Annotated in this window: 106 protein-coding genes and 1 tRNA gene (1 of these 107 running past the window's edge); 63 read left to right on the top strand and 44 right to left on the bottom strand. The window is 33.9% G+C overall.

Going from position 1 to position 115,343, the window contains the following annotated elements:
• The 3 genes in view from ACNQGO_RS00530 to ACNQGO_RS00520 are tightly spaced (at most 37 nt apart) and all read left to right on the top strand, a layout consistent with a single transcriptional unit that may run on beyond the window.
• Positions 1–566, top strand: partial view of a 1-deoxy-D-xylulose-5-phosphate synthase gene (locus tag ACNQGO_RS00530; RefSeq protein ID WP_417983847.1) — the final stretch only. The gene continues 1,216 nt to the left of window position 1, outside the view; only the last 566 of its 1,782 coding nucleotides appear in the window; the start codon falls outside the window, past its left edge; it ends in the stop codon at positions 564–566.
• Positions 567–603: 37 nt separating this feature from the next.
• Positions 604–903 (top strand): hypothetical protein, encoded by a 300-nt coding sequence (locus tag ACNQGO_RS00525; RefSeq protein WP_417983846.1) that lies wholly within the window; start codon positions 604–606, stop codon positions 901–903.
• Entirely contained in the window at positions 904–1,638 is a 735-nt protein-coding gene (locus ACNQGO_RS00520; protein ID WP_417983845.1) for a DUF3078 domain-containing protein, read from the top strand. It begins immediately after the preceding gene.
• A gap of 73 nt (positions 1,639–1,711) precedes the next feature.
• Here the strand turns inward: ACNQGO_RS00520 and ACNQGO_RS00515 are convergent, their stop codons facing one another.
• The 6 genes from ACNQGO_RS00515 to ACNQGO_RS00490 all read right to left on the bottom strand — a co-directional run bounded on the left by ACNQGO_RS00515 (position 1,712) and on the right by ACNQGO_RS00490 (position 11,287).
• Complete coding sequence (locus ACNQGO_RS00515; protein ID WP_417983844.1) at positions 1,712–4,372, bottom strand: T9SS-dependent M36 family metallopeptidase; 2,661 nt, start codon at positions 4,370–4,372, stop codon at positions 1,712–1,714.
• Between the two features lie 81 nt (positions 4,373–4,453).
• Complete coding sequence (locus ACNQGO_RS00510) at positions 4,454–5,797, bottom strand: deoxyguanosinetriphosphate triphosphohydrolase (RefSeq protein ID WP_417983937.1); 1,344 nt, start codon at positions 5,795–5,797, stop codon at positions 4,454–4,456.
• A 117-nt stretch (positions 5,798–5,914) separates the two neighbouring features.
• Positions 5,915–6,382: an RDD family protein gene (locus ACNQGO_RS00505; RefSeq protein WP_417983843.1), complete on the bottom strand. Its 468-nt coding sequence runs from the start codon at positions 6,380–6,382 to the stop codon at positions 5,915–5,917.
• A 412-nt stretch (positions 6,383–6,794) separates the two neighbouring features.
• Positions 6,795–9,224: a ribonucleoside-diphosphate reductase subunit alpha gene (locus ACNQGO_RS00500; protein ID WP_417983842.1), complete on the bottom strand. Its 2,430-nt coding sequence runs from the start codon at positions 9,222–9,224 to the stop codon at positions 6,795–6,797.
• A 259-nt stretch (positions 9,225–9,483) separates the two neighbouring features.
• Positions 9,484–10,461 (bottom strand): ribonucleotide-diphosphate reductase subunit beta, encoded by a 978-nt coding sequence (locus ACNQGO_RS00495; protein ID WP_144889710.1) that lies wholly within the window; start codon positions 10,459–10,461, stop codon positions 9,484–9,486.
• A 250-nt stretch (positions 10,462–10,711) separates the two neighbouring features.
• Positions 10,712–11,287 carry a DUF3109 family protein gene (locus ACNQGO_RS00490; RefSeq protein WP_309758476.1) on the bottom strand — a complete coding sequence of 192 codons (576 nt, stop codon included), beginning with the start codon at positions 11,285–11,287 and terminating at the stop codon, positions 10,712–10,714.
• Positions 11,288–11,557: 270 nt separating this feature from the next.
• On the opposite strand from ACNQGO_RS00490, the gene ACNQGO_RS00485 reads away from it, so the two are divergent.
• Together ACNQGO_RS00485 and ACNQGO_RS00480 are read left to right on the top strand one after the other, a co-directional pair.
• On the top strand, positions 11,558–12,136 hold the full coding sequence (locus tag ACNQGO_RS00485; protein WP_417945467.1) for a MarC family protein: 579 nt from the start codon (positions 11,558–11,560) through the stop codon (positions 12,134–12,136).
• Between the two features lie 96 nt (positions 12,137–12,232).
• The gene (locus ACNQGO_RS00480; protein WP_417983841.1) at positions 12,233–12,436 is read left to right on the top strand and encodes a hypothetical protein; all 204 of its coding nucleotides are present in this window, start codon (positions 12,233–12,235) and stop codon (positions 12,434–12,436) included.
• A 271-nt stretch (positions 12,437–12,707) separates the two neighbouring features.
• Here ACNQGO_RS00480 and ACNQGO_RS00475 read toward each other — a convergent pair whose 3' ends face one another.
• The 3 genes from ACNQGO_RS00475 to ACNQGO_RS00465 are packed head-to-tail and all read right to left on the bottom strand — an operon-like array spanning position 12,708 to position 15,317.
• Entirely contained in the window at positions 12,708–14,276 is a 1,569-nt protein-coding gene (locus ACNQGO_RS00475) for a S41 family peptidase (RefSeq protein ID WP_417947755.1), read from the bottom strand.
• A gap of 14 nt (positions 14,277–14,290) precedes the next feature.
• A complete protein-coding gene (locus ACNQGO_RS00470) occupies positions 14,291–14,722 on the bottom strand; it encodes a deoxycytidylate deaminase (protein WP_417947754.1) in 432 nt (143 codons plus the stop codon).
• 1 nt (position 14,723) lies between these two features.
• On the bottom strand, positions 14,724–15,317 hold the full coding sequence (locus ACNQGO_RS00465; RefSeq protein ID WP_309757405.1) for a HupE/UreJ family protein: 594 nt from the start codon (positions 15,315–15,317) through the stop codon (positions 14,724–14,726).
• A 178-nt stretch (positions 15,318–15,495) separates the two neighbouring features.
• Here ACNQGO_RS00465 and ACNQGO_RS00460 point away from each other — a divergent pair, with 178 nt between their 5' ends.
• Positions 15,496–15,927, top strand: a complete 432-nt coding sequence (locus tag ACNQGO_RS00460) for a TerB family tellurite resistance protein (protein ID WP_309757407.1) — start codon at positions 15,496–15,498, stop codon at positions 15,925–15,927.
• A gap of 85 nt (positions 15,928–16,012) precedes the next feature.
• Here the strand turns inward: ACNQGO_RS00460 and fbp are convergent, their stop codons facing one another.
• Positions 16,013–17,032 (bottom strand): class 1 fructose-bisphosphatase, encoded by a 1,020-nt coding sequence (fbp, locus tag ACNQGO_RS00455; protein ID WP_309757409.1) that lies wholly within the window; start codon positions 17,030–17,032, stop codon positions 16,013–16,015.
• A 170-nt stretch (positions 17,033–17,202) separates the two neighbouring features.
• Here fbp and ACNQGO_RS00450 point away from each other — a divergent pair, with 170 nt between their 5' ends.
• The 5 genes from ACNQGO_RS00450 (at position 17,203) to ACNQGO_RS00430 (ending at position 24,650) form a co-directional block, all read left to right on the top strand.
• Complete coding sequence (locus ACNQGO_RS00450; protein WP_417983840.1) at positions 17,203–17,712, top strand: GNAT family N-acetyltransferase; 510 nt, start codon at positions 17,203–17,205, stop codon at positions 17,710–17,712.
• A gap of 59 nt (positions 17,713–17,771) precedes the next feature.
• Positions 17,772–19,028: an aspartate kinase gene (locus ACNQGO_RS00445; RefSeq protein ID WP_417983839.1), complete on the top strand. Its 1,257-nt coding sequence runs from the start codon at positions 17,772–17,774 to the stop codon at positions 19,026–19,028.
• A gap of 179 nt (positions 19,029–19,207) precedes the next feature.
• Positions 19,208–22,651 (top strand): hypothetical protein, encoded by a 3,444-nt coding sequence (locus tag ACNQGO_RS00440; protein WP_417983838.1) that lies wholly within the window; start codon positions 19,208–19,210, stop codon positions 22,649–22,651.
• Positions 22,652–22,728: 77 nt separating this feature from the next.
• Positions 22,729–23,403: a hypothetical protein gene (locus ACNQGO_RS00435; RefSeq protein ID WP_417983837.1), complete on the top strand. Its 675-nt coding sequence runs from the start codon at positions 22,729–22,731 to the stop codon at positions 23,401–23,403.
• 179 nt (positions 23,404–23,582) lie between these two features.
• Complete coding sequence (locus ACNQGO_RS00430; protein WP_417983836.1) at positions 23,583–24,650, top strand: glycosyltransferase family protein; 1,068 nt, start codon at positions 23,583–23,585, stop codon at positions 24,648–24,650.
• 79 nt (positions 24,651–24,729) lie between these two features.
• Here the strand turns inward: ACNQGO_RS00430 and ACNQGO_RS00425 are convergent, their stop codons facing one another.
• Both ACNQGO_RS00425 and ACNQGO_RS00420 read right to left on the bottom strand, forming a co-directional pair.
• Positions 24,730–25,785, bottom strand: coding sequence for a sensor histidine kinase (locus ACNQGO_RS00425; protein WP_417945431.1), 1,056 nt, complete (start codon positions 25,783–25,785; stop codon positions 24,730–24,732).
• The gene (locus tag ACNQGO_RS00420) at positions 25,786–26,469 is read right to left on the bottom strand and encodes a response regulator transcription factor (RefSeq protein ID WP_309759283.1); all 684 of its coding nucleotides are present in this window, start codon (positions 26,467–26,469) and stop codon (positions 25,786–25,788) included.
• Positions 26,470–26,645: 176 nt separating this feature from the next.
• Between ACNQGO_RS00420 and ACNQGO_RS00415 the strand changes: the two genes are divergently transcribed.
• The 5 genes from ACNQGO_RS00415 to ACNQGO_RS00395 all read left to right on the top strand — a co-directional run bounded on the left by ACNQGO_RS00415 (position 26,646) and on the right by ACNQGO_RS00395 (position 33,093).
• On the top strand, positions 26,646–29,426 hold the full coding sequence (locus ACNQGO_RS00415) for a TonB-dependent receptor (RefSeq protein ID WP_417947348.1): 2,781 nt from the start codon (positions 26,646–26,648) through the stop codon (positions 29,424–29,426).
• A gap of 182 nt (positions 29,427–29,608) precedes the next feature.
• Complete coding sequence (locus ACNQGO_RS00410; protein WP_417947347.1) at positions 29,609–30,820, top strand: hypothetical protein; 1,212 nt, start codon at positions 29,609–29,611, stop codon at positions 30,818–30,820.
• A gap of 106 nt (positions 30,821–30,926) precedes the next feature.
• Complete coding sequence (locus tag ACNQGO_RS00405; RefSeq protein WP_417983835.1) at positions 30,927–31,265, top strand: T9SS type A sorting domain-containing protein; 339 nt, start codon at positions 30,927–30,929, stop codon at positions 31,263–31,265.
• Positions 31,266–31,413: 148 nt separating this feature from the next.
• On the top strand, positions 31,414–32,394 hold the full coding sequence (locus tag ACNQGO_RS00400; RefSeq protein ID WP_417947998.1) for a LuxE/PaaK family acyltransferase: 981 nt from the start codon (positions 31,414–31,416) through the stop codon (positions 32,392–32,394).
• A gap of 21 nt (positions 32,395–32,415) precedes the next feature.
• Positions 32,416–33,093 carry a hypothetical protein gene (locus tag ACNQGO_RS00395; RefSeq protein ID WP_417969806.1) on the top strand — a complete coding sequence of 226 codons (678 nt, stop codon included), beginning with the start codon at positions 32,416–32,418 and terminating at the stop codon, positions 33,091–33,093.
• An 80-nt stretch (positions 33,094–33,173) separates the two neighbouring features.
• Here ACNQGO_RS00395 and tyrS read toward each other — a convergent pair whose 3' ends face one another.
• Positions 33,174–34,466, bottom strand: a complete 1,293-nt coding sequence (gene tyrS, locus ACNQGO_RS00390; protein WP_417969804.1) for a tyrosine--tRNA ligase — start codon at positions 34,464–34,466, stop codon at positions 33,174–33,176.
• Positions 34,467–34,648: 182 nt separating this feature from the next.
• Here tyrS and ACNQGO_RS00385 point away from each other — a divergent pair, with 182 nt between their 5' ends.
• Positions 34,649–35,662 (top strand): NAD-dependent epimerase/dehydratase family protein, encoded by a 1,014-nt coding sequence (locus tag ACNQGO_RS00385; protein WP_417975639.1) that lies wholly within the window; start codon positions 34,649–34,651, stop codon positions 35,660–35,662.
• Position 35,663: 1 nt separating this feature from the next.
• Here ACNQGO_RS00385 and ACNQGO_RS00380 read toward each other — a convergent pair whose 3' ends face one another.
• Genes ACNQGO_RS00380 through ACNQGO_RS00370 form a run of 3 tightly spaced genes read right to left on the bottom strand, consistent with a single transcriptional unit; the run spans position 35,664 to position 38,172 of the window.
• Positions 35,664–36,083 (bottom strand): DUF4296 domain-containing protein, encoded by a 420-nt coding sequence (locus tag ACNQGO_RS00380; protein ID WP_417983834.1) that lies wholly within the window; start codon positions 36,081–36,083, stop codon positions 35,664–35,666.
• Positions 36,084–36,093: 10 nt separating this feature from the next.
• Positions 36,094–37,434 carry a dihydroorotase gene (locus tag ACNQGO_RS00375; protein ID WP_417983833.1) on the bottom strand — a complete coding sequence of 447 codons (1,341 nt, stop codon included), beginning with the start codon at positions 37,432–37,434 and terminating at the stop codon, positions 36,094–36,096.
• Positions 37,435–37,446: 12 nt separating this feature from the next.
• On the bottom strand, positions 37,447–38,172 hold the full coding sequence (locus tag ACNQGO_RS00370; protein ID WP_417945415.1) for a polyprenol monophosphomannose synthase: 726 nt from the start codon (positions 38,170–38,172) through the stop codon (positions 37,447–37,449).
• Positions 38,173–38,277: 105 nt separating this feature from the next.
• Between ACNQGO_RS00370 and ACNQGO_RS00365 the strand changes: the two genes are divergently transcribed.
• The 3 genes from ACNQGO_RS00365 to ACNQGO_RS00355 all read left to right on the top strand — a co-directional run bounded on the left by ACNQGO_RS00365 (position 38,278) and on the right by ACNQGO_RS00355 (position 40,349).
• Complete coding sequence (locus ACNQGO_RS00365; RefSeq protein ID WP_417945413.1) at positions 38,278–38,949, top strand: DUF4271 domain-containing protein; 672 nt, start codon at positions 38,278–38,280, stop codon at positions 38,947–38,949.
• A gap of 13 nt (positions 38,950–38,962) precedes the next feature.
• On the top strand, positions 38,963–39,712 hold the full coding sequence (locus tag ACNQGO_RS00360) for a uroporphyrinogen-III synthase (protein WP_086453847.1): 750 nt from the start codon (positions 38,963–38,965) through the stop codon (positions 39,710–39,712).
• Positions 39,713–39,878: 166 nt separating this feature from the next.
• Positions 39,879–40,349 (top strand): Lrp/AsnC family transcriptional regulator, encoded by a 471-nt coding sequence (locus ACNQGO_RS00355; protein ID WP_309756523.1) that lies wholly within the window; start codon positions 39,879–39,881, stop codon positions 40,347–40,349.
• A 145-nt stretch (positions 40,350–40,494) separates the two neighbouring features.
• Here the strand turns inward: ACNQGO_RS00355 and ACNQGO_RS00350 are convergent, their stop codons facing one another.
• From ACNQGO_RS00350 to ACNQGO_RS00330, 5 genes are all read right to left on the bottom strand, one after another.
• Positions 40,495–41,190 (bottom strand): zinc metallopeptidase, encoded by a 696-nt coding sequence (locus tag ACNQGO_RS00350; RefSeq protein WP_417945410.1) that lies wholly within the window; start codon positions 41,188–41,190, stop codon positions 40,495–40,497.
• Positions 41,191–41,327: 137 nt separating this feature from the next.
• Positions 41,328–41,924, bottom strand: coding sequence for a hypothetical protein (locus ACNQGO_RS00345; RefSeq protein ID WP_417983832.1), 597 nt, complete (start codon positions 41,922–41,924; stop codon positions 41,328–41,330).
• Entirely contained in the window at positions 41,914–42,384 is a 471-nt protein-coding gene (locus ACNQGO_RS00340; protein ID WP_417983831.1) for an RNA polymerase sigma factor, read from the bottom strand. The genes ACNQGO_RS00345 and ACNQGO_RS00340 overlap by 11 nt, the downstream gene beginning before the upstream one ends.
• A gap of 2 nt (positions 42,385–42,386) precedes the next feature.
• On the bottom strand, positions 42,387–43,235 hold the full coding sequence (locus ACNQGO_RS00335; RefSeq protein ID WP_417983830.1) for an alpha/beta fold hydrolase: 849 nt from the start codon (positions 43,233–43,235) through the stop codon (positions 42,387–42,389).
• Between the two features lie 259 nt (positions 43,236–43,494).
• Positions 43,495–46,986 (bottom strand): leucine--tRNA ligase, encoded by a 3,492-nt coding sequence (locus tag ACNQGO_RS00330; RefSeq protein WP_417983829.1) that lies wholly within the window; start codon positions 46,984–46,986, stop codon positions 43,495–43,497.
• Between the two features lie 217 nt (positions 46,987–47,203).
• Between ACNQGO_RS00330 and ACNQGO_RS00325 the strand changes: the two genes are divergently transcribed.
• From ACNQGO_RS00325 to ACNQGO_RS00305, 5 genes are all read left to right on the top strand, one after another.
• Positions 47,204–48,079: a cell division protein FtsX gene (locus ACNQGO_RS00325; protein WP_417969788.1), complete on the top strand. Its 876-nt coding sequence runs from the start codon at positions 47,204–47,206 to the stop codon at positions 48,077–48,079.
• A 61-nt stretch (positions 48,080–48,140) separates the two neighbouring features.
• Positions 48,141–48,383, top strand: coding sequence for a DUF3098 domain-containing protein (locus tag ACNQGO_RS00320; protein ID WP_417947696.1), 243 nt, complete (start codon positions 48,141–48,143; stop codon positions 48,381–48,383).
• On the top strand, positions 48,384–49,205 hold the full coding sequence (locus tag ACNQGO_RS00315; protein ID WP_417948234.1) for an undecaprenyl-diphosphate phosphatase: 822 nt from the start codon (positions 48,384–48,386) through the stop codon (positions 49,203–49,205).
• A 6-nt stretch (positions 49,206–49,211) separates the two neighbouring features.
• Complete coding sequence (truB, locus tag ACNQGO_RS00310; protein ID WP_417983828.1) at positions 49,212–49,916, top strand: tRNA pseudouridine(55) synthase TruB; 705 nt, start codon at positions 49,212–49,214, stop codon at positions 49,914–49,916.
• Positions 49,917–50,280: 364 nt separating this feature from the next.
• Positions 50,281–50,433 (top strand): hypothetical protein, encoded by a 153-nt coding sequence (locus tag ACNQGO_RS00305; protein WP_417947859.1) that lies wholly within the window; start codon positions 50,281–50,283, stop codon positions 50,431–50,433.
• 506 nt (positions 50,434–50,939) lie between these two features.
• On the opposite strand, the gene ACNQGO_RS00300 is transcribed toward ACNQGO_RS00305, so the two are convergent.
• Positions 50,940–51,545 carry a thioredoxin family protein gene (locus ACNQGO_RS00300; RefSeq protein WP_417947860.1) on the bottom strand — a complete coding sequence of 202 codons (606 nt, stop codon included), beginning with the start codon at positions 51,543–51,545 and terminating at the stop codon, positions 50,940–50,942.
• Between the two features lie 105 nt (positions 51,546–51,650).
• Here ACNQGO_RS00300 and ACNQGO_RS00295 point away from each other — a divergent pair, with 105 nt between their 5' ends.
• The 9 genes from ACNQGO_RS00295 (at position 51,651) to ACNQGO_RS00255 (ending at position 59,372) form a co-directional block, all read left to right on the top strand.
• Complete coding sequence (locus ACNQGO_RS00295; protein ID WP_417983827.1) at positions 51,651–52,430, top strand: patatin-like phospholipase family protein; 780 nt, start codon at positions 51,651–51,653, stop codon at positions 52,428–52,430.
• Positions 52,431–52,497: 67 nt separating this feature from the next.
• The gene (gene pyrH, locus ACNQGO_RS00290) at positions 52,498–53,205 is read left to right on the top strand and encodes a UMP kinase (RefSeq protein ID WP_309757785.1); all 708 of its coding nucleotides are present in this window, start codon (positions 52,498–52,500) and stop codon (positions 53,203–53,205) included.
• Positions 53,206–53,260: 55 nt separating this feature from the next.
• Positions 53,261–53,824 carry a ribosome recycling factor gene (gene frr, locus ACNQGO_RS00285; protein ID WP_417946988.1) on the top strand — a complete coding sequence of 188 codons (564 nt, stop codon included), beginning with the start codon at positions 53,261–53,263 and terminating at the stop codon, positions 53,822–53,824.
• Between the two features lie 144 nt (positions 53,825–53,968).
• A complete protein-coding gene (locus ACNQGO_RS00280) occupies positions 53,969–55,558 on the top strand; it encodes a type VI secretion system amidase effector protein Tae4 (protein ID WP_417983826.1) in 1,590 nt (529 codons plus the stop codon).
• 5 nt (positions 55,559–55,563) lie between these two features.
• On the top strand, positions 55,564–55,983 hold the full coding sequence (locus ACNQGO_RS00275) for a hypothetical protein (RefSeq protein ID WP_417948083.1): 420 nt from the start codon (positions 55,564–55,566) through the stop codon (positions 55,981–55,983).
• Positions 55,984–56,372: 389 nt separating this feature from the next.
• Positions 56,373–56,537 (top strand): hypothetical protein, encoded by a 165-nt coding sequence (locus tag ACNQGO_RS00270; RefSeq protein WP_417983825.1) that lies wholly within the window; start codon positions 56,373–56,375, stop codon positions 56,535–56,537.
• Positions 56,522–56,998: a hypothetical protein gene (locus tag ACNQGO_RS00265; RefSeq protein ID WP_417947607.1), complete on the top strand. Its 477-nt coding sequence runs from the start codon at positions 56,522–56,524 to the stop codon at positions 56,996–56,998. Before ACNQGO_RS00270 ends, ACNQGO_RS00265 begins: the two co-directional genes overlap by 16 nt.
• Positions 56,999–57,714: 716 nt before the next feature.
• Entirely contained in the window at positions 57,715–58,899 is a 1,185-nt protein-coding gene (locus ACNQGO_RS00260; protein WP_417947609.1) for a T6SS effector amidase Tae4 family protein, read from the top strand.
• A 5-nt stretch (positions 58,900–58,904) separates the two neighbouring features.
• A complete protein-coding gene (locus tag ACNQGO_RS00255) occupies positions 58,905–59,372 on the top strand; it encodes a hypothetical protein (protein WP_417947610.1) in 468 nt (155 codons plus the stop codon).
• A gap of 396 nt (positions 59,373–59,768) precedes the next feature.
• Here ACNQGO_RS00255 and ACNQGO_RS00250 read toward each other — a convergent pair whose 3' ends face one another.
• The 3 genes from ACNQGO_RS00250 to ACNQGO_RS00240 form a co-directional block, all read right to left on the bottom strand.
• A complete protein-coding gene (locus ACNQGO_RS00250; protein WP_417983824.1) occupies positions 59,769–60,074 on the bottom strand; it encodes a YbjQ family protein in 306 nt (101 codons plus the stop codon).
• Between the two features lie 177 nt (positions 60,075–60,251).
• Positions 60,252–60,581 carry a DMT family transporter gene (locus tag ACNQGO_RS00245; protein ID WP_417983823.1) on the bottom strand — a complete coding sequence of 110 codons (330 nt, stop codon included), beginning with the start codon at positions 60,579–60,581 and terminating at the stop codon, positions 60,252–60,254.
• 1 nt (position 60,582) lies between these two features.
• A complete protein-coding gene (locus tag ACNQGO_RS00240; RefSeq protein ID WP_417983822.1) occupies positions 60,583–62,853 on the bottom strand; it encodes a cation:proton antiporter in 2,271 nt (756 codons plus the stop codon).
• Between the two features lie 198 nt (positions 62,854–63,051).
• Here ACNQGO_RS00240 and ACNQGO_RS00235 point away from each other — a divergent pair, with 198 nt between their 5' ends.
• From ACNQGO_RS00235 to ACNQGO_RS00220, 4 genes are all read left to right on the top strand, one after another.
• A complete protein-coding gene (locus tag ACNQGO_RS00235; protein ID WP_417946994.1) occupies positions 63,052–65,469 on the top strand; it encodes an efflux RND transporter permease subunit in 2,418 nt (805 codons plus the stop codon).
• A 260-nt stretch (positions 65,470–65,729) separates the two neighbouring features.
• Complete coding sequence (gene lgt / locus ACNQGO_RS00230; RefSeq protein ID WP_417946996.1) at positions 65,730–66,557, top strand: prolipoprotein diacylglyceryl transferase; 828 nt, start codon at positions 65,730–65,732, stop codon at positions 66,555–66,557.
• A gap of 140 nt (positions 66,558–66,697) precedes the next feature.
• Entirely contained in the window at positions 66,698–67,225 is a 528-nt protein-coding gene (locus tag ACNQGO_RS00225) for a GNAT family N-acetyltransferase (protein ID WP_417946997.1), read from the top strand.
• A gap of 89 nt (positions 67,226–67,314) precedes the next feature.
• A complete protein-coding gene (locus ACNQGO_RS00220) occupies positions 67,315–68,190 on the top strand; it encodes a sulfurtransferase (protein WP_417983821.1) in 876 nt (291 codons plus the stop codon).
• Positions 68,191–68,388: 198 nt separating this feature from the next.
• Here the strand turns inward: ACNQGO_RS00220 and ACNQGO_RS00215 are convergent, their stop codons facing one another.
• A complete protein-coding gene (locus tag ACNQGO_RS00215) occupies positions 68,389–69,168 on the bottom strand; it encodes a TlpA family protein disulfide reductase (RefSeq protein WP_417983820.1) in 780 nt (259 codons plus the stop codon).
• Positions 69,169–69,276: 108 nt separating this feature from the next.
• Positions 69,277–69,735 carry an RNA methyltransferase gene (locus tag ACNQGO_RS00210; RefSeq protein ID WP_417944871.1) on the bottom strand — a complete coding sequence of 153 codons (459 nt, stop codon included), beginning with the start codon at positions 69,733–69,735 and terminating at the stop codon, positions 69,277–69,279.
• A 478-nt stretch (positions 69,736–70,213) separates the two neighbouring features.
• On the opposite strand from ACNQGO_RS00210, the gene ACNQGO_RS00205 reads away from it, so the two are divergent.
• The 3 genes from ACNQGO_RS00205 to rpoN all read left to right on the top strand — a co-directional run bounded on the left by ACNQGO_RS00205 (position 70,214) and on the right by rpoN (position 77,346).
• Positions 70,214–74,044: a T9SS type B sorting domain-containing protein gene (locus ACNQGO_RS00205; protein WP_417983819.1), complete on the top strand. Its 3,831-nt coding sequence runs from the start codon at positions 70,214–70,216 to the stop codon at positions 74,042–74,044.
• 320 nt (positions 74,045–74,364) lie between these two features.
• On the top strand, positions 74,365–75,801 hold the full coding sequence (gene asnS / locus ACNQGO_RS00200) for an asparagine--tRNA ligase (RefSeq protein ID WP_315209501.1): 1,437 nt from the start codon (positions 74,365–74,367) through the stop codon (positions 75,799–75,801).
• A 78-nt stretch (positions 75,802–75,879) separates the two neighbouring features.
• Complete coding sequence (gene rpoN, locus ACNQGO_RS00195) at positions 75,880–77,346, top strand: RNA polymerase factor sigma-54 (RefSeq protein WP_417975687.1); 1,467 nt, start codon at positions 75,880–75,882, stop codon at positions 77,344–77,346.
• A gap of 115 nt (positions 77,347–77,461) precedes the next feature.
• Here rpoN and ACNQGO_RS00190 read toward each other — a convergent pair whose 3' ends face one another.
• A complete protein-coding gene (locus tag ACNQGO_RS00190) occupies positions 77,462–78,052 on the bottom strand; it encodes a thymidine kinase (RefSeq protein ID WP_188049018.1) in 591 nt (196 codons plus the stop codon).
• A gap of 234 nt (positions 78,053–78,286) precedes the next feature.
• On the opposite strand from ACNQGO_RS00190, the gene ACNQGO_RS00185 reads away from it, so the two are divergent.
• The 5 genes from ACNQGO_RS00185 to ACNQGO_RS00165 all read left to right on the top strand — a co-directional run bounded on the left by ACNQGO_RS00185 (position 78,287) and on the right by ACNQGO_RS00165 (position 83,487).
• On the top strand, positions 78,287–79,264 hold the full coding sequence (locus tag ACNQGO_RS00185) for a hypothetical protein (protein ID WP_417983818.1): 978 nt from the start codon (positions 78,287–78,289) through the stop codon (positions 79,262–79,264).
• A 66-nt stretch (positions 79,265–79,330) separates the two neighbouring features.
• Positions 79,331–80,044, top strand: a complete 714-nt coding sequence (rsmI, locus tag ACNQGO_RS00180) for a 16S rRNA (cytidine(1402)-2'-O)-methyltransferase (protein WP_417948282.1) — start codon at positions 79,331–79,333, stop codon at positions 80,042–80,044.
• A 14-nt stretch (positions 80,045–80,058) separates the two neighbouring features.
• Complete coding sequence (locus ACNQGO_RS00175; protein ID WP_417983817.1) at positions 80,059–80,403, top strand: HopJ type III effector protein; 345 nt, start codon at positions 80,059–80,061, stop codon at positions 80,401–80,403.
• A gap of 107 nt (positions 80,404–80,510) precedes the next feature.
• Complete coding sequence (gene recJ, locus ACNQGO_RS00170; RefSeq protein ID WP_417983816.1) at positions 80,511–82,211, top strand: single-stranded-DNA-specific exonuclease RecJ; 1,701 nt, start codon at positions 80,511–80,513, stop codon at positions 82,209–82,211.
• A gap of 10 nt (positions 82,212–82,221) precedes the next feature.
• On the top strand, positions 82,222–83,487 hold the full coding sequence (locus tag ACNQGO_RS00165) for an MFS transporter (protein ID WP_417983815.1): 1,266 nt from the start codon (positions 82,222–82,224) through the stop codon (positions 83,485–83,487).
• Between the two features lie 510 nt (positions 83,488–83,997).
• Here the strand turns inward: ACNQGO_RS00165 and ACNQGO_RS00160 are convergent.
• Together ACNQGO_RS00160 and ACNQGO_RS00155 are read right to left on the bottom strand one after the other, a co-directional pair.
• Entirely contained in the window at positions 83,998–84,750 is a 753-nt protein-coding gene (locus ACNQGO_RS00160) for a UDP-2,3-diacylglucosamine diphosphatase (RefSeq protein WP_417983814.1), read from the bottom strand.
• Positions 84,751–84,754: 4 nt separating this feature from the next.
• A complete protein-coding gene (locus ACNQGO_RS00155; protein ID WP_417975704.1) occupies positions 84,755–85,219 on the bottom strand; it encodes a 6-pyruvoyl trahydropterin synthase family protein in 465 nt (154 codons plus the stop codon).
• 309 nt (positions 85,220–85,528) lie between these two features.
• Between ACNQGO_RS00155 and ACNQGO_RS00150 the strand changes: the two genes are divergently transcribed.
• Positions 85,529–88,315 carry a beta strand repeat-containing protein gene (locus tag ACNQGO_RS00150; RefSeq protein WP_417983813.1) on the top strand — a complete coding sequence of 929 codons (2,787 nt, stop codon included), beginning with the start codon at positions 85,529–85,531 and terminating at the stop codon, positions 88,313–88,315.
• A 51-nt stretch (positions 88,316–88,366) separates the two neighbouring features.
• A complete protein-coding gene (locus ACNQGO_RS00145) occupies positions 88,367–88,588 on the top strand; it encodes a hypothetical protein (protein WP_417947684.1) in 222 nt (73 codons plus the stop codon).
• A gap of 117 nt (positions 88,589–88,705) precedes the next feature.
• Here ACNQGO_RS00145 and ACNQGO_RS00140 read toward each other — a convergent pair whose 3' ends face one another.
• Positions 88,706–89,473, bottom strand: coding sequence for an enoyl-CoA hydratase/isomerase family protein (locus ACNQGO_RS00140; RefSeq protein ID WP_417969740.1), 768 nt, complete (start codon positions 89,471–89,473; stop codon positions 88,706–88,708).
• Between the two features lie 126 nt (positions 89,474–89,599).
• Between ACNQGO_RS00140 and ACNQGO_RS00135 the strand changes: the two genes are divergently transcribed.
• A tRNA-Ala gene (locus ACNQGO_RS00135) sits at positions 89,600–89,673 on the top strand.
• Between the two features lie 77 nt (positions 89,674–89,750).
• On the opposite strand, the gene mtgA is transcribed toward ACNQGO_RS00135, so the two are convergent.
• Complete coding sequence (gene mtgA, locus ACNQGO_RS00130) at positions 89,751–90,497, bottom strand: monofunctional biosynthetic peptidoglycan transglycosylase (protein WP_417975708.1); 747 nt, start codon at positions 90,495–90,497, stop codon at positions 89,751–89,753.
• On the bottom strand, positions 90,497–91,609 hold the full coding sequence (locus ACNQGO_RS00125; RefSeq protein WP_417969736.1) for an NAD(P)/FAD-dependent oxidoreductase: 1,113 nt from the start codon (positions 91,607–91,609) through the stop codon (positions 90,497–90,499). The genes mtgA and ACNQGO_RS00125 overlap by 1 nt, the downstream gene beginning before the upstream one ends.
• 212 nt (positions 91,610–91,821) lie before the next feature.
• On the opposite strand from ACNQGO_RS00125, the gene ACNQGO_RS00120 reads away from it, so the two are divergent.
• Positions 91,822–93,723 (top strand): S9 family peptidase, encoded by a 1,902-nt coding sequence (locus ACNQGO_RS00120; RefSeq protein WP_417983812.1) that lies wholly within the window; start codon positions 91,822–91,824, stop codon positions 93,721–93,723.
• A gap of 111 nt (positions 93,724–93,834) precedes the next feature.
• Positions 93,835–96,267 carry a hybrid sensor histidine kinase/response regulator gene (locus tag ACNQGO_RS00115; protein ID WP_417983811.1) on the top strand — a complete coding sequence of 811 codons (2,433 nt, stop codon included), beginning with the start codon at positions 93,835–93,837 and terminating at the stop codon, positions 96,265–96,267.
• Here the strand turns inward: ACNQGO_RS00115 and ACNQGO_RS00110 are convergent.
• The 9 genes from ACNQGO_RS00110 to pdxA all read right to left on the bottom strand — a co-directional run bounded on the left by ACNQGO_RS00110 (position 96,264) and on the right by pdxA (position 103,603).
• On the bottom strand, positions 96,264–97,595 hold the full coding sequence (locus ACNQGO_RS00110; protein ID WP_417947432.1) for a sigma-54-dependent transcriptional regulator: 1,332 nt from the start codon (positions 97,593–97,595) through the stop codon (positions 96,264–96,266). The two genes, ACNQGO_RS00115 and ACNQGO_RS00110, sit on opposite strands and share 4 nt — an antisense overlap.
• Positions 97,596–97,713: 118 nt before the next feature.
• On the bottom strand, positions 97,714–98,010 hold the full coding sequence (locus ACNQGO_RS00105; RefSeq protein WP_417947434.1) for a hypothetical protein: 297 nt from the start codon (positions 98,008–98,010) through the stop codon (positions 97,714–97,716).
• A 28-nt stretch (positions 98,011–98,038) separates the two neighbouring features.
• Entirely contained in the window at positions 98,039–98,335 is a 297-nt protein-coding gene (locus ACNQGO_RS00100; protein ID WP_417967375.1) for a hypothetical protein, read from the bottom strand.
• A 265-nt stretch (positions 98,336–98,600) separates the two neighbouring features.
• Positions 98,601–99,947 (bottom strand): acetyl-CoA carboxylase biotin carboxylase subunit, encoded by a 1,347-nt coding sequence (gene accC / locus ACNQGO_RS00095; RefSeq protein ID WP_309759778.1) that lies wholly within the window; start codon positions 99,945–99,947, stop codon positions 98,601–98,603.
• A gap of 89 nt (positions 99,948–100,036) precedes the next feature.
• A complete protein-coding gene (accB, locus tag ACNQGO_RS00090) occupies positions 100,037–100,516 on the bottom strand; it encodes an acetyl-CoA carboxylase biotin carboxyl carrier protein (protein WP_417944899.1) in 480 nt (159 codons plus the stop codon).
• 23 nt (positions 100,517–100,539) lie between these two features.
• The gene (locus tag ACNQGO_RS00085) at positions 100,540–101,538 is read right to left on the bottom strand and encodes a beta-ketoacyl-ACP synthase III (RefSeq protein ID WP_417967377.1); all 999 of its coding nucleotides are present in this window, start codon (positions 101,536–101,538) and stop codon (positions 100,540–100,542) included.
• A gap of 172 nt (positions 101,539–101,710) precedes the next feature.
• On the bottom strand, positions 101,711–101,905 hold the full coding sequence (gene rpmF, locus ACNQGO_RS00080; protein WP_007137315.1) for a 50S ribosomal protein L32: 195 nt from the start codon (positions 101,903–101,905) through the stop codon (positions 101,711–101,713).
• Positions 101,906–101,914: 9 nt separating this feature from the next.
• Positions 101,915–102,457, bottom strand: coding sequence for a YceD family protein (locus ACNQGO_RS00075; protein WP_417983810.1), 543 nt, complete (start codon positions 102,455–102,457; stop codon positions 101,915–101,917).
• Positions 102,458–102,553: 96 nt separating this feature from the next.
• Entirely contained in the window at positions 102,554–103,603 is a 1,050-nt protein-coding gene (gene pdxA / locus ACNQGO_RS00070; RefSeq protein WP_417983936.1) for a 4-hydroxythreonine-4-phosphate dehydrogenase PdxA, read from the bottom strand.
• 58 nt (positions 103,604–103,661) lie between these two features.
• On the opposite strand from pdxA, the gene ACNQGO_RS00065 reads away from it, so the two are divergent.
• Complete coding sequence (locus tag ACNQGO_RS00065) at positions 103,662–104,246, top strand: riboflavin synthase (RefSeq protein WP_417983809.1); 585 nt, start codon at positions 103,662–103,664, stop codon at positions 104,244–104,246.
• Between the two features lie 113 nt (positions 104,247–104,359).
• Here ACNQGO_RS00065 and ACNQGO_RS00060 read toward each other — a convergent pair whose 3' ends face one another.
• A complete protein-coding gene (locus ACNQGO_RS00060) occupies positions 104,360–104,557 on the bottom strand; it encodes a hypothetical protein (RefSeq protein ID WP_417983808.1) in 198 nt (65 codons plus the stop codon).
• Between the two features lie 352 nt (positions 104,558–104,909).
• Between ACNQGO_RS00060 and ACNQGO_RS00055 the strand changes: the two genes are divergently transcribed.
• From ACNQGO_RS00055 to ACNQGO_RS00025, 7 genes are all read left to right on the top strand, one after another.
• Positions 104,910–106,154, top strand: coding sequence for a phage integrase SAM-like domain-containing protein (locus ACNQGO_RS00055; protein ID WP_417983807.1), 1,245 nt, complete (start codon positions 104,910–104,912; stop codon positions 106,152–106,154).
• A gap of 1 nt (position 106,155) precedes the next feature.
• A complete protein-coding gene (locus tag ACNQGO_RS00050) occupies positions 106,156–107,352 on the top strand; it encodes a hypothetical protein (protein ID WP_417947355.1) in 1,197 nt (398 codons plus the stop codon).
• Positions 107,353–107,485: 133 nt separating this feature from the next.
• Entirely contained in the window at positions 107,486–107,719 is a 234-nt protein-coding gene (locus tag ACNQGO_RS00045) for a helix-turn-helix domain-containing protein (RefSeq protein ID WP_417947356.1), read from the top strand.
• Positions 107,720–107,814: 95 nt separating this feature from the next.
• Positions 107,815–108,525: a primase-helicase family protein gene (locus ACNQGO_RS00040; RefSeq protein WP_417947357.1), complete on the top strand. Its 711-nt coding sequence runs from the start codon at positions 107,815–107,817 to the stop codon at positions 108,523–108,525.
• Between the two features lie 42 nt (positions 108,526–108,567).
• Positions 108,568–109,029, top strand: a complete 462-nt coding sequence (locus ACNQGO_RS00035) for a hypothetical protein (RefSeq protein ID WP_417983806.1) — start codon at positions 108,568–108,570, stop codon at positions 109,027–109,029.
• A gap of 754 nt (positions 109,030–109,783) precedes the next feature.
• A complete protein-coding gene (gene mobC / locus ACNQGO_RS00030) occupies positions 109,784–110,119 on the top strand; it encodes a plasmid mobilization relaxosome protein MobC (protein ID WP_417947359.1) in 336 nt (111 codons plus the stop codon).
• On the top strand, positions 110,116–111,411 hold the full coding sequence (locus ACNQGO_RS00025) for a relaxase/mobilization nuclease domain-containing protein (RefSeq protein ID WP_417983805.1): 1,296 nt from the start codon (positions 110,116–110,118) through the stop codon (positions 111,409–111,411). The genes mobC and ACNQGO_RS00025 overlap by 4 nt, the downstream gene beginning before the upstream one ends.
• Before the next feature lie 37 nt (positions 111,412–111,448).
• Here ACNQGO_RS00025 and ACNQGO_RS00020 read toward each other — a convergent pair whose 3' ends face one another.
• Positions 111,449–111,748, bottom strand: a complete 300-nt coding sequence (locus ACNQGO_RS00020; protein ID WP_417983804.1) for a hypothetical protein — start codon at positions 111,746–111,748, stop codon at positions 111,449–111,451.
• Positions 111,749–112,263: 515 nt separating this feature from the next.
• Between ACNQGO_RS00020 and ACNQGO_RS00015 the strand changes: the two genes are divergently transcribed.
• The 4 genes from ACNQGO_RS00015 to ACNQGO_RS00005 all read left to right on the top strand — a co-directional run.
• On the top strand, positions 112,264–113,568 hold the full coding sequence (locus tag ACNQGO_RS00015; protein ID WP_470303442.1) for a type I restriction-modification system subunit M: 1,305 nt from the start codon (positions 112,264–112,266) through the stop codon (positions 113,566–113,568).
• 96 nt (positions 113,569–113,664) lie between these two features.
• Positions 113,665–113,832 (top strand): hypothetical protein, encoded by a 168-nt coding sequence (locus ACNQGO_RS15395; protein ID WP_470303441.1) that lies wholly within the window; start codon positions 113,665–113,667, stop codon positions 113,830–113,832.
• Positions 113,816–114,973 carry a restriction endonuclease subunit S gene (locus ACNQGO_RS00010; protein WP_417947770.1) on the top strand — a complete coding sequence of 386 codons (1,158 nt, stop codon included), beginning with the start codon at positions 113,816–113,818 and terminating at the stop codon, positions 114,971–114,973. Before ACNQGO_RS15395 ends, ACNQGO_RS00010 begins: the two co-directional genes overlap by 17 nt.
• 153 nt (positions 114,974–115,126) lie before the next feature.
• On the top strand, positions 115,127–115,343 hold a 217-nt coding region (locus ACNQGO_RS00005; RefSeq protein WP_417947772.1), incomplete at its 3' end, for a transposase.

The raw sequence follows: 115,343 nt of genomic DNA, 5'->3' as shown, positions 1-115,343 counted from the left end.
TGCGTTGTATTCCTAACATGATTATTTATGCCCCAATAAATGAAATCACCTTGCAAAATATTTTATATACTGCTCAATTAGGATTAAATCATCCTATAGCCATTCGCTATCCGAGAGGTCGTGGAATCATTCAAGATTGGCAAACACAACATCTTGGCAAATATGAAAAAATAGCAATTGGAAAAAGTATTTGCATAAAACAAGGTTCGAAAATTGCTGTGTTATCCAATGGAACTATTGGTAACAATGTCTCTTTGACCATAGCCAAAATAAAACATCCAGAAACTATTGCACATTATGATTTTCCGTTTGTCAAACCTCTAGATGAAAGCGCTCTTCATGTCATTTTTAAAACCTATCCCGCTATTATTACAATTGAAGATGGTACTGTAAAAGGTGGTTTTGGGAGTGCAATTCTCGAGTTTGCAGCTCAACATCAATATGCAACAACAGTGAGGATTTTGGGTATTCCTGATGAATTTATAGAACATGGAACAGTAGCTGAGCTGCAACATTATTGTGGAATTGACGTTAAAAGCCTGGAGCAACTCTTTTCAAGTTTTTAAAATAATTATTTTACTATTCAAAATAAGCTATTCCAAAATGAAATTATCGACTTATTTACTTCTTTTTCTAAACGTTACTTTTTCGACTACATGTTTCGCTCAAGAGGAAAAACTAAAATTCTTGCAAGACACAATTGTACCCGTAACCACACTAAAAAATAAGAATAATTTATTATTTGTCCCGCTTCAAATACAAACCAAAACACACTATCTTCCATTTTCGTTTTGGAATAAAAAAAATAGTCTCGGATTTGATATTTCCGAAGTTGCCTTTGTGAACTGGAGTGCAGGAGGTACAAGTTCGATTTCAGGATTGTTTAAAGGCAAATTTCATTGAGTGTATGCTCGAAGTAACTACAATTGGTCCAATGAATTAATTGTTAAATATGGTTTGAATAAACAAGACGGGATTGCCATCCGAAAAACAGAAGATGCCATTCAATTCAATTCGACTTTTGGATATCGAAAAGACACGATTTCGACTTGGTATCATTCAGCAAAATTGAGTTTCAACACTCAATTTACCAATGGTTTTACGTATCCAAATACTGAAAAAGCAATCTCAAAACCCTTTGCTCCAGCTTATATTTTTATGGGAGTAGGTGCTGAAAATATCGATAAAGAAAAAAGAAGAGTATTTTATATCTCGCCTTTTACTTTTAAAACAACTTTAGTTTTAGATCAACAATTGGCAGATCAAGGTGCTTTTGGTGTTGCAAAAGCAACTTATGACGAAGCAGGAAATCTAATCACGAAAGGACAACAATCAAAGATGGAACTTGGCTTTTTAATCACAAATAAATATAAAAAGGAAATTTTCAAGAATATTAATCTAGAGAATCGCCTCAGCCTATATTCTGATTATATCAACCGTTTTGGCAATGTCGATGTAGATTGCGACTTACAAGTAGAGCTTATAGTCAATCAATACGTTAAAGCAAATATTGGAGCACATGTTATTTATGACGACGACATTAAATCCAAAAGAGAAATAGAGGGCGTTCAGGTAACCGAAGGTCCAAAAACTCAATTAAGACAAGCGATTGGAGTAGGGATTGAGTATATATTCTAAATAAAAAGACCTGAAATATTTGTTATATTTCAGGTCTTTTTTTGTTAACTAATTATTTTAGTTTGTAATTATTTTAGTTTATAATTATTTTGTCTACATATTTCAACCCTTCTCCCGCAATATCAATCATATATATACCAGCGCTAAGTTTACTTAAATCAAATGATTTTTCATTACTAAAGGTTACTTTATCCTCGCTATATACTATTCTGCCATTAAGATCAACCACTTTTACAGCCACTAATCCGTTATAGTTGTTAATTCGAACCGTTATATTTCCAGTTGATGGATTTGGATACACACGCATCACATTTTCTTGATCAATGTCTACTGTTCCTAGTGTACAGTTGGCACCTGCTGCTGGTATTGTAAAATCTTCCGCTTGGTCATTTCCGACATTATTGTCTCCAGCAGATGCGTTTAAACCTAGTCCTCTTGCAGCAAAAACCTCCCATATCAAACAGAAATCCTTACCTCCAGTAATGGCCTGATCGGCTGCTATAATTGCATTTCTACCGTCAACAAAAGTTGGACTACAAGACTGTAACTTAAGCCCATCAAGAACCAATCTCATTATTTTATTATTACCTCCAACTCCCGTATACTTATTATCATCATAACCATACTTATTAATGTAGGCCCAAGTTAAATCCCATAACATTGTTGCCCATACCGAACCTACACCATGTACAGAAGTTTGCTCAACTCCATTAGCATCCAGCGATTGAAAATTATTGGTGAAAGCGTATGTCATTGGATTTACCGCCCTATCTGTTGAATACTGATAACTTCTAATCCCCAAACCATCGTTAGCTTGTGAAGAAACAAAAGTTCCAATACCTCTTTTTGCTGTTCCAACGTCCCCAGGTTTTAATTGCATCATTAAAGCATACCAATCTGACCATCCTTCGCCCATCTGATCCGTATTGTCCAAACAACGAGAATTATTTGCTCCTCCCGCTAAACGAGTCGAAATACCATGACCATATTCATGAGCAATGATACCGTTATCAAAATCCCCATCTGTATTTACGAATGGTGAACTAGCTACTTGTAATTTAACATTGACACTTGTACTTTGCATTTGTGCAATAATAGATTCCCCAAAAACCTTAGTTACACTTACCGCAGGAATAGTTATTGTCTCATCACTCCCTGACATACTAATTTCACCATCTGCATTATTCACAATGATAACTGCAATGGCTCCTGCATCTTGAGCTGCTTTAACTTTTACAGCAAATGTACAAGTTCCTCTTCTAAGAATTACAATTTTTCCATTCATAACTGCTGCATTGGTTGGTGCCGTACAGCCTAGTGAAGTAGTGCCATCAGTATCTAAATATAATACTAAATCAGACTGTATGAAAGCTGGCGCTACTGGCAAGTCAATTTTTCCTGGGTTAAATGCATTTTGATTGGCAACATAATTCCCTACTAGACTTTCGGGCGAAGTAATAAAAATTGGCTTAATAACAGGACCCCTATTCCATAAGAACATTTGCATTCTTCCTCTTGTGCCATCTATGGGTGTTGAAAAATTAGCATTATTCAAACTCATTGGACTTGCAAAAGAACCATCTTGAGCATCACCTAGCACATAATCTTGATTAGAACCTCCGCGTCCATAATTATTATCTTGGAAATTCCCATTTGCTTCATCAAAACCATATTGATACCAAACATCATGCATTATATTATTCATATAAAATAAGTTGGTATTTGCAGCATCAATATAAGAAGATGCCACAGCATTTGTTCCACCATATGGAAAATCAAAAATAAGAGAAGATCCTCCGTTTGGACTAGTTCCCGAAGCGGAATTATCACCAAGAAAATCTTCCTTTGCCCAAACATTATTGCCTCTAGTAATTGTATATTCTGCACCAGTTACACCATTTGTATCGTGCCATCCGTATGGTGATGCTATCAAATTAGATGGGTTTGATATTAACTGAAAAGGACTATGATTAGGACTTGTAGAATTAAAAGGAATCACACGGTAAGATCCACTTTGTACTTGCGTCGTCAAAGGCGAAAAGATTTGTTTGTAGGTGGCATTCCCTAATTTTTCGATTGGTGAATTTTCAGCAATATGAGTGTTATTTCGATCAAAACTACATGAAATCACATCGTTATTTTTTTCTAAGATCTTTCCATTTAGAGCATCGATTCGAACACTCCAAATCGCATCATGAGTGCTGGTATGTATTGTGAAATCCCAAGCTAATTTCAACATGCCATCTTTAGTCTGGTGGTACACTAAATTTCCTGAAACTGGATCTTCAGTCCCTAATCCACTGCTTAGTTTGAATTTGTTTACATCCGATTTTTCGAGAATAGTAACTGGACTTTTCGTAATTATCCCAAGTTGAAAATAGGCTTTTTCTAGTGCATCTGTAACTGGTAAGGCAGGGGAAGTTGCATTAACCTTTTTACTTATGTCACTTACAAATTGTTTTTGAACATCAATTACTTTGCCTTGTTTGATCAAAAAATTCGATACTCCTCTAAATATCTCTATACCCTGATAACGCTGCACTACGAAACAATTATTAATATTAGTAGTTGATGAGTTACCCTCACTTTGAATAGCCCAATCGCTTAATTCACGACTTAACTTATTAGATTTGGCTTCAGGACCATTCAAATAATTTTGAATTATTTGTTTGTTTGACTGCGAAAAAACCAACAATGGAACTATAAAAACAACGGAAAGTAAAATTTTTTTCATAAAAAATAAATGATTATTAAAATATTAAGCAAAACTAATTGATTTATTTGGTTTTGCAAACAAATTACAAGTGTACAAGTGTTAATTTTTAGCAGCAGTTATTGTTTTGTAAAATAATAAAGCGTTTCCATCTGTCAACAACGAAATAAAATGACAAATATGAAGCAATCTTCCATATAGATTTTCCTTTTCTAAATGATGCTTTTCCGGTAACATTTTCAAAATTAAAGCATCGTAATTTGATGCATTCCCGTTGTATTTATTATTAAAAGCGGTAATGAATTTATCTAACAACGTTTGTATAATTTGATAGCCTACGATTTCCTTTTCAATTACCTCGCGACTTTGATAGATATTATCGACACTAATCTTTATAATATCGTCCATTTGTGCTTTGTACTTGCTTTTATCCATAATTGCATGAGGAAATTTTCCTTGCAAAATAAGGGCTTCATTTTCAACAAAAACCTTCACAGCATCATTGATTAAACTTCCTATTGCTAAGGCACGCAAATAACTAATTCGGTCTTCTTTGGTCTCAAGTGTTTTGTATTTAGAAGTATCAATACTGTCTTTGACTAATTTTATAAGGTATTCCAATGCGAAATCCTCTGAAACCAAACCTAAATTGATACCATCTTCAAAATCGATGATGGTATAACAAATATCATCTGCCGCCTCAACGAGATACGCCAAAGGATGGCGTTCATACCCTATATCTAAACCTGATTTATTCGGAATCAAACCCATATCTTGAGCTACTTCTTCAAAAAAAGCTTTGTCTGTTTGAAAAAAACCATATTTTTTATCAGCTATATTTTTGGTTGGTTTTTTAGGTAAACTCTCTTTGGGATATTTCATAAAAGCACCAAGAGTAGCATACGAAATACGAAGTCCTCCCTCTATACCTGGTCTGCTTGCGGTAAGTACTGAAAAACCATTAGCATTACCTTCAAAATCAATTAAATCTTGCCACTCTTTTGGGGTAAGTTGGTCTTTATATTTTTGTCCGTTTCCTATCGAAAAATACTCTCCTATGGCTTTTTCTCCGGAATGTCCGAAAGGCGGATTCCCGATATCATGCGCTAATGATGCTGCAGCCACAATTGCCCCAAAATCATTCATGTGATAGCCGTGCGCGTCTTTTAAATAGGGGTATTTTTCAATGATTTTTTTTCCAACCAAACGACCCAAAGAACGCCCAACAACGGATACCTCTAAACTATGCGTTAATCTTGTATGAACAAAATCTGTTTTGGATAATGGAATAACTTGTGTTTTATCTTGTAAACTTCTAAACGCCGAAGAAAAAATGATTCGATCATAATCTACCTCAAAACCCAAGCGGGTATCGTCTTGTTCTACACGCAATCGTTTGCCTTTGTCGCCTTGACGTTTAAGTGATAAAAGTTGTTCCCAGTTCATCATTGGTACGTAATTTTCTAGTTTTAAAGGAGCGAATATAAAGAAAAAGAACCCAGTAGAAACAAAAAAAGCAGTCTAAAATGACTGCTTGTATGCCCTAAATACAAGATTACAGGTTTACAATTTCGCCTTTGCTAAAAATTCGTGCTTATGAACCACATAAGTTACGGATAGTGTATCATGCCAGCCTCTTGAATTGCTGTTTAAAAACGAAAATATTTCAATAGGAATGAATCGTACTAAAGTTCTAATGAGTGTACTTTTTAGATTTGGTTTGCCGCCATTATGCTTTACAACTAGTGTTTTAGTGAAGTATTTCCCAAAAGTTCTAGACAAATAAAACTCCATAATGAAATAGTAAAAAAACATCACTATCAGTCCAAACAAGGCGTTTTCTGTGGGTGACAAACTGACAATCCAATCTGCTACTTGATAATTCCCTGTTACAACTCCTATCCCGTTTATGAGCGCTCCAATTCCTATTGTGAACAAGTAAACAATAAACAAATCAATAAGCACGTTTAAAAATCGCTTGGTTTTGGAAGCTAATAAATCCGCCGAAATAGTTAATTCTGTAGTTTCCATGGTTATTTTTTTTAAAGGTGTTTTGCTACTTTGTAAAGTAATGTGGCAGTTTTGCTGTTAAATGTTTGTAGTATATGTACAAAGGTAAACCCACTTACGACTCATGGAGTTACACTATTTTGAGAGAGTGTTTCGAAATTCGCACTTTAAGGCTTTAAAACCAATCTTCTGGCGTTACTCCAACTCAGAATACGTATCTCTTTAGCTAGCAAAAGCCTTTTCAAAATCCTCAATTCTTAGCCCTGATAGCAGTGGAAATACTTATAAGCCGGTCCCGAAACCTCGGGATGACGTATAAGATTGTAACGAATAGAAGGAAATAGCTCCAAAAAAAATCGCCCTCCTTAAATATTAAGGAGAACGATTTTGTTAAAACTTTGACAACAGTACCATGTCTTGGTTTAGTATTTATCTACGATCCACACATTTCACATTCCTCTGGACCGGCATTCTTAGCTAGTTCGATCATTGCTCTGTATTCATCAGCATTCATTTCTGCAGGTTCATTTAAAACGGCAATAGCTTCTAATCTTTCTGGAATGGGCTGCGCTTTTACCTCTATAGGCTCAACTTTTTTATCGTTGTTTAATGTAAATTTAATAGCATCTACCGCAGCTTTTGTTCTCAAATAATACATTCCGGTTTTAAGACCTGATTGCCATGCATAAAAGTGCATAGAAGTTAATTTTGCATAATTAGCATTTTGCATGAACAAGTTCAATGATTGCGACTGATCTACAAAATACCCACGCTGGCGTGACATATCAATAATGTCTTTCATAGACATTTCCCAAACGGTTTTGTACAATTCTTTCAAATCCTGAGGAATATCAAGCGCTTGTACCGATCCGTTGTTACGCATTAACTCTTGTTTCAATGTTTCGTTCCACAAGCCACGCTCTACTAAATCGTGAAGTAAGTGTTTGTTTACCACAATAAACTCACCCGAAAGTACACGTCTAGTATAAATATTTGAAGTATACGGCTCAAAAGCTTCGTTGTTCCCCAAAATTTGAGAAGTAGATGCGGTTGGCATTGGCGCCACTAATAAGGAGTTGCGAACACCGTGCTCCATTACTTCTTTACGAAGCGAAGCCCAGTCCCAACGACCCGATAAATCAGCATCGGTTAATCCCCATAAATTGTACTGAAATTCCCCTTGTGAAATTGGCGAACCTTCAAAACTTGAATACGGACCTTCTTCTTTAGCCATTTCCATTGATGCTGTTACAGCCGCAAAGTACATGGTTTCAAAAATTTCTTGATTCAGTTTTTTGGCCTCATCACTTGTAAACGGTAAACGTAACATGATAAATGCATCAGCAAGTCCTTGCACACCTAAACCAATTGGACGGTGACGTTTATTAGAGTTTTCTCCTTCTTTAACCGGATAATAATTCCTGTCAATTACTTTATTTAAGTTGCGAGTTACACGCTTGGTTACGGTATAAAACAAATCGTGATTGAATGCTCCGTTTTCAACAAACATTGGCAATGACAACGAAGCCAAGTTACATACAGCAATTTCGTCTTTTGAAGTAAACTCCATAATCTCAGTACACAAATTCGACGAGCGAATAGTACCTAGATTTTTTTGGTTCGATTTGCGGTTGGCTGCATCTTTGTACAACATGTATGGCGTTCCTGTCTCAATTTGCGACTCTAGGATTTTCTCCCACAATTCATGCGCTTTGATGGTTTTTCTACCTTTACCCGCTTTTTCATAATCGGTGTACATTTTTTCGAACTCTTCTCCATGCACATCATACAAGCCCGGACATTCGTTAGGACACATCAAGGTCCAATAACTATCTTCCTGAACGCGTTTCATAAATAAATCCGAAGTCCACATAGCAAAAAACAAATCTCTTGCACGCATTTCTTCTTTTCCAGTATTCTTTTTCAAGTCTAGGAAATCAAAGATGTCTGCATGCCACGTTTCTATGTAAATCGCAAAACTACCTTTACGTTTTCCACCACCTTGATCTACGTAACGAGCGGTATCATTAAACACACGCAACATCGGAACAATTCCATTTGAAGTTCCGTTAGTCCCACGAATATACGATCCTGTTGCTCTCACGTTGTGAATAGAAAGTCCAATTCCACCTGCTGATTGCGAAATTTTGGCTGTTTGTTTCAACGTATCATAAATCCCATCAATACTATCATCTTGCATCGCCAATAGGAAACAACTCGACATTTGAGGTTTTGGAGTACCGGCATTAAATAAGGTAGGCGTAGCATGAGTAAAGAATTTTTTCGACATTAAGTCGTAGGTTTCAATCACTGATTTTAAATCATCTAAATGAATTCCCACCGATACACGCATCAACATGTGCTGCGGACGCTCAACAATTTTACCGTTTATTTTAAGCAAATACGATCTTTCTAGAGTTTTAAAACCAAAATAATCGTAGTTGAAATCTCTGTTGTATATAATGTGCGAGTCTAAAAACTCAGCGTTATCCATAATCACTTTATGCACTTCCTCAGATAGTAACGGAGCGTATTGACCGTTTCTTGGGTTTACATAATTGAACATATCATTCATCGTCTCAGAGAATGATTTTTTAGTGTTCGAGTGTAAATTTGAGATCGCAATTCGGGCCGCCAACTGAGCGTAATCTGGGTGCGCAATCGTCATCGAAGCAGCAGTTTCGGCAGCAAGATTATCTAATTCTGACGTAGAAACTCCATCATAAAGCCCTTCAATAACACGCATCGCTACTTTTACGGCATCAACCAAATCGTTCAAACCATAACATAGCTTCTTAATTCTATCTGTGATTTTGTCGAACATTACCGGCTCTTTGTGGCCATCTCTTTTTACTACGTACATACTTTTTTGTTTTTTTAAAAACAGAAAATCCCTTCGCTGTTTTTAGTTATTTGTTGATTATTTGCTAGCACAACAACCACAACTTTTGTGGCAGCAACTACTATTGTTGGGTACTGATTTTGATTAAAGTTCAGTTTCTTTATTTTCGGGAGCTAATCCCGCTGTCATTCCAATCTTTCTAGTCCTGAAAAAAATCAGGACTAGAAAGGATTTTCCTTTCCATCGGGGCTAGGAAGATAATAGCCATAGTCAAAACCGATTAAAAATCAGCGTCGAATGTTATTTTTTGTGCTTCTTCATCAGTGTTCATTACACCTGCTTTTTGGTATTCAGCCACTTTTTTCTCAAAGAAGTTGGTTTTTCCTTGCAATGAAATCATATCCATAAAATCAAAAGGATTAGCCGTATTGTATTCTCTGTCGCAACCTAATTCTACTAATAAACGATCCGCTACAAACTCCAAGTACTGCGTCATCAATCCTGCGTTCATACCAATTAAAGATACCGGTAACGACTCAGTGATGAACTCTCTTTCAATATTCAAAGCATCCACAATGATTTCTCTAATTCTATCTTTTGGCACTTTGTTTACCAAGTGGTGGTTGTGCAAGTGCACGGCAAAATCACAATGCACCCCTTCATCACGAGAAATCAATTCGTTCGAAAACGTAAGTCCTGGCATTAAGCCACGTTTTTTCAACCAGTAAATAGAACAAAATGCCCCTGAGAAAAAGATACCTTCTACCGCTGCAAAAGCAATCAAACGCTCTGCAAACGAATCCGATTCAATCCATTTCAAAGCCCAGTCTGCTTTTTTCTTAATAGCAGGAAAAACTTCAAGTGCATTGAACAACTCATCTTTCTCTGCTTCGTCTTTCACGTAAGTATCAATTAATAATGAGTACGTTTCGCTATGAATGTTTTCCATCATGATTTGAAAGCCATAAAAAAACTTTGCCTCAGCATATTGTACCTCGTTTACAAAATTCTCCGCCAAATTTTCGTTTACAATCCCATCCGAAGCAGCAAAAAATGCTAATATGTGTTTTACAAAATAACGCTCCTCATCCGAAAGTTTGTTATTCCAGTCATTCAAATCTTGTGATAAATCGATCTCCTCCGCAGTCCAAAAACTAGCTTCCATCTTTTTATACCACTCCCAAATGTCATGATGTTTGATCGGAAAAATCACGAAACGATTCTTATTCTCTTGCAATATTGGTTCCACTTGTGTCATTTTATTTTTTTATTTTGTTGTGATTTTAACGAAATTTTGTGCTTTCTGGGGATTACAAAGGTTGTAAAATATTGCCGGAATTGAAAGCCAAACTTATCCACAATCGTCACTAGTTTTTAACAAAGAGAAAAAAAGTCAGCGAAATTTTATAAATTATAAAAAACTGTAAATCAGTATTTTATAATTCACAAAAGGCTCTTAAGTACTGTAAAATATAGGATTTTAAAATAGAAAACAAGAATTTTTTTATCTATTTTGAATTGTTTTTATACTCTTCTGCAACCGTTTCTAACTCCGCGTACCAGTCCTCACCAAATTTTCTAACCAACGCTTCTTTGACAAATTTATAAACAGGTACTTCTAGCTCCTGACCTAAGGAACAGGCCGGATCACAAATATCCCATTTGTCATAGTTAACGGCAGCAAACTCCGTGAAATCTTTTACACGTATTGGATACAAATGACAGGAAACCGGTTTTTTCCAATCGATTATCCCTTGATTATAGGCTTGCTCGATCCCACACAAAGCGGTTTTGCCATCAAAAATGACATACGCACAATCTTTATTATCAATAAGTGGCGTTTCAAGATCACCATCAGTACCTACGGTCCAAGTTCCTTGCGCTTCGATAGCAGCAATTCCTTGTTTGCGTAAAAATGGTTTTACCTTAGGATAAATTTCTTCTAAGATCTTGGTTTCCTCCACGCTCAAAGGAGCACCCGCATCCCCATCAACGCAACAAGCACCTTTACAGGCCGACAAATTGCAAACAAAATCTTTTCCGAGTATGTCTTCTGAGACGATGGTTTTTCCTAATTGAAACATTCTTTTGGGGGAGTGAGATTATAAAGTGCAAAGGTAATCAAAGTAATTTGTAAATTTCTGGGAACAAACCAACTTTAACTTTTAAAAAAACCAGAGAAAAAATTAAATTATAATAGGATACAACCCAATAATAGTAACCATTACAAGAATTCTAAAGCCACGATTTGTATAAAAAAAAGTCTCTAAAAAAAGGAATCAGAATTAGTGTAATAAAATGTAATTATTATCAAAAATCTAGTGAAAATCGTAACTTTGCAAACAAAAAAAGCTATGTTTAACATCGATTTTAGAGAAATAATTACAGTTGGAATGGTGCTTTTTGCAGTGATTGATATCGTAGGAACTATTCCTATTATTGTTGATTTAAGATCAAAGCATGGGCATATTGAATCTGAAAAAGCGTCTATCGTAGCTGGTATTATTATGATTGTTTTCCTTTTTGTGGGAGAAGAATTATTGAACTTAATAGGAATTGATGTGAACTCATTTGCCGTTGCTGGTTCTTTTGTGTTGTTCTTTTTGGCTCTTGAAATGATTTTAGGTATTCGTATTTACCGTGATGAGGAAGCGAGCTCTGCCTCTATTGTGCCATTAGCATTCCCACTTATTGCTGGAGCAGGAACAATGACAACTTTACTATCCTTACGATCTCAGTTTTCAACCATAAACATTGTTATTGCCATATTTTTAAATATTATTCTCGTTTACATTGTATTGAAATCATCTTCTAAAATCGAAAAAATACTTGGAGAGAATGGGCTTGGAGTGATCCGAAAAACATTTGGAGTAGTACTTCTGGCAATAGCTGTTAAATTATTCGCCGCGAATGTTAAAGGTTTGTTCGTATAAGATAATTTTTTATAAATTTACTCTCTAAAATATTTTCAAAAGAAAATTCACTTTTCGATTAAAAACTTTTATACATCAAAAAAAACAAAACATATTATGAAAATTTTCACTAACATCTTGGTGTTATTAGCAGTAGCGCTAATCATATTTAATGTTACTTTATTGGATTATAGAAATCCATTTCAAGGAGATAGCGTAGTTGCTTTTATTGGAATTGCAGCCTCCTTATGTGCTGTTTTGATTCTTTTAATTTTAAAAACAGCCAAAAAGATTGAAGATAAATCAAATGAGCAACTGTAACACTATTTGATCTTCTTCCAATAACGAAGGCATTTTAGAAATATTGTGCACACTGGTATTGGGTTCCATAAAAACAAATCCTTTATCACGCACAAAAGGTCTGGCCTATTCACTTATCAAAAAATTTCTTCGATTTAAGACACACTTTTTGATAATTCGAAACTTGGGGTTTCGTTTTTAATCATTATTAAAAACCTTGTAATTTATTCAAGGTATAACACAATTACTTAGAATTTTATTTATACCTATTTGAGAAAAATGAGATAGACGTTTATTTGACCGCTGCCTTAATCATCGCGTCTTCTTTCAAAATAATTTGATAATAATAGGTTTCCCCATACAACTGTCGAGCAAATTCTGCAGCCAAGTATCTTTTGACTAACGATTTGCTTTTTCCAAAATTCAAATCCAAGCCGTTTCCTGAAATAAATTTCTGAAACAAATTAAAAGACACATCGGTTTGATTCATTTTTACTTTGAATTGCTCAAAGCTAAGACCATTAAAAGCGCTTCTGTTTTTATCTAATTGTACAAAAACAAAATTACCCAGAATTCCTGACTGCAGTAAATAAGCCGTACTTTCATTACCATGCTCTACTTCAAGCGGTACAAAAACATCAGGCACTATTCCTCCGCCGCCGTATACAATTTTACCTTTTTTTGTCTTGAATTTTAATGTATCAGCAACTTTAATACTGTCTTTTTCATACAATTCTCCATTTCCAAAACGAGACTCTGATTCCTTAAAGTAAGCCTCATTCCCTTTCGAATAGGGTTTTTGAATAGAACGTCCCGTTGGTGTGTAATACCTTGCAATGGTCAATCGAACCGCTGAACCATCCGCAAAATCCATTTCTCGCTGTACCAATCCTTTTCCAAAAGAACGACGACCCACTATGGTTCCTCGATCATTATCTTGAATGGCTCCTGCAAGAATTTCACTGGCCGAAGCGCTATTTTCGTTTATTAGAACAAATACATTTCCGTTTTCAAAACTGCCTTTTTTGGTTGCAAATGTCTTGTCTATCTTCCCATTTTTATTTTTGGTGAAAACTATCAATTGCTTATCAATTAATAGCTCATCGGCAATAGCAATCGCCTCTTCCATGTAACCACCACCATTATCTCGCACATCAATTACGAGTGATTTTGCCCCTTGCTTTTTGAGTTTAGCCAAACCTGCCATAAATTCTCTGTAGGTAGTTTCTGCAAATCTATTTATTTTTATATATCCCGTTTGATTGCTCAATAGTAAGGCTGCATCTACACTTTTCAGCGGAATAACATCTCTTTTTATTTTTATTTTAAGTTTCTTGCCTTCTGATTTTCTAAAGATCGTAAGTTCAATATCTGAACCTACCGTTCCTTTTAGTTTAGAAAACAAACTATCACTTGGCAGTTTACGCCCAAATAATTTCGTTTTATCAGCATACAAAATACGGTCTCCAGCTTTTATTCCAGCTTTTGCCGAAGGGCCATTCTCTACTGGCTTGATAACTGCAACAGAGTCGTTGTACATGTAAAAGTTTACGCCTATTCCCACGAAATTTCCTTGCATACTCTCCACCACTTCTAGTTGGTCACTCGGCGGAATATAAACAGAATGGGGATCAAGCTGCGCCAAAATATTATCTACGGTCAAGTTGACAATAGAATCTGTGTTGACATTATCTACATATTCATTATCTATAAAATCGATGAGTTTATTGAGCTTACTTCTCGAATTATTTCTATTTGAAAAGTCAGCAACATTAGGAAAATTCAACATTCCACCCAATACAAAACCCAGAGCGAGTGTTGCAAAAATAAGAATGGGCAAATATTTTAGATTATTTTTCATGTAAAGTCACCATTTTACTCTTCTAATACCGGAATATGTTCTACCTCTACTCCTGCTTTTATTAAGAACTGAATCCCAGAATCATCGCGATACCCATTGTGATACACCACTCTTTTTATTCCAGATTGATGAATTAATTTGCTGCATTCTTTACAAGGCGAAAGTGTGATATATAACGTTGCTCCCTCACATGACTGGGTAGATCGTGCAACCTTCAGGATGGCATTTGCCTCAGCATGCAAAACATCCCAACGCGTTAATCCTTCTGCATCTTCACAGCAATTTTCAAAACCGCTTGGAGTTCCGTTATACCCATCAGAAATTATCATACGGTCCCGCACAATAATTGCGCCCACTTGCTTGCGTTTGCAATACGACAATAAACTCCATTCTTTTGCAATCCTCAAATACGCTTTATCGTATTTATTCAATTTTTTTTCGTTCATTTTATCTGATCCAGATTTCACTTTGTATTATTAAAGGAATTACTACTCCTATTATAAAGGCTGACATTACTAGAGTCCAATCGCGTTTGGAGAATCTAAAAATGGTTTGTACAATATAGGACACTATCAAAACTACAAAAACAACAACAATTTGTGCTGCTTCAATACCCAATGCAAACTCTGATAGCGGTAGTATTTTTGAGGTTGCATCACCTCCCAAAATCGATTTGAAATAATTTGAAAAACCCAACCCATGAATTATTCCAAAAAAAAGCGTGATAAAAAAAACCAAATTTATACTCTCTTTTTTACTGGATTTTCCCGCTGTAAAAAGATTGAACAAGGCTGTTATTAGAATTGTTATCGGAATTAATAATTCTACAACATTTACTTTAATCGCAATTATTCCAAAAACAGAAAGCAGCAAAGCCATCGTGTGTCCGATTGTAAATAGTGTTACTAGAAGAACTATTCTTTTCCAATCTTTAAAAGTAAAAGGAATCGCTAATGCTATCAAAAACAAAACATGGTCGTACGCGTGAATGTCTAAAACGTGTTTTAATCCAATTTGAAAGTAAATCCAAAACTCTGACATGATTACAATATTAGTTTGCTATAGGGTTTGTAAACTTACGATTAATTTTGAAAATGAGTGATTTCATTATTTAAAATAAATGCACTTCAAGTGAGATCAATTCCAAAAAAAATATAAAAAATTTAAAATCATTAATTTAAAAATAGATTTATCTTTGTAAGATAAAAAAACAACAACTATGTCATTTTCAGATTTATTTGATAGCGAATTCAAACAAAGGAATAAAGGTCATTTTTCAGCTATTGTTCGTGTAGCTCTTGCTGACGATACGTTTACTCCAGAAGAGAAATTATTTTTAGACAAACTGGCTGTTCGATTGGAAATTTCTCCAGCAGAATATGAAGAAATTTTAGAAAATCCTTTAAAATATCCTATAAACCCTCCTTATTTGCACGAGCAAAAACTAGAACGTTTATTTGATTTAGCACGAATGGTGCATGTAGATCACCATCTTGGTGACATACAAGAATTATTGTTAAGAAAATTTGGAGTGGCACTTGGTTTCAATGCTGAAAATGTAAATTATATTGTACACAAAGCACTTACGCTCGTGGACAAAAAAGTTGATTTAGACACGTTCCTTTTCGAAATGCAAAACATGAATAAGTAATTCTAAAGCATAAAAATACCCCAAATAGCATCAGCTTTTTGGGGTATTTTTTTATATTTTGAAAGTTATTGTATTAAAATCTTTTTTAGTATTTGCTTAATTTTGCTTTGTACATGAATTCTTCTGCTTTTTCAACCATGTTGTAACTTCCGCAAAAGAACGGCACTCTTTCATGCAATTCTGTAGGCTCAATCTCCATGATTCTATTAAAACCGTCTGAAGCTTTACCTCCTGCTTGTTCTGTAATAAATGCTAGTGGATTACACTCATATAGCAAACGCAATTTCCCTTTTGGTGCTTTAGAACTGGTAGGATATAAATAAATTCCACCTTTAATCATATTTCTGTGAATATCCGAAACTAGACTTCCTATGTACCTGGAAGTATAAGGTCTGTCCCCTTCCTCAAACTGACAATATTTTATGTAATCTTTAACCCCTTGCGGAAAATGAACATAATTCCCTTCATTTATAGAATAAATATGACCGTCTGTTGGGAATTTCATTTTAGGATGCGATAAATAAAAAGTTCCAATGGCAGGGTTCAATGTAAATCCATTAACTCCATGACCAGTAGTATAGACTAACATCGTAGAAGTTCCGTAAATTACATATCCCGCAGCAACCTGATTGATTCCCGGTTGTAGAAAATCTTCAAGAGTAACTGGAGTTCCTATTGGAGTAACTCTTCTATAAACTGAAAATATAGTTCCAACAGAAACATTAACATCAATATTTGAAGAGCCATCAAGCGGATCCATCAAGACCACATATTTGTTGTTATGACTGTTATCGCTTCCTTCTACTGTGATAAAATCATCATTTTCTTCAGAGGCAATTCCACATACAATTTCACGATTTATAAGCGTTTGAATAAACACTTCATTAGCGTAAACATCCAATTTTTGTTGGTCTTCCCCTTGTATGTTTTGTTCTCCAGCTGCTCCAACAATATCAACCAGACCCGCTTTGTTTACTTTGTAATTGACTACTTTGGCGGCCAAACGAATAGAGTTAATAATTCGGGATAATTCGCCTGATGAATATTGAAAAGCATTTTGATTCTCAATGATAAATTCTCCTAGTGTTTTGTTGCGTTCTTCCATTACGAAATCGATGTAGTTATTTTGAAGTCACAAATATCGTTTTTTTTGTGAAAACAATTTGAATACTATTTATTTACTTTGGCACTATTGTATATTTGCTGAATAAAACTCAAAATAAATAAGTAAAAATGCAATAAAAATGCATTTATGAATCATTAAAATAAAATTTTATGAATATTAGAAAGGGCAAACCCGAGGATATGCACGCAGTTTTGGGACTTATTCAAGAATTAGCGGTATTTGAAAAGGAACCTGATGCTGTTCTAGTTACTGTTGATGATTTAATTCGTGATGGTTTTGGCCCTGTTCCTCTATTTCATGTTTTTGTTGCCGAAATTGAAAATGACACTACTGCTGCGGAACAAGGAATGCAAATTGTAGGTATCGCGCTTTACTATTATCGCTTTTCGACTTGGAAAGGAAAAACAATACATCTAGAAGATTTAGTAGTAAAAGACAAAATGCGTGGTACTGGTTTGGGCTACGCGTTGTATTCTGAAATTATAAAACAAGGTAAAAAAGACCAAGTACGACGTGTGGAATGGAATGTGCTAGACTGGAATACTCCCGCAATCGAATTTTATGAAAAGTCAGGAGCCAATGTACTTCGTGATTGGTACGTAGTACAAATGGATGAAGTAGGAATCAACAATTTTATTGAAAATAAGTTAAAAAAATAAAATTACAGTTGCATTTAAAAGCTGGAATTTAGAATTGTATAATTGGAATTTATAGTAGTATGAGAGTATTCAAATTTGGAGGAGCCTCTGTTAAGGATGCCGCAGGAATCAAGAACGTTTATGACGTTTTACAAAAAGTAGGCTACGAAGATGTATTGTTGGTTGTTTCTGCAATGGGCAAAACGACGAATGCACTAGAAATTGTCATAAAAAACTATTTTGACAAATCAGCAGAGTTAAATTCGTCAGTTCAAGAAGTAAAAAAATACCACAATCAAATTTTGATAGATTTATTTGACGACGAAAAAAATGATGTTTTTGTCGATGTCAATACCCAATTTGCTGATTTAGAATATTTTTTGGCACACAATAAATCGCCCAATTACAATTTTGTTTACGACCAAATTGTAAGTTATGGCGAATTAATTTCGACAACCATTCTTAGTCATTTCATGAATTTCATGGGCATAAAAACACAATGGCTGGATGTTCGCAATTTCATAAAAACGGATGCCAATTATAGAGATGCGGAAGTCGATTGGGAATTGACACAAAAAAATATTTCTAAAACTGTAAAGCGTAAAATATTAAATATTACACAAGGTTTCTTAGGTTCTGATGAGAATAATTTCACCACTACTTTAGGACGTGAAGGTTCCGATTATACTGCCGCAATTTTTGCTTATTGCTTAAATGCGCAAAGTGTAACCATCTGGAAAGATGTTCCCGGTGTTATGAATGCCGATCCAAGATATTTTGAAAACGCGAGTTTATTGAATCAGATTTCTTATCGTGAAGCAATAGAACTGGCTTTTTATGGCGCAACGGTCATTCATCCAAAAACACTGCAACCGCTCCAAAAAAAGGAAATTCCTTTGTATGTAAAATCATTTATAAACCCTTTGCTAACGGGAACTAGTGTTTCTAAAGGAGTCGACTTAGAACCATATTTACCTTGTTTTATTGTTAAAAGAAACCAACTCTTAATTTCACTTTCTTCCATCGATTTTTCCTTTATTATGGAAGAAAACATCAGCGAGATTTTTGCCTTGTTCCATCAATTCAAAATAAAAGTAAACTTAATTCAAAATTCTGCCATTAGTTTTTCTGTCTGTGTGGAGGATAAATTTGATAATTTTAAAGCCCTGAATGCCATTTTATCCAAAAAATTTAAAGTAGAATTTGACGAAAATGTAACCTTATATACCATTAGACACTTTAACGAAAAAGCGGCACAAACTGTTGAAGAAAACAAAGTTGTTTTATTGAAACAAGTGAGTCGTGAAACCATGCAAGTGGTAACAAAAGAAGTTTAATGTACTCTTTTCGAATTGTTAAAAATGGGAATCAAGTGTATTGATTCCCATTTTTTTTATTTTAAAGTGTAAAACTAAACGCTCCAAACGAGAATTCATCCATTTCATTTTCTAATTATGGCATTCTCTAAATATCAAATTATAAATACTACTTTTGATACTTTCGAGTTATAGTATTTATGTTGAAAAAATTACTTTTTTGGATTGTAATCAGCTGTTTTTCTGGGCTCCAAGCTCAAGAGATTAATTCGCTCTACAAAACCAAAAAAATTCTCCCTTCCCGCGACACTATTTTTATTGAAAAAGAAAGTATAAATTCCAGTTTTTTCAAGCTGCTTGACGCCAAAGGAAATACCATTGATAGCACTTTCTTTGTGGTGAATTTCAAAAAAGGAACCTTAATTTTTAAAGAAAACAGGCTTGTCAATTCAGATTCGCTTACTATTCAATATTTAAAATTCCCTGAAATACTGACCAAAGAATACCGCATTTATGACCCTAGTAAAGTGGTAAGTAATGAAGCGGGTAAAGACAATTTATACAAAATTGAGAACAAAAACCTCAAAAAAAAAATTCCATTTGATGGGTTAAATACTTCCGGAAGCATTACCCGCGGCATAACCATAGGGAACAATCAAAATGCGGTTTTGAATTCGAATTTAGATTTACAAATCACCGGTAAAATATCTGAGAAAGTAAGCTTAAGAGCTTCTATTCAAGACAGTAATATTCCGCTGCAAGATGGCGGATATTCCCAGAAATTAGATCAATTTGACAATGTATTTATGGAGCTATTTAGTGATCAATGGAACATTCGTGCAGGTGATATTTTTCTCGAAAATAAGAAAACGCAATTCTTAAATTTTAATAAAAAAGTACAGGGACTGGCCACAAATTTCAACTTTGGAACCGAAACTAACAAAACCAATGTATTTGCATCTGCAGCATTGGTTCGCGGCCAATATGCCAAAAGTAATTTTGTAGGACAAGAAGGCAACCAAGGCCCTTACAAATTAAAAGGCCAAAATGGAGAGTTATATGTACTAGTTGTGTCTGGTTCTGAGCGCGTTTACGTTAACGGAACATTATTAAAACGTGGAGAAAATAATGATTACACGATCGATTACAATGCAGGTGAAATTGTATTTACACCGCTTTTTACCATCACTTCCGAAATGCGAATTGCCATAGAATACCAGTTTTCTGATCGAAACTATACCCGTTTTGTTACCTATGCTGGAGCAACACACGACACTAATAAATGGAGTTTTGGAGGTTATTTGTATTCCGAAAATGATCTTAAAAACCAACCCTTGCAACAAAATTTATCACAGGAACAAGCACAAATATTAGTAAATGCAGGAGATAATCCTAGATTGATGACAGCACCTTCGGCGTACAGTGACACCTATTCAGAAAACAAAGTACTATATCGGAAAACAGTGTTTAATGCCGTCGAAATTTTCGAATATTCGAATGATGCGCAACAAGAATTATTCAATGTCCGATTTACTTTAGTTGGCACCAATACTGGAAATTACATAATAACGAATTCTGAAACAATTTCTCGGGTTTATGAATACATCCCGCCTGTAAACGGGATTCCACAAGGAAATTATGAGCCCATAATTCAGCTTATTGCGCCAACAAAAGTTCAAGTCGCCACTTTTTTAGGAAAATACAAACCAACGGAAAAAACTGCTATCGATTTTGAATTTGGCATTAGCAATGCTGATCAAAATTTATTTTCATCGATTGATGACGCCAATAATAAAGGTATAGCTGGAAAAATAAATACCAAGCAGCGACTTTATTCAAAGAAATGGCAAATCGATGCTTTTGCTAATTATCAATTGATACAAAAAAACTTCAGATCTGTAGAACGACTATACAATATTGAATTTGATCGAGACTGGAATATAGGAACTGCTGGTATTGGCAATCAAAGTTTACTCGTTTCCGGATTACAATTTGACTTAAAACCAAAACCCCAAGCAGCTACATCAGGACTTTTGCTGTATCAGTTTGAAAAACTGGATTTCTCTGAAAATTTTTCAGGTAACAGGCATCTTTTAAATGGTGTGTTTCGGGTAAAAGGCTGGTCTTTTCAAAACCAAGGTAGCTTTCTAAAAAGTGATGGCGCTATTTCATCATCGAAGTTTTTAAGAAACCAATCACAAATGCGTTTTAATTTCAAAAAAAACTGGATTGGCTCTAGCCTTCGATTAGAAGACAACCAAGAGAAAAGCAAAACAACCAATCAGTTTTCGGCTTTGAGCCAAAAATTTACAGAGTATGGCATCTTTTCAGGACGAGGAGACAGCACAAAGATTTTTGTCGAATTGGGATACTTGAGAAGAACCAATGATAGTTTGCAATCCCAAAATGCTGGAAATAGGATTCAACGCGTGAACTCGTCGCAATCGTTTCAACTGAAGTCGAAATTAATACAAACTAATAAAAACGATTTGTCTGTTTATGCAAATTACAGAGTTCTAAATTTTGTAGATCCAACACGAAAAAAAGAATCTACCTTAAATTCGAGAATAGTATATACCGATCGTTTTTTCAATCAATTAATTCAAAGTACTTCGGTTTACGAAACAAACTCAGGAACTATCCCACAACAAGAATTTACCTATCTTAAAGTTGTTGCGGGACAAGGTGTTTATACTTGGAATGATTACAACGGTAATGGCGTACAAGAATTACAGGAGTTCGAAGTCGCCCCATTTATAGATCAAGCAGAATTTATTAGGATATTTTTGCCCAATCGAATTTACATTAAAACACATCAAAATAAGTTTTCACAATCAGTTACAATAAACCCCAATCAATGGCAAAATGAAAAAGGATTAAAAAAACTACTTTCCTATTTTTATAATCAAACTGCATATATAATCGACCGTAAAACGAGAAGTAATGGTGCAAATTTCGAATTAAATCCATTCAGTAGCTCAAATGAAAATGTATTAGGATTGAATTCCAGTTTTAGAAATAGTTTGTTTTACAATCGAGGTAAGCAAAACCATTCAGTGACGTATTCGTATTTACAAAATAAAACAAAAAACTTACTATCAATAGGTTCTCAGGAAGCAACAAACAATTCCCATCAATTGCAATACAACCATTTGTATCAAAAAAGTTGGTTGTTTGGTTTTTTTGCCAAAACAATTCAATCTACTATTCAATCTGAGAATTTTCCAGAAAAAAATTATGCGATAAACGGATTTCAATTAGCTCCAAAAATCAGTTATTTATTCTCTAAAAATACCAGTTGGGATATTTTTTATGAATTACAAAGTAAAAAAAACTTAATTGGAGTCTTCGAAATATTATTACAAAACCGTTTTGGAACCGCTTTTTCCTACGCTAGTACTAAAAAAATAACACTGAACGGTGAAGTTTCTTTTTACCAAAATAAATTTGAAGGAAATGAGTTTTCTGCAGTTGGGTTTCAAATGCTCGAGGGATTACAAACCGGACAAAACTTGACTTGGAGATTGCTTTTGCAAAAAAACATTACACAATTCTTAGACATCAACTTGAATTACCAAGGGCGTAAAAGCGAAACGAGCCAAGCCATTCATACTGGAAATGTGCAACTGAGAGCTTATTTTTAAGAAGAATTGCAAGAATAATTTATTCAAATACCAATTTATTTCTTATTTTTATTACATAACCTTAAAACAAAACGATTATGAAAAAATTACTTTTATTCTTTTTTGCGATTATTATAGCGGCGAATATGAATGCACAAGAAACTGCAGCTGAAAAAAAAGCAGCAAAAGCTAAAACTGAAAAATTAGCAAAAGCCAAAAAAGAAAAAGCTGAAGCAGCGAAAGATAAAGCGGCTACAGCCAAAGAAAAAGCAACTACAGCGAAAAAGAAAGCGGAAAGTGCTAAAGAAAAAGCAACTACAGCTAAAGAGAAAACAACGAAAGACAAAGCCGAAACTGCAAAAGATAAAGCTGTAACATCTAAAAAAACAGCAAAAGACAAAGCAGAAGCTGCCAAAGACAAAGCAACTACAGCTAAAGAAAAAGCGAAAACTGCAAAAGAAAAAGTAGTCAAAAATGAAGCGAAAACTGTAAAAGATAAAGCAGCAACAACTAAAGAAAAAGCAACTGCGGCTAAAAAAACGGCTAAAGAAAAAGCAGAAACTGCCAAAGATAAAGCAGCGTCGGCTAAAACAACTGTGAAAGAAAAAGCTACAAGTGCGAAATCAGTAAAAAAAATCAAGGAAACTAACGAAAAAGCACCTAAAGTAGCCGACAAAATAACAGGAGAATACAATGGTAAAAAAGTATATACTGGTCCTCGAGGGGGGAAATATTATATTAATGCAAACGGAAATAAAACCTATATACAATAATAATTTTATAGAAAATATATTGGAAAGGCTATCTAAAAAAGATAGCCTTTCTTTATTTTAGTCTATTGTTGCGTCCTGAAATAATATTTAATAACTTAATAGTTTAGTAATAGTTTACAAATATTAAAACGCCTTAACAACTGTATCTTCCCCCAAAGAAATATTTGAAATCATTACAAATGAATATAAAAACTGAGCCTAAAACTATTTTAATAGCACCTTTAAATTGGGGTTTAGGTCATGCAACTCGCTGCATTCCTATCATAAGAGCTTTGCTTAAGAACAACTATATTCCTATAATTGCATCCGATGGAATTGCACTTGCATTACTACGAAAAGAGTTCCCCGCGGTTCAAACACTCGAACTCCCATCCTACCATGTTGAATATGCTGAGAATGGGGCCAATTTTAAATGGAAACTAATACAGAATGGCCCGAAAATGATAAGAGCCATTCAGCAGGAGAAAAAAATAATTCAAGATTGGGTTGAGAAATATGCGATAGACGGTATCATTTCTGATAATAGATTGGGTGTTTTAAGCAAAAAAATCCCGTCTGTTTTTATCACGCACCAATTGAATGTGATAACCGGCAATACCACTTGGATCACCAGTAAAATACATCAAACTATCATAAAAAAATATTCGGAATGCTGGGTGCCAGATCTTGACGGAACTATAAACCTAACAGGTAAACTAGGTCATGTAAATCATCCCAATCTCAAAACAAAATACATTGGGCCTTTGAGCCGACTCCAAAAGAAATTAGTACCAAAAAAATACGATTTACTTGTAATTCTGTCAGGTCCGGAACCACAGCGTGGTATGTTAGAAAAGCACTTAAAAGCAGAAATAGTTAAATACAATGGTACTGTAATTTTCATTGAGGGAAATATTGAAAAAGAACAAAAAACAACAACGATTGGTACTGTTATCTATTACAACTTTATGAATTCAACCGAGTTAGAACAAGCTTTTAACGAAAGTGAAATGGTGCTTTGCCGTTCTGGTTATACGACCATTATGGATCTGGCTCAATTGAGAAAAAAAGCATTTTTTATTCCCACACCTGGACAGTTCGAGCAAGAATACTTAGCTGAAAAATTCCAAACTGAAAGATTGGTGCCTTATGCCACACAAACTGATTTCAAAATGGAAGATCTTGCAAAAATTGAAGACTATAGAGGTTTGCCTCAAATGAATTCTAAAATAGATTGGCAGAATTTATTCCAAATTTTTGAAAAATAATCAAACTTTGATTCACAGAAATAAAAAAAACCGATTCACAAGAATCGATTTTTAAATTGTTTTAATCTTTGATTTTATGTTATTTTTTTACTTGATTTGTTTTCTCAAGTGTGAATGAAAATTCAGAACCTACACCGTACGTGCTGTCTACATAAATTTTCTCATCATGTGCTTCTATAATATGTTTCACGATAGACAATCCTAAACCTGAACCTCCTTCTGTTCTGGCTCCACTCTTATCCACTCTATAAAATCGCTCAAAAAGTCTAGGAATATTTTTCTTTTCTATTCCTTCACCATTATCTGTAATGCGTACAATAACTTTTTCATTGGTTAGATCCTCGATACTAACCTCGGTCGAACCTTTCTCTTTTCCGTATTTAATAGAGTTAACAACGAGATTCATGACTACTTGTTGAATTTTTTCCTGGTCTCCAACCACCATAACGGGTTTGTTGTATCGCATATCAAACATGAGCAGTATGTCCTTTTTTGAGGCTTTCATTTCTAGCAAATCAAAAACATTTTGTACAAGCTTTACAATATCAAATTCTGCTATCTCTAAATTCAGATCTCCTATTTCAAGTTTCGAAATCATGTCTAAATCCTGCACAATGTAAATCAATCTTTCGACTCCTTTTTCGGCGCGTTCCAAGTATTTTTTTCTAATTGTTTTATCGTTCATAGCACCATCAAGCAAAGTCGACAAATAACCTTGTACTGTAAATAAAGGAGTTTTCAGCTCATGGGAAACGTTTCCAAGAAATTCTCTTCGATATTCCTCACGGACTTTTAACGTTTCTATTTCTAGTTTTTTATCTGTTGCAAACTTTTTTACTTCTCGAGTAAGCGTCGCCATATCTGTGGTTATAGGCTGGTTTCTAAAAGTACTTGACTCGAGTAAAGAAACATCATCGTATATTTTCTTTACTTTTTTATAAATAAAACGCTCTACTCGATATTGAATAACAAGAAAAGAAAATGTACCAATAGCGATAGCAAAAATCAAACTAAATTGATACGAAAATTTGAAAAACAAATAGGTCAAAAAGCTAACTAATCCAGTAGAAAAAAGGGTAATATAAAGCGCAGACTTTACAGCGAAGCGATATGTTTTTTTAAAATTTATTGTCATTTACACTTCAAACTTGTATCCTACTCCTTTTATGGTTTTAAACAATTCCTCTCCAATTTTTTCGCGCAGTTTACGAATATGCACATCAATAGTTCTGCCACCAACCACAACTTCGTTGCCCCAAACTTTGTCTAAAATTTCATCGCGTTTAAAAACTTTTCCAGGCTTTGAAGCCAATAAATAAAACAATTCAAACTCTTTTCGAGGTAAAGCAATTTCAATATTGTCCTTTACAATTTTATACTCTTCGCGATTAATTTCGATACCACCTACATTAAGTGTTTCGCTATTAATCTCTTTGTCTTTTAAGCGTCGTAGTAGCGCTTTTACTTTGCTGACTAATAATTTAGGCTTAATTGGTTTTGTGATATAATCATCCGCACCGGCATCAAAACCAGCAACTTGAGAATAATCTTCACTTCTTGCTGTTAAGAACGTGATCAAAACATTACTCAGTTCAGGAATTTTCCGGATGTTTTCGCAAGCTTCCATTCCATCCATTTCCGGCATCATAACATCCATAATAATAAGGTCTGGAAGTTCCTTTTTAGCTTTGACTATCGCGTCTTTACCATTTACCGCCGTAACAATTTGGTACCCTTCCAGAGAAAGGTTGTATCCTACGATTTCTAGAATATCTGGCTCATCGTCAACTAATAGAATCTTGGTGTGTTTTTTCTTCATAAAGCGCCAAAAATTGTTTTTGATTGGTAAATGTAATCATAAATGAGGTATCGAAAAGCTGTTAACCGTAATTTAATATTGGATGGTTTTTAGGTACAAAAACACAACACAAGCATAACAAGTCAGTAACTCAAATTTTACATTTTGACCGTTACTTTGCAAAAAATTTAAACCAAATGAAATTCAAGTTACTATTTTTCACGTTATTACTAACAGCTAGTTCTTTTTCACAAAGTAAAGGAACCATTACTGGAACGTTAACAGACAAAGAGGCTAACAATCAGTCATTACCTTTTGCAAACGTTCTTATTAAAGGCACAAGTATAGGAACAAACACTGATATTGATGGTAAATATACCCTAACTATACTTCCAGGATCATACACATTACAGTTAAGTTTTGTAGGGTATGAAACTGTAGAGGTTCCCGTTACAGTAGTTTCTGATCAAACGGTAACGATAAATAAAGCATTGGGTTCAGGAAGCTATACACTGAAAGATGTAATTGTTAGAAATACTACAAGTAGAGAAAAAGAAACGGCTCTACTATTAGACCAAAAACAAGCAGTAGTCATCAAGCAAAGTATTGGAGCTCAAGAAATGGCTCGTAAAGGAGTTAGTGATGTTGAGGAAGGCTTGACAAAAATTACCGGAATCACTAAAGTTGACGGAAGAGGATTATTTATTAGAGGTTTAGAAGACCGTTACAACAACTTATTGATAAACGACTTACAATCACCATCAAACAGCCCTTTCAAAAAAATTATCCCATTGGATTTATTCCCTACTGATGTTGTGGGAGTATTAAATATCTACAAAACATTTAATCCCAATATTTCTGGAGATTTTGCCGGAGCAACTGTTAATATTGAAACACCTCAACCAAAAAATATCACTAAACTGAATATTGGTTTTGGATATACAACTAACAATAATCTTCAAGATTTCTTGCTTTCTGATGATGCAAATTCAACGAAAGGTTCTTTAGGACTTATTGGTAACGACAGAGCGCTTCCTGGTGTCTTTGGATCAGTTCCAAGCGGACAAAAACTTTCTCCTGCGGAATATGAGAATGGTTTTGGTAAAAAATCTTGGGATGTTAACAATACAAAAAGTCCTTTGAATTCAAGCATTGGATTTTTACATGCTCAAAAATTCAATCTTGAAAAAGAAAGAAATATTAGTTATATAATGTCTTTCAATTTTGACAATAAATATTCTTACCGAGAAGGAGTAGATAGAACTTTCAACCTTGGACAAGGGAACTACGACAATAATTTATATAATACACAATACAGCTACCAAACTACTTTTTCTGGTTTAGCAGGTTTGAAATACAAAACAAACCGTTTTAACTTGAATTTCAACACGTTCTTGATTAAAGCAACTGAAAGCAAAATCCAAGATCAATTAGGATACACAAACAGTTTAGCAAATCAGACAAATAATCTTATTAGATTAAATCAATACGAAGAATCTAACTATTGGAACACGCAATTGTATGGGGATTATAAATTGACTGAAGATGGAAAACAGACCTTAAAAGCTGGAGGTTCTTTTGTAAAAACTTCTTTTCAACAACCGGATAGAAAATTTATCACAGGTGTAAAATTAGATGACACCCAAATAAATATGTCTTATGGGGGTAATAACTTAAACCGTCAATTCCTTGATGTAAAAGGAAACTTCTATTACTCTTCACTTTTAGAATATAATTTAAAATTTGGAGACAAAGAAGATTCTAACAAATTATCTATTGGATACAACAGCTCGCTGAATGACATGGAATCTTCTTACCGTTTCTTCTCAGGAAGAAGGAATTTAGAGAAAAACTATACTGCTGATTTAAGTACTATAAGCCAAAACATCAACGAAGATATCAATAATGGAATTGTTTATGTTCAAGAAGAATCAAACGGAGATTATAAAGTAAAATTGAATCAGTTTATTAATGCAGGTTACTTCAATTTGTTTATGAATCTTGGAGAAAAATGGGATTTGAATGCTGGTATTAGAGGCGAAAGTTCAACTCGTACCATAAAATACAGAGAACAAGGAGATCCTTTTGGAAGTGCTTACCGCAAAAAGACAGATGATAAATTAGATATCTTACCATCTGTGAATGCGAAACGAATTTTGAATGAAAATAGCAATTTGAGAGTCTCATTGGCAAAAACAATAACTCGTCCAGTTGCAATGGAGTTGTTACCAATAAATTACATCAATGCCGATGGAACTTCAGAAAGTGGAAACCCGGATTTAAAAAACAGTGAAAACTATAATGTAGATTTCAAATATGAATTATTCCCTAACAACAAAGAATTGTTTGCTGTAGGTGTATTTGGAAAAATGATCAATGATCCAATTGAAAGAGTTTTCAAACCAACTGCAAATAGTGGTGGTCAAATCACAACTTTCAAAAACTCAGAGCAAGCGGTTATTTATGGTGCCGAAATAGAAATGCTTTTCCAATTGAGCAGAATAAGTAAATCTCTTTCTAATTTCTCTTTAGGTTTTAACACATCATTAATGAGTACTGATGTTAAAATTGACCTTAAAAAACAAGGAAATGAATTAGAAAACAGTACAAACCGTAAGCTGCAAGGTGCTTCTAGCTGGTTAATCAATTCTGATTTAAAGTATGATTTCATCCTTAATAAAGATTGGAAAAACTCAATGACATTAGTTTACAACGTTTATGGAGATCGTATTTTTGCTGTAGGTTCTTCAGGAATTGATCACATCTACGAAAAATCATTTAGTAAATTAGATTTTGTTTGGACTAACTCAATTTCAAAAAGTATCGAACTTAAATTTAGTGTAGACAACATCTTAAATCCAAGTTACAAAAAAGAGTTGGGAAGCAAAAGCACTTTAAACATTACAGAAGACTCGCTACTTTTAAGAGAATTCAAAAAAGGTGTTGGGTTCTCCTTTAACATAGGATACACGTTTTAAAAACAATAAAAAAAGAGCCGTAATGGCTCTTTTTTTTGTTTATATAAGTAACATAAACTTTACATCAATTTCATTGTTATATAATACTTTAATAACAATTACATAACTAAATTTCAGAAGCTCGGGAGTAATTTTGACATAAATAATTAACAAAAAAACTTATAATTTTAAAATCATTAAAAATGAAAAAATTAGTATTCAGTCTTGCATTATTGAGCTTGGTTTTTACAAGTTGTACTTCAAGTGATGACGATGTAGCAACAACTCCACCAACAGCAACGGGTGAAATCACAGGAGATATCACAGCATCAAAAACGTATACAAAAGGTGTTTATACAATTAAAGGTACAGCAAGAGTAAAAAGCGATGCTACATTAACTTTTGAAGCTGGTTCTGTAATTACTGCTGATGCAGCTGATGGTCCGGATGCTTTAGTAATAGAAAAAGGCGGTAAATTAAATGCTTCAGGAACAGCTGCGGAACCTGTAGTATTTACTGAAAAGTCTAAAACTGCTGGTTCTTGGGGTGGTATCATCATGTTTGGTGATGCTCCTGTAGTTTCTGGAAAAACTGCTGATGGGACGCCTATTACTACTGCAACTTCTGAAGATGGTACAAATATTGTTTACGGTGGTACAAATGCTGCTCATAATGGTGGTTCTTTAAGATATGTACGTGTAGAATATGCTGGTAAAAAAATTCTTGACGGAAATTCTGAAATGAATGGTTTCTCATTCTATGCAGTAGGTTCAGGAACAGTATTAGAAAACTTAGTAGCTTACAAAGGAGCTGATGACGGTTTTGAATTTTACGGCGGTACTGTAAGTGCTAAAAACCTTATTTCTTACGGAAACACAGATGATTCTTTTGACTGGCAAGATGGATGGCAAGGTCAAGCGAATACCAACTGGTTCGCATACCAAACAGGAGCTGGAAATTTTGGGATGGAAATTGAAGCTAAAAGTGTAAACAATGCTTTCTTCCCTAAAGTATCTAATATTACCTTAAGAAGAGCTGCTGGTACGGCAACTGAAGCTGGAAATCCATTAGAAATTGATGCATTCCAATTTAAGAAAGAAGGTAATGGAGAATTTACTAATGTTGTAATTTCAGGTTACACGAATACAGCGGTTTCTGGTACTACAACGATAAATGCTGTTGCGGTTAGAATTCAAGAAGCTATAACAAACACTAATCAGGTTGTTACTGGTAAAATAAAAATGTTGGATGTAAAGATTACAGACACTAATACAGTTCAATGGGGTGCTGGTGCAGCTTTCACAGTTTCATTTTTACCTGCAAACTTCACAACTAGCACAACAGCTACTGGAGCAGTGCTAACTCCTGGTGCATGGGCAATTGTTGATGGTGTTAATTTATTATCAAATTTGTAATAAATAAACCAATTGAAATATTATAAACATCCTGAGCAATCAGGATGTTTTTTTTTGGTATGCTTTTTGAAATATTTTTTGTATATTTACTTTACAAATAAATCTAATGGCAAAAAACTACTTTTATAGTATCATTTTATTGGTTTTTTTATTCACTTTGAGCGCAAGTGCTCAAGATAATAAGCAACAACCAAAAACGCAAGAAACCGCCGCAATCGAGGGTTTAAGCTTGTACCCGAACCCTGTGAGTAATGGTAAAGTGTACATCACTACAAAAAACGACTTGGATAAAGAAATCATTATCTTTGACGTTTTAGGAAAAAAAGTGATGCAAACCATGCTCAACTCTAGAGAACTTAATGTTTCTATCTTAACGTCTGGTGTTTACATCATTAAAATAAATGAAAAAGACGCTTCAGCTACTAGAAAACTAATTATCAGATAATACTTCCTCATTTAAATACAAAAAAGCACTAATCTTATTGGTGCTTTTTTTTGCAACATACCTCATTTTTCGATGATCGAAAAAGTCTATTGCTACAGTGTTACAGCCCTTCCAATAAAAAATTTGTTTACTTTTGCAAAAAAAATTCTTGATCACAGCTACAGATATATTTACCATCGCCAATTACAAACAATTTGAAAAAATTGCGTTGAAAGTGTTTCGTTTCCAACACGAAAATAACTTGGTCTATCAAGAATTTTGTGAATTTTTAAAAATAGATCCCAAAAAAGTAAAATCACTACAACAGATACCTTTTTTACCGATTCAGTTTTTTAAAAGCCATCAAGTGGTTTCAAGTACCAATACTATTCAAGAAACCTTTACCAGCAGCGGAACAACCGGAATGATTACCAGTAAACATCTAGTGACTGATATTACGTTATATGAAGAAAGTTACCGCAAAGGATTTTCAGAATTTTATGGGAATATTGAAAATTACGTAGTTCTAGCGCTACTTCCTTCTTATCTAGAGCGGGAAGGCTCTTCGTTAATTTACATGGTGAAGGATTTAATTGAGCTTTCCAATCATCCTGAAAGTGGGTTTTATCTCCACAATCACGACGAATTAATTGAAACGCTGATCACTTTAGACCAAGCTGGGCAAAACGTTATTCTGATTGGAGTTACTTTTGCTCTATTAGATTTGATAGAAAAACGTAGGTTTCAATTAAAAAACACCATAATTATGGAAACCGGTGGTATGAAAGGAAGACGAAAAGAAATGATTCGGGAGGAATTACACGAGCAACTTTGTGCAGGTTTTGGCGTTTCAGTCATCCATTCTGAATATGGCATGACAGAGTTGCTTTCGCAAGCCTATTCTTTAGGAAATGGCGTATTTGAATGCCCTACTTGGATGCAAATCCTGGTTCGCGATACAGAAGATGCTTTGACCTATATTCCAGAAGGAAAAACAGGCGGAATCAATGTGATTGATTTGGCCAACATTAATTCCTGTTCTTTTATTGCTACGCAGGATTTAGGCAAAAAAAATCCCAACAACTCTTTTGAGGTATTGGGACGTTTTGATAATTCGGATGTTCGAGGTTGTAATTTGATGGTTTTGTAATCTTTATTAATTATTGTGAGCATGCGTACTTTATTTTTTAAACTTTTTTTATTCATTAGTTTATGTAGCAATGCGCAAAACACCGATATAGAAGTTCAAATAGACTCTATAACGTACAAAGATCCATCTACTAGCGAACGTATATTTACGGTACATTACCACATCAAAAACAAAACAAAAAGTCTTATTTCATTAGTTTTAAATACTAATGAGTTACGATCTAACATGTACAACAGTTCGTCTTGGATTCCCTCGTACAGACTGTTTCAAGAAAAAAACATGATAAAAACGACTACCCTATTCGATGCTAAAAAAAGTGATGCTATTCTTAAAAAAATGATGCAAGATTTAGAATCTAACCGAGATAAATTAAATAAATATCTTTTAGCTAAACAAAAAGTAATATCAACAACGATAAGCAAAAATATTATCAATTCTATTTTCAAACTAAAAGGTAACGAGACTAAAAGCTTTGTTGCAAGTTTGACTTGGGATAAAAATCGATATCACAAACACTTTGATAACGAATATTATTTAGACCAAAAATCAACACATTATTTAGACCTATTCCTATATTTCAACAAATATGAACTAAAAGATCACTTATTGCCAGAAGATTTAAATACAATTTTAGAAGATGCTACGATTGCAACAGGGTGGCTCTACTCCAACAAAATGGAAATTAATTTCAACGACTAATTAGAAACAAACATCCCAACAACTCTTTCGAGGTATTGGGATGTTTTATAATTAGAATAGAGAATAATTCATTTATCACCTTAAACCACTCTCACCACAAAATAATTTTTCTTACCACTTTGCAACAATACAAATTGATTGTTGATTAGATCTTTGGTCGAAAGCACAAAATCCTCGGCAACTTTTTCTTTATTCACCGATATAGAATTAGCTGTCAATGCACGTCTTGCTTCACCATTGGACTTAAAAAATCCTGTTTTCTCGTTTAAAATATCTACAATATTAATCCCAGTTTCGATTTCATTTCTGCTGATTTCAGCTTGGGGAACACCATCAAAAACCTCTATGAAAGTGGCTTCGTCTAATTGTTTCAAATCATGAGAAGTAGAATTTCCGAACAAAATATTAGACGCTTTAATTGCATTTTCTAAATCTTCTGTTGAATGAACCATCACCGTAATTTCTTCGGCCAAACGTTTTTGTAGCAATCGTAAATGTGGTGCTTCTATATGTTTTTCGGTTAGAATCTCGATTTCTTCTTTTGATAAGAATGTAAAAATCTTAATGTATTTCTCCGCATCAATATCTGAGGTATTCAGCCAATATTGGTAAAATTTATATGGTGAAGTTCGAGCTGAATCCAACCAAATATTACCCCCTTCGGATTTTCCAAACTTAGTTCCATCTGCTTTTGTAATCAACGGACAAGTCAACGCATACGCTTTTCCACTGGCGATTCTACGGACTAGTTCCGTTCCGGTGGTTATATTTCCCCATTGATCGCTTCCGCCCATTTGCAACGTACAATTTTTATTTTTGTACAAATGTAAAAAGTCATATCCTTGAACCAATTGATAGGTGAACTCTGTAAATGACATTCCTTCGGCAGCTTCAGAAGACAAGCGTTTCTTTACTGAATCCTTGGACATCATATAATTTACTGTAATGTGTTTTCCAATATCCCGAATGAAATCCAGAAAAGAAAAGTTCTTCATCCAGTCGTAATTGTTCACTAACTCGGCAGCATTTGAAGCATCTGAAGTAAAATCTAAGAAACGAGCCAATTGTCCTTTTATCGCTTCTTGATTGTGACGCAAGGTTGGTTCGTCTAATAGATTTCTTTCATTCGATTTTCCTGATGGATCACCTATCATACCCGTTGCTCCACCCACAAGCGCTAATGGTTTATGTCCCGATATTTGAAAATGCTTCAACAACATCACACCCACTAAATGTCCTATATGCAATGAATCGGCAGTTGGATCAATTCCCACATACGCCACACGCATTTGTTCCATCAAATGTTCTTCTGTGCCGGGCATTACATCGTGGAGCATTCCTCTCCAAGTCACTTCTTCAATAAAATTCTTCATCTTTTTAATCAATTTCCACAAAGATAATAATATCAATGGCAAAAATCAATTTCAATTACAATAACAATTTTTGTAAAAAAATTAATTTTAAAGTGCTCAATTGAAGTTGTGATTGAAAATGTCATCTGATTGAAATTGCTATTGCTATTGCCATTGAAATTGATTTCATTACCTTTGTAAATATGATATTAGTCACAGGAGGAACCGGTTTAGTAGGCGCGCATTTATTGCTTCATTTGATTGAATCCCAAAGTATGGGAAACAAAAAAGTGCGCGCTATTTATCGATCTACACCTTCGTTAGAAAAAACGAAAGCTTTATTTAACTTGTATAAAAAGGAAGCTCTTTTGGAACAAATCGAATGGATTCCTGCAGATATTACAGATGTTCCCTCCTTAGAAATTGCTTTTCAAAATATTAATATGGTCTACCACTGCGCCGCTTTGATTTCTTTTGATCCAAAAGAAGAAGAACGTTTGCGAAAAACAAATATTGAAGGCACAGCGAATATTGTAAACTTTTGTCTCGCTTTTGGAATACAAAAATTATGTTTTGTCAGTTCTATTGCTACTTTGGGTGATTTACCGCCTCATGAAAAATTCATCACTGAGGAAACGGAATGGAATCCAGAACTTCCGCATAATGATTATGCTATTTCTAAATATGGTGCCGAAATGGAAGTGTGGCGCGGACAACAAGAAGGTCTAACCGTAATTATCATCAATCCCGGTGTTATTATTGGTCCTGTACTTACGCATACGGATTGGGAAAAAGGCAGTGGCCAACTTTTGACAAAAGTTAAAAACGGCTTACAATTTTATACGCTAGGAGCAACAGGATTTGTTGCTGTTATAGATGTAGTGCGTATTGCAGTTCAGTTAATGCAAAGCGAAATAAAAAATGAACGCTTCACTTTAATTTCAGAAAATAGTATTTTTCGTGATATTCTGAATGCTATGGCTGATGGATTGGGGGTCAAAGAGCCTACAATTCATGCTAAGCCCTTTTTTATGGAAATCCTCTGGAGATTAGATTGGTTTGTTTCGAATGTGTTTCAACAGGAGAGAAAATTGACTCAAACTTCAACCAAAGCCTCCTATACCAATACTCTGTATTCCAATCAAAAAATTAAAGAGGCATTAAATACCGATTTTATAAACATTCACAAGTACATCAAAGAAATAACCCATTTATAACTTAATATATTCTTAGAGTATCTCTGTCTATACGTGATTTTTGCTGTGCCTTTTTAACCGATTTTTTCTTTTTTTGTTTTTTAATCAAGGAATCTACACTTTGAGTTTTAACTTCTAATCGCTTACTAATTTGCTCAAACATGCTCTTATACTCGTCGTAATCAGAAGCGTAATAAATATTGCTTTTGGCATATTGAATACTGTCAATTTTATATTTCTTAAAGATATACGCTCTAGAATTTATTTTAAAAGTATCCAAGGAAGCTGGATTTTGATTTTTTATAGCTTCTAAAACAGTCAAATCATACATAATATCGACCATAACATCTTGTGCAATCAATCGATCTGGCTTAGGCACAACTTCCTCTTTACAGCTGACAAATACTATTGCAATTGCTAAAAATAATATGATTTTTCTCATTTATGAAATTTTATCTTTCAAATAGCAAACGTTTTCCTGCACGAATATCTTTTACTTTAAAAGCAGTATAAACCAATTCTCCGTTTACAAAGGTATGGGTAATTCTAGATTTAAAAGTATATCCTTCAAATGGAGACCAACCACATTTAGCAATAATATTTTCTTTTTTTACGCTCCAAGGCAAACCTGCATTTACAATAACTAAATCTGCGTAATAGCCTTCTCTAATAAAACCTCGCTTTTCTATTTTGAAAATTTTAGCCGGATTATGGCACATTTTTTCCACTATTTTCTCTACGCTAATTTTTCCTTCATAATGTGCTTCAAACATAGCCACAACGGCGTGCTGCACTAATGGACCTCCAGATGGTGCTTTTAAGTACGACTGGTTTTTTTCTTCTAAAGTGTGCGGCGCATGATCTGTAGCAATAACATCAATTCGATCGTCTAGCAAAGCTTCCCACAACACTTTTCTATCATGGGCTGTTTTTACAGCTGGATTCCATTTAATCAAATTGCCTTTAGTAGCATAATCATCATTGGTAAACCAAAGATGGTGAATACAAACTTCGGCGGTAATTTTTTTATCTTCTAATGGAATTTTGTTGGTAAACAAATCCATTTCTTTGGCAGTCGAAAGATGAAAAACATGCAATCGTGCTCCTGTTTTCTTGGCCAGTGCTATCGCTTTTGAAGAGGAAATATAACAGGCCTCTTCACTTCGGATTAGATGGTGCGCTGTAACGGGAATATCTTCTCCAAACTCTGCTTTGTATTTTTCTAAATTTTTTTGGATGGTCGTTTCGTCCTCACAATGCACCGCAATTAATAAGGGTGTACTAGAGAATATTTTCTCTAAAGTGACTTCATTATCCACCAACATATTTCCTGTTGAGGAACCTAAAAATATTTTTATTCCGGCAACATTCTTTGGATTTGTTTTTAAAACTTCCTCTAAATTGTCATTAGTCGCCCCCATCATAAAGGAATAATTCGCATATGATTTTTGCGAGGCCAGCTCGTATTTTTGTTCTAATATTTCTTGGGTAACCGCATTCGGGATTGTGTTGGGTTGCTCAATAAAAGAAGTAATTCCTCCAGCAATTGCTGCTTTCGATTCTGATTCTATATCGCCTTTGTGCGTAAGTCCAGGTTCTCTAAAATGCACTTGATCATCAATAGCTCCAGGAATCAAATAATTCCCTTCGGCATCAATAATTTTGCATTGAGAGGATTTTGCACTAATACTGTCTGCAATCTCAACAATTAAGTCATTTTCAATTAATACATCGCCTTCAAAAAAGACTCCTTCATTTACAATTTTGGCATTCTTAATTAAAATCCTGTTCATCTTATCTTTTTCTTATAATGTGTTGACTAATCTTTTTAATCTAAGTGCAATTACTCCAAAAACAGCTTCAACAATTATAGAATTACTCATTTTGGACTGCCCTTTTGTTCTGTCAGTAAAAATAATGGGTACCTCAACAATTTGAAATTTTTTGCAATAGGTTCTGTATTTCATTTCAATTTGAAACGCATAACCCACAAATCGTATTGTATCTAAATTGATTTCCTCTAATACTTTTCTCTTATAGCAAATAAATCCTGCTGTGGCATCGTGTATCTTCATACCGGTGATGAATTTTACATATACTGATGCAAAATATGACAATAAAACACGACTCAATGGCCAATTGACCACATTTACTCCTGTAACATACCGAGATCCAACAGCTAAATCCGCATCGCCTAAGTGACAGGCATTGTATAATTTTTCTAAATCATTTGGATTGTGAGAGAAGTCGGCATCCATTTCAAAAATGAAATCATATTTACGCGCTAATGCCCATTTAAATCCATGAACATAAGCTGTTCCCAAACCCGATTTTTTGGTTCTTTTTTCTAAAAACAATTTCCCAGCAAATTCAGATTGAAGTAAAACTACCTTGTCAGCAGTGTGATCCGGTGAATTATCATCAATAATAAGAATATGAAAGGATTTATGCTGCGAAAACACGGACCGAATAATGCTTTCTATATTTTCAATTTCGTTATAGGTAGGAATTATAACAATACAATCATTCATCTTTTTTGACTAATTTCAACGCAAAAGTAAACTTTTTATGCCATTTGTTCCTTAATAAAATTATAATAAAAAGAATGATATAAAAATTACTAATTTTGTTGCGTTATGATCGAAAATCTACTTCTACCAAGAATAACGGAGAACAAAGACTGGGCAACTGTGCTTTTTGTTCTGGCGTTTGCTATAATCGCTATCACTAAATCGGTTTTCGAAAACAGATTTGGAGACTTTGCCAATTTAATTTTTTCGAACAAATACAACAAGGTTTACCGTGACAGTAGCCACCTAAGAAGTAGTTTTACCATTGCTTTATTTTTTGTTCAAGTCATTTCATTTGCTTTCTTCATTCAGATTTCGCTCAGCTATTTTGGTTATGCTTCGAAGACCGATTGGGTCCTCTATATTCAAATAGTTACTTTTTTAACTTTTTTTATATTAGCTAAACATTTAATTGAAAAAATAATTGCCACATCGTTTCAAATTGAAGAATTTTTAGAACAATTCAGTCTTCAAAAAGTGACATACCGAACTTATATTGGGTTATTCATGCTTCCTTTGAATATTATTTTGTTTTATTACGACTCATTTTCAATAAATATTCCTTTGGCGATGATTGCTATAGTTATAATATTCAATGTGTTAACCTATTTGATTTCAATTAAAAATTATCAAAATATAATATTCGGTAAGTTGTTTTATTTTATTTTATATCTTTGCGCTCTTGAAATAGCACCCTATTATTTTATGTATTATTGGTTTACCAAAGGGACTGCTTAGAAATAGTTAAAATATGAAAGTGAAAACAATTTTGGTGTCACAGCCCGAGCCTAAAGTGGAAAATTCCCCTTACTTTGAACTTCAACAAAAGCATAAAGTAAAAATTGATTTCAGACCTTTTATTCACGTAGAAGGAGTTAATGCCAAAGAGATCCGACTTCAAAAAATTGATCTTAATCATTACACCGCAATAATTTTAACGAGTAAAAATGCTGTTGATCATTTTTTTAGAGTAGCCGATGAAATGCGGTACAAGGTACCTGAAGGCTTAAAATATTTTTGTCAATCCGAAGCTATTGCTTTTTACTTACAAAAATATGTTGTGTACAGAAAACGTAAAATCTACGTTGGTCCAAAAGATTTTGCCGATTTATCTCCGCTAATTAAAAAATACAAAGACGAAAAATTTCTATTACCCGCTTCGGATCAATTAAATGCCGATGCACCAATCACACTAAACGCATTAAAAGTAGACTGGACTCCTGCCGTTTTTTACAAAACCGTTATGAGTGATTTATCTGATCTAGCCGATGTTTATTATGATGTTTTGGCTTTCTTTAGTCCAACTGGAATAAAATCGTTGTTTATGAATTTTCCAGACTTTGAACAAAACAACACACGAATCGCTGTTTTTGGTAGCACCACACAAAAAGAAGCACTAGATCATGGTTTAAGAGTTGACATTCTTGCTCCAACACCAGCAACACCATCTATGACAATGGCTTTAGAAAAATATATTACCGAAGCTAATAAAGGAAAATAATTTTTTACACTATACACATAAAAGCCATTCGTAATCGAATGGCTTTTTTTATGTCCAAACATCATCTAGTGCATTTCTTTAATTAACATTGCTCCTACTACTTATTGTTGTAAATTTGATTTTCAATTCAAACTAAATTCCATATTTTAGTTTACAATAATAACTTATGAAAATAAATTCCTTAATCGTAGAAATTGACGGTATTGACAAAGAAATTTTACGCGACTTGATGGAAGATGCCCGAAAACCTATTCTTCAGATCGCCAATAAAATAGGAATTTCGGGAGCGGCAATTCATCAGCGTTTGCGAAAACTAGAACAATCGGGTGTTATTTCAGGATCAAAATTCACGGTAAACAATAAAGTACTTGGTTACAATACAATGGCCTTTGTTGGCGTATATTTAGACAAAGCAGCTAGAAATGCCGAAGCTGTTCGTGATTTAAAGAAAATTCCTGAAGTTTTAGAATGCCATTACACCACCGGAAACTGGTCGATTCTAATCAAAATTATTTGTCGCGACAACGAACATTTAATGCACTTACTCAACACTAAAATTCAAGCGATTGAAGGCGTATCTAGGACAGAAACTTTCATTTCCTTAGACCAACAAATTGACCGACAGATTCAACTTTGATAAAAGTGAAGGGCAAGATGTGAGTTGTAAAAAGTGAGTTGTGAAAAGTGAGATGTGAAGGGTAAGTTATGAGATATAAAAAAAATCCAAACTCCATTAAAATTGGAATTTGGATTTGATACGTAATTATATAAAAGTTAGAGAATTAGTCTCTTCTTCCTCCCATATAAATTGAAATGTAATAAAGTAACGTTGCAATTGATCCTAAAGCTGCTACAACATACGTTCTGGCAGCCCATTTTAAAGAATCTTTGGCTCCAGCTTGTTCTTGAGGCGTAAGCATTCTTTTGTTTTCTAACCAAGCCAAAGCCCTATTACTAGCATCATATTCGACTGGTAAAGTCACAATCGAAAACAAAGTAGTAGCTGCAAAAATGATAATTCCAATCAACAACAATTGCGGAAAAGTATTTAACAGTAGAATTCCGCCAAGCAAAATCCACTGCATATAACTAGATGCCACATTTACAACAGGAACTAATTTAGAACGCATCGTAAGCCATTGATACCCTACAGCATGTTGTACTGCGTGTCCACATTCGTGAGCTGCAACAGCAGCAGCTGCGGCATTTCGCTGGTTATAAACCGCCTCACTTAAGTTTACGGTTTTATCTGATGGATTGTAATGATCCGTTAATCTTCCTGGAGTTGAAATCACTCTTACATCACGAATTCCGTTATCCGCAAGCATCTTTTCAGCAATTTCAGCACCTGACATGCCATTCTGCAAATGCAACTTTGAATAGTGTTCAAACTTGCTTTTTAATCTTGAGCTAACTAACCAACTTGCTAGCATAATACCGCCCATTAATATCATTGATGGTAAACTGAATCCTAACATATCTTGTTATTTTAATTTTTTATAAAGTTATAAAACTAACAACAAAATTTGAACCAATTTTTAAAAATGTCAATGTGGCATTTGTTAAATAAAAAATCTAGCAAGATATGGCAACAAATTAATTATCCACAGTGAAGCTACGCCTCTATCTCTAATTGATCATTAATTCTTTGAAATTTATCAATCAAATTATCTATTTTCAAATTTTCCTTAACTATTTGTCTGGGACGTAAGTAAAACCAAACAAACCCACCCCAAAATAATGTAATTGTATAAGCAAAAATCCCCCAGAACATGGTCATCATAGATGTGTATTCATACATATATAAACACAATCCTAATCCTAGAACTATAAAATAGTAACTCAACATTTTCGACTGTAAGAACTTTTGCTTTGTTTTAATTGCTATTAATTTTTGCAAATATGCAGCATTACTATCTGTATTGTCCAATTCTTTATACGCACCAAACAATCTATTATAAACAAATAAGTAGATAGCCATTATGGCGACGTTCAAAACAATTCCTATTTTGGTTGAAAGAAATTGCGGTTGGTAGTAATACCAAATTAAAAGTATTAAAACGCAAGTTGCGATCAGCATGGCATTTGTAAGTATTAATCTTCGCAAACTAGTTTTTTTGAAATGTTTAAGTTTAGCAAGCAATTCTTCTATATTTGGCGGACTTACAGCCTGCTGTTTCCATAAATTTTTGAAGTCTATATTATTCTCCATTTTCTTTAAATTTGTGTGTCAGTTTTTCTTTAATTCTATGAATTTTTACTCTAATATTGGCTTCAGAAAGCCCGACAATATTGGCAATTTCGGCCTGTTTTACATCTTCAAGTTCGAGTGAGATAATAATACGGTCGGTTTCCGGAAGTTCGGCAATGCATTTGTACAAAAACTGAATCTGTGGCTCCAGTGAATATTGCTTTTCTTCGGTGATGTTTACAGGAAGTTCAGACTTAGGAAACCGTTTTCCTTTTTCGATCTGCCTCAGACAATTATTCGATGCTATTCGGAAAATCCAAGTCCCAATGCTGGATTCATTTCTAAATGTTTCCTGTTTTTGCCAAACAATAATAAATGTTTCCTGAGCAAGATCCTGCGCAAGGTCATAATCATTTACATAACCCATACACAAACGAAATATCTTTTGCCAATAGATTTTATATACTTCTTCAAACTCCATTCTTATGATTTTATAAAGTTATTCAGCTGAGCCAAATACCATACTGCATCATCATACATAATAAAGTGTAGGCCTTTATTTGAATACTGGAAATTAGCAGTTTTTAAGTTTTTATACTGCGCTTCAATAGGTTCTTTGAAATTAGAAAAACCAAATTCTAATACTATCAATGAAGGACATTTTATAGTCGCAATTTTCTCTCTCAAATCAGTATTGGAAAAATCACAATACATTTGGCTAAACGTTTTTCTATCAGATTTCATACTCCAACTTATTGCTTCCTCTTGCTTGGAAGGATTAGCCATCAGCATTGCCATATTTCTTTTTTGCATTTGAATAAACTCATCTTCAGACATAGCTCCTATCTGATTGAGCATTGGACTGCAGTCGTTATTTTCTTGTGATTTAAAAGAAGGATCTCTCAAAGCGGCCAAACAAGGAAGTGCATCGACAACAACAATTTTATCTATCAGCTCTGGATAATCAGATGCTATTGCAAGTGCAAGTCCGCCACCCATGCTATGACCCACTATAATTGGTTTTTCAATTTTATAGGCTTTTATATAATTGACAATCTCTGTTTCCCAATTTGTAAATGAAGCATTCGGCTGTGGTTTAACTCCCGCAAAACCTGCCATAGTAAATGTATAACAAGTAAAATCTTTTTCAAAATTAGATTTTGTTTCATTCCAGACGTCTCCAGAACTGGCAAAACCAGGCAGGAAGATTATAGCTTGTTTTCCTTTTCCTGTTTTTATAACTTCAAACGGATACGATTTTGTTTGACCAAACACATTTAAACACAATGCTGAAAATAATAGTGCGGCAACTACGAAGATATACTTTTTCATTTTTAATAGTTTTAAGTTGATAATTAATCGGATCCGCCCTTTGGATACGAGAACTATTAAAATGTTACAACAGAAATAAAAATTTTAATAAAAAAGTTAATTGACTGATTTCAATGGCAATAACAATTTCAATAGCAATAGCAATAAAAAATTCCAAACTCCAAATAACATATGTCATTAGAGTTTGGAATTTTTTACTTATTCTTCTATTCATTATTTTCATTGACATTGTCATTGCCATTGAAATTGATTCCTTTTACTATCCCACCAAGTTAATTATTTTCCCTGGAACGATAATCACCTTGTTTGGTGTTTTACCGTCTAGTTGCTTGATGGTTCTTTCGTCTTTCATTACGATTTCCTTGATTTGTGCTGCGGTTAAATCCAAAGGTAAAACCATGGTAAAACGCATTTTTCCGTTGAATGAAACTGGATATTCTTTCTCACTTTCAACCAAATGTTTAGGATCAAAAACTGGGAAAGGCACTGTTGCAACAGAACCTGTATTTCCAAGCAAAGACCATAATTCTTCGGCAATGTGCGGCGCATACGGCGAAATTACAATGGCTAATGGTTCTAAGATCGCACGAGAATGACAGTTTTGAGTAGACAATTCGTTCACGCAAATCATAAACTGCGAAACCGAAGTGTTGAAAGAGAACCCTTCAATATCCTCAGCAACTTTCTTGATGGTTTTGTGCAATGATTTTAAGTTATCTTTCGTTGGTGCGTCATTAGTAACAATCAAACCATTGTCATCGAAATACAAACGCCATAATTTTTTAAGAAAACCAAAAACTCCCGAAATTCCTGCTGTGTTCCAAGGTTTCGCTTGTTCTAATGGTCCTAAGAACATTTCATACAAACGTAACGTATCTGCTCCGTATTCAGAGCAAATAGCATCTGGAGTCACGACATTATATTTGGATTTCGACATTTTTTCAACCTCGCGACCAACAATGTATTTTCCGTTATTATTTTCAATAATCTCACCATTCTCTCCAATAAAAATAGCGTCCTTATAATCTTCTCTCCAATTTCTAAACTTTTCAACATCTAATTCATCAGAAGTATTCACGATTGAAACATCTGTATGAATTGCATTAAAATCTAAATTTGGAATTTGAAAATTGCTTTTTGAAAACTTATTCTCTATAATTAAATTAATTTTTGATTTAAAATTAGCAATCGAAATTTCATCATTATTTCTAATTTTATTTACTAAATTTTTAGAAAGTAAAATTGTTGGCAGTAATGAAGTATCAATTATTCCAGCTTCTCCGAAATAACTCCACATAAATCGATAAACAAACGCACTCGTTCCCAAAATCATCCCTTGATTGATCAGTTTTTTGAATGGCTCTTCAGTTGGCGCGAAACCTTTGTCTTTCAAGAATTTATTCCAAAAACGAGAGTACAATAAGTGACCGGTTGCGTGTTCGCTTCCGCCAATGTATAAATCGACACTTTCCCAATAAGTAAGCGCTTCTTGGCTTGCAAATTCGGTTTCGTTATGCGCATCCATATAACGCATCCAATAGTATGAACTTCCCGCCCAACCTGGCATGGTGTTCAATTCAAGAGGAAAAATAGTTTCCTCCCCCAACCCCTCCGAAGGAGGGGAAAGAAGCTCGTTTGAAACCACTTTATTATTTACACTGTCCCAAGCCCAAACTGCCGCGTTTCCTAAAGGCGGTAAGCCGTCTTCGGTTGGTAAATATTTCTCAACTTCAGGTAAAATGATTGGCAAATGTTGCGCATCAATCATTTGCGGCAAGCCATTCACATAATACACCGGGAAAGGCTCTCCCCAATAACGCTGGCGAGAGAAAACTGCATCACGCAAACGGTAATTGATTTTCCCTTTTCCTTGGTTTATTTTTTCTAGTTCCTCAATTACTTTTTGAGTTCCTTTTTTATAATCTAAACCATTTAAAAAATCTGAATCTACTAATTGAAATCCTTCTTTGGCGCCATAAGCTGCTTCAGAAATGTCTTGATCAAAGATGTTCTTGATGGCTGGCATTCCGTTTTGTCCTTTAAAGAAATTCGCAAAAGCATAATCTCTTTCGTCGCCACAAGGAACCGCCATAACCGCACCTGTTCCGTAGCCCGCCAAAACATAATCACCAATCCAAACTGGAATTGGCTCTTTCGTAAACGGATGTTCTGCAAAAGCTCCTGTGAATACTCCCGAAATTGTTTTTACATCGGCCATACGTTCCCGCTCAGAACGTTTTGACGTTTTTTCGATATAGGCATCCACTTCTGCTTTTTGTTCCACAGTTGTAATTTGAGAAACCAATTCGTGTTCCGGAGCCAAGGTCATGAAAGTCACACCAAAGATGGTATCTGGACGCGTTGTAAAAATCCCCACCCCAACCCTCCCCAAAGGAGAGGGAGTTGAGCCCTGATTAATTGTGCCTAAAGTTTTCCTACTATTTAATTCTGTTTTAATTTTTGATAAAACAGAATCAATATCATTTTTTACTTCTTCATTCGTAAATCGGATAACTTTAAAAAGATGTTTTTGTTCTAGTTCTAAAGTTCTTGCGTTGTCAAGTTCAATTTGTTCAGGTGTATTGTGATAATCTCCATCAACTTCAACAACTAATCTACTTTCTAAGCAAACAAAATCGACAATATAATTTCCAATTAAATGTTGTCTTCTAAACTTTCCATCTAATTTTTTATTTCGAACAGCATCCCACAACATCGCTTCAGTAAATGTTGGCTCTTTTCGCATTTCCTTGGCATTTGCCAATAAGTTTTTTGCATTTTGAAAATCACCCGTCATATAACCCGGCTCAAGTCCCACTCCTTTGGAGGGGGCTGGGGGGAGGATATAAAATGTAATTGATGCCCCTACACTTTTCCCTATCCAGTTTCTTTGACTTTCCTTAATGCTTTCGCTCCAGTCGATATCATTTAAACCTTGCAACAAACGTTCCGCATAAGCCGAAATGCGCATGCTCCATTGTGTCATTTTCTTGCGAACAACTGTAAATCCGCCACGTTCTGAAACACCATTTACAATTTCATCATTGGCCAAAACCGTTCCCAATCCCGGACACCAGTTTACTTCTGTCTCCGCTAAATAGGTCAATCGGTATTGTAAGAGGATTTTCTCCTGAGTCTCTTTTGCGAAAGCGTTCCATTCTTCGGCTGAAAAAGGATCTATATTTTCATCGCAAACTGCATTGACAGTTGCATTTCCTTCTTTTTCAAACAAGGCGGTTAGGGTTGAAATATCCTCAGCTTTATCGCTGTTTTTATTGTACCAAGAGTTGAACAACTGAATGAAAATCCATTGTGTGTGCTTGTAATAATCTGGATTTGAAGTACGCACTTCCCGACTCCAATCAAAAGAGAATCCTATTTTATCCAACTGTTTACGATACCCTGCAATTTGGTTTCCTTCTTTATCTACACCACCGTCAATATTTACCGAAGTTGTATCCTCTGGACGCTGACCGGTTTGAATGGCGTATTGCTCAGCAGGCAACCCAAAACTATCATAACCCATAGGATGCAATACATTAAACCCTTGGTGTCTTTTGTATCTAGCAAACACATCAGAGGCTATATACCCTAGCGGATGCCCTACGTGTAAACCCGCTCCAGATGGATAAGGAAACATGTCTAGAACGTAATATTTAGGCTTATCAACGTTGTTTTCGGCTTTGAACGTTTGGTTTTCTTGCCAGTATTTTTGCCATTTGGCATCAATTTCATTTGGATTGTATTTCATTCTATTTTTTATCGTTTTATGTCGTCATGTTATCGCATGCTCCCGTCCTATTATTGGTTTAGCGGAACTGACAAAATCAGTTGCTTTAATTTTTTCCTAAAAGGATTATTTTACGGTGTCAAATTTACGTTTATTGTACGAAAGTTAAAACTTTGAGCGTTATTAACTTTAAATAAAGAAATTCTTTATTATTTTTACCCAATAATTTCAGTAAACTATGAGTTCTTCCTTTGATAATTTTCAAAAACGCCGTTTAATTTCCTCTTATTTTTCAGTAGTATTAAGTGTATTTTTAGTTTTATTTCTACTAGGAATATTGGGACTTTTTATCATTAATTCTAAAAAATTGGCAAACGATTTTAAAGAGAATATTGCCATGACTGTTTTTTTTAAAAATGAAGCGAATGACAGTATTATGAAAAATTTTGGTACAGAACTTAAATCAAGCCTTTTTGTAAAAAACTACAAGTACGTTACTAAAGAAGCTGCTGCCAAGGAACATACCGATATTATAGGTGAAGATTTCATGACATTTTTGGGAGAAAACCCATTGCAAAACTCCTATGACATTCACTTAAAAGGAGATTATGTAATTAAAGATAGTATTGCAAAAATTGAAACTGGGTTGCGTAAAAACACCATGATCTCAGATATTGTGTATGACAAACAATTGGTTAATCTAGTCAACGACAACATCAAAAAAGTAAGTATGTGGATTTTAATCATCAGCGGTTTTCTTGCTGTGATTGCCGTATTACTTATCAATAGTTCGTTGCGATTATCGATTCATTCCAACCGATTCATCATAAAAACGATGCAAATGGTAGGAGCTACTAAATCTTTTATTAGAAAACCTTTCGTGATGCGCAGCATAAAACTAGGGATGATTGGTGCAGGACTAGCTGTTTTAGCGTTAATTGGTGTATTGATTTATGTGGAAACCAGCTTTCCAAATTTGGGAATATTAGAAGACAAAGCTTTGATAGGATTAGTGTTAGTAGCGGTTTTAGGAATTGGAATATTGATTACTTGGTTAAGTACCTACTTTGCCACACAACGTTTCTTGAACTTAAGAACAGACGATCTTTATTAATCTAAGATTAAAAAAAAAGTATCATTCAGCATTTTAAAATGTTGAACTAAATTCAGCATATATGAAAGACAACGAACAAAAACCCGAATTCCTTTTTGACAAAATAAATTATAAAATTCTTTTAATTGGGATTGGAGTAATTACCTTGGGATTTATCCTCATGGCTGGCGGAGGAAGTGAAGATCCGACTGTTTTTAATGAAGACATCTTTAACTTTCGAAGAATTCGATTGGCGCCAACAACAGTTTTAATCGGGTTTGGCATTACCGTTTATGCCATTCTTAAGAATCCCAAAAAAGGATAAATGAACACATTACAAGCCTTTTTAATTGCTATAATCGAAGGATTAACAGAATATCTTCCTGTTTCCTCCACGGCACACATGGTTTTTTTAAGCTCTTATTTTGGAATTCAAGAGGACGATTTTGTGAAACTGTTTCAAGTTTCTATACAATTTGGGGCCATTTTGGCTGTTGTTGTTTTGTATTGGAGGAAATTTTTCGATTTCTCTTCAAAAAATGTTGCGATTACTTTTTACATCAAACTAATTTGTGCTGTCATTCCTGCTCTCGTTTTAGGGAAATTATTCGACGATAAAATCGAAGCCGTTCTTGGCAATCCTATTCCTATTGCGATAGTATTAATCTTGGGCGGAATTGTTTTGTTATTTATTAATAATTACTTTCAAAATCCAACTATCATCAAAGAAGAAGATATTACTGTTAAAAAAGCAGTAACCATTGGTTTTTGGCAATGTTTGGCCATGATGCCTGGAACGAGCCGGTCAGCAGCTTCTATTATTGGTGGCATGCAGCAAGGATTAACGCGTCATGCTGCGGCTGAATTCTCTTTCTTTTTAGCGGTTCCAACTATGATGGCAGTTACATGCTATTCTGTATTCTTGAAAACCTACGAAACATCTCAACTGAAAGGTTACGAATTGATTTTGAAATCTAATGAAAACATTAAATTGTTCTTGATAGGGAACGTAGTCGCTTTTATTGTTGCCATTATAGCTATTAAATTCTTTATCGAAATTATTAAAAAATACGGTTTCAAACCATGGGGCTGGTATCGCATAATAGTGGGGACTTTTTTGTTGATTTACTTTATTTACTTAAAATAATCTCTATTGAAAACAGCTGATGAGTACCTAGAAGGTCAAATTTTATTAATTGACAAACCTTTGCATTTTACTTCTTTTCAAGCGGTAAACAAGCTTAAATATGCTTTGATCAACAAAGTAGGTTTGCCAAAAAAATTTAAGATTGGCCACGCAGGAACGTTAGATCCATTGGCAACAGGATTATTATTAGTATGCACCGGAAAATTTACCAAAAGAATTACAGAGCTTCAAGGTCAAGCCAAAGAGTATACGGGAACTTTCTATATAGGAGCTACGACACCTTCGTATGATTTAGAAACCGAAATCGATCAGACTTTCCCCGTTGCACATATCAACGAAGACTTAATTCAGGAGACTGCGAAACAATTTTTAGGCGAAATAGATCAAGTACCTCCTATTTTTTCGGCGATAAAAAAAGATGGTGTTCGCTTGTATGAGCATGCCAGAGCTGGAGAAAGCGTTGAAATTGCGAGCAGAAAAACAACGATACACGAATTTGAGATTACTCGAATAGCGCTTCCTGAAATAGATTTTAGAGTCGTTTGCAGTAAAGGGACTTACATTCGTTCCCTTGCTTTTGATTTTGGTAAAGCCATGCAATCCGGTTCTCATTTAACCGCTTTACGCCGAACCAAAATAGGCGATTATAATGTAATAAATGGTGTAGATGTCCTTGCATTTGAAGAAAGTCTAACCCAAAGTAAAGAATGATTTGAGGTATTGACTAGTACCATTCCTATTTATCTTGAGTGCTTTTTCGGAATTTGATGCTGCGCTACCGCTAAAATGTTCTGGATCGTGATAAAGTTAATGCAAATAGCAACGGCAATACATCTTGTTTCTTTACTGATGGATCAAGTAGTAAAATAAGGCATAGCCTAGATTATAAAAGGTATACTGTACTAGGAATTCAATCTGGAATAAATTGGGGATGGCAAGACAAACTCATATTTGCTACTATTTTTTCTAATTTAAAATTAAGTCCAAGCATCATTGACGAAATCACGCCCGCTTCTAATTAAGTACTTGAAAACCAGTTTCTATGGAGCGAATTTATTTAGTCGGTAACTAAAAAATGAACTTGGGTTTTGAATCAGCTGACGATTTCATCTTATTTATTGAATTGAGCGTACATGAGATGCCTTTTGAAGCTCAAAGAGAAATCGAGACTATAAATATTAAATTTAATGAGACCTTTTCTACTGTACGATCTGCCATCAAAAAATAATATTTCAAATATATATTTTTATTTGATTTCTGTAAAAGCAAAAACACATGACGAATTCAATTGTAAAATGAATTTGCGATGTGTTTTCTCTAATGTTAAAGTAGATTTAAACCATACTTTATTTGCCTACTAAGCTTTCGCTCTTAATTTAATAATTAGCTACCCTTTTTCCTCCAAAAAGGAAATGTGACAAATAATCATAAATTTTTTCAAATCGATTTTTCATAATGATGTTTTTTAAGTTGTTAAACAATAATGAAACACCAATAAAAAAAGTAAATTAACAATAGACCTGGCTGGCAATGAGCAATTTACAAATTATTTTTCAATCTACAAGAAAAAGAAATGAAAAATATAAAACCATATTTGACCTCAACAAAAACAACACTTCCTCCCTAATAATTATTATAAATCTAGTCCTACAACAATCATTTTCTCTACTATTCTAAAACTATGTACCTCGATTTGGACCAAAAAAAAATTCTGACATCTATATATTTGAAAAGTTATTGCTCTAAATCGAACATCAAGTTAATCAACTCATCTTGAGTACTTAATCCCTTATTGTGTAAGTACCATAATTGTAAATTAGCTTTTGCAGTTTCATCAATGGTGCCAAACTCATTTTTATAATCTGTAATTAAATCGGTAGCGCCTTTAGGTCTTGGTCCCCATTTTCCAAGAACACTACCTGTAGCTTTATCGACCACAATCACTATTGGAATTGATTTCTTTTTATTCGTTAAAAATAATTTCATCAATTCCTCATTTTCATCCCGAAGCACAATTTTTAACTCTATTTTGCCAGAATCAACAGCCATTTTGTTTATAATCGGCAAGAGTTGCGCAGCATCGCCACACCATCCCTCAGAGATAACTAACCAAATATATTCTCCTCTTAAATTCTTTAGTTGCTGTATGTTTTCATCCGTAATTATCATTGTTTTATCCAGACGATTCATCCGGGTATCATTCAACTCACTGTAATGGGTTAAGTCATCTGATTGTTCGCTACCTGTTGATTTTCCTTCAAGCAACAAATCAGAAACTAATTTTCTATATTCTAGATAGGAGTGACTATTAAACAAGGCTTTAGCTACTGGAGTTTTCATAATGAATTATTCTTTTAAACAAAGTTACCATAAAAATTGCGTAGTAATCTAAGGGATGACGCTTTCAATTCAGCAAAAAGAGTAATTTTATAACAAATAATAAAAATGGATTTAAAAACAAAATCGATTGGGTTAGTACTTTCAGGCGGGGGATCGAAAGGCATAGCCCATGCCGGAGTGATTAAATTTTTAGAAGAACAAAACATTCTTCCATCTCAAATTGCTGGCACCAGTGCAGGTTCGATTGTAGGAACAATGTATGCTTGGGGAAAAACTCCCGAAGAAATCTTAGAATTTTTCAAATCGATATATCTTTTTCATTGGAAACATTTAACCTTTAAAAAAGCAGGATTAATAGATTCCGAATCCTTCAAGCCTTATTTTCATACTATTTTTAAATATGCCACATTAGCTGATTTGAAAATCCCAATTCACATTACTGCAACTGATATGGTACGAGGAAAATTAAAAATATTTGATAATCAAACAAAAATTATCGATGCTATTTTAGCTTCTTCAGCATTTCCTGGAATATTATCTCCTTATGAAATTAATGGAAAAATATACAGTGACGGTGGAATATTGAATCATTTTCCTACTGACATTCTTCAAGGACAATGTGAGACTGTTATAGGTGTTTATGTGAGTCCGATTCAAAAAATTGAAGCCAAAGATTTAAGCTCCATTAAAGCAGTAACTACTCGAGCTTTTGATATTCTTTCAGCAAATTCAAACGTTCAAAAATTTAATATTTGCGACTGGGTTATTGAACCAAAAGACTTATGCTTATACCGCACATTCGAGACCAATAAAACAAAGATGGATGCTGTTTTTAATATTGGGTATGAAGCCGCAAAAAAATCGTTCGAACAACTAAGTTTATAAAATTTATGCAACAGTATTTTAGAAAAAAAGAAAATTCTATATTTGCACGAATCAACGCAACACACACATGAAATATAAAAGAATTCTTCTAAAATTAAGTGGAGAGGCTTTAATGGGCGACTTACAATACGGAATCGATCCAAAAAGACTTGCCGAATATGCTGACGAAATAAAGCAAATCCATGATAAAGGAGTAGAAATAGCTATTGTTATAGGTGGTGGAAATATTTTTAGAGGAGTTGCCGGAGCTAGTGCAGGAATGGATCGCGTGCAAGGCGATTATATGGGAATGTTAGCAACCGTTATCAACGGAATGGCATTACAAGGTTCATTAGAAGAAAAAGGAATGAAAACGCGTTTGCAAACGGCCTTGAAAATGGAATCTATCGCAGAACCATACATTAAGAGAAGAGCCGATCGTCATCTTGAAAAAGGCAGAATTGTAATTTTTGGAGCCGGAACCGGAAATCCATATTTTACAACAGATACCGCCGCTGTATTGCGTGGAATAGAAATTAATGCAGATGTTATTTTAAAAGGAACACGCGTAGATGGTGTGTATGATTGTGATCCAGAAAAAAATGAATCGGCGGTGAAATTCGATTTTATTTCTTTTGAAGATGTACTCAAAAAAGGTTTAAATGTAATGGACACCACAGCGTTTACATTGAGCCAAGAAAACAAATTACCCATCGTAGTTTTTGATATGAATAAAATAGGAAACTTACTGAAAATTTGTGAAGGAGAAAATATAGGAACAGTAGTAAATATATAATAGAATGGTTAGACTGTTTAACGGTTTAATATCTGATAATACAAAGATCTAAATTATGACTGAAGAAATTGAATTTATATTAGATAGTACTAAAGAATCCATGACGGGTTCTATTGCGCATTTAGAAAAAGAATTTTTGAATATTCGTGCCGGAAAAGCATCTCCAGCCATGCTTGGAAGTGTATTTGTAGATTATTACGGATCGGCTACTCCACTTTCTCAAGTATCGAAAATTAGTGTTCCTGATGCGAGAACAATTACGTTACAACCTTTTGAAAAAAACATGTTACATGTAATTGAAAAAGCGATTATGGTTGCAAACATAGGCTTTAATCCTATGAATAATGGCGATGTGATTATCATTAGTGTTCCTGCTTTGACAGAAGAACGTCGTCGCGACCTTGCCAAACAAGCCAAAGTAGAAGCTGAAGATGCTAAAGTTGGTATTCGAAATGCAAGGAAGGATGCCAATACAGAAATTAAAAAACTTGAAAAAGACGGAACATCTGAGGACATTTGCAAAACTGCCGAAGATGAGGTACAAAACTTAACCAACGCTTTCATCCGTAAAATAGATGAACTTTTAGTGGTGAAAGAAGCCGAAATCATGAAGGTGTAAAACAACATCAACACCTATTTGAAACCCGTCCCGTTATTGTAATTGGACGGATTTTTTGTTTTTTCAAAATATCACTAAAAGTGGGTATTGCAATTTATAAAATATTTCCTATTTTTATACAATATTCAGGAACCAAACAAAAATATGAAAACAAACAAACAAACAAACAAACTAAGCCACTTCGTTAGATTATTACTTCTATGTATTATAACGGCAACACTAAGCAATTGCCAAATAGAGGAAGAACTCATTCAAAACAAAGAACAACACATTGGTGCCGACAAAAGTAAAATTAGTTTTAAGCAGTTTGCAACTGAAACAGCTACACGAAAGTTTGACCCCATTTTACAAATAAAGATATCAAGTAATATCGAAAGTAAATCAAACAGCAAACTTTCAGAATTTTATATTGACACTATTGCCATAAAAAAGTTACTAAGCAAAAGTCAACAAACAACGTATACCTTTAGAATATATCCCCTTTTTAAAAAAAACAATCCCAATGAATTTTATAACTTAGTATATAGAAAAATAGATGGCAATTGGACTACATCTGTTTTTTTACTAAAAAAAGATCTCAATACGGATAAAAAAATGATGAGATTTACATCTATTGAAAAAATAGGAAATGATGAAATGGTTGCTTTGCCAAAACAAAAAGCAACAATGATATGTTTGCGATTTTATCCTGAAATAAGATGTGACGGTAGTTGTGAGGGACAAACTTGTGACGGCTTTGCTTGTAAATATGGACGATGTACAATAATGACCGCTACTCTTGAATTTTGTGGAGGTTCTAGTGGCGATTCGAGTAGCCCCATAATATATACTACAACTGAGGAAAATCCAGTGGGTGGAGGATCTCCTACTGATTTTTCATTCTCACCTAATACATTGAGTAACTTAGATATTAACGACCCTAATTTTATTAATGAATGGCATACCATAAATGTATGGTTAAATTTAGACGGTGAAAAAGTTCTATTTTTTAGGAGTAGTCAAGAAAACATGAATTTTTTCATTCAAACCATACAATATCAAATTGATAATAATTGGTCTCAAGAAAGTGCAACCATTGCAAATATGGCTAGAAATTTAAAACATGAAGATCCTGAAGTAACATGGGAGCAAATTGAAAACTGGTTTCTGGGAACCTCGGAGGGAAATGATGGAGGAAATACATTTGATATTAATGACTACGATGGAATTATTGTAGAAAAACAGATACTGCCAAGACGAAATGACTTTTATGATGCATTTCCAAAAATAGGAACAGCAGGAATGCCAAGTAAACAAGTGTATGAATTAGTTGGAGGTCATATGTGGGATGCACATAAAAGTGGAAATACAAATTATCAGAATGCTTGCGCCATAAGAATATCAAGAGCTTTAAATTATTCTAGAAAACCTATCCCAATCTTTAAAAATAAATTAGGTGAACAAAAAAGTGAAAAGGGGAAAGATAATTTAAATTACATTTTAGACGCTAGCAGTTTATTAGCTTACATGTTAAAATCCTATTCTGATAATCCTCCTTTACATTTAGAAGGGAAAACACCGGGTGAATATTTAAAAGCCTTGAAAGGAAAATGGGGAATTTATATAATGATTCCGAAAAACAGCAAATCATTTGGAGCTTCAGGGCATGCTGATTTTTTTAGTCAAACTGGTTGTTTGTCAGGTTGCTATTTTTCAGATGCAGATGAAATATATTTTTGGGAATTAAAACAATAATTACTATGAAAAAAATTTTTTTTATCATTTTTATTTTTACTTTTTTAAAATGCACTTCCTACGAAAAAATTGGTGATTTTAAATACAAAGTAAAAACAAAGAGAGTTAATACCGGAGACTATGAAAGTATTATAGAAACTATAAAAAGTTTGTATAATAGTAATGACGGGGAATTTTTAATGGGATATGTCATAAAATCTCAAAAACTTCATTTTGAAACAAAAAATGACACTATATATTCAAGTGGAAAATTGAAATATGATAGACTAACTAGATTAATAACTTGTACAGAACATTTTAAAAATGGATATGAATTATTTCTAAAAACAGATTCAATTCAAAGAGTATTTCAACAGGAAAATAATGGAAAAATAGTATTAATAGAGTATTCAAAATTTAAAAATGGATTAAGAATTAATGAATGATAAAATTTTCAAAAGTACTTTACTTTTGAAGCATTATCTATTTCTAAGCATTCATTAAAAGCACTCCCCGCAAAAGAAGGGGATAAATCAACAAAAATTATAATACATAATAAATGCCAAATTAGATGATTTTAGAGATGATTTTCCAAATACAACACATCAACAATGCTATACATTTTTAACAAACTTAATTAATTATATTAAGACTTGGATAGTCAATAACCCCCCTGCTGGAGCAAGCGTCCCGCTCGCGATAATTCTTAATGAATAATAGTATTGAGGTTTGTGCTAGTAATTAGCTTTCTTTTGAAGTATATTACAATATAGATAGTGTTCACGAGCGGGACGCTCGCGCGAGCTGGACAGAATTTCCAAATAAACTTAAAAATATGAAAGGCATATATTCGATGATTACAACCGAAGAATATGATAAAACTGGCGCATCAGGTCATTCAGATCTTATATTTACTGATAGCAAAGGTTTCGGCAATTGTCCATTTAATTGCTTTTTCAATTTACCAATACAAAGAATCGATATATGGATATTAGACTAGTAAAAACAGCATTATCAACGGGGGTTATTTTAACCATATTTTCCTGTTCAAGCATTAAAGGCAGCACAGACCTCAATACATATTATGGAGACGCTTTTTTTTATCCAGGAAATTCAAAAAATAAACCGAGCCCTAAAAACGGTTGGGTAATAGAATATAAAGAAAATGCCTTTTTTGATTGTTTATTTCAAGGCTATAAAAATGATTCTATTTTCAAATTAATTCAGAAAGAAGACTCTTTCATTAATGCAGATAATATTCCCATGACATTGTGGTCTAAAATTAAATCAGATAGTAAAAAAATAATACAAGACTTACCAGCTGCTGAATATTATGATGATGAGCTTACCAAAAACAAAAAACATATTTCACAAACGTGTTTATGTTATTTTGCGAGCAGAGAACTAGATTCTATTGCAAAGAGAGCATACAAAGAACATACAAAAGGTCAAATAAAATAAATCGCATAAACGGATTTAGCATAGACTCAAAAGATCTAATGCAAAACTTGACCAATACGTTCATCCGTAAAATAGATGAACTTTTGGTGGTGAAAGAAGCCGAAATTATGAAGGTGTAATTCCCTTTTAATTGTATTTGAAACCCGTCCTGTTATTATAATTGGACGGGTTTTTTGTTTTTTCAAAATATCACTAAAAGTGGGTATTGCAATTTATAAAATATTTCTTATTTTTATACAATATTCAGGAACCAAACAAAAATATGAAAACAAACAAACAAACAAACAAACAAACTAAGCCACTTCGTTAGATTATTACTTCTATGTATTATAACGGCAACACTAAGCAATTGCCAAATAGAAGAAGAACTCATTCAAAACAAAGAACAACACAGTGGTGCCGACAAAAGTAAAATTAGTTTTAAGCAGTTTGCAACTGAAACAGCTACACGAAAGTTTGACCCCATTTTACAAATTAAGATATCAAGTAATATCGAAAGTAAGTCAAACAGCAAACTTTCAGAATTTTATATTGACACTATTGCCATAAAAAAGTTACTAAGCAAAAGTCAACAAACAACGTATACCTTTAGAATATATCCCCTTTTTAAAAAAAACAATCCCAATGAATTTTATAACTTAGTATATAGAAAAATAGATGGCAATTGGACTACATCTGTTTTTTTACTAAAAAAAGATCTCAATACGGATAAAAAAATGATGAGATTTACATCTATTGAAAAAATAGGAAATGATGAAATGGTTGCTTTGCCAAAACAAAAAGCAACAATGATATGTTTGCGATTTTATCCTGAAATAAGATGTGAGGGTAGTTGTGAGGGACAAACTTGTGACGGCTTTGCTTGTAAATATGGACGATGTACAATAATGACCGCTACTCTTGAATTTTGTGGAGGTTCTAGTGGCGATTCGAGTAGCCCCATAATATATACTACAACTGAGGAAAATCCGGTGGGTGGAGGATCTCCTACTGATTTTTCATTCTCACCTAATACATTGAGTAACTTAGATATTAACGACCCTAATTTTATTAATGAATGGCATACCATAAATGTATGGTTAAATTTAGACGGTGAAAAAGTTCTATTTTTTAGGAGTAGTCAAGAAAACATGAATTTTTTCATTCAAACCATACAATATCAAATTGATAATAATTGGTCTCAAGAAAGTGCAACCATTGCAAATATGGCTAGAAATTTAAAACATGAAGATCCTGAAGTAACATGGGAGCAAATTGAAAACTGGTTTCTGGGAACCTCGGAAGGAAATGATGGTGAGTATAATGCAGATTTTTGGGAAAATCCTAACTTAACTTTCCCTCAGCAAAATTTACCAACCTTAGCTGCTTTCAAAAGTGCAGTTCCTCCAAAATATACTGAAGCAGGACCACTTTGCAATAGCTTAGGTGGAGATGTCCTGAAAATGTATAATGCTGTAATCGCAAATGGAAAAAAACTAAATACCTGCGCAATTCGTGTTTCAACTGCGCTAATAAAATGTGATATAGCTATTCCATTTATTCCAGATAATCCAGATGGATCGAAAAATACTGTTAAGGACAAAGACGGAAATCACTTAATAATAAATGCTAAAGCCTTGAATAAATGGATGCGCAAAACATTTGGCACAAATCCTCTAAATTATCATCATTTTACAGCTGCACAAGGAGGTACAAATGGAGCTAAATTTCCTCAACTAATGGAAGATTTAGAAGGAGACGGCATCTATTCGATGGTTTCTAGAACTGAAATCCATAGAACATGGGGCACAGGACATACTGACATATTAGAAGATGGAGGTTGTAGAATCAAATGCCATTTCTTTGATAAAAATAATAATTTCGTCCCTGTCGATTATATTGATGTTTGGATTTTAAAATAAAAAAAATGAAAAGTGCAATAGTTATAATTGTTTTAAGCTGTCTTTTAAGTTCGTGTGCAACGCACAAAAGAGATAAATTTGATTATCATTTTGGTGAATTTGAAAATGAATGGATCAATATGTATAAAACAGATTTTTTTCTTAGCTGTATAAGAAAAGGTTATCAAGATGATGAGATTTTTAAATTAATGGCAAAAAAAGACCTACTTGTACCTTATGAACCTATTTTATTCCATTACGACGAAATTGATAGTTTAGCTGCAAATGTTATAAAAAACATGCATAAACCAATATTTCCGCATTGTGATGATTGTACCGTGGAGGAGGAGGCAGCAGATTTGAAAAAAAATTATATCTGTGCTAGTTGCTTGAATTATTATGCAAGTCGTGAATTAGACGTAATTGCAAAGAGAGCATACAAGGGATCAACAAAAGGTAAACTTACAAAAACTAATACATCATCAAAAAAGTAAAAGCTTCATTTTACTAAGTACGATAAGAACATATGTAAAAACATTTACCCCTCTGCTGGCGCGAGCGTCCCGCTCGTAATTCCTATTAAGGATTACTATAATTTTGGTTTGTGGTGGTGTTTCAAAATTAAAGTGTGTTACAATATAGATTGTGTTCACGAGCGGGACGCTCGCGCGAGCCGGTGAAAGAAGCCGAAATCATGAAGGTATAAAATTACTTCAACTTATATTTAAAACCAGTCCTGTTATTTTAATTGGACGGGGTTTTTATGGTTGCATGTAATTAAATAGTAAATAAAAACTAGCATTATAATGACAATTCTCTGGTTAACAAACCAAAAAATAAAAACAGGACCGAAACCAGCAACTCTAGTAAAAAACCAAATTTGCTTTTAATTACCGTTTTACAATGCTAACTGCAGTTCCAGTTATCATAACAGCAATTAATCCTTCACTGCTTTTAAGTTCTACATCAACTTGAATTCCTACCACAGCATTGGCGTTCATTTTTTCGGCATTTTCTTTTAAATTAGTAAAAGCCTGCTCTTTAATCTCTAAGATGCTTTCACTAATTCCTGCGTAGTATTTTTGCATATTAAATGTCAATCCCATTTTTTGCATATTTACAGCAGTTCCAGAGACTATTCCGTTGTATTCAAGGATTTTATAATCTTCGATAGTGTTGGTTGTGGTTAAAATCATGATTTTATTAGTATTATTTATTTATTGGTTATAAAACGAAGCATGGCACAAATGGACATTCATGCAGTCCAAATCATCAAAACATAAAAGCTACTACTAAATTAAAACAATACACTAAGGCGACTGTGAATCTTTAGCTTATAGCCTTTTTTTAAAACCTTCTGATTTCCTATCTCGCTACTGACTCGACACGAATTTCAATCCAATAATAGAACTGATTAAGGTGGTGATAAAAAACAGTCTCCAAAAATCAGCTGGTTCTTTGAATACAAAAATTCCAACTAGCACAGTTCCCACTGCGCCAATTCCGGTCCAAACTGCATAAGCGGTTCCTATGGGCAAGGTTTGTGTCGCTTTGTACAGCAAAAACATACTGATTGTCAAATACACTAAAAAACCTGCTAACCACAAGCTTGCTGTCATACCAGTACTCTCTTTGGCTTTGCCTAAACAGGTAGCAAAACCTATTTCAAAAAGACCTCCAATAATCAACAAAATCCAGTTCATACTACTGTTTTAATATTAGTACGGATGGAACACCACTCAGCCAAATACTTCTAGAATCTACTAATGCTTTCCAGCTTTCGAGACTGATAAGCATTAAATCTTGTTGGGCTAGAAATTCTTTTTTGATAATTTTATCGGTGATTAAACTGATGTTGTTGGGGTATTTTTGTTCTAAAGAATCAATGGCACTTTTCATTACGAAATTAGTCTCGACATGGCTATTGACATCCAAAATAACAATTTTTGAATTATTGTTGTAGACTAATTTTTGGATATAATCAATTACAAAAGAGTCTTCAGGACTGAAAATTGGAATAAAAACATGCTTGACTTGCTGCAAATCTTTATCAATCAAAATCCCGATTGGCATTTTGGTTTTAGAAATAATTTGCCTGGTTCTTTCATCAAAAGGAGAATTCTCAAACAAGCCCTCTTTACCAGTAAACTTATCTATTAAACGATCTGGATTGATGATGCGGGTTGTAAAACCAATTACTTTCCCTAGAATGGTACCTTCAAAAATTGATTTTCCTAAACCTACTAATAGCAAATCATAATCGCCTTGATTGGCTACATCTGCAATTTCAGTTTCAATATCCATTGTGGCTTTAAAAATAGTCGTTATATCCTGTTTTAGCAGCTGTGATTCTTCTACAATAGGATAAAAACTGTTTTTTTCTTTGTCTTCTAAATTAAAGGTATGCACCTCATCACTCAAGGACAAGTGCATCACGGTAATACTCGAGGTGTTTTTTTGCTTTTTAATAAAACTATGGGCCAATCGCAGCAGAGATTTTCCTTTTTCGTTATTTCCAAACGAAATTAAAATGCGGTATTTATTTGCATTTGATGCTTCCAAAATTTCAACACCGTCTTTTGTTTTGAAAATATAATTAATTAAATCCAATGCAGGACCAGTCATAAAAGTGGTTACCAACGCCATAATGACCATCATGGTAAACACCTCTGGAGTTAACACTTTGAGTTCTAAACCAATGTTTAGTACGATCAATTCCATTAAACCTCTCGTGTTCATCAAAGCGCCAATTGTTAAACTATCGCGCCAGCTTTGACCCACAAATCGTGCGGCCAGAGCACTTCCTAAAAATTTCCCTACTACAGCAACCAAAATAATAAAACCAGTGACTTTCCATAGGTACGGATCATTAATAAGACCAATTTCTGTTTTTAAACCCGTAAATACAAAAAACAGAGGCAGTAAAAGTATCAAAGCGACATCCTCTACTTTTTCTATGAATATGGTTCTTAATTTTGGAACATCGGGCATAATAGCTCCAGCCATAAAAGCTCCAAACAAGGCGTGAATTCCAATCACCTCTGTAGCATAAGAGGAAATAATGAGCACCAAAAAAAAGATAGCAACAACTGGTTTTACGATGCTGTCTTTTGAACCATATAAATCTCCAATCCTTTTTAGAAATGGTTTTACAATATAAATCATCGCTGCAACATACAGGATAGCAAGCATGATTATATACAACGAGCTCACAAATGTCCCCGCTTTTACAATGGCAATTACCACTGCCAGAATACACCAAGCCGTAATATCATCTGCCGCAGCGCAAGTAATTACTATTGCTCCTAATTTTGTTTTATGAATGCCGCGTTCCTGCACAATTCTTGCCAAAACTGGAAAAGCAGTGATGCTCAAAGCAATCCCCATGAACAAACTGAACGACAAGAACTTAACTCCCTCTGGCGCAAACTGATTGTACACATAATACGCCAAGCCAATACCAAGCGCAAACGGAATCACTATACTCGCATGGCTAATCACTACGGCTTCATTAGCTTTATTTTTTAAAACTTTTAAATCGAGTTCCATTCCTATAACAAACATAAAAAGGATTAACCCGATCTGACTCAAAAATTTCAAATTTCCCAAGGATGCCGCAGGAAACAAAACCCCCGAAAATTCTGGAAAATAGAGACCCAATAAGGAAGGACCAAGTACAATACCAGCGATTATTTCGCCAATTACTGAGGGCTGACCAATTTTTTTGAAAATCCAACCAAATACGCGAGCAACAAGAATAATAGTAATTATTTGTGCTAAAAGTATGGCTAACGGATCTTGAAAATTGTGTTGCATGGAGGTTATAAAATCGCCCCAAGACCCTTTCCCACTTTCAGGCGTTACTATTATTTCGCTCGCCTCTAACTTTTTCCCCTTGGTGATAATCCAGTACATTAAAGCAGTAAAACCACCCGTAATCAATAAGTAAAATACTGTATTTTTATACTTTTTCATATTTATTATAGTCTATTCGATCCCTTTTCTAATCTAACAAAGATGCAGATTCCAAATGTATAATTTATATACCACAAAATTATTTAATTGTAAAATAAAAAACTCCAGCAAATACCACTGTTACACAACAAAAACTTAAACTGAAAATCGGTGATTTATAGCGGTTTTAATTACCTTTACCACCGATAAATAGGAAATATGATCAAGTGGTTTAGTTTAGGATTTTGGGAGTTAATAGCCCGAGTTGTCCTTAGAAATAGGATTTTAATGTTGTCCATAATTATTGCGATAACAGCTCTTTTAGCCTTGCAATGGAAAAATATCCATTTTACTTTTACAGAAGCTAATTTATTACCTGAGGATAATAGTGTCAATATTGAGTATAATGCCTTTTTGAATAAATTTGGTGAAGAAGGAAATTTAGTTATTATTGGGGTAAAAGACAACGCCATTTTTACTCCAGAAGCCTTCGCCTCATGGAGCAAGCTAATGAACTCAATCAAAGCAGATCCTGCTGTTGATCTAATTGTGTCGCTTAATGATTTAAAGAAATTACAAAAAAACGACTCGCTTGAAACCTTTGAATTGGTTCCGTTCGTAGACCAAATCAAAACCGTTAACAAAGCGTATCTCCAAAAAATAAGAAAAGAACTTTTTAATGACCTGCCTTTTTACGAAGGATTGCTTTTTAATAAAAAATCAGGAAGCATTCGTTCTGCGGTTTACATGGACAAGGAAATTGTCAATACTGCTGCACGTAAGGATTTCATTTTAGACAAACTCGTTCCAGCGGTTGAAACATTCGAAAAAGAAACCGGAATCGACCTGCGTGTTTCCGGAATGCCTTACATTCGAACACTAAATGCAAAAACCATCACAGACGAAATTAGCATCTTTATTGGCGCTTCCCTTCTCGTCACCTCCTTGCTTTTCTTTTTCTTTTTTAGAAGTTTTAGAGCCACTTTAATTTCATTGATTATTGTCATTATTGGTGTCATGTGGTCCTTTGGATTTTTAGGATTACTGAATTATGAAATCACCGTTTTAACCGCTTTAGTACCTTCTTTAATCATTGTTATTGGAATTCCAAATTGTATTTTCTTGACCAATAAATACCATCAGGAATATAAAATTCACCGCAACAAAGCCAAAGCTTTGCAACGCGTTACTACTAAAGTGGGAATGGCAACCTTAATGACGAATTTAACGACAGCTATTGGTTTTGCTACGTTTGTGGCTTCAAACAATCAATTGTTATTAGAATTTGGAGTGGTTACATCCATCAATATCATGGCACTTTTCTTTTTGTGCATTATTGTGATTCCTATTTTTCATAGTTACATTCCAGCACCCAAAGAACGCCATATCGAACACTTGGATCGCGATTATGTAAAGGCTTTTATGGGATGGATTCTGAGAAACATAAAATACAATCGCTTTACCATTTATGTAGTGTCCATTGTACTGCTAGTCATTAGTATCATCGGAATTTATGAAATGCGTATTTCTGGTAGTTTGATAGAAGACATGCCAAAAAAAGAGGCCTTTTTTGAAGACATAGTTTTCTTCGAAAAAGAGTTTGATGGCGTAATGCCACTAGAAATCATGATTGACACCAAGCGCAAAAAAGGAGTTATGAAGTTGTCTACCCTCAGGCGAATGGACGAACTAGAGGAAGCTATTGATGAAATTCCTGAGCTTTCAAAACCGATTTCTATCGTGAATATAGTTAAGTATTCTAAGCAAGCGTACTACAACGGAAAACCAGAATACTACGATTTACCCACTTCACAGGAGCAGTCCTTTATCTTGTCCTACGCAAAAAATGCGGCTAAAAATTCAAAGGACAACTTAATGAAAAGCTATGTGGATTCTACAGGACAATTTGCCCGAATTACAACATTTATGCGTGATGAAAGCGGCGATAAAATTGCCAAAATTGAAGCTGAAATTCGCAAAAAAGCAAATAAACTTTTCCCAACAAATCAGTACAAAGTAACCATTACGGGCAAAGCACTCGTTTTCCAGAAAGGAACAGGATACTTGCTCAACAATTTACTTTCGTCACTAGCTTTTGCCTTTTTACTGACGGCACTTTTAATAGCATTTATGTTCCGTTCGTTCAAAATGGTATTGGTTTCTATCATTCCTAATCTATTACCGTTAATGTTAACCGCCGGAATCATGGGCTTTCTAGATATTCCCTTGAAACCGTCTACGATATTGGTTTTCGGAATTGCATTTGGACTCTCTGTAGATGACACCGTGCGCTTCCTATCGCAATACCGAGAAGAATTAAAGAAAAACAACTGGAAAATACGCAAATCTGTTTATGCAACATTTACAGATGCTGGCTTGAGCATGTTCTATACTTCGATCGTGTTGTTCTTTGGGTTCTCTGTCTTTATGCTGTCTAGTTTTGGAGGAACAATTGCATTGGGTGGATTAATTTCTTTGACCTTACTGTTTGGAATGTTATCAAATTTAATGTTGCTGCCAGCTTTGGTACTCACCTTAAATAAAACATTGGCCAACGAGCAAGATTTCATCGAACCTAAAATAGACATTATTGAGCCAAGCGATGTAGCCATCGATGATTTAGAACTCAGAAAATAATATCAGGAGCTCTTTCCGGCTATGCGTTGCAATCTTCCTGTTTAAAAAAAACAGGAAGGATTTTCACTGCTATCCGGGCTAGGGAACTGTTTAGGGTAGAGAAATTTTTTAAACTAAACGATTTAAAAACCTCAAAAATAGTAGAACGGCACGTTGCACTAAAAAAAGTATTATATTAGAATTGCAATTGTTTTATAGTGTACCACTAAAACTTACACAGCACGACTATAAATTAATACTAAAACATTAAGAAAAAAATTATGATTGGATTATATATAAATTGGGAGGTAGACTCAGAAATCATCAATATAGGCGGATTCCCTATAAAATATTACGGACTATTATTTGCTGCGGGTTTGCTGTTGTCCATGGCAATACTTAAGAAAATTTATAAGAAAGAAAATTTAAATGATAGCGCACACGAAGCATTATTTCTATACGGCATCATCGGGATTTTTGTTGGAGCGAGATTGGGGCACTGCTTCTTCTATGACTTTGATTATTATTCTAAAAATCTAATCGAAATTATTTTACCAATAAAAAAAACGATCACTGGGGATTATAAATTCGTAGGTTTCTCAGGCTTAGCCAGTCACGGAGGAACAGTAGGTTTACTTATTTCTATTTATTTATATTCAAAAAAATATAAAATCAAGTACCTCAAAATCCTAGATTTAATTGCAATTGTTGCTCCACTTGGAGCGGCGTTTATAAGGCTTGCCAACTTAATGAACTCAGAAATGATTGGCAATCCCACAACATTACCATGGGCATTTATTTTTAAACGTGTTGACACTATACCAAGGCATCCTGCTCAATTGTATGAAGCCATTGCTTACTTTGTTATTTTTCTATTACTCTTTATAACCTACAAAACTAAAAACATAACAATAGGAAATGGTTTTTACTTTGGCCTAGCAATTACGCTAATTTTCAGCATGCGAATCTTAATCGAGTTTGTCAAGATCAATCAAGTAGCATTTGAAGAAGGCATGAAGTTGAATATGGGACAAATTTTAAGTATTCCTTTTATATTAATTGGTTTGTATTTTACAATAAGAAATGGGCGAAATAAGGAAATGAACTAAAAAAAACCGTTGAGAGACCTGGAATAAATAGTAATCAAATCTTTTTTTTTAAATAACAAATGGCCAATTATCGTACTAGTTTTTGAAAGGGAAAAGGAAAATACTAAAATGTCAGCTCAATTTATTCTTAAATAAGAAAAATGAATACCTACAATTTATCAACTGCAAGACTGCTTATAAAGCCTATTATCCAAGCTGATCTTCATTACGTTCACACCTTACATTCACTTCCTGAAGTAGACCAATTCAATACTTTAGGGATTCCAGAAAATATCAATGATACCAAAGCCATTCTTGATAAATGGATGACTGGAAATACACGTAGTTTTACTTTCACAATTTGTTTACAAACTTGCCAAGAATGTATCGGGATAATTGGAATTAATTTGGGGAAACCTAAATACAACAATGCAGAAATTTGGTTTAAATTTGATCCAGCTTACTGGAATAAAGGATACGCAACAGAGGTTGTAAATGCCATCCTAGAGTTTGGTTTTAACACCTTGAAACTGCACCGAATTGAAGCCGGTTACGCTACAGGTAATATCGGCTCTATCAAAGTATTAGAAAAAGTAGGTATGATAAGAGAAGCACATACAAGACAACTGCTACCACTACAATCAGGTTGGTCTGACAATTATGGTTACGCAAAATTAGCAACCGACTAATAAGGATTAACCACGTAGCTGTATATTTTTTCTAGGCATAAACAAACTGTTCTTCACAAACCAATCCCTTAAAAAACCGCAATAAAATCATGGCATACAGCGAAATAACAAATACGACAAAACGCCTCTCACCACTTATTGAGGCTGCTGAGTTATCGGAATTGTACAAAAACGATGCAGTAGTTCTTGTTGATGTTAGCAATGGGAAAGACGCTAAAGCCAATTACAACGCAAAACATTTAGACCAAGCACTGTTCGTCGATTTAAATACTGATTTGGCTGATATTAAAGTGGATCTCGCAAATGGAGGAAGACATCCTTTACCACAAATTGAAAAATTTGCGAAGACGTTGACAAAGTTCGGAATAACAAATAGCAGTCACGTTGTCATTTATGATGATAAAAACGGAGCCAATGCTGCAGCTCGATTTTGGTGGATGTTGCGAGCAATTGGTCATGAAAAAGTTCAAGTTTTAAATGGAGGATTACAGCAAGCCGAAAATATGGGGTTTCCAACAAATGATAAAACAGAAACGCCAAAGCTTATCCCAAACTACACATTCGACAATTGGAAACTACCAACTGCAACAATTACCGAAGTGGAAAACAATTCTCAAAACGAAAATTATTTGGTTATTGATGTTCGAGAAAACAGTCGGTATCGCGGCGAGTATGAGCCTATAGATTTAGTGGCAGGTCATATTCCTGGGGCAATCAACATTCCTTTTGCTACCAACTTAAATCAAAACGGGCAATTTTTACCACCAGTAGAACTAAGACAAAAATATCAAGAAATTTTTGGAGCAATAAAAATGGAGAACATCATTATTCATTGTGGCTCTGGCGTTACTGCATGCCAAACTCTTTTAGCCATCGATTATGCTGGGCTAGCAATACCAAAACTTTACGTTGGCTCTTGGAGTGAATGGTCTAGAAACGATAAAGCGATTATAGTTTTTAAATGATCGATTTACATCAAAATTTTTAAGCCGTTTTGTACTTCTTAAAGATTTATTTGATTTTAAAACTTGATGAGAGTAAAAAAATTTACGGACCCATTGTTATTAAAAATCTCGTTTGCTGGAAAATGCCACAAAGAACTAAATAAACGTATAATTAGTTTTACGAGCAATGAGCCTACTGTTCTATCGGGCTCATTTTGTTTATTTCATTTTACTACTATTTTCCAAGGCAATCTCTAAATCTTGGTATTTTGATGTTACTTTCTCGATAATCCCATTATTATTGACTATAAGATGAGTAGGAAAACTGTTAATTTGAAGAGTGTTATTCATAAACGTTTTCAGGTTAGGAACTACGGAGTACAATAATGGTCTTTTAAGTAAAAACGCCTTTAATTCCTCTGGTGAATCTTCAGCCAAGCTTATAAACACGATATCTTTTCTGTTTTTGTATTGCAGAGCCATTTCATTTACCTCCGGAAATTCTGCGACACAGGCCACACAATGAATGAACCAACATTTAATTACTACTATTTTCCCTTTGAGGTTTTCATTAGTAATCAAATTACCGTCGAGGTCTTTAAAAGAAAATACGGGAAAAGGTTTCCCTTCCTTTTTAAAATTCTGCATTGTGGCGAAAGCCTCCTCTGCAATCGTAGCTTGTATGCTTGTATCGGAAGTAGCCTCAATTTTAAAAAGTTTATAATAAAAAATATTTTTGTCGGTCGATGCAAGCCGAATCGGGATAAAACCACCATCTGCTAATGTTTTAAGAAACTCCCCTTTGGTAATTTCTTTTGAACTAGCATCTAGGCCAATAAAATTTCTAGAGAGCATTACATTATTATTATAATAAGTCCACCAATCTATAAAATTTTTCTGAATCTCTAAGGAATTTACTTCAGGCTCGCCATAAGAAGTTGGACTAGAACAAGAAATGAGCAGTATAAAAAAAGATAGGCTATAAAAAATATTTTTCATAATGATTTAATAAGTGACTAATGTACCCGATTTAATCTAATGCAAAAAAATAATTTACTTTATTTACCGCTATTGGGCTTAGAACTCAGGAACAGTTGAAAAACCGTATCAGGATCTTGGTTTAGCAAGACCTCTATCATAAAGTACAATACTGCCTGCAACAGATACGTTTAAACTTTTCTCAGATTTGAATTTGACCAAATGATGGCATTTTGCGATAGCTGCTTTCGATAGACCGTTATCCTCGGCACCTAATAAATACACGCAACGTCGTGGATGTTCAAACGTTTCGAGATCAACAGCGTTTTCATCCAATTCCACACCTACTAAGCGAGCGCCTTTGGGTAAGTTGTTGTAGAAATCCTCAAACGATTCATAATGAAAATAAGGAATTGATTTGACTGCATTGTGCGTATCACAGGCTTGTTTAGCATAGCGATTACCAATTGTAAAAATATAACTGGCGCCTAAATTTTGCGCCGTACGCCACAAAACCCCTAAATTTTCGGGAGTTTTACCGTTTTGGATTCCGATACCAAAATATTCTGTTACAAAATTGTCGTTCATGCCGCAAAAATACAAAGTGTTTGTAGGTTAATCAAGTTTTTAAACCGGATTATACTTAGAATGCATTACAAGTTTACATCTGACAGAAGTACATTTTTTTTGGAACTGACGAACTTGATAATTGAAGACTCTTAGCCCCGATAGAAGCGGCATCCTTTTATCTCGTTTTTAAGAAGGAGATAAAAGATAGAGTGAATAGCGGGAAGCAGCTCCTGATTGACTTAAATATATTTTAAACCTTTAATGGTCAATACTTTGAGTATTAATATTGCAACTATACTTTATAATTCCTTACCAGTGAAAATACTTAGAACTAAAATAGCGTAAACTCTTAAAACATAATAAAACTAATTTTAAAATTAATACCTGCTGTGTGTATTTTAGCATTTTTACAAAATTAACAAAGCAAATATTCCTACAAATTTTACGCTAACTCATAAATAAAATGTACTTTTAATTACTTTTTTAGATTTATGTTATGAATAAATTTTTTACATTTTTGCTATTCTCGTTTTCTCTATCAGTATATGCTCAAGGCGAGGCTAATATTTGGTATTTTGGTGACCGTGCAGGAATGGATTTTAACAGCGGTACTCCAGTTGCATTAACTAATGGAAAACAGACTACTTATGAAGGTTCTGCAACAATATCAAACAGTGCTGGTCAATTGTTATTCTATACTGATGGTGTATCTGTTTATAATAAAAACCATCTCTTGATGGAAAATGGAAGCGATCTAAGAGGTGGTTATTCCAGCACGCAATCAGCAATTATAGTAAAAAAGCCTAAATCCTCCACGATTTATTATATTTTTACTTGTGATACTAAAGGGAGTAGCGAAGGAATAAAATATTCTGAAGTAGATTTATCTTTAAATGGAGGATTAGGAGCAGTTACTTCCAATAAAAATATTTTATTATTTACGCCAACTACTGAAAAATTAACAGCAGCTTTAAATAGAACGGGAGAGGGAGTCTGGGTCATTACTCATGGATATGGAAGTAATAATTTCTACTCATTCTTTGTAGATAACTCAGGTGTAAATTCTATCCCAGTTATTAGTAGTACTGGTGTATTAGTAGCAGGAGTTCAGGATGCCATTGGTAGCATGAAAGTGGCTCCAACAGGGGATAAATTAATTTGTGCTAATACCTCCAGTTTAACTGAACTGTTTAATTTTAATAATGAAACTGGTGTCGTAACTAATCCTCGATTGATTACGAATAAACCAAATTCTTATGGTGTAGAATTTTCACAATCTGGAAAAATTGCATACCTAACAACCGGAAGTGATATTCCTAAGAAATATGAACTGAATCAATATGATTTAACAGCTGCTAATATCCCTGGTTCTGAAATCAATTTAATAACTACAATCTACAGGGAATCTAGCCCACTTGCCTTGCAGTTAGCTCCTGACGGGAAAATCTATGTAGCCAACGACCTCGTCCCTTATTTAAGCGCTATTGCTAATCCTAATGTTTTGGGTAGTGGATGTAATTTTCAATTAAAAGCTGTTGACCTGAAGGGCAGACTTTCGTATGCTGGTCTTCCTCAATTTACACCATCTAATCTTCAAGTCACCATAAAAATGCAAAATAACTGCTTGGGCGAAAGCGCTTCTTTTTCATTAGATAGCAATCGAGAAATTATTGCTGCGCAATGGGATTTTGGTGATGGCAATTCCTCCACTGATCTCAGTCCTAATCATTTTTATTCGTCAATAGGAAATTACACCGTTTCCGTAAAAGCAACATCGAATACAGGTGTAACAACAGAAACTAAAAACATTGTTATTTACGAACTTCCTACAGCCTCTCAACCACAAAATATCTCAATATGTGATAACAATAATGATGGTTTTCATGCTTTTGATTTGACATCTCAAAATACAGCAATACTTAATGGTCAAGACCCCAATTTATATAAGGTTGATTATTATGTTAACGCTTCTGACTATAATGATAATTTAGCCATAAATAGCCCATCAACATACACAAACACAACAGCCTACTTACCACAAACGATAATTGCTTCAGTAACAAACAAAGCTAATCCGTCTTGTAAAAGCAGTACTTCATTTTCAATTTCTGTTAATGAAAGACCTATTCCAGAAATTTCCACTGCTATATCAACCTATATAGTTTGCGATAATACGAGCGTTGGTAATGATACTGATGGACGTGTTTTATTTGATTTAACTCAAAAATCTTCAACAATTTTAAAGGGACAGTCAGCGACTCAGTTTTTACTTAGTTATTACCAAGACATTGCTTTGACGCAAAATATTGCAGCGCCATCAGCTTATGCAAATGCCAATGCAACAGAAACGATTTATGTAAAAATGTATAACAAAAATGATCCAATTTGTTTTGCAACAACATCGTTCAATATACAAGTGAGTGCATTACCTACTATCAATCAAAATGTTGATTTAAAACAATGTGACGATGATATTAATGGATTTACTATTTTTAATTTAGAGGAAGCTATCCCAAAAATAACAGCTAATGCTACAAACGAAAGCATCACCTTTTATACCACTCAAATTGATGCACAAAATAAGCGTAACCCAATAACCAACCCCGCTAGTTATAGCAATCAAATAATCAGTAACGATATAGTTTTTGCGAGAATTACAAACTCTAATGGCTGTTTTAAAATTGCTACAATAAACCTAATAATTTCTACAACGCAAATTCCGATTAATTTCGTTAGAAATTTTACAGTTTGCGATGATGCAGTTTTGGGTACCAATACAGACGGTATTTCGAGTTTTGATTTTAGTAGTGTAAACAAGGAAATAAAAGATCTTTTTCCCACAGGACAACAATTAGACATTACCTACTATCGCAATCTTAATGATGCTTTAACAGAAAAAAATACAATTTTAGATATTGTAAATTATAGAAATATAGGGTATCCCAATTCTCAAAAAATTTATGTTCGTATTGATAGTAAACTTAACAATGATTGTTTGGGTTTAGGTTCTCCTATTCAATTAAATGTTGAATCAATACCAGTTATGCAACCTATTAAGGAAATACAATGTGATGACAACCACGACGGCTTTTTTGCTTTTGACACCTCTACAATTCAAACTCGATTATTGAATGGTTCAACTAACTTCATTTTAAAATACTTTGATGAAAATAATAATTCTTTATCAAGTCCGCTACCCAATCCTTTTGTAACTCATTCGCAAATAATTAAAGTAGAGGCAGCCAACAATTCAATAACTGCTTGTTCCTTTGAAACAACATTAGAATTCGTGGTTTCTAATTTACCAGAAGCCTCTCCTATTCCCTCCAATATGTTAATTGTTTGTGATGATGAAATCGATCCCACTAAGCAAGACGGAAAATATGCTTTTGATACTTCTACCTTTCAAAATACCATCTTGAGAGGTCAAACTGGAATGATCGTAAAGTATTATGATGCAAGTAATAATTCACTTTCAAGTCCATTGCCCAACCCATTTGTAACTAGCTCACAAAATATAAGAGCGGAGGTCATTAATTCAAATAATGCGAACTGTATAGCAACTATGACTATACCATTTGTAGTTCATCCGTTACCATCAATAAACTTGACCGGTAAGGAACGACTTTGCAGCAATAGTAGTAATCCTACCAAAGTAATCAATGCAGCCCTTGTTGATGAATTATTAATAGATAATTACACATATGAGTGGACTTATAACGGAAATCTAATTAGTGGCGAAACAGAATATAATTTAACAATTGACAAAACGGGAACCTATACCGTGAAAGCAACTACTGTTGACGGATGTTCTAGAACTAGAATAATTGTAGTTTCTGCCTCTAATATTGCTAAAATAGAAAACATAAAAATTGAAGATCTTACTTCTATAAATAGTATTCAGGTTATCGCAACGGGTACAGGTGACTATGTTTATGCCTTGGATGACGAAAATAGCTACTATCAATCAGAAAATCTTTTTACTAATGTTAGTGCAGGAATCCATACGGTTTATGTAAAAGACTTGAATGGCTGTGGTATTGCCTTACAAGAAATAGCAATACTTGGAATACCGAATTTCTTTACACCAAATCAAGATGGTTTTAATGATTATTGGAATATAAAAGGCGTCAACAAGACCTTTAATGCTAAAACAGCTATTCATGTTTTTGATCGATATGGTAAGTTAATAAACAAGTTAAATCCTTTAAATCAAGGTTGGGATGGAAACTTTAATGGGCGACCTTTGCCTTCTGACGACTATTGGTATACCATAGCACTAGAAGATGGTAGAATTTTGAAAGGACATTTTACCTTAAAAAGATAAAATAACATGCACAATAGGCTAAAAATTAAACCTTAATTTCTATTGTATTTAGCAAGTCCATTTTTAATTAATTAGAGATTTCTCAATTCCAATACTCTATAGCCCAGATTACTTCAGCATGCTGTTATTTAGATAGGAGTTACATGAACTGCATTTGAAGCGACTCCTTTTGCTTTTTTAAAGAAAAAAAGTAAAAGATAAAGCGAATAGCGGGAAATAGCTCCTGATAACATCATTTCTCACCGTGACAATTACAAACAAATCATTTATATTTGCAGTTCGGTTACGAGACAATTTTTAATATCAACTATATACATAAAATGAGACATACAAAAGTTAAAGACTTACTAAACAGCACAAAAACGCTTCATGAAGTAAATGCAAAAGGATGGGTGAGAACTTTTAGAAACAATCAATTTATTGCCTTAAACGATGGTTCGACCATTGATAATATTCAATGTGTTGTCGATTTTGAGAACACGCCAGACGAAACATTGAAGAGAATTACAACTGGAGCAGCGATATCCGTTACCGGAACGTTAGTAGAAAGTAAAGGTGCCGGACAGAAATTTGAAATTCAGGTCGCTAAATTGGAAATCCTAGGAGATTCTGATGCGGAGAAATTCCCGATACAACCAAAAAACAAACCTAGCTTAGATTTCTTGCGTGAAAATGCACATTTAAGAGTCCGTACTAATATGTTTGGAGCGATTATGAGAGTACGCTCTGTATTATCGTATGCGGTTCACAGTTATTTTCAGGAGAAAGGTTTTGTATATGTGAACACCCCAATTATCACGGGATCAGACGCAGAGGGCGCTGGTGAAATGTTTAAAGTTACGGCTTTGCCATTTGACGGAACACCAAGAACCGAAGACGGAAAAGTAAATTACAAAGAAGATTTCTTTGGGAAAGAAACGAACCTTACCGTTTCTGGACAATTAGAAGGAGAAACTTTTGCGATGGCTTTGGGACAGATTTATACTTTTGGACCAACATTTAGAGCCGAAAACTCGAATACTTCGCGTCACCTTGCGGAATTTTGGATGATTGAGCCTGAAGTGGCTTTCAATGATTTGAATGACAACATGGACTTGGCTGAAGATTTTATTCAGTACGTGATTAAGTATACGATGGACAAATGTCCGGAAGATTTGAAATTCTTGGAAACACGATTATTGGACGAAGAGAAATCGAAACCAGTTGCTGAAAGAAGCGAAATGGCGTTACTTGACAAATTAAACTTTGTTTTAGAGAACAATTTCAAACGTGTTTCATACACGGAAGCCATTGATATTTTAAGAGAATGTACGCCAAATAAAAAGAAAAAATTCAACTATATCATTAACGAATGGGGTGCTGATTTACAATCAGAACACGAGCGTTATTTAGTGGAGAAACACTTTAAATGTCCGGTAATCTTGTTTGATTATCCGGCAAATATCAAAGCATTTTACATGCGTTTGAACGAAGATGGAAAAACAGTTCGCGCCATGGATATCCTTTTCCCTGGAATTGGAGAAATTGTTGGTGGATCACAGCGTGAAGAGCGTTTTGATGTTTTGGTAGAAAAAATGAAAGCCTTAGGAATTGATGAAGAAGAGTTGTGGTGGTATCTTGATACCCGAAGATTCGGTTCGGCGGTTCACTCTGGTTTTGGACTTGGATTCGAAAGATTGGTCTTGTTTGTAACAGGAATGACAAACATTCGTGACGTAATTCCTTTCCCAAGAACACCAATGAATGCAGAATTCTAAAAATTTGTTTAAAGTTTCAAGTTTCAAGTTCAACAACCTGAAACTTCAAACGTTAAACAAAAACAACAAAAATATAAAATGCTAAAGCAATTCTTAAATTTAAAATTATCCCAAAAATTATCTCCACAGCAAATCCAGCTGATGAAGTTAATTCAATTGCCTACGCAAGCTTTTGAGCAACGTTTACTCGAGGAAATGAACGAAAATCCAGCTCTTGAAACTGGAAAAGAGGAAGAGGATTACGAGAAAGACGAGTTCGAAAACGAAGATTATGATGATTATGATGATGCCGAATCAGAGCGAATAGAAGCTGAAGATATCAATATCGACGAATATTTAAGCAATGATGAAACGCCTGACTATAAAACACAAACTAGTAATTACAGTGACGATGATGATGATCGCGAAACACCATTTGCTGCTCCGGTAAGTTTTCACCAAGATTTAATCAATCAGTTAAATACTTTTATCCTGAATGATGAAGAGCGTGAAATTGCTGAATTCCTCGTTGGCAGTATTGACGACATGGGTTATATCCGTCGTAGCGTACCAGATATGGTAGATGACATGGCTTTTACTCAAGGCATCTACACCGATGAAAAGATGGTGCAAAAAATGCTGCAAGTCATTCATGAACTAGAACCTTCTGGTGTAGGAGCACAAGATTTACAAGAATGCTTGCTTTTACAATTGAAACACAAAACACCCACAGAATCTGTAGAACTAGCCACTGATATTATCGAAAATCAGTTTGATGCGTTTACTAAAAAACATTACGACAAGTTAATTCAGAAATATAATGTTTCGAATGAGCAACTTAAAAAAGCCATTCACGAAATAGAGAAACTGAATCCAAAACCAGGCGGATCTTTTACTGGAAATAATAAAGTTACTGAAAATGTAGTACCTGATTTTGCCATTAGAATTGTAGAAGGCGAGCTGGAATTGACCTTGAACGGACGGAATGCACCATCGCTGCATGTTTCTAAGGATTATCAAGAAATGATGCAAACGTATAAGGATTCTCGAGACAAATCGGCTCAGCAAAAAGATGCAGTACAGTTCATTAAACAAAAACTGGATTCGGCTAAATGGTTTATCGATGCCATTCGCCAACGTCAGGAAACGCTTTTTGTTACCATGAACGCCATTATGCACTATCAAGAAGAATTTTTCCTAGATGGTGATGAAACCAAACTGAAACCAATGATCCTTAAAGACATTGCTGATATGGTAGGTCTTGACATTTCGACCATTTCACGTGTGGCCAATAGTAAATATGTAGAAACACCGTATGGTACAAAACTGATCAAAGAGTTTTTCTCAGAATCTATGAAAAACGATCAAGGTGAAGATGTTTCTACACTCGAGATCAAGAAAATCCTTCAGAATACGATTGAAGAAGAAGACAAGAAAAAACCATTGCCAGACGATCAACTTGCCGAAATCTTGAAAGAAAAGGGCTATCCAATCGCAAGAAGAACCATTGCAAAATACAGAGAACAACTCGATATTCCAGTGGCGAGAATGAGGAAGAAGATGTAAACTGGAATTTAAAAATACTAAAAAGGGGAAATTTGTTTGAAACAAATTTCCCCTTTTTTTATAAAATAATCCTTTCAAAATTTAAAACTATTCCAGGTTTCCTCTAAACAATACCTTACTTCTCCTGATCCTTCCGCATTGCATGATAATACGCGGCACGACTTAAAGGCTCGTATTCTTCGGTTTCGCCAAGCATAACAAGCTTGTCATTATCGGTTTTACGAAAACTATAATTGGCAAGATTTCCGGTGCGGGTACAAACAGCATGCACTTTAGTTACATACTCAGCAGTTGCCATTAAGGCAGGCATGGGTCCAAAGGGATTCCCTTTAAAATCCATATCCAGTCCAGCTACAATCACTCGGATTCCTTGATTTGCCAAATCGTTACAAATTTTGACTATTTCATCATCAAAAAACTGTGCTTCATCAATGCCTACTACATCGCAACCTTGCGCCAAAATAGCAATATTAGCTGCAGCGGGAACGGGCGTAGAACGAATTTCGTTAGCATCATGCGACACCACCATTTCCTCGTCATAGCGCGTATCGATGGCCGGTTTAAAAATTTCTACTTTTTGTTTGGCAAATTGTGCTCTTTTCAAACGACGGATCAGTTCTTCAGTTTTACCCGAAAACATGGAGCCGCAAATGACTTCGATCCAACCAAATTGTTCTTTATGATTTACTGTATTTTCGAGAAACATTTTGTATTTTTCTGACTTAAAAAATGAATAGCTTTTATTACTTCGTAATAGATAAACGGACTTAAAAATTTTATACTTTTACGTCGTTTCAAAAGTATACAATTTATATCAAATCGAGTATTTGACTGCACTTATTTAAAAAAATAAATCTTATTCATAAAGAATTCCTTTTCTAGGGAAGATATACAATAACCATCGACACAGACCTGCCTAACACGCTATAATTTCAACAGTATGAAAAAAAAATTGGAAGCCGATTTAATCAGCATTGCACACCGAATATTACAGCTAAAAAATAAATCTGACATAAACCAATTGTATTCAGAGACTCAAAAATTGTATGAGAAACTTTCTGTATTGCGCTTTATAGAGGAGCACTTTAGCGAAGTACAGCCTACAATTGGAGGAGTCGCATTAGAACAAAAAATCGAATCTATTTTTGACCAAGAAGCATTGCCTCAAACCGAAATTAAACCCATAATTGCAGCAACTGTTGCGGAAGAAATCCACGATATAACAGCAGAAGAAACCACGCAAGCTGCAGAAATAAATGAAGTGGAACCGATACTTGAAGCGGCAGTGGAAACTGAAACTCTTATAGAAGTAAGCGCACGTACTGAAGTAAGAACACCAGAAACAGAAGTATTGATGGTTGTTGAGGAAGAAAAAGAAATTGAAGAAGAAATAATTACAACCACTGAAATCGCTTCAATCCATCCCGATTTTGAGTTAACTCAAGAGGACGGAACAGAAACGGAACAAGAAATGCCAAAGAAAAAGGAACCGGTCCAAATTTCTTTCGAAGATTTATTAGGTGGAAATTACCATGACACTCAATTTGTAAAGGTCCAAGAAATTAAAGACACTCCTAAAGAAACTGTGATCAACCCTCCAAAAGAAATCATTGTGGAGGAGGAAAAAGAAGAAATTATAAAAGAAGAAACTGTTGAACAAAAAGCTATTTCCTTGAACGGAAAATTAGCCAAAGGAATCAACATTGATCTAAATGATCGTATTGCTTTTATAAAACACCTTTTCGGTAACAGCAGCGAAGACTACAACCGTGTTTTAAACCAATTGATCACGTTCAACACCTTTTATGAAACCCGCGATTTTGTTCAAGAAATGGTGAAACCAGACTACAACAATTGGGAAGGAAAACAAGATTATGAAGAACGTTTTATGGATATTATAGAGAAAAAATTCTTGTAAATATCCTAGATTTCCATTGCGATCAGAAATGATACTTTTGGAGATTTTTACTAAATTATTTCAACTATGTCAAAATTATATATCGTTCCTACACCCATTGGCAATCTCGAAGACATGACTTTTCGAGCCATTAGAATTCTTAAAGAAGTAGATTTGATTCTTGCCGAAGATACGCGTACGAGCGGAAAACTATTAAAGCATTTCGAAATTGGCACACACATGTACAGCCATCACATGCACAACGAACACAAAACTGTCGAGAATCTCATTTCGAGATTGAAAGCTGGGGAAAACATCGCTTTGATTTCGGATGCGGGAACACCAGCGATATCAGATCCGGGTTTTTTATTGACTCGTGCTTGCGTTGAAAACGGAGTTGAAGTGGAGTGTTTGCCAGGTGCAACAGCATTTGTACCAGCTTTAGTCAATAGTGGTTTACCCAATGATAAATTTGTTTTCGAAGGATTTCTACCTGATAAAAAAGGGCGTCAAACACGTTATTTGGCTTTAGCCGAAGAAACAAGAACGATGATTTTATATGTTTCTCCCCATAAATTAGTGAAGACTTTAGCAGAATTTATCATCTATTTTGGCGAAGATCGTCAAATTTCAGTTTCCCGAGAATTATCTAAACTGCACGAAGAAAATGTACGCGGAACCGTTAAAGAAGTAGTCGCTCATTTTAATAAAATTGCTCCACGAGGAGAAATTGTAGTCGTAGTCAGTGGAAAAACAATCACCAAAGAACCTAAAAAAAGTAAATTTTCTGAGGAAGAATAACCTACAAATACATCATGAATTTAGAATCCTTTTTAGAAAAATTAAAGCAGACACCAGAATCCATCACTTTTACAGAAACTATCGCTGTAATTGAAGAAAACTACAATTTTACTCCCACAGCATTCGAGAACGGTTTGCAACACAATACAGTTGGAGAAAATTTAGGATCCTGTAAATTATTTTCGTTTGCAGAAATTCATAACTTATCAGAAGCGGAAACATTATCCTGTTTTGGTGCATTTTATTATGATGATGTTTTAAAAAATCCAAACGGTACTGATCATCAGAACATACGTAATTTCATGAAAACGGGCTGGGACGGAATCGCTTTTTACGGAAGTGCTCTAGTGTTGAAATAAAAATACAAATTCTCTTTCAGGTCGAGCGCAGTCGAGACATATCAATTAGTCTCGAATTCGCTCGAGCTGACAAATTTCCTAACACAATTTTAAAATACCAAATCAATATGCGTTGGACTTTAAAACCAAAACCTTCAGAGGAGACGGTGAAACATTTGGCGACAGCCTTAAATGTAGAAGATTTTGTGGCTACTTTATTAGTGCAACGTGGCATTAACACTTTTGTGGAAGCAAAAGCATTTTTCCGTCCAAGTTTAGATAATTTACATGATCCATATTTAATGAAAGATATGGAAAAGGCCGTAGAACGCATCGAGAAAGCAATCGAAAACGAAGAAAATATTCTTGTTTTTGGCGATTATGATGTTGATGGCACTACTTCTGTTTCGCTCGTTTCTTCCTATTTAAAAACCTATTACCCTAATGTTGCTACCTATATTCCGGATCGGTATGATGAGGGTTACGGCATTTCATTTAAAGGAATTGACTTTGCAGATGACAATGGTTTTTCGCTTATTATCGCTTTAGATTGCGGAATAAAATCGATCGATCATGTCAACTATGCTAAGGCAAAAAATATTGATTTTATCATTTGTGATCACCACAGACCAGGCGAATTCTTACCCGAAGCCGTCGCTATTTTGGACCCAAAACGAGACGATTGTCCTTATCCTTATGATGAATTGTGTGGTTGTGGAATCGGTTTTAAATTGATTCAAGCATTGGGCAGTAACCGAAACCAAACCACCGAAGATTTGATTCCGTATTTAGATTTAGTGTCGGCTGCGATTGCTGCTGATATCGTTCCCATGACTGGAGAAAATAGAGTATTAGCTTATTTTGGATTACAAGTCATTAATTCTAACCCAAGGCCAGGAATCAAAGCCATCATTCACCAAATAAAAAAGAAAGTTCTAGATATTACCGATGTTGTTTTTATTATCGCACCCAGAATAAACGCTGCAGGACGTATTAAACATGGGAATCACGCGGTGGAATTATTAACCGAATTTGATTTTGAGCAAGCCCAACAATTTGCTTCTGAAATCGAGGCATATAATTCAGAACGAAAGGATTTAGACAAATTAATCACAAAAGAAGCCTTACAACAAATTGAGCAAAACAATGAAAAAGAACGTTTTACATCCGTAGTTTTTGAAGAAAATTGGCATAAAGGCGTAATAGGAATTGTCGCGTCCCGATTGATTGAAACCTATTATCGTCCGACCTTAGTTTTTACCAAAAGCGGCGACAAATATGCAGCTTCGGCGCGCTCCGTAAAAGGATTTGATGTATACAATGCTTTAGAAGCATGTTCAGAACATTTGGAACAATTTGGAGGTCACATGTATGCTGCGGGAATGACGATGAAGGAAGAAAACTATCAAATCTTCAAGGATGCTTTTGAAAAAGAAGTGGAAAGAACCATTCATCCAGATATGTTAACACCCGAAATTGCAGTTGATGCCGAAATTGATTTTGCTGATATCACTCCAAAATTCATTCGAATCCTAAAACAATTTGAACCGTACGGACCCCAAAATATGACGCCCGTTTTCTTGACCAAAAACATCAAAGACACCGGTTATGGAAAACCTATGGGTCAAGAGGATGAACACTTAAAACTTTTTGTCAAACAATCCCTAAGCCTCGGGACTGAAGGCATTGCTGCAATTGGTTTTAATTTGGGCAACAAAATCAAACTAACTACGCACCAAAAATCTTTTCAAGCCTTGTATTGTATTGATGAAAATGAGTGGAATGGCAAAAAAAGCTTGCAATTGCGGTTGCGAGATATTAAAGAATGATCCTATTGTTATGAAAAAAAACGACCCTTACTCGGCGCTGCGCTACAGAGAATTCAATATATTTTTGTTATTGCGTTTTGCCATGGTTTTTGGATGGTCGATGCAGTTTATTATTATTGAGTGGGAAGTGTACAGCTTAACCAAAAATCCGTTATCATTAGGAATCATCGGATTAATGGAAGTCATTCCAGCCATTTCGATGGCTTTGTTTGCCGGACACATTGTAGATCAAAAGGAAAAAAAAGGTTTGCTTTTCAAATGTATTTTAGGATTTTCAATCATTAGTTTGGGCTTATTTTTATTTACTTGGCCTCCTTTTATAAAAGATTTTGCTGCCCAAACTATTTTATACTCCATTTACTTTTTCGTGTTTTTAGGAGGATTGGTCCGCGCTTTTCTGGGTCCGACCATATTTTCTCTTTTGGCCTTAATCGTGCCTAAAAAAATATATCCAAATGCCGCCACTTGGAGTAGTTCCGTTTGGCAGATTAGTTCTGTTTTAGGACCTGCAGTTGCGGGTTTCTCTATCAATTGGATTGGTGTTCATGGGTCTATGTTCATCGTTTTGGGATGTTCACTTATCGCATTGGTTGCTTTGACCCAAATTGAAACGAAACCAATTTTAAATCCAAAAATTGGCGAACCCATTATGGAAAGTTTGAAAGAAGGCGTAAAATTTGTTTTCAACAATAAGACCATTTTAGGTGCTTTATCACTAGATATGATTGCTGTTCTTTTTGGTGGAGCTGTTGCGTTATTGCCCATTTTTGCACAGGATATTTTGAAAGTAGGCCCTCAGGGATTTGGCGTTTTGAGAGCTGCGCCAGCTGTTGGCGCTTTTTTGATGCTAATAATCTCCGCTTACATTCCTTTTACAAAAAATGCGGGTATGAAACTGTTATCGGCAATTTTTGCATTTGGAATTTGCATCATTGTTTTTGGCCTATCCTCTATTTTTTGGTTGTCCGTTGCGGCTTTATTTTTAAGTGGTGTTTTTGATGGATTTTCGGTGGTGATACGTCAAACCATTCTTCAATTGAAAACTCCAGATCACATGCGGGGTCGCGTAGCTGCTGTAAATTCAATTTTTGTGGGCTCTTCAAACGAATTGGGAGCTTTTGAAAGCGGCTTGACGGCTAAACTAATGGGTACTGTGAGTGCAGTGGTCTTTGGCGGAAGCATGACTTTAATTACTGTTATTTTCACAGGCATTATATCGCCTACTTTTAGAAAACTGGACTTGCAACAAGATGTTGAGGAGCATGAGAAATCTTAAATTGGTTTAAAACCAAAGTTTATGCAAATTTAAAGTGAAATTGCACTTGGACATAAAAGTTCTATTTTATCATTTCAAAAAAAATGAAATCAAATTTATCTGTTTCAATATTTGATAAAACGAAACCTTAATAACACTTTACAATATTTGAACTTAAAAAAACCCTCAAATATATTTGCTTTCATTTCAAATCCTAAAACTACTGCTACTTAAACTACATTAATAAAATGCATACAAGGTGGCAAACTTGAGTGTCAAATTCTACGCTAATTGTTAAAATTATTGCTCTTTAATCTGATTGGTGTTTTTCTGTTTGTAAACTTTGTACAAAAAAATTATTAAGAATATAACTCCCAGAATGATATTTCTATATGGGCCCTTATTAATTTCATATGAAAAATCATCTAAGTCAATAGAAAACAATCCCATTATCAGCAATATACCGCCCAAATAAAAAAAGAATTTCGATACTTTATTTTCAGTTTTCATAATTTAATTTTTATAATGATTTTAATACTTTTTGATCTCAAAATCCTCACCATCAAAAACGCCAAAGGTAAAATAAGTAATCCAGTCGCCTAGATTCACGTACTCGGCATTTTCGCCAACAGAAACTTTCATAGGTAGATGGCGGTGACCAAAAATAAGGTAATTGTAGTGCTTGGTTTCTAGTTTTCTTTTGGAATAAAGAATAAGCCATTCGTTGTCTTCACCAAGAAAAGTCACATCTTCATCACCTGAAATAAGTTTGTTTTTAACGGACAGGTATTGCGCCAGTTTTACGCCAAGATCAGGATGCAACCATCTGAAAAGCCATTTGAAAAACGTATTGGTAAACACTTTTTTCATGCGTTTGTACCCTAGATCTCCAGGACCTTTTCCGTCACCGTGGCCAATAAGAAATGTTTTATCTCCAAAAGCATATTCTTGATTGTCATGAAAAACTGGAATGTTCAATTCCTTCTGGAAATAATCTTCCATCCACAAATCATGATTCCCCACGAAGAAATAAATAGGAATACCACTATCACGAAGTTCTGCTAGTTTACCCAAAACACGGATGAAACCTTTTGGCACTACGGTTTTATATTCGAACCAAAAATCAAATAAATCGCCCAATAAAAAAAGAGCTTCGGCATCACTTTTAATTTCGTCGAGCCATGCCACGAATTTTTGTTCTCTAGGAAAACTCAATTCGGGTGTTGGTGCGCCAAAATGCTGATCGGATGCAAAATAAATTTTCTTATTGTGGGGTAATTGCATGAAACTAAAGTATAGATTTAAAATTATCACTTGCAAACCACTCCGCAAAAGAAGATTCGGTTTCTTGCAGTTTTAAGGAGAAAAGAGATATTCCTTCTGGTAATCGACTGGTAATTCGTTGAGCAAAATCAATTACCATATTCTCACTTGTGGGTTGGTAATCGACTACTATAACATGATGCCCGCGGTTGATCAACTCATTGGCTAAATCAATATGAGGTGTTGTTCCGTTAAAAACGGTCGCGTGATCAAATTGATCTACAATTTCTTCTTTTACAATTTTCTTTAAATCCGTAAAGTCTATTACCATTCCGAATTTTACATTAGAACGATCCGTAATTGGAGTGCCAATTACGGTTACTGACAATTTATAACTATGACCATGAACATTTTTACATTTCCCATCATAACCATATAAGGCGTGGCCGGTTTCGAAACTAAATTGTTTTGTAATTCTGATATTGCTCATTGGAGTTTAATTTTGATGCAAATTTAGTGATTTTTTGACTTGCAGTAAAAGCTTTGTTCATCAAACCACTTGAAGTAAAATAAAACCCCGAATTCAAAAAAAATTTGCAGTAAAATAGCACGTTTATTCCGATTAAAATTTACAATTAATTAACATATCGATTGCTTTACCAATAATATTAGTAATATATTTGACCTTCAAATAATTGAAAGCAAATAATATGATTTTACATGCTCAATAACTAGATTATATCTATTACCTCTTAATTATTAGAATAAAACTAACTAACACTTATTTATTACTTTTTCTATGAAAAAAACTTTACTCAACAATGTTTTCATTGTATTACTCACCTTTTTGGGTTTGAGCTTAAGTTCATCACTTAACGCACAAGCTACGTACACATGGAACCAAACAGGCAGCGCCTCTTTTGGTCTTGCTGCAAACTGGTCTCCAAGCAGAGATACGCCAGCAGCTAATGATATTTTAGTTTTCAACAATGGAGCTACAACTATTGTAACTGATGTACCTGCACAAACTATAGGCGGTCTTACAGTTACGACAAATACCAATGTAACTTTAAACACATCATCTACACCCGCAAAAATACTAACCATCACTAATGGTCTTAGCGACGCAGATTTTTCTGTTGAAAGTGGTTCTCAACTTAATGTGGCCATTACAGGAGGCGCGTTTCCTTTGACCATTGCTATTGGTACTGGAGCAACTGGAATCGTTGCTGGTTCTATGACATTCTCAAGCGCAACGGCTTTAACTACAAACGCCATAACTGCTGCTGACGCAAGTGGTTTAACTTTCACAAATGGCGCAATAGTAACGCAAAGTACAAATAGCACAGGTAACCTTTTTGGTAGTGGAACAAGTAATAGTGTGCTATTTACAAGTGGATCTACTTTTATACAGGCTGCTGGTTCAAACCCTTTTCAAAAAACTCAACCTGCATCAGTAGTAGTTTTTCAAACAGGGAGTTTGTTTAAATTAATAGCAAATCAAGCTCCTGCTTCTTCTGGAAGAACCTATGCAAACCTTGAAATTGCCGCTACTGGATTTAGTCAGAGTCCTACTGGCGGAAGTAATTTATCAATAGACAACCTGACAATTACCACAGGGACTCTCAACATAAATCTTACCTCAGCAGTTTCAATTAAAGGAAATATTAGTGTTGCTGCAGGACAAACATTGTCTTTCAATCCTGCAACGGCAATTGGATCATTAACATTTAATGGTACGAATGCTCAAACCATCAACAATGCAGGCACACTTACTTTTAATGCGAATACAAATGCAATTATAGCAAATACAAACGGAGTTACTTTTAACCAATCACAAACATTGTTAGGAAGTACTACTGTAAATGCTGGGGCTACATTAGCAACAAACGGAACCCTGACACTTTCAGGTACACCTGCTATCAATGGAACACTACGATTAAATTCAACTGGATCACTTGCAGGTGTCACTCCTACTTATGGTGCTGCTTCAAGTCTAGTATACAATGGCATTATTGGCGGTGCCAATGTAGGAAACGAATGGACCGGCAACGCAACAACAGCTGGGGTTGGAATTCCTAATAACGTGACTCTTAACAGCAGCAGCATCAACATCAACAGCAATAGAGGTCTTGCAGGTAATTTATCCGTTGACTCTGGAAGCACAGTAACTGTAAAATCAGGAAATAATTTTTCTGTTGCGAATAGTTTGTTTAATAACGGTACAGAATCTTCATTCGTTCTTGAAAATAATGCGAATCTTATCCAAAATGGGACTAGTAATACCAATACAGGCGCTATAACCATCAACCGAAGCGGAGCATCACTTATGTTTTTGGATTACAGTTTATGGTCTTCCCCAGTAAGCGGACAAAAATTAAAAGCTTTTTCACCTAATACGTTAGACAATCGTTTTTATACCTACAATCCAACTACAAACATTTATGTGCCCGTTGCTGCTCCAGCTACTACTGATTTTGCATCAGGAAATGGGTACTTAATTCGTGTTCCAAATGATCATCCTACTACTCCTACTATCTGGAATGGAATGTTTAAAGGAGTTCCAAATAATGGAAATGTTACGATCACAGGCTTGACTTCAGGTACGTTTAATGCAGTAGGAAATCCGTTTCCATCTACTATAAGCGCTGATGCTTTTATCACAGCAAACAGCATTACAGAGCCATTGTATTTTTGGAGAAAAACAAATGCTGCTGCAGGAACTGCTTATGCAACCTACACGATGGCAGGAGCTGTGGGGACACCTGGAAATGGTGGTATCACACCAAACGGAACCATTCAAGTAGGACAAGGATTTATTGTAAAAACAACTTCAAATTCAGTTGCATTTGCTAATACAATGCGTACTGCCAACAATTCAAATCAAATACTAAGAACTGCTAAAGCAGAAAAAAATAGAATCTGGCTAAACCTATCTAAAGGTACGGAATATGTAAACCAAATGATGGTAGCTTACATGGATGGCGCTACTAGCGAAATTGACAATACATTAGACGGAAGATACATTAATGACAATCAAACCGCGCTAACCAGCTCATTAAAAGGAGAAGAATTTGTGATCCAAGCCAAAGGATTACCATTTGATTCTAGTGACACTGTTCCATTAAGTTTTAAAGCAGAACAAGCAGGTAGTTTTGCCATTGCAGTAGACCATGTTGATGGTTTGTTTTTAGGCAATCAAGAAATTATACTTAAAGATTTAAAAGCAGGAACAGAGCAAAACTTAAAAGCAGGATCTTACACGTTTACAAGTGATGCTGGTACTTTTAAAAATCGTTTTGAAATCACTTTCAAAACCAGCCAAACTTTAGATGTTAACGCTCCAAGTTTTGATGAAAATAGCGTAATTATATTTAACCAAAACGGATCGTTAAACGTATCTAGCAGCAAAAATACTATCAAAAATATTCGTGTTTTTGACATAAGAGGTGTTTTAATAGCAGAACAAAAAGACGTAAATGCCAATACAGCAAGCATCAAAAACGTTACTGCCAGCAAACAAACTGTTTTAATTCAAATTACTTCAGACGATAATAAAACCGTAACTAAAAAAGCTATTTTTTAAGCTGTAGCCAATAGAAACCAGATACTGGAATTAAAATTTTAAAATTAAATCATGAAAAATATAGTACTACAATTTTATATCGTTGCCTTTTTTCTACTGTCTAGCGCTACGATGCTAGCACAAACTCCAGGCGACACTGATGGTACAGCTGACGGTCTAGAGGGAGCTGATGCTCCTGCAGCACCTATAGATGATTACCTTTTACCAATGGCACTAGTAGCTGTTTTTGTAGGGTATAAATATTCTAAAAAAACGGCTCAAAAAACAGTTTAAATACAGTCGATTTTAAAACTGCAACCCAATAAAAACCCCCGAAATATAATTTTCGGGGGTTTTGCTATTTTATATCGGGATATCAATTCATGGATTTGAATGATATCCTATTCTATTTTACTTCTTAAATTGTTCCAAGGCATTTTTAGTAAAATCAGATAGAACTAACTTCCCCGAAATAGCGGCGCGTTGTAACAAAAGAGTGTCCCAGTGTTGCGTTCCTTCCCAAAGTACTTTTTTCATTTCCAGCAAAGCTTCAGGATTATAACTTGATAATTTAGTGCTGAAATCAGTTATTGCCTTGTCTAAGTCTTCCTTAGTTTCAAAGGTATTGGCATACAATCCTTTGGCAGCAGCCCAATCAGCCGACTTCCATTCGTGTGCCGCAAGGGTCATTTCGGCCATCGCTGTTTTTCCAATCTTTTTGGTCACAACAGGTTCAATTACAAAGGGACCAATTCCTATGGCCAGTTCTGATAATTTTATTGAAGCGTTTTTTGTGGCCATAGCATAATCACAAGCCGACGCAATCCCCACGCCACCACCGACTGCTTTTCCGTGAATACGACCTACAATAAGCTTTGAACACGAGCGCATAGCATTAATCAAGTGCGCAAATCCAGAGAAAAATTCGGTTCCTTCTGATTCATTGGAAACAGCCAAAAGTTCATCAAATGAAGCGCCTGCACAAAAAGCACCTGAGCCTTCACTTTGTATGACAATTACCGAAACAGTTGCATCTACACTTAAAGTATTGAATTCAGTAGTGAGTCGGTCTAATAATTCTCTAGGAAAAGAATTACTAGAAGGATGACCAAATATAACGGTCGCGATTTTGTTCTCGATAGTTGTAAAGAGCGAACCAGTCGAATTTTCTGATACCATAATGGAGTTTTTGGTGTAAAGTTAGAAAAATCTAAAAGAGGATTTTACTTTTTTTAAAATAGAATAGATTTGCTTTTTGAAATTTGCTTTTTGGAAAATTTATATCTTATATTTGCGATCAAGTTTGGGGGATTAGCTCATTTGGCTAGAGTGCTTGCCTGGCAGGCAAGAGGTGATCGGTTCGAATCCGATATTCTCCACAAACTAAAACCGTAAACTCTTTTTATTAAGAGTTTACGGTTTTTTTATGTTTAAAATTTTACTTTAGAATGTAAATCTACTTCGAATAATCAATTTTTCCTACGGTGCGCATGACACGTACAATTTTGGCTTTTCGCCTGTTTATGTACGAAGAAGAACTTGTTGCCGCATATTTTCTAGGATTGGGCAAAATAGCTGCAATTCCCGCAGCTTGCTTAGGTGTAAGGCCAGAAGCGCCTTTCCTATACCAGTGTTCTGCCGCAGCTTGCGCTCCATACACCCCATTTCCCATTTCGATACTGTTCAAATACACTTCCATGATGCGTTCTTTGCCCCAAATAATTTCTATTAAAACCGTAAAATAGGCTTCTAATCCTTTCCTTACATAACTACGACCTTGCCAAAGAAATACATTCTTGGCCGTTTGTTGGGATATAGTGCTTCCGCCTTTTATTCTTCGACCTCTCTCGTTGCTTTTGTAGGCTTTTTGCATGGCAATAAAATCAAAACCATTGTGCTTTAAAAACGTTCCATCTTCACTGGCAACTACCGCTTTTTGTAGGTTCATCGAGATGTTCTCAATGGGTTCCCAATCATGACTAAAAAAAACTTCTTTACCGCCTACTTTGTTTTCGATTACCCGAATTACCATTAATGGTGTAAACGGAACTGGAACAAATTTAAAAAGCACTACAAAAAACAAAGAAAGTCCAAAGAACCACAACAGTACTTTAAATAAAAATCGGGTTAGTTTGCTCATAAAAGAGATTGGTTCTTTTTTAACGGGTTGTCTTGCTTTTCTTGGTGCTATTTTTGTTGCCATTATACTAAATCTGCTAATTCTGTTCCAATTAAACTTCCTATTGCAACTCCCATTCCGCCTAATCGAACGCCACAATACACATTTTCAGATAGTTGTGATACAATAGGATTCTTGCTGTTGCCCATGCCCATAATCCCGCTCCAACGGTGCGCAATTTGGAAGTCATTTTTAGGTAAAATTACTTCTTTTAACAATTGTTCCAACTTTTTTTGTACTATTTCTGTCTGTCCAAAATCAGTTGTATTTTCAGTCTCAAAATCCAAATTTCTTCCACCTCCCAGTAAAATTCTGTCGCCAATATTCCTGAAATAATAGTATCCTCTATCCAAGTGGAAAGTACCTTTTATATCTAGGTTTTTAATTGGCTCTGTAATTAGCACCTGCGCTCTAGCAGGTTTCACAGCAACGCCAATTAGTTCATTTGCAAAACCATTCGTAGCAAAAAGTATTTTTTTTGTGCTGTAACTAAAATCTTTTAATGCTACCTCTACTCCATCTCCTTTGTCATAATAAGAGGTTACTGTTTGCTGGTTGAGAATTAAAATATTTTTAGAAACAGCCTCTTTTAATAATGCCTGCATCATATTTCCAGTATCAATTTGCGCTTCAAAAGGATTAAAAACTAAATATTCTTGAATTCCAGTGAATCCAAAACGGTCAACTTCCTTTGCAAAAACACTAGACTTAAATGGCGGCCGTAAAATTTCATTAATAAACGGTAATTTCCCTAAACATTCATTATAACTGCTCTCATCTTCTTTCAAGAATAATTCATATCCTCCATATGGTTTAAAATCTATGGTATCGTCACCGAGTCTTTTACGCAACAACTGTAACCCTTTCCACCGTTTTTGAACGAGTTGAATTACCTCTTCTTCTGAATGAGATTTTAAATCATCAATAATTTCTGAAAGACTTCCAAAACAAGCAAAACCAGCGTTTTTAGTGCTCGCTCCTTGTGGCAACATTCCTTTTTCTAAGACTAGAATTTTACTATCAGGAAATCTTTCGCGCAAGCGTAATGCAGCGTGCAAACCAACAATTCCGCTTCCTACAATGGTATAATCTATATTTGTAAACCAATTTTTTAACTCCCAATAACTCAAATCCATATTCAGGTATTTTTTATAAAAATAATATTTTTTTTAGATTTATTCTGAATTTATTTCTGGAGCTCATCCCGCTATTCATTGCAATCTTATTGTTTTTTTAAAACAAAAACAATAAGGATTTCCATTTCTATCGGGGCTAAACGAACTTCTTAGAAAGACAAAAATCGAAAAAAATTGGCTAATTTTATCATACAAAAAAATTGCCTTTTAAAATGAAAAAAATACTTTTTATACCCTTATCACTTATGAGTTTAAACGCTATGGCACAAAATATAATGACCCCGGAATTACTATGGAAACTAGGAAGAGTAACTCCTTTAGGAATTTCTAAGGATGGAAAAAATATCGTTTACAAAGTAACAACTCCTGTAGTTCAAGAAAATAAATCAGATACAAAACTATACTCTTTACCCGTAAATGGTGGGAATCCAACCGAAATAAAAGATACCGAAGCCCTTTTAAATGATAATAATACTTCTCCAGACGGGAAATATATGCTGTATCACGAAGAAGTAAAAATCGAAAAAGTTCATGGTAAAGATTTTTATCCAGAACTAGAAAAATCAGAGGTTCAAATCTATGATGGATTGAATTACCGCCATTGGGACACTTGGAACGAAGGCAAATACAATCATGTTTTTTATAAAGAAAATAAAGAGGAAGCAATAGGAATTGACATAATGAAAGGGGAAAATTTCGACAGTCCTCAAAAACCTTTTGGCGGAGACGAAGATTATATTTGGTCGCTAGACAGTAAAAGTATCTTTTACGTAAGCAAGAAAAAGGCAGGAACGGATTATGCAGTTTCCACCAACACCAATATTTTCGAATACAATTTAGAAACCCGGAAAACCACCAATAGAACCGAAGAAAATCTAGGATATGATACCGCTCCACAATTTTCTCCAACAGGTAATTTGACTTGGTTGCAAATGAAAAATGATGGGTATGAGGCCGATAAAAATGACTTAATTGCTAGTTTCAAAGGAATAAAAATGAACCTGACGGCAAATTGGGATGGAACCGTAGACAACTTCATATGGAGTGCCGATGGAAGTACAATTTATTTTGTAGCGCCGATTGACGGAACCAAACAATTGTTTAAAGTTAATTTTCCGGGTCTAACTAAAATAGCAATTACCGTTAGCCAAATCACTACTGGAGAATTTGACGTCAATGACTTAGTAGGTTTTTCGGGTGATAACATCATAATTACAAGAACCGACATGAATCATGCTTCCGAAATTTTTTCGTTTCATTTGAAGAAAAACACCTGGAAACAACTTTCAAATGTCAATATGGCAACCTATAATTCTTTAACACTAAGCAAAACCGAAAGGCGCTACGTTACAACAACAGATGGCAAAAAGATGTTGGTTTGGGTGGTTCTACCTCCAAATTTTGACGTCACAAAAAAATATCCAACACTTTTATATTGTCAAGGTGGACCACAATCGCCATTGACGCAATTTTACTCCTACCGATGGAATTTACAGTTGATGGCCGCTAATGGTTATATTGTTGTAGCTCCAAACCGTCGCGGAATGCAGGGGCATGGTGTAGCGTGGAATGAGCAAATAAGTAAAGACTGGGGTGGTCAGGTAATGGATGATTACCTAGCGGCAATTGATGATGTAGCAAAGGAAAAGTATGTAGACGCAACTCGTTTGGGATGTGTTGGCGCCAGTTACGGCGGTTATTCTGCCTTTTACTTAGCTGGAATACACAACAACCGTTTCAAAACTTTTATTGCTCATGATGGTATTTTTAATACCCAAAGCATGCACGGGACTACTGAGGAAGTTTTCTTTACGAACTGGGATTTTGGTGGAGCGTATTGGGAGAAAAACAATACCACTGCTCAAAAAGCCTATACTATTTTCAACCCAATGACTTTGGTCGAAAAATGGAACAAACCTATTTTAATTATTCAAGGCGGAAAAGATTTCCGTGTACCTATTGGTCAGGGGCAAGAAGCTTTTCAAGCGGCGCAACTACGAGGAATAAAAAGCAGATTCTTATACTTTCCTGAAGAAAACCACTGGGTATTAAAACCTCAAAATGCACAAGTTTGGCAAGCAGAATTTTTCAAATGGCTGAAAGAAACTTTGTAGATTAGAACTTATATAAATTAAACCTCATTCATCAATGAGGTTTTTTTGTTCCCTTCAAAATATTCTGAATATCTTAACTTTAAAGCCTTATCTAATTTTTATCTTTGAAAAATGGACAATAGAAAAAGTTATATTCCGATAAAAATTTTCATTAGTTATCTGGTGTTGGCTTTACTTTTTGCAAGTGTGGGCTGGTTTTTATACTCCGAGAGCAATATTTTTTCAAAAACTGAAAGTAAGGTTGTTAAAGAAAATAGCAAAATTTTAAAAGTGAGTACTTTACTTTCTAAAATATATAAAACAGAAAGTTTAGCCCGAATAACCATTCAGTCTAACTCTGAAAAACATTTCAAGAGTTATATTTCTAAAACAGACTCTTTAAAATTAGATATTGATTCTTTAAAATTATTGGTCACAACTTCCTATCAGACTACTTTATTGGATAGTGTAAAGTTTTTATTATCTAAAAAAACCCAAAATATAAAGCAACTTAAAGCCATAAAAAACAAGACTAATGATGAAGCTGCAGTAAAAAATGCAATTGAGGATTTAACAAAGATAGAATCTTCGTTACGAAAACTCCAATTGGAAGATTTTGTAAAATATCCCGCTAAAATGGGAGAATATCAACGAAATGTACTTAAAAAATACGTCTCCTACCTAAATCAAAACATTCCTGATGACAGCACGAACACGTTAAGTAAAAAAGCTACTGATTCGATTTTAATGGCTTCCAAAACGTTATTGAACGAAGTTAAGAAACAGACCGAAAAAAAGAAAATGTTATTAAATTTTGAAGAAAATAAATTACTTAGAAATGAAATTTCCATATCGGAACAACTAAAGAAAATCTTAAATATTGTAGAAAGTGAGATTATTCAAAATACAACTAAAAATAATTTAGACCGAGAAAATTCATTAAAAAAAACAAACCGAATCGTAACTATAGCAGCAGCGATAGGATCATTGTCAACATTACTATTTTTAATATTAATTTTGAATGATTTTTCAAAAACCCAATCCTATAAAAGACAACTCGAGGCAGCGAACATCAAAACCAAAACACTTCTTAAAAATAGAGAACAACTTATTTCCACGGTAAGCCACGACTTAAAAACACCTTTAAGTACAATCTTAGGCTACACTGAACTTTTAGGCAATTCAATCTTAAATCCGAAGCAAGAATATTTTATAAAAAACATTAAAAATTCTTCAGAATATATCTCGAAATTAGTTCAGGATTTACTTGATTTTACTCAAATTGAGGCGGGAAAAATAGTAGTTGAAAAAATTCCTTTTTCTTTATATGATATTATTCATGAAATAGGAAACAGTATACAATCAGTTTATATTCAAAAACCAATACAACTTGACATCAAAATTGACCCTAATCTAAAACAAAAAATCATAGGCGACCCGTTCAGGTTGAAGCAAATATTATCTAATATCATAGGAAATGCGTTCAAATTTACAGACAAAGGATTTATAAAAATTGAAGCCGCAAGAAATCCTGAAACCGATGTAATATCCATCCATATTGAGGATTCTGGCATTGGAATAGCAGAAAAAAATCAGCAATTAATTTTTGAAGAATTCACACAAGCCGATGAAAATATTGAAAATAAATATGGAGGAACTGGTTTAGGACTTACCATCTCTAAAAAAATAACCGCTATTTTAGGCGGTGAATTGAGTTTAAAAAGTGAATTAGGCAAAGGGAGCATTTTTGAAATACAGATTCCATTAATTTTTGACGATACACTATCTAAAAAAGAAATCTTTATCAATCCTTCAAAAGAGAACTTCACAGCAGTGATTATCGATGATGATGAGAGTTTGTTAAAGTTAACAACCGAAGTTTTAAAACAGCATCATTATATTGTTTTTCCTTTTAATAATGCCTCTGATGCGATTTCTGCACTACCAAATATTAATTTTGATTTCATAATTACTGATATTCAAATGCCTGTCATGGATGGTTTCTTATTTGTAGACAAACTAAAAAAGTTACCAGAAATAAATTATAAAAACCAGCCAATTATTGCCGTAACAGGAAGAAATGATTTAGATATAAAAAATTATAAAAACGCAGGATTCACAGCTATGGTCAGAAAACCATTTTCTCCTAAAGGATTGCTTAATACCATCAAAGCAATTTTGAATAATACGGAAATCCCTGTTGAAACAGACTTGAAAACTGAATCTAAACCGCCAAATAAACCATATTCATTAAAAGCGTTAAAATCATTTTTATCTGATGAAGACGAAGCTTTAAAAGAGGTTTTACTAATCTTTATGAGTAGTACAAAAGAGAGTTTGCTATATATAGAACAAGCGATCTTAGAGGATAACTTTCTTGAAATTAAAAATAGTGCTCATAAAATGAATCCAATGTTTAAGCAAATCAAGGCTTTTCATATTACTACAATTCTAGATCAATTAGAGTTAAAAGATGGTACAATTCAGAACATAAATATTATTTTTAGAGATTTAAAAAATAAGATTGCGAATCTTTTTATGTTTCTGGAAAAGGAGTTAAACTAATTAATATCGTATAATTTCAATTTATTATACAACGTTTTTCTGTTGATTTTGAGCAATTTTGCTGCTTCAGTTTTATTATTATTCGTTTTATTTAAGGCCTCAAGTATAGTGTCTTTTTCATTTTCAGACAACGAAAAATTATTTGTTGTCGTAAGTTCATTTTGAAAAAATTCTACTGGCAGAGCCGATTTTTCAATATAATCTCCTTGGGATAAAAGCGTGGCTCTTTTGATACAATTTTGCAGTTCCCTAAGATTTCCTGGCCATCTATAGTTTTGAAAAATAGCCATGACTTCAGAAGAAAATCCGATGATATTCTTGTTCAATTCTTGATTTGATTTATCAAGAAAAAAAGCTGAAAAAAGCATTAAATCCTCATTTCGTTCCACTAATGAAGGAGAATGAATGGAAAATTCATTGATTCTGTGGTATAGATCTTCCCTGAAATCTCCTCTTTTTACTGCTTCGCGCAAATCTTCATTTGTTGCCGTAATAATCCTAATATCAACATCGATTTCTTTATTACTTCCAACTGGTTTTATTTTTCTTTCTTGCAAAGCCCTTAAAAGCTGAATTTGATTTTCATAAGATAGATTCCCTATTTCATCCAGAAATATAGTTCCACCGTTTGCCGCTTCAAAAAAACCAATTTTATCTTGGATCGCTCCAGTAAAAGATCCTTTTAGATGTCCAAAAAATTCACTAGCTGCTAATTCTTTTGGAATGGAACCACAGTCAACAGCAATAAAATTAGTGTTTTTTCTAGAACTATTTTCGTGAATACTTTTCGCAATGACTTCTTTTCCGGTTCCGCTTTCACCAATAATTAAAACTGACATGTTTGTTGGGCTGACTAATTGAATGTAATGGGCAAGCTTTTGGGACGCCTTAGAAATACCTTTAATGAATTCGTCAGTATTTTTTTTAACCTCTTGTTTTTTATTTTTAGATGTAGAAATTATGTTTTCAGATATTTGCAGTGCGCTAGTAATAACCAATAAAACTTCTTCAGGATTAAATGGTTTTGAAATGTAATCTGCAGCACCGTTTTTTATAGCTTTTACAGCTGTACTCACATCCGAATATCCCGTCATTAGTATTATAGGAACATTGGGGTGAGTTGATTTTATTTCTGACATAAGTACGATTCCATCAGAATCGGGAAGTCTTAAATCCGTAATGATCAAATCGAATTCGTTATTTTTAATCTTAGACTTTGCTTCTGTAGCTGAAAATGTTGCCGTTACATCATAGGATTTTTTTATTAGAAATTTTTCTAATAATCTACAAAAAGCTACATCGTCTTCAATCAATAAAATCTTAACCATTACATTGTTTAACTGTAGTGCTAAAATAAAGTTATTAAATTTGTATTCTCATAATTTTTTGCAAAAAAAAAGAGACTGTTAAAAAACAATCTCTTTTAAAATAAAAAATTTCCTTAAACTATTTATTTATCCAGTTTCCTTCGGCATCCGCATAAACAGTAGCTTTCTGGTCTCCAACTTTAATTTCTAATTTATATTCTTTTTTTGCATTGATAGAAGCTTTAATTAGTGTGGCGTCTGGTTTAGCGATTTTCAATGCTGCTTTGACCGCTTCAGGAATTGCTTCTGCCTTAACTTCAGTATATTCCTCCTGTAATAATACAGATTGGGTTACTATATTGCTTACTGGAATAATAGCTGCATAACTTGATATACTTCCTAAAACGATTGCTGCTGATAAGATTAACTTTTTCATATAATTTTCTTTAATTTATTATTTATAATTATTTTTTGATCCATTTTCCATTTGCATCTGCAAAAAGGTTTCCTTTTTTATCACCAACAGTGATATCCAATTTGTACTCTTTGTTAGCATTTATATATGCTTTATCGAGTATTGCATCTGGATAAGCTGTTTTTAATGCCGCTTTTATAGCTTCAGGTACTTCTTCTAGTTTTACCTCAATGTATTCTTCTTGAATAGATTTTGAATTGGTAACGGAGTTAGTTGTAGGAACGGCATTTGCAAATGTTGATAAACTTCCTAAAACGATTGCTGCTGATAAGATTAACTTTTTCATACTATTTATTTTTAAATTATTCATTTGTTATTGTTGTTTAGGATATAAGAATAATTATACCAATTTTTTTACGATAACCTAAAATACCTATAATAGACTAAAAACCAATACATTATTATTTGACTACTTTGTTTAAAGATGGGGAAAGCGGGTATTTTTTTGAGGAATATGGGTAATATTTATACACTTTACACAAGTATCAAAATTAAATTAAACAAAAAAAACCTTGCATCGCTGCAAGGTTTTCAATTAAATAAAGTATTTTTTATTCTGGATCGTTCATCTTAAAAGTATCCATAAATGCTGTTGTATACACCCCTGAAATATATCTAGGATCATCCATTAACTGTCTGTGAAACGGAATGGTAGTTTTTATTCCTTCAATTACAAATTCGTCTAATGCTCTTCTCATTTTGCTAATCGCTTCTTCTCTCGTTTGAGCAGTAGTTATCAATTTAGCAATCATAGAATCGTAGTTTGGCGGAATTGTATAGCCAGAATAAACGTGAGTGTCTAAACGAACTCCGTGTCCACCTGGCATGTGCAATGTTGTGATTTTTCCTGGAGACGGACGGAAATCATTGTACGGATCTTCTGCATTAATTCTACATTCTATCGCGTGCAATTGAGGCAAGTAATTTTTACCAGAAATAGGTATTCCAGCAGCAACCATAATTTGCTCTCTAATCAAGTCATAATCGATAACTTGCTCCGTAATTGGATGTTCAACTTGAATACGAGTATTCATTTCCATAAAGTAGAAGTTACGGTTTTTATCTACCAAAAATTCTACTGTTCCAGCACCTTCGTATTTGATATACTCTGCTGCTTTAACCGCTGCTTCACCCATTTTTGTACGTAATTCATCGGTCATAAATGGAGATGGCGTTTCTTCAGTAAGTTTTTGATGACGTCGTTGAACCGAACAATCTCTTTCTGATAAGTGACACGCTTTTCCGTAAGAATCACCTACAACTTGAATTTCAATATGGCGTGGCTCTTCGATTAATTTCTCTAAGTACATACCATCATTCCCAAAGGCTGCCGCCGATTCTTGACGCGCGCCTTCCCAAGCTTTCAATAATTCTTCTTCTTTCCAAACAGCTCTCATTCCTTTTCCCCCACCACCAGCAGTTGCTTTAAGCATTACTGGATAACCAAAATCTCTCGATAATTGTAAGGCTTGTTCGTATGATTCTAAAATTCCAACAGAACCCGGAACACAAGGCACACCAGCTTCAATCATAGTTGATTTTGCCGAGGCTTTATCTCCCATTCGATCAATCATTTCTGGAGAAGCTCCAATGAATTTGATACCATGTTCTTGACAAATTTTAGAAAATTTAGAATTTTCAGAAAGGAATCCGTATCCTGGATGTATTGCATCTGCATTGGTGATTTCTGCAGCAGCAATAATATTTGACATCTTTAAATAGGATAAGTTACTTGGAGGTGGTCCTATACAAACCGCTTCGTCAGCAAACTTAACATGTAGACTTTCGGCATCGGCAGTAGAGTAAACAGCTACTGTTTTAATTCCCATTTCTTTACACGTTCTAATTACGCGTAACGCAATTTCGCCTCTATTTGCAATTAATATTTTTTTAAACATCTATTTTCAGTTATAAGTTATGAGTGATAAGTTTTTAAAATTATGATGGATTAAAAATCAATTCATAATATATATAAATCATAAATTATTTAAGATGGATCTACCAAGAATAAAGGTTGGTCAAACTCAACTGGTGACATATCATCAACCAATATTTTTACTATTTTTCCTGAAACTTCAGATTCAATTTCATTAAATAATTTCATGGCTTCAATTACACACAAAACATCACCTTTAGCAATTGATTTCCCTACCTCAACAAACATAGGTTTGTCTGGAGAAGGTTTTCTGTAAAAAGTCCCAATAATTGGAGATTTTATAGTGATATAGTGTGCATTCTCTACAACTGGGACCTCTGCTACTGCTGCAACAGGAGTAATTTGTTGCGGTGCTGCTGCTTGTGGAAGCGCTGCTTGAGCTGGCATTTGTTGAACATACGTGGTTTCAGTTACATTCCCTTCTAAAGTTGTTCTGATGGTGATTTTTACATCATCCATCTCTAATTTAACTTCTGCAACTCCTGAATTTGCTACAAACTTGATAAGATTTTGAATTTCTTTTAAATCCATGATTATTTGTTTTTAGTTTTAGTTTATTTTTTATCGTATGCCCATTTTAGATAAATAGATCCCCAAGTGAATCCACCTCCAAATGCAGCGAAAATTATTGTATCTCCTTTTTTGAATAAATGCTCAAAATCACTTAGTACTAATGGCAAAGTAGCCGAAGTAGTGTTTCCGTATTTTTCAATGTTCATCAACACTTTTGAATCTTCTAAATTCATTCGATTTGCAGTTGCATCGATAATACGCTTGTTTGCCTGGTGTGGCACTAGCCAATCAACATCATCATTTGTCAGATTATTTCTTTTCAAAATTAATTCGCTTGAATCAGCCATATTAGTAACAGCATATTTAAATACTGTTTTTCCGTCTTGTATAATACTGTGCTTGTTATCTTGAACCGTTTCGGCAGTAGCTGGAAGTATAGAACCTCCGGCATCAATCTTTAAAAAATCTCTTCCTACTCCATCACTTCTTAAATACTCGTCTTGCAATCCTAAACCCTCATAATTAGGTTCGAATAGAACTGCACCAGCACCATCCCCAAAAATAATACAGGTTGCTCTATCTGTATAATCTACAATCGAAGACATTTTATCAGCACCTATCAAAAGTACTTTTTTATATCGTCCGGATTCAATGTAGGCAGCTGCTGTTGACATACCAAACAAGAAACTAGAACATGCTGCTTGTAAATCATAAGCAAAGGCATTTAAAGCACCAATTTCGGTAGCTACATATACTCCCGTTGAGGCAACTGGCATATCTGGAGTTGCTGTTGCCATTATAACCAAATCGATTTCTAGGGGATCAATATTGGATTTAGCTAATAAATCTTGTGCAGCTTTTATTGCCAAAAAAGAAGTCCCTTTTCCATCTTCTTTAAGGATTCTCCTTTCTTTGATTCCTGTACGAGAGGTAATCCACTCGTCATTGGTATCTACCATGGTTTCAAGTGCTTTGTTTGTTAACACAAAGTCAGGAACATATGCTCCAACAGCGGTTATTGCGGCTGTAATTGTATTCATTATAAGCTATTATTTTTTGTCAAATGGTATCATTTGAAAAATTTTTAAAAGACTTGAAAATTACAAAAAAAAATCCATTTTGATTAATTTGTAACTTCTTATTTCATGAAAATCATAAACAACAAAAAAACTCTCACGATGTGAGAGTTCGAATATCATTTACTAAAATGTATTAAGCAACAGCTACAGATTTATCTATAACAACTTGCCCTCTGTAGTACATTTTACCTTCATGCCAATATGCTCTGTGGTACAAATGTGCTTCTCCTGTGATAGGACAAGTAGCGATTTGTGCTACAGTAGCTTTATAATGTGTTCTTCTTTTATCTCTTCTTGTTTTGGAGATTTTTCTCTTAGGATGCGCCATTTTACTATATTATTTATCCGTTAATAGTTGCTTTAATTTGTCCCAACGCGGGTCAATATTTTCTTCTTGTTTACTCTCTTTTTTTACTTTTTTTACTATCAGTTCATTAAGTTTGGTCAAAGCTTCTGTTTTTAAACTTCCATCTTTAACTCCTGGATGAACTCGTCTTAGAGGTACTGACAACACTATCATTTCATAGATATATTGTGCAATATCTATTTCAAACTCTCCATGAGGCAATACTAATAATTCTTCATTATCATTATTAAATTCTTCGCCAAAACGAACAATTAATTTCATTTTACCTTTTACTGGCAAGTCAAAATCTTCGCTTGTCAAATCACAAGGAACGTTTACAACACCTTTATGCTTAAAACTCAACTCTAACAGCGTACTTTTTTTCTCTAAAACTACATTTACTTTGATATTTGAATCTTGATATTCATTATAATCAAAGATTTCAAAGAACGAATTACTTATTTGATATTCAAAATGATGTTTTCCTAGCTTTAACCCTATGAAAGGAATTAAAAATTCTTTTGTCTTCTTCATTTGACCAACATTTTGACCCTGTCACAACGATTCGTAACGGGAGTGCAAAGATATAAAATTATTGTAAATCTAATAATGTTATTCACTTTTTTTTGTTCACAACTGTTTTTCTTTTGTTTTCAAAGGCTTTGCACTGATTTCGGCATATTGATTTCTAGAATGATAAATGTCAATTGCTAAATAAACAGCCTCTTTGAATGAATTGAAATCAGCAACTCCTTTTCCTGCAATATCAAAAGCAGTTCCGTGATCCGGCGAAGTCCTTATTTTATTTAAACCTGCCGTATAATTTACTCCATTCCCAAAAGACAATGTTTTAAAAGGAATTAGTCCTTGATCATGGTAGGCTGCAATAATAGCGTCATATTTCTCATATTGATTGCTGCCAAAAAAACCATCTGCTGCAAAAGGTCCAAAAACTAAAGTTCCTTTATCAAACAACTTTTTTAAGGTTGGCTTGATTACCAAATCATCTTCGGTACCAATAACACCACCGTCGCCACAATGCGGATTCAATCCTAAAACCGCAATTTTAGGCTTATTTATACTAAAATCTCGTATCAATGATTGCTTGACTGTTTCAATTTTTCTTTTGATCAACTCTTCTGTAAGATGAGAAGCTACCTCACTCAACGGTATATGATCGGTCAACAGTCCTACTCTTAAATTATCCTGAACCATAAGCATAAGAGCATTACCCTCTAGTTCTTGATCCAAATAATCTGTATGACCCGGGAATTTGAAGTCCTCCGACTGGATATTATATTTATTTATAGGTGCTGTCACCAACACATCTATAAGATCGTCTTTTAAGGCTTTTGTTGCTGCAACAAATGATTTTACAGCATACTCACCCGCCTTTGGATCACCAACACCAAAATTCAGATCGACTCCCTCTTTCCAAACATTTAAAACATTGATTTTTCCGGGAACAATTTGATCCAGCTTATCAATTCCGTGTAATACCGAGTCAGATTGAAAACTTTTCTTGACAAAGGATAACAACTTAACATTAGCAAAGATAACAGGCGTGCACAACTCTAGCATGCGCGTATCCTCGAATGCCTTTAAAACAACCTCGCTTCCGATACCGTTTAAATCTCCTATAGAAATTCCAACTATTATATTTTCTGCTTTTTTCATAATGACATACCGTTATTTATTGCTAATTTTGAAGTGCAAATTTAGTAAAATAAAACAAGAAATGTTCACAGGAATAATAGAAACACTTGGCGTTATCCAAGAAATAAAAAAAGAAAATAGCAATATTCATATTACAATGAATGCTACTATTACAGGGGAATTACAAATTGATCAAAGCGTAGCGCATAATGGAATTTGCTTGACTGTTGTCGCAATAAATGATACTTTTTATACGGTAACTGCCATTGACGAAACAGTACAAAAAACAAATTTAGGTGACTGGAAAATTGGAGACACCGTGAATCTAGAACGAGCGATGAAACTTGGTGACAGGCTTGACGGCCACATCGTTCAGGGACATGTAGACCAGACAGGAACCTGCATTGCCGCAGAACAAACTGACGGAAGCTGGCGTTACACCTTTAAATATGACGAAACACCAAACAATATCACTATAGAAAAGGGTTCTATCACTGTAAATGGTGTGAGTTTAACCGTAGTTGATTCCAAAAAAAATGAGTTTAGCGTAGCTATTATCCCGTACACGTACGAAAACACTACTTTTAAAAACTTCACAATTGGCACGAAAGTTAATCTAGAATTTGATGTAATTGGCAAATACGTTTCCAGATTATACAACAAATAATTACGATTGTATTTAAAAATTATGACAATTGATTGATGCTCTAACTGACCGTGTAAACTAAATAGAAACGATTCAAAAATACGGCATTCTCAATAAAAAACAAAAACTCCAATTTAGATTGAAGTTTTTGTTTTTTGCTGATAGCGGTATATAAAATAAATCCCAAAAAAAATAGCTAGAATTAGCACTAAGAAATTATCATCAATTGTCAATCCCGGAGGAGGTGGTGGCTTTCTTGCAGTTGGAGCGGGTGGTCCAGAACCTCCTGGCCCAGCAAAAAGATCCACAATCCCCAAAAGGAAAATGAGCATGAAATAAAGTTTGTTTAGTTTTATTGCCATTGAATCAAAGATACTAATTTTATGGAAGATTTATTAAACCATAAGTAGAAATTATCCACATCAGTAAAATCAAAGATACGCTTTTTTGAATAAGTTGGTTTAAATAAAAAAATAAACCCCTCAATATCAGCAGATATGAGGGGTTTTTTGTGGTCCCACCTGGAGTACCATTATTTTTTAGCTTGTTTTATTCAACTATAATCTCTTATATTTGACTATCAATGGGTTTATCATGTATATTTTAATGAGTTTTAATGAACTTTAATTTAAATTTACTCCCCTATTTACTCCCCCTATTTAACCAACTTTAATGAACTTTAATATGAATTATCTATTTGAATTACGCAAAGACAAAATAAATAAAAACGGTTTAATACCTGTTAGAGTAGTTATTACCGCAGGAAAAATTAAAATCAGAAAAAATCTCCCGATTGTAAAAACCTTGCTAGAAGACTGGGATGAAAAAAGTGAAGTAGTTAGAAACCATAAAAAAAATCCCTTTTTTGAAACTTATCAAGAATCAAATGCTGCTATCCATCAAGCAAAAGAAAAATTAGATAGTATTAAAGATTTTTTCAAATACAATAAAATCCCATTCGCTGAAGATATTTTTTTGGAAAAATTTGACAAAGAAGAGGTTTCTATTGCAATTGATTTTTTTGAAGCTTTTACTGAATTTATAAATGTTTCTAAACACACAAAAGCTTTAGGCACTATCACAAAGTATACAACCGTTAAAAATTTTTTAGAACATTTTAATGAATTTACGAAATACCCCATACGATTTGACACCATAAACCAACGATTTGAAGAAAAGTTTATGGAATACGCTTTTGAAGAAAAGAAAACGTTGAACAATTATTACGGGAAGTTGATCAGCATCATTAAAACTTTTATGAACTGGTCTTTTGATCGTGGATACCATAATAATATTGAATTCAAAAAACTAAAGCGAGTAGAGAATGAAATTGAGGTAATCTTTTTAGAAAAAGAAGAGCTTTTTAAACTATACAAGCATGATTTTGAAAATGAAAAATTAAACAAATCAAGAGACTTCTTTTGTTTTGGATGTTTTACCGGATTGCGACATTCTGATATTAAAAATATGGATCAAGCAAACATTTACGATGATTACATCCAATTAACTTTAATAAAAACTAAAACCATTAATCATAGGATCGAATTAAATATTTACGCTAAAGCCATTCTTGACAAATATAAAGGAACTATCTACGAACCATTGCCCAAAATAAGCTCACAAAAACTAAATAAAAACATCCAAGACTGTTGCGAGATCATCAAACTAAATTCTGATGTTACTATTACAAGGCACATCGGAACCAAAAGAATTACTAAAAATTTCAAGAAGTACGAATTAATTACTAGCCATGTGGCCCGCAAAACTTTTGTTACAAACTCACTTATTTTCGGAATGAATGAAAGAATTCTTAGAGAAATGACTCATCATAAAGATGAAAAATCATTTAAAAGATATGTAGATATATCTAACTTCCAAAAAAACAAAGAGATGAAAAGCACATGGAATCTAAATTTTGAAAACGAATAATATGAAAATTTCTCAAGAACAAAAAACAAAAACTATAAATTCAGAAGATACATTGAATATCATTACTGTCTATGAACAAATAGGCGAAAAATTAAAATTAATCTTAGAATCCTCAGATCCTTCCAAATACAAGAATATTATTGAGTTAATTTTTTGGTACTTAAATTATAGAGAAATCGAATCGTTAGTCGATTCTATAAAAGACAATTCGAACTGGCCCGTTTTTTTAGCAGAATTTAGTAAAGAAAAATATATTAAGGAAGAAGCAATTGAATCATTTTATTTAAACCAAATAGAAGAAGCGCGCCTTTCATTATGTACAAGTGATTTTATGGCTTACATAATAGGAAAGAAATGTGATTTACAAGTTCTACTTAATGAAAATAGCATTTGGTCAGAAGTTTATACAATAATAAATACAGAATTGAATGGATATCTAATACGGGAAAAAATGCTTTGTATTGAGGAAAGTAATAAGAAAGCACATGTCCCAATTAATTATGCACTCTCAATGTTTTTTTTGCACGACAAAAAAACTGCAATATCAAAATTTAAAAGAATTTTATCAGATGATAGAGAGCATAGATTAGAAGTAAGTCATGAAGGGGAATATTTTTTAATAACTGAAAAATTCTTTAACAGACTAAAGTTAGATTTTATTCCTCAAATTAATTTATTTAATGACTTACATAAAATCAGTTTCGAAAATATTGAAAATCAATTTATTACAAAAGATGAACTAAAAATAATTTATGACAGAGAAGATTATTTTAACAAAAGAGTATTCAGCGTCGATATTAAAAAATTATTAACCCCAAGAAATATTTTAAACAAAGAGTTACTTGTGGAAAGTTATTTTTTGTTTTTTAAATCAATTGACAACCAAATTGACAGAAAAAATATTGATATTTTGATTTCCTGTTTTACAGAAAAAAATCCAAAATATGAAGAAATTGAAATAATAAGCGCAAGACGCACACTTAACGCTTTATTGCTAAAACCTAAAAAAAATTCAGCTTTTATTGTTATGAATTACTATCTGGAGCAACGAAAGGTGTTTCATGAATCAATGCACAACTTAGCCTTTTTATTAGACATATTTTTCAACAATGTTCATGGTATGAGATTTGACACTAATAAAGGTGTTTTTTATGGGAAAAAAAAGTTGATATTGATAAAGCTATCTCCAGTGAATTAAAAGACTACATCAAAAAAAACACCTTACAAACTTATTAAAGCTTGTTTAAATTCTGTGTGTATACTTGTGTAATTTTTTAAGTAAAGTTCAAGCCTAATTTTACCAATGAAAATCAATTAAAATCATTGAAAAAATGGCAACATCACTTACACCCTTACAAAATGAGGAATTATTCTCATTTCCTGCCCCTGAAGATCAATTGAATCAAACTGAGGTAGCAGCATTATTTGGAAGATCGGTTCAGACGATCATTAATTGGAAGAAAAAAGGAAAAATTCCATATTTTGAAATGGGAAGATTCCCCGTCTTTAGTAAAAAGCAGCTCACTCAAGTTGCTTCACGAAATCAACACTTGATAAAAATTTAAAACAAAAAGAGCACAGTCTTCAGCTATGCTCTTTTTGTATTGTTCAATTCTACTAATTGTATATCTAGCAAATATACAAAAAAACACTTTGTATAATGAAAAACATGTATTTAAGAATAGGCACGTCTTATTTTAAGAGATCCCTATACCCTTTATCTTCAGGAGACTTTATCGAGATCTTAGTCATTTGGTCTGCTGAGTTGATCAGACAAGACCACGGTAAAGATGTACTTGCGGAAATTGAAAAATTTGATGGCTTTATTTGCCTCCCTGAAAATCGCCCAGAGCATTTTAAAAAAAGAGTACAGGACTATTACAACACCTATCATCAAATTAGCAAATCACCTTCTGAAGGTGATATCACAAGTACATTAAGTTTTCTAACCCATATTTTTGGAGAGCAGCTTGAACTTGGACTCGATTACTTGCAACTAATTTACTTACGGCCAACACAAATTTTACCAATTCTTTGTTTGGTCAGTAAAGAGCGTTCAACGGGTAAGTCAACCTTTCTGAAATGGCTAAAGGAAATTTTTGAATACAATTTAACTTTTTTAACCAACAGCGATTTTACTTCAAATTTTAATAGTGATTGGACATCAAAACTACTGATCTGCATAGATGAAGTATTATTTAAAACTGATGAGCTCACTGAACGCATAAAATACCTCTCTACAACAAATACTTATAAAACTGAGGCAAAAGGAAAAGACAAAAGGGAATCTTCTTTTTTTGGGAAGTTTATCCTTTGTTCGAATAAAGAGACCTCGTTCTTAAAAGTAGAAGCGGACGAAATCAGGTTTTGAATCATTAAAATAAATCGCTACCAGAAAGAAGATGTCTATCTCTTGAAAAAATTAATTACTGAGATTCCAGCATTTTTGTATTTCCTAACAAACAGAAAACTTTCAACTGAGAACCATTCCCGAATGTGGTTTACACCAGAGCAAATCAGAACTAATGCATTATTAAAATTAATACGGCATAATTCGAATCAAATAGAACGAGAGTTAGCAAATGCTTTAATGAATACAATTGAAAGTTTAGATATTGAAACATTAGATTTTTGCTTTTCCGACTTATTAAACATTTTAAATAAGTTTAAGATTAAATATGATCCTGTAGAAATCAAAAACGTAATCCGAAAAAATTGGAAATTAGAGCAAGCCAAAAACTCAAATCAATATCAAAAAGTGAGTATTACCAACGACCTCAATTTTTACCAAAATTTAACTAAGGGGCGCTACTACACAATAACCCGAAAATTTTTATCTGATTTTAATGATGAATTGATGAAAATAGACGGTTAAGCCAATAGGAATAAGCTTTTAAACTGTCATCATTTTGTCATCATAAAATAAAATGATGAAAATAAAATGATGAATGAATTTCAAGAGTGACGACATGATGAAAAAAAGATGATATACGAACCTTCACCAGTACTAGGCTGACTGTATTTTGTCATCAAATCATCACTTTTTTTCTTTTTTAAACTTTTTAAATAAAAACATCATGCATAAAAAACAAACACCGGAAATACCAATTGGAAAAATACTTGAAAATTTAAGTTTTGAACCCTTTAAATCCAATCAAAATAAAATAGAGTTTATTAGAGGACCTTAATTCATCTTTTTCCCCTTTAAGCTTGGGGTTTAGTTTAGTCTAAACATATTTAATAGAAACTAAACCTAAAAGTATCTCTAAAGCTTAAAAGGAAAAAAGTTCTACATGGTTCCTTTTACTTTACTCATACTGCATTTCAAAAAAACTTAAAGTGATAATGTTAAGTAACATTATCATATTAATGTTAAGCAACATTGTCATATTAATGTGATAGCTATTTAATTAATTTATAAAAAATAAAATAACTAATTAATTAATTATATAAATGTGCAAATCAAATACTTAATTAAAATTCTAACCTATAAAACACTCATTAAAACTAATAAATTGATTAATAAAAATGGCCAGCAAGGTATGTTTTTTTGTACAAAAAACCGTGTTAATAAAATAAAAAAAACACTCGTAAACTCGTGTTTTTAAAACAATTTAAAAATAAATTATATGAAAAATAAAGGCGGAGCTCCAAAAAAAAATGAACAATTAAAACTAAATAAACGGCTCGTTCTATCATTTAATGAACCAGAATGTACAAAGCTACAAGAGAAAGGATTACTAAATAGCATAGCAATCAAGAGCATTATAATGAATTCGATATCAAATAAAACGATACAAATTCCTACAAATAAAGACCCACAATATATTTTTGAACTAAATCGCATAGGAAACAATCTTAATCAATTGGCAAAAAAAGCAAATAGTACTAATCAGTTTTCCAATCTTGACATAAGAAACTTTTGGACTTTATTAAATGAATTAGAAAAACTACTTACCGAATGATAGCCAATATAACAAAATTTTCAAAGCTTGAGCCTTTCATCAGATACAACAACAATAAGGTACTAGCTCAAGAAGCAATTGTATTAGATTTCGGGAATATATTTATGGATGATCTAAAAGTGGCCGAAAACATTATAGCAGCTTATGGAAATAACGTAAAAAGTAAGCGTCAAGATAGGTTTGCTCACATATCTCTAAACTTCCTTCCAGCGGATAATGCGGTTTTGACGGATGCTATTTTGAAAGATATTGCTAAAGAGTATCTAATCGGAATTGGCTTTGATTCAGACCACCCCTATCTTGTATATAAACACGATGATACAATTCACCCTCACATACATTTAGTTACCTCAAAATTAGATACTTATGGGAAATATATTGCTAGTTCAGATAATTTTAGACTCAGTCAGCGTGTTACGAGAGAGTTAGAAATACGGCATAACTTGACACGTGTTAGCTCACAAAAGCAAAAAGTGATGGTACAAGAAAGATTAGCTGATGCACCTAATCTAAGAGATAAACTCAATTTCCATATAAAGAATGCTCTAGAGGTTTTACAAATTCAAAGTTTCGTTGAGTTTGTAATGTATTTGAACAACCATAAAATTGATGTGCAAGTTATCGCAAGGCTAGATGTAATAGACGAGGAAGGTTATGTTAAGGAAGGATTGGTTTTTAATAGTTTAACAGGAGACTTTAAACAAAACCAGAGAGGCATTAAAGCAAGCTCACTGTATTTAAAACCAACAAAGAAAAACCTAGATATAATTTTTAAAAAAAATAAAGAAACACACAACAAAACAAAAGTATTAATAAAAGAAGAGCTCGATACTATATTTTCAGAATACGAAAAAGTAACATTATCAGATCTTAAAACAATCTTATTAAAAAATAACATAACTCTAAATTTTAAAGAGGATAGGAATGGTAAGATAGTGGGTACATCATTTTCGGATAAAAAAACCGGTTTAAAAATAACAGGTGAAGATATAGGAAAAAATTATACTGCTCGTAGCATCGCATCTTTGATAGGGGATACAACTGACCTTAAAATTTTTGATCAGTTACATCGTGGCAATCCTAACGATGTAATTATATTGCAAAATCTGGAAAAATCCAGCCTTGATCAAAAAGATAGGGTAATAGACATTGAATACAGTAAAACTTTTGACGAGTATACTTTTGATGTTATAGAAACACAGCAAAGCGATACCATCCAAAATGATGATTCCCTTTCTGATATTGATCGAAAAAAAATAAATCCTTTAAAAAAGAGAAAACGAAGATTGTAATAAAAACGGAGTTGCCATTATAGTCAACTCCGTTTTGCTATTCATCTAATCTATAAATAAAATCAAGATTAGAATGTTTATCATACACTCTTTCAACGTCAATGGTGAATTCTTTTTTACCAGTTCGAATTCCTTTACAATACTCCTCTATAAATGGCGTAAAGCCGTCAATAACTTGAACAGAATTATTTCCTGGAGAAGAATTAATCGCATTTCTTCTTCCTTCTGTAGTAGCTGGATTTAGTATTAATTCTCCATTTTCATAAACAAACAAATCGATTTGAGGTTCACTTAAAGGCAAATCCTTTTTGAATTCTGAAAATTCGTTATTTTTCATAGTTTACATTTTAATAGTTCTCCATCAAAGATAAGCAAAATTAACCAATTTTAACTTACAAATTTATTGATTTTGTACAGCAAACGATTCAATAACTTTATTACCGTATAAATAGAGTATTATCTAAGTTATTAATTTTAATGTTTACTATGTATTCTAACCTTCAATAGGTCAACCACCATGGATCAAAATTATCTACCGCAATTATCCTCAGTAATCATTTACTATTATTTATAAAGTAAAAGTGAAAGAAATTCTTGTTGTTCAAACTCAAAAATCACCAAAAGTGGGTATGGTAATTTCATACAAAATAGCTTTTATTTACGAACTTGATTTATCACAAAATGGTAATCTAGTTTAGAAGTCGCTTCCTAATAAAAATCGACGAATGGATCACACAAGCTAAAAACTTTTAATAAGCTAATGTTTGTGTCTACAGCTAGTCTTTTTTTTAATACTATTTTTACGTTTCAATAAATTAAGATTTCAAACCAACAGGTAAAAGTGAACTAAAAATGGCTAAAGCAGTAAAAGCAAAAAAAGAAAAATCAATTGAAGAAACACTATGGGACTCCGCAAATAAGTTGCGTGGTACCGTAGAATCGTCTGAATATAAGCACGTAGTATTAGGTTTAATCTTTTTAAAATTTGCCAGTGATAAATTTGAAGAACGAAGAAAAGAACTAATTGCTGATAATAAAGAAAAATTCCTAGAGATGAAGGAGTTTTACAACATGTCCAATATCTTTTACTTACCACAAGAATCACGTTGGTCGTTTATTATTGAAAACTCTAAACAAGCGGATATTGCATTAAAAATTGATACCGCTTTACACACCATAGAAAAAAACAATCCGGCTCTAAAAGGCGCTTTACCTGATAATTACTTCTCCCGTTTGAATATGGATGTGAGCAAGTTGGCAGCTTTACTCGATACCATTAACAATATTGACACGCTCAAAGACAAACAAACGGACATTGTTGGTCGAGTATACGAATATTTCTTGAGCAAATTTGCTTTAGCTGAAGGAAAAGGGAAAGGCGAATTCTACACCCCAAAGAGCATAGTAAACTTAATTGCTGAAATGATTGAGCCCTACAAAGGAGTCATATATGACCCTGCTTGTGGCTCGGGTGGTATGTTTGTACAAAGTATTAAGTTTATTGAAAACCACCACGGAAACAAAAAAGAGATTTATATTTACGGACAAGAATATACAGCTACGACTTATAAACTAGCCAAAATGAACTTGGCCATTAGAGGGATAGCCGCTAACTTAGGCGATGTACCTGCTGATACCTTTGGCAAGGACCAACACCCAGATTTGAAAGCCGACTTCATCATGGCAAACCCACCGTTTAACCAAAAAGATTGGCGAGCAAGCGATGAGCTCACTGACGACCCACGTTGGAGAGGTTATGATGTTCCACCGATGAGTAATGCCAATTATGCTTGGATTTTAAACATGGTTGCGAAACTTTCTGAAAATGGAGTAGCTGGTTTTATCTTGGCAAATGGTGCGCTTTCTGGAGGTGGCGAAGAATACAAAATTCGTAGAAAATTAATTGAAAACGATTTGATAGAAGCCATTGTAATTTTACCACAAAATATGTTTTATACTACCAATATTAGTGTAACACTTTGGATTTTGAATAAAAATAAGAAAGCCAGAACAGTACAATTACCTGATATGGTAAGAAACTATCGTGACAGACAGCACGAAATTTTGTTTATGGATTTAAGAGAAGTTGGAATTCCTTTTGAAAAAAAGTTTATTCAATTTTCAGGAGACAATATTATTGAAATCACCGAAGCTTAGCATAATTGGCAAACAGATATATCTAAATACCAAGACGTTCCTGAGTTTTGTTATGCCGCTTCTATTGATGAACTTGAAGCCAAAGATTATTCGTTAGTGCCTAGCAAGTACATCACCTTCGTAAACCGTGATGAAAACATTGATTTTGAAGATAAAATGCAAAATCTCAAATCTGAATTTTCTGATTTATTGAAATCAGAGCAGCAATCAAAAACTGAATTATTGAACGTTTTCAAAGAATTGGGATATGAAATCAAATTATAGAAAAATTGGAGATTTCATAAAGCTTGTTGATGAACGAAATAAGGGTTTGAAAGTTACCAATCTTGTTGGACTCAGTATTTCTAAACAATTTATTAAATCTGTTGCGAATACAATTGGAACGGATATGGAGAATTATAAGATTATCCGTAAAAATCAATTTGCCTGCAGCACCATGCAAGTGCGAAGAGATAAAAAAATGCCACTTGCTTTATACAATGATAGTGAACCTGCAATAATTTCTCAAGCTTATCCTATTTTTGAAATAAATGATACTACAAAATTATTACCTGAATATTTAATGATGTGGTTTACTCGCACAGAATTTGATAGAGAAGCTTGTTTTCATACAGATGCGGATGTTAGAGGTGGTTTACCTTGGAGTGCATTTTGTGATTTAGAATTACCCATTCCACCCATAGAAAAACAACAAGAAATTATTAGAGAATACCACACCATACAAAACCGTGTTGCCTTAAACAACCAATTGATTAGTAAACTGGAAGAAACTGCTCAAGTAATGTATAACAATATTATAAGTTCAGAAGATTCTTTGGAAAAATATCGATTAGGTGATTTAATAGAAATAAAAGGTGGTTTTTCATACAATAGTGTTGATATTGGAAAGGGGAATTCATATTTATTAAGTATGGGTTGCGTTTCATTTACTGATAGATTCTTAGAATCTGGTATGAGGCTATATTCAGATAATATTCCAGAAACACATATTGTTACTTCAAAAGATATTATTATTGCTACTCGACAACAGTCTGAGAATATGCCAATATTGGGTTTTCCCGCAATGATACCAACAAATTTAAGTGATAAAAGACTTGTAATTGCTTCTAATTTGTATCGAGTTATAAATAATTCAAAATTATCTAATGAATTTATTTTTCAAATTTTAAAATCTGAAGAATATCAAAATAGAATTAAAGAGCAAACTAAAGGTACAACAGTTGGTATGATTACTAAAGACGCAATTGAAGATTTTATATTTGAAGCGCCCAATTTCGAAATATTAATTTCATCACAAGTAAAAATTAAAAAAATAATTGAGATAATATTTATAAAACGAGAAGAAAGCCAAAAACTAGGTGAATTGAAGGATTTGTTGTTGGCTAAAATGACTAGGCTTGATTAAATAAATTTTAAAATAATACAACTATAAAAATATGTTACGAATTTTACATTTAACGGATTTTCATTTAAATAAAAAAACATTAAAAGATTGGGATGGTTTTTTAAAAGAAGCTTTTGTCCCGTCCTGAAATAGCGATACACAATAAGTATCCTAATGGAAAAACATGAAGAAACACACTATGTGAAGCGGACTCAAAAAGATTATTCAATGTCTTTTAAATTACAAATTGTTCAAGAAATTGAACGAGGACAAATTACAGTTACAGAATCCACAAAGACTTATGGCATTCAAAATAGATCAACTGTTGTTAAATGGCTTAGAAAATTCGGTAACTTTGATTGGGAAAACCAAACACCATTTACTATGTCAA

Source organism: Flavobacterium frigidum (assembly GCF_048286735.1).
In the GTDB taxonomy this organism is placed as follows: Bacteria; Bacteroidota; Bacteroidia; order Flavobacteriales; family Flavobacteriaceae; genus Flavobacterium.
The sequence above is the reverse complement of the archived record's forward strand: the minus strand, read 5'-3'. Positions and strand labels throughout refer to the sequence as shown.

What these genes read in the sequence shown, in the direction of transcription:
- ACNQGO_RS00025 (WP_417983805.1), top strand. Translation starts at nt 110,116, where the DNA reads ATGATAGCCAATATAACAAAATTTTCAAAGCTTGAGCCTTTCATCAGA.
- ACNQGO_RS00235 (WP_417946994.1), top strand. Translation starts at nt 63,052, where the DNA reads ATGATCAAGTGGTTTAGTTTAGGATTTTGGGAGTTAATAGCCCGAGTT.
- ACNQGO_RS00160 (WP_417983814.1), bottom strand. Translation starts at nt 84,750, where the DNA reads ATGCAATTACCCCACAATAAGAAAATTTATTTTGCATCCGATCAGCAT.
- ACNQGO_RS00275 (WP_417948083.1), top strand. Translation starts at nt 55,564, where the DNA reads ATGAAAAAAATTTTTTTTATCATTTTTATTTTTACTTTTTTAAAATGC.
- ACNQGO_RS00250 (WP_417983824.1), bottom strand. Translation starts at nt 60,074, where the DNA reads ATGATTTTAACCACAACCAACACTATCGAAGATTATAAAATCCTTGAA.
- ACNQGO_RS00350 (WP_417945410.1), bottom strand. Translation starts at nt 41,190, where the DNA reads ATGTTAGGATTCAGTTTACCATCAATGATATTAATGGGCGGTATTATG.
- ACNQGO_RS00215 (WP_417983820.1), bottom strand. Translation starts at nt 69,168, where the DNA reads ATGAAAAATATTTTTTATAGCCTATCTTTTTTTATACTGCTCATTTCT.
- ACNQGO_RS00105 (WP_417947434.1), bottom strand. Translation starts at nt 98,010, where the DNA reads ATGAAAAAGTTAATCTTATCAGCAGCAATCGTTTTAGGAAGTATATCA.
- fbp (WP_309757409.1), bottom strand. Translation starts at nt 17,032, where the DNA reads ATGGAAGAACGCAACAAAACACTAGGAGAATTTATCATTGAGAATCAA.
- accB (WP_417944899.1), bottom strand. Translation starts at nt 100,516, where the DNA reads ATGGATTTAAAAGAAATTCAAAATCTTATCAAGTTTGTAGCAAATTCA.
- ACNQGO_RS00445 (WP_417983839.1), top strand. Translation starts at nt 17,772, where the DNA reads ATGAGAGTATTCAAATTTGGAGGAGCCTCTGTTAAGGATGCCGCAGGA.
- ACNQGO_RS00345 (WP_417983832.1), bottom strand. Translation starts at nt 41,924, where the DNA reads ATGGAGAATAATATAGACTTCAAAAATTTATGGAAACAGCAGGCTGTA.
- ACNQGO_RS00480 (WP_417983841.1), top strand. Translation starts at nt 12,233, where the DNA reads ATGAAAATTTTCACTAACATCTTGGTGTTATTAGCAGTAGCGCTAATC.
- ACNQGO_RS00265 (WP_417947607.1), top strand. Translation starts at nt 56,522, where the DNA reads ATGGATATTAGACTAGTAAAAACAGCATTATCAACGGGGGTTATTTTA.
- ACNQGO_RS00065 (WP_417983809.1), top strand. Translation starts at nt 103,662, where the DNA reads ATGTTCACAGGAATAATAGAAACACTTGGCGTTATCCAAGAAATAAAA.
- ACNQGO_RS00505 (WP_417983843.1), bottom strand. Translation starts at nt 6,382, where the DNA reads ATGGAAACTACAGAATTAACTATTTCGGCGGATTTATTAGCTTCCAAA.
- accC (WP_309759778.1), bottom strand. Translation starts at nt 99,947, where the DNA reads ATGTTTAAAAAAATATTAATTGCAAATAGAGGCGAAATTGCGTTACGC.
- ACNQGO_RS00470 (WP_417947754.1), bottom strand. Translation starts at nt 14,722, where the DNA reads ATGAACGAAAAAAAATTGAATAAATACGATAAAGCGTATTTGAGGATT.
- ACNQGO_RS00295 (WP_417983827.1), top strand. Translation starts at nt 51,651, where the DNA reads ATGGATTTAAAAACAAAATCGATTGGGTTAGTACTTTCAGGCGGGGGA.
- pyrH (WP_309757785.1), top strand. Translation starts at nt 52,498, where the DNA reads ATGAAATATAAAAGAATTCTTCTAAAATTAAGTGGAGAGGCTTTAATG.
- ACNQGO_RS00255 (WP_417947610.1), top strand. Translation starts at nt 58,905, where the DNA reads ATGAAAAGTGCAATAGTTATAATTGTTTTAAGCTGTCTTTTAAGTTCG.
- ACNQGO_RS00490 (WP_309758476.1), bottom strand. Translation starts at nt 11,287, where the DNA reads ATGTTTCAATTAGGAAAAACCATCGTCTCAGAAGACATACTCGGAAAA.
- ACNQGO_RS00500 (WP_417983842.1), bottom strand. Translation starts at nt 9,224, where the DNA reads ATGTACGTAGTAAAAAGAGATGGCCACAAAGAGCCGGTAATGTTCGAC.
- rsmI (WP_417948282.1), top strand. Translation starts at nt 79,331, where the DNA reads ATGTCAAAATTATATATCGTTCCTACACCCATTGGCAATCTCGAAGAC.
- ACNQGO_RS00510 (WP_417983937.1), bottom strand. Translation starts at nt 5,797, where the DNA reads ATGAACTGGGAACAACTTTTATCACTTAAACGTCAAGGCGACAAAGGC.
- ACNQGO_RS00475 (WP_417947755.1), bottom strand. Translation starts at nt 14,276, where the DNA reads ATGAAAAATAATCTAAAATATTTGCCCATTCTTATTTTTGCAACACTC.
- ACNQGO_RS00125 (WP_417969736.1), bottom strand. Translation starts at nt 91,609, where the DNA reads ATGGATTTGAGTTATTGGGAGTTAAAAAATTGGTTTACAAATATAGAT.
- ACNQGO_RS00260 (WP_417947609.1), top strand. Translation starts at nt 57,715, where the DNA reads ATGATGAGATTTACATCTATTGAAAAAATAGGAAATGATGAAATGGTT.
- ACNQGO_RS00010 (WP_417947770.1), top strand. Translation starts at nt 113,816, where the DNA reads ATGAAATCAAATTATAGAAAAATTGGAGATTTCATAAAGCTTGTTGAT.
- ACNQGO_RS00495 (WP_144889710.1), bottom strand. Translation starts at nt 10,461, where the DNA reads ATGACACAAGTGGAACCAATATTGCAAGAGAATAAGAATCGTTTCGTG.
- ACNQGO_RS00420 (WP_309759283.1), bottom strand. Translation starts at nt 26,469, where the DNA reads ATGAAGAAAAAACACACCAAGATTCTATTAGTTGACGATGAGCCAGAT.
- ACNQGO_RS00165 (WP_417983815.1), top strand. Translation starts at nt 82,222, where the DNA reads ATGAAAAAAAACGACCCTTACTCGGCGCTGCGCTACAGAGAATTCAAT.
- ACNQGO_RS00205 (WP_417983819.1), top strand. Translation starts at nt 70,214, where the DNA reads ATGAATAAATTTTTTACATTTTTGCTATTCTCGTTTTCTCTATCAGTA.
- asnS (WP_315209501.1), top strand. Translation starts at nt 74,365, where the DNA reads ATGAGACATACAAAAGTTAAAGACTTACTAAACAGCACAAAAACGCTT.
- mobC (WP_417947359.1), top strand. Translation starts at nt 109,784, where the DNA reads ATGAAAAATAAAGGCGGAGCTCCAAAAAAAAATGAACAATTAAAACTA.
- ACNQGO_RS00355 (WP_309756523.1), top strand. Translation starts at nt 39,879, where the DNA reads ATGAAAATAAATTCCTTAATCGTAGAAATTGACGGTATTGACAAAGAA.
- mtgA (WP_417975708.1), bottom strand. Translation starts at nt 90,497, where the DNA reads ATGGCAACAAAAATAGCACCAAGAAAAGCAAGACAACCCGTTAAAAAA.
- ACNQGO_RS00115 (WP_417983811.1), top strand. Translation starts at nt 93,835, where the DNA reads ATGGACAATAGAAAAAGTTATATTCCGATAAAAATTTTCATTAGTTAT.
- ACNQGO_RS00370 (WP_417945415.1), bottom strand. Translation starts at nt 38,172, where the DNA reads ATGAATGATTGTATTGTTATAATTCCTACCTATAACGAAATTGAAAAT.
- ACNQGO_RS00085 (WP_417967377.1), bottom strand. Translation starts at nt 101,538, where the DNA reads ATGAATACAATTACAGCCGCAATAACCGCTGTTGGAGCATATGTTCCT.
- ACNQGO_RS00410 (WP_417947347.1), top strand. Translation starts at nt 29,609, where the DNA reads ATGAAAAAATTAGTATTCAGTCTTGCATTATTGAGCTTGGTTTTTACA.
- ACNQGO_RS00525 (WP_417983846.1), top strand. Translation starts at nt 604, where the DNA reads ATGAAATTATCGACTTATTTACTTCTTTTTCTAAACGTTACTTTTTCG.
- ACNQGO_RS00055 (WP_417983807.1), top strand. Translation starts at nt 104,910, where the DNA reads ATGAATTATCTATTTGAATTACGCAAAGACAAAATAAATAAAAACGGT.
- ACNQGO_RS00360 (WP_086453847.1), top strand. Translation starts at nt 38,963, where the DNA reads ATGAAAGTGAAAACAATTTTGGTGTCACAGCCCGAGCCTAAAGTGGAA.
- ACNQGO_RS00305 (WP_417947859.1), top strand. Translation starts at nt 50,281, where the DNA reads ATGAACTTGGGTTTTGAATCAGCTGACGATTTCATCTTATTTATTGAA.
- rpmF (WP_007137315.1), bottom strand. Translation starts at nt 101,905, where the DNA reads ATGGCGCATCCTAAGAGAAAAATCTCCAAAACAAGAAGAGATAAAAGA.
- ACNQGO_RS00485 (WP_417945467.1), top strand. Translation starts at nt 11,558, where the DNA reads ATGTTTAACATCGATTTTAGAGAAATAATTACAGTTGGAATGGTGCTT.
- ACNQGO_RS00365 (WP_417945413.1), top strand. Translation starts at nt 38,278, where the DNA reads ATGATCGAAAATCTACTTCTACCAAGAATAACGGAGAACAAAGACTGG.
- ACNQGO_RS00245 (WP_417983823.1), bottom strand. Translation starts at nt 60,581, where the DNA reads ATGAACTGGATTTTGTTGATTATTGGAGGTCTTTTTGAAATAGGTTTT.
- ACNQGO_RS00465 (WP_309757405.1), bottom strand. Translation starts at nt 15,317, where the DNA reads ATGTCAGAGTTTTGGATTTACTTTCAAATTGGATTAAAACACGTTTTA.
- ACNQGO_RS00415 (WP_417947348.1), top strand. Translation starts at nt 26,646, where the DNA reads ATGAAATTCAAGTTACTATTTTTCACGTTATTACTAACAGCTAGTTCT.
- tyrS (WP_417969804.1), bottom strand. Translation starts at nt 34,466, where the DNA reads ATGAAGAATTTTATTGAAGAAGTGACTTGGAGAGGAATGCTCCACGAT.
- ACNQGO_RS00150 (WP_417983813.1), top strand. Translation starts at nt 85,529, where the DNA reads ATGAAAAAAACTTTACTCAACAATGTTTTCATTGTATTACTCACCTTT.
- ACNQGO_RS00225 (WP_417946997.1), top strand. Translation starts at nt 66,698, where the DNA reads ATGAATACCTACAATTTATCAACTGCAAGACTGCTTATAAAGCCTATT.
- ACNQGO_RS00185 (WP_417983818.1), top strand. Translation starts at nt 78,287, where the DNA reads ATGAAAAAAAAATTGGAAGCCGATTTAATCAGCATTGCACACCGAATA.
- ACNQGO_RS00190 (WP_188049018.1), bottom strand. Translation starts at nt 78,052, where the DNA reads ATGTTTCTCGAAAATACAGTAAATCATAAAGAACAATTTGGTTGGATC.
- rpoN (WP_417975687.1), top strand. Translation starts at nt 75,880, where the DNA reads ATGCTAAAGCAATTCTTAAATTTAAAATTATCCCAAAAATTATCTCCA.
- ACNQGO_RS00145 (WP_417947684.1), top strand. Translation starts at nt 88,367, where the DNA reads ATGAAAAATATAGTACTACAATTTTATATCGTTGCCTTTTTTCTACTG.
- ACNQGO_RS00325 (WP_417969788.1), top strand. Translation starts at nt 47,204, where the DNA reads ATGAGTTCTTCCTTTGATAATTTTCAAAAACGCCGTTTAATTTCCTCT.
- ACNQGO_RS00515 (WP_417983844.1), bottom strand. Translation starts at nt 4,372, where the DNA reads ATGAAAAAAATTTTACTTTCCGTTGTTTTTATAGTTCCATTGTTGGTT.
- ACNQGO_RS00280 (WP_417983826.1), top strand. Translation starts at nt 53,969, where the DNA reads ATGAAAACAAACAAACAAACAAACAAACTAAGCCACTTCGTTAGATTA.
- ACNQGO_RS00140 (WP_417969740.1), bottom strand. Translation starts at nt 89,473, where the DNA reads ATGGTATCAGAAAATTCGACTGGTTCGCTCTTTACAACTATCGAGAAC.
- ACNQGO_RS00460 (WP_309757407.1), top strand. Translation starts at nt 15,496, where the DNA reads ATGTCATTTTCAGATTTATTTGATAGCGAATTCAAACAAAGGAATAAA.
- ACNQGO_RS00060 (WP_417983808.1), bottom strand. Translation starts at nt 104,557, where the DNA reads ATGCTCATTTTCCTTTTGGGGATTGTGGATCTTTTTGCTGGGCCAGGA.
- ACNQGO_RS00210 (WP_417944871.1), bottom strand. Translation starts at nt 69,735, where the DNA reads ATGAACGACAATTTTGTAACAGAATATTTTGGTATCGGAATCCAAAAC.
- ACNQGO_RS00330 (WP_417983829.1), bottom strand. Translation starts at nt 46,986, where the DNA reads ATGAAATACAATCCAAATGAAATTGATGCCAAATGGCAAAAATACTGG.
- ACNQGO_RS00015 (WP_470303442.1), top strand. Translation starts at nt 112,264, where the DNA reads ATGGCTAAAGCAGTAAAAGCAAAAAAAGAAAAATCAATTGAAGAAACA.
- ACNQGO_RS00050 (WP_417947355.1), top strand. Translation starts at nt 106,156, where the DNA reads ATGAAAATTTCTCAAGAACAAAAAACAAAAACTATAAATTCAGAAGAT.
- recJ (WP_417983816.1), top strand. Translation starts at nt 80,511, where the DNA reads ATGCGTTGGACTTTAAAACCAAAACCTTCAGAGGAGACGGTGAAACAT.
- ACNQGO_RS00040 (WP_417947357.1), top strand. Translation starts at nt 107,815, where the DNA reads ATGAAAAACATGTATTTAAGAATAGGCACGTCTTATTTTAAGAGATCC.
- ACNQGO_RS00430 (WP_417983836.1), top strand. Translation starts at nt 23,583, where the DNA reads ATGAATATAAAAACTGAGCCTAAAACTATTTTAATAGCACCTTTAAAT.
- ACNQGO_RS00020 (WP_417983804.1), bottom strand. Translation starts at nt 111,748, where the DNA reads ATGAAAAATAACGAATTTTCAGAATTCAAAAAGGATTTGCCTTTAAGT.
- ACNQGO_RS00120 (WP_417983812.1), top strand. Translation starts at nt 91,822, where the DNA reads ATGAAAAAAATACTTTTTATACCCTTATCACTTATGAGTTTAAACGCT.
- ACNQGO_RS00100 (WP_417967375.1), bottom strand. Translation starts at nt 98,335, where the DNA reads ATGAAAAAGTTAATCTTATCAGCAGCAATCGTTTTAGGAAGTTTATCA.
- ACNQGO_RS00435 (WP_417983837.1), top strand. Translation starts at nt 22,729, where the DNA reads ATGAAAAAATTACTTTTATTCTTTTTTGCGATTATTATAGCGGCGAAT.
- ACNQGO_RS00335 (WP_417983830.1), bottom strand. Translation starts at nt 43,235, where the DNA reads ATGAAAAAGTATATCTTCGTAGTTGCCGCACTATTATTTTCAGCATTG.
- ACNQGO_RS00240 (WP_417983822.1), bottom strand. Translation starts at nt 62,853, where the DNA reads ATGAAAAAGTATAAAAATACAGTATTTTACTTATTGATTACGGGTGGT.
- ACNQGO_RS00380 (WP_417983834.1), bottom strand. Translation starts at nt 36,083, where the DNA reads ATGAGAAAAATCATATTATTTTTAGCAATTGCAATAGTATTTGTCAGC.
- ACNQGO_RS00045 (WP_417947356.1), top strand. Translation starts at nt 107,486, where the DNA reads ATGGCAACATCACTTACACCCTTACAAAATGAGGAATTATTCTCATTT.
- ACNQGO_RS00175 (WP_417983817.1), top strand. Translation starts at nt 80,059, where the DNA reads ATGAATTTAGAATCCTTTTTAGAAAAATTAAAGCAGACACCAGAATCC.
- ACNQGO_RS00385 (WP_417975639.1), top strand. Translation starts at nt 34,649, where the DNA reads ATGATATTAGTCACAGGAGGAACCGGTTTAGTAGGCGCGCATTTATTG.
- ACNQGO_RS00395 (WP_417969806.1), top strand. Translation starts at nt 32,416, where the DNA reads ATGCGTACTTTATTTTTTAAACTTTTTTTATTCATTAGTTTATGTAGC.
- lgt (WP_417946996.1), top strand. Translation starts at nt 65,730, where the DNA reads ATGATTGGATTATATATAAATTGGGAGGTAGACTCAGAAATCATCAAT.
- frr (WP_417946988.1), top strand. Translation starts at nt 53,261, where the DNA reads ATGACTGAAGAAATTGAATTTATATTAGATAGTACTAAAGAATCCATG.
- ACNQGO_RS00315 (WP_417948234.1), top strand. Translation starts at nt 48,384, where the DNA reads ATGAACACATTACAAGCCTTTTTAATTGCTATAATCGAAGGATTAACA.
- ACNQGO_RS00270 (WP_417983825.1), top strand. Translation starts at nt 56,373, where the DNA reads ATGAAAGGCATATATTCGATGATTACAACCGAAGAATATGATAAAACT.
- ACNQGO_RS00110 (WP_417947432.1), bottom strand. Translation starts at nt 97,595, where the DNA reads ATGGTTAAGATTTTATTGATTGAAGACGATGTAGCTTTTTGTAGATTA.
- ACNQGO_RS00450 (WP_417983840.1), top strand. Translation starts at nt 17,203, where the DNA reads ATGAATATTAGAAAGGGCAAACCCGAGGATATGCACGCAGTTTTGGGA.
- ACNQGO_RS00075 (WP_417983810.1), bottom strand. Translation starts at nt 102,457, where the DNA reads ATGAAGAAGACAAAAGAATTTTTAATTCCTTTCATAGGGTTAAAGCTA.
- ACNQGO_RS00375 (WP_417983833.1), bottom strand. Translation starts at nt 37,434, where the DNA reads ATGAACAGGATTTTAATTAAGAATGCCAAAATTGTAAATGAAGGAGTC.
- ACNQGO_RS00425 (WP_417945431.1), bottom strand. Translation starts at nt 25,785, where the DNA reads ATGACAATAAATTTTAAAAAAACATATCGCTTCGCTGTAAAGTCTGCG.
- ACNQGO_RS00320 (WP_417947696.1), top strand. Translation starts at nt 48,141, where the DNA reads ATGAAAGACAACGAACAAAAACCCGAATTCCTTTTTGACAAAATAAAT.
- ACNQGO_RS00300 (WP_417947860.1), bottom strand. Translation starts at nt 51,545, where the DNA reads ATGAAAACTCCAGTAGCTAAAGCCTTGTTTAATAGTCACTCCTATCTA.
- ACNQGO_RS00405 (WP_417983835.1), top strand. Translation starts at nt 30,927, where the DNA reads ATGGCAAAAAACTACTTTTATAGTATCATTTTATTGGTTTTTTTATTC.
- ACNQGO_RS00440 (WP_417983838.1), top strand. Translation starts at nt 19,208, where the DNA reads ATGTTGAAAAAATTACTTTTTTGGATTGTAATCAGCTGTTTTTCTGGG.
- ACNQGO_RS00340 (WP_417983831.1), bottom strand. Translation starts at nt 42,384, where the DNA reads ATGGAGTTTGAAGAAGTATATAAAATCTATTGGCAAAAGATATTTCGT.
- ACNQGO_RS00155 (WP_417975704.1), bottom strand. Translation starts at nt 85,219, where the DNA reads ATGAGCAATATCAGAATTACAAAACAATTTAGTTTCGAAACCGGCCAC.
- ACNQGO_RS00220 (WP_417983821.1), top strand. Translation starts at nt 67,315, where the DNA reads ATGGCATACAGCGAAATAACAAATACGACAAAACGCCTCTCACCACTT.